A 111,971-nucleotide genomic window follows, 5' to 3' on the forward strand; every position below is an offset into this window, starting at 1 on the left:
CCCGGGAACGGGCACTTCCCGTCCCTCAACCGCAGCCAACGCCGGATCGCTTTGGTGACCCGGTAGCTGGTGCGGCCGATTTCCAGCGGCGCCCCGTCGCGCGGGTCCACCAGCACCCGGTAAAACGAGCCAGCCCCGTCTGCGACCAGCTTCCGCGCCATCGAGGCCGGGATGGGTCCGTGGCCGTCGAGCATCGCCGGTTCATCCGTCAACCCCATGAGCGAGAACACCGGCACCGTAACCAGAACCTCCGCGTGGGGGGCACGGACCTCCGCAACAGTACCGCCGCAATCCTGCACGGTCTGCCCGCCCTGCCTGTCCTGGCCGTTGCTGAGGACGGCGTCGGCGAAGATGTCGGCGCAGAGCTGGGGCAGGGTGCGGGACTCGTCCGGGCCCTGCAGGCCCCGGGCGAGGGCGGTGGTGCGGTTCCACATCGCCGAGGCGGTGTCCGCCGGGAGGTAGGCGTGGAACCAGGCCATCCCGTCCATGTCCGGGCGGTGTTCCACCCGCCGCTCCGCGACACTCCTGACGTGACGTTTTTCGAGGGATTCGGGGTGGTGGCGTTCCCGCCAGATCCTGGCCTTGTGCCGGAACCGGTGCGGCACCAACTCACCCGGCGCCGGCGCGGTAGCCGGACTGGATGCGTCCGGGCCCAGGAAGTGCGCCTCCAACGCGGCGGCCCCGGCCCGATCCAGGGTGGCGGTTTCCTCCACCATGGCCTTCGCGTGCGCCCACGACAGGTTCCCGTCCTGCAACCCCGCCAAGGTCAACGGCAAAACATTGGCCAGCACCTGCGACTCGTTCAGCAGCACACCGGCAGCCCGCGCACCAATAGTCAACACACCCGCGACTTCGGCGACCATCGATGCTTCCTGCGCCATCGCCCCGGACGGCACCATGGCCCGTGACGCCACAGCCTTGGCAGCTTCTGCATACCCTGCCGCAAGATGCACCTTCAACGCCGCGGTCCGTGCTTCAAGCCGGGCGACCCCGGCGAGCCCGTCCAGGCTCCGATCAACCTGCTCCCGCAACGGATCAAAACCCTCACCGGTCCCACGCAGCACAGCACCCAGCTCAGCAAGGGACGCCTCAAGGACCTCCAACGCTTCCAATGCCGCCCTGCTTGCCATAGGAAAACTATGACAGGGGGGTCTGACAAAGCACCGAGGGATTTCAGCATGCCGGGTCCAGCACGCATTCCACCCTTGCTGTCTGCGACCGTCTGGAACCCGGCAATCCAAGAACCCGGCAAACCAAGGAACCGGCAAGCCAAGACCGGGCACGCCAGGAAATGGATTCGGCCGCCATCGGCAGGTGACTTCGTTGTCACATGCTGATGGCGGCCGAAGAATGGTCGGACAGGGAACCCAGGGGGTGCCCCTGCGTGACCCGGCAGCACCGGACCACGCAGCAGGAGGTCAGATTGTGACGGCTCCGCTGGCGGTTTCGAACGTAACTGACAGAATGCCCGGCGTCCCGTGCGGCGCCACCCACTCCACGGCCACGTCTTCCAACGGCTTCTCCACCGGTTCGCCCAGCCACTCGGTGACCCGGGCAGCCGAACCGGCAATGGTGAGGCAGCTCATCTTGACGTTGCTGTCGTAGGCGTTGGACGGGTGCAGGGAGGGGTCGCCCTCCCACTTGAGCATGTACGGAACCTGGGGGTCGGCAATGAGCCCCAGGATGCCGATCTGCTTCCACACCAGTTCACGGCCGTCCGGGAATTTCCGGTTGCCGTTCACTGCGGAGCGTCCGAGGCGTTCTTCGAAGGGGGCGAGGTCGTCCACTTCGACGCACCAGCCCATCCATCCGCCGCCGGCCGCCGAACGGGCACGTACTGCCTGCCCGAAGGGTGCCTTGTCCGATGCGGGGTGGTCCAGGACCTCCACCACCTCGAGGTATTTGTGTCCCGCGAGCGGGATGATCATATTCCGGGTTCCGAACCGGGGGTGTACCCCGCCTTTCACTGCCTCAACGCCGAGGGCAGAGGAAATACGTTCGGTAGTGGCCGCGAGGCCATCGTGTTCACAGGCGTAAGAGACGTGATCCATGCGCATGCCAACATCTTGGCACTTTGTGATCGGGCTCTCAGCTAAGGGTTGCCTTACTGGGATTTTCCGAGGTCAACCCCTTCACGGGCCACCATCAGGCGGCGAAACCTGCAGGACTATGTTCGTCACAATGCTGTCCGGCCGGCCGGCAATGTTCCTACACTGAGCTCAGGTCATGAGCGCCAGCGCCAAGCCCCGGCTCGCTGGCCGGCAACCCTCCATCCGCGGTGGGGTGCCCCGGGTGAGGACCTGGCTGTCCGGCAACGGCCGGATGGCAAGCGCGGCCCGTGGTGCTCCCAGCCTGCCCCGGGCCCATGTCAAAGGAGCCTTGAATGTCCAACGGATGGTCCTTCGAAACCCGCCAGATCCACGCCGGACAGGAGCCGGACAGCGCCACCGGAGCCCGTGCGCTGCCCATTTACCAGACCACGTCCTTTGTGTTCCCCAGCGCGGAGAGCGCGGCGAACCGGTTTGCGCTGGCGGAACTGGCGCCCATCTACACGCGCATCGGCAACCCGACCCAGGACGCGGTGGAGCAACGGATTGCCAGCCTCGAAGGCGGCCTGGCAGCCCTGCTGCTCAGCTCCGGACAGGCAGCCGAGACCTTCGCTGTCCTGAACATTGCCGAGGCCGGCGATCATATTGTCGCGAGCCCCAGCCTTTACGGCGGAACCTACAACCTTTTCGCCCACACCCTGAAGAAGTTCGGCATCAGCGTCACGTTCGTGGCGGATCCGGACAACCTGGACCAGTGGCACGCCGCCGTGCAGCCGAACACCAAGCTCTTCTTTGCCGAGGTGGTGTCCAATCCGCGGCAGGATGTCCTGGACATCGAAGGCGTCTCCCAGGCCGCCCATGAAGCAGGTGTGCCGTTGATCGTGGACAACACGCTGTCCACGCCGTACCTGATCCGTCCGCTCGAGTGGGGCGCGGATATCGTGGTCCATTCGGCCACGAAGTACCTGGGTGGCCACGGTGCGGCCATCGCCGGCGTCATCGTGGACTCGGGCAAGTTCGACTTCAGCAAGGACCCGGAGCGGTTCCCCGGCTTCAACACCCCGGACCCCACCTACAACGGGCTGGTCTACGGCCGTGACCTCGGGGAGGGCGGCGCCCTGGGCGCCAACCTGTCCTACATCCTTAAGGCACGCGTCCAGCTCCTGCGGGACCTGGGCTCTGCTGTTTCGCCGTTCAACGCCTTCCTGATCTCCCAGGGCCTGGAGACGCTGAGTCTTCGCGTGGAACGCCACGTGGCCAACGCCGCGGAGGTTGCCCGCTGGCTGGAAGCGCGTGACGACGTCGAATCCGTCGCCTACGCGGGCCTGCCCTCGAGCCCCTGGTACGAGCGCGGCCGCAAGTACGGACCCAAGGGCACCGGTGCCATTGTGTCCTTCAACCTGGCCGGGGGTGCCGAGGCCGGCAAGCGGTTCGTGGACGCCCTGGAGCTGCACTCGCACGTAGCCAACATCGGGGACGTCAGGTCCCTGGTCATCCACCCGGCGTCCACCACCCACAGCCAGCTCTCCCCGGAGCAGCAGGCCGTGGCCGGCGTGACCCCCGGGCTGGTCCGCCTGTCGGTGGGCATTGAGCACATCGACGACATCCTGGCCGACCTCGAGGCCGGCTTCCGGGCAGCAAAGGCGGCGTCGGGCGCCTGACCAGATCAAGGCGCGACGCCGGCCGGCACGTAGGCAGGCAAGCGGCAGGCAGCTGCAGCCTCCACAGCAAACAGGCAGCCTCCACAGCAAACAGGCAGCCAGGGCCGGCGTGCCCGGGCCGGGGAAGTCACAACCAGTCACACTCTTGGCTTGGGACGGGTGGTGTTTCGTACACTCGAACCAGGTCATGAGTGCCAGTGACAGCCCCGGCTTGCTGGCCGGCAACCCTCCTTCCGCGGTGGGGTGCCCCGGGTGAAGACCTGGCCTGCCGGTCATTCGACGGCAGGCAAGCGCGTAGAAGAGGTCTTGCCATGACGGTTACCGTCACCCGTACCACCGTTCCCGAACACGGGATTGTCCGCTACGCCTCCATTGGAGGCCTGGAACTTGAGGCCGGCGGCTATCTTCCGGAGGTGACGCTCGCCTACGAAACCTGGGGCACCCTCAACGCGGACGGCAGCAACGCCATCCTGATCGAACATGCCCTCACCGGCAGCACCCACGTGACCCGGGGCGACACCGACGAACCGGGCTGGTGGGAACAGCTGGCCGGACCCGGCGCACCCGTGGATACAGACCGTTTCTTCGTTGTCTCCATCAACATCGTGGGCGGCTGCTACGGATCCACCGGCCCGTCCTCGCCTGCCCCCGACGGCAACCCCTGGGGTTCCCGCTTTCCCCTGGTCACCCTGCGGGACAGCACCGTGGCGGAGGCCCGGCTGGCTGACCAGCTCGGCATCCAATGCTGGTTTGCCGTCCTGGGCGGTTCGATGGGCGGCGCCCGCGCACTCGAATGGGCTGTCACCTACCCGGAGCGCGTGCAGCGCTGCGCGGTCTTCGCCGTAGGGGCCGCCAGCACGGCCGAACAGATCGCCTTCGCCCAGGCGCAGACCCTCGCCATCCGGCAGGACCCCAACTTCAACGGCGGCGATTATTACGGCGGCCCTTTCCCCGAGGCCGGACTGGCACTGGCACGGCGCATCGCACACATCACCTACCGCTCAGCCGCCGAGCTGGAAGGCAGGTTCGGCCGTGCCCCGCAGGCTCCCGAATCGCCGTTGCAGGGTGAGTGCCTGGCGGAACGCGGACGCTACCAAGTTGAGAGCTACCTTGACCACCAGGGCAACAAACTGGTGCAGCGGTTTGACGCCAACAGCTATATCGCCATCACCGAGGCGCTGATGAGCCATGACGTGTGCCGGGGGCGCGGCACGCTGGCCGAAACACTGGCCGCCAGCCAAGCCCGCTTCTTTGTTGCCGCCGTGGACTCCGACCGCCTGTACTTTCCGTCCCAGTCACGTGAGCTGGCCCGGGCGCTTCCGGGGGATGTGGACGTCCACCTGATCGAGGCGCCCATTGGCCACGACGGGTTCCTAACCGAAATCGGCCAGCTGGGACCGCAGCTCCAGAGGCATCTTTCCGAGTAGCACTGCTCCCTCCTTTGCCCGGATGTGCGTTTATGCAGATGTGCTCTGCGAGATTCGCCGTTGAGCTGGGCTGACAGGCGGACCATACTCAATGGGACCCGGCGGTTCGTGGCCAAAATCACACGTATCCGCCCCAATACGTCCCAGTGGTGTCGACGACGACGCCGAAGGAGTAACAGATGAGCACGGAAAGCTCCGCCGCACGGCGGACAGAGGAAACCGACGTCAAGGCCTCCGGCCTGAAGAAAGTCGTCACGGCCTCCATGGCCGGCACCGTTGTGGAGTGGTACGAGTTCTTCCTCTATGCCTCCGCCGCCACCCTGGTGTTTGGCAAAATGTTCTTCCCCAATTCAGGGACCGAACTGGATGGCATCATCGCCGCCTTCGTCACCTACGCCGTAGGCTTCGTGGCGCGCCCCATCGGCGGCATCGTCTTTGGCCACTTCGGTGACAAATTCGGCCGCAAGCAGCTGCTGCAGCTGAGCATCATCCTGGTGGGCGTGGCCACCTTCCTCATGGGATGCCTGCCCACGTTCGCCCAGATCGGTTACTGGGCCCCGGCCCTCCTGGTGTTCCTGCGCTTCGTGCAGGGCTTCGCCGTCGGCGGTGAGTGGGGCGGCGCCGTGCTGCTGGTCGCAGAGCACAGCCCCAGCAAGTCCCGCGGTTTCTGGTCCAGCTGGCCGCAGTCAGCAGTACCGATGGGCAACCTGCTGGCCACCGGCGTGCTGTTCACCCTTTCGGCCACGCTGTCCCAGGAAGCATTCCTGGGCTGGGGCTGGCGCGTCGCCTTCTGGCTCTCTGCCGTCATCGTGATCGTCGGCTATTACATCCGCACCAAGGTCCAGGACGCACCGATCTTTCTCGAGGCCCGCAAGGAAGTCACCGTGGAGAAGAAGGGCTACGGCGTTGCCGAAGTCTTCCGCCGCTACCCGCGTGGTGTCTTTACCGCCATGGGTCTGCGTTTCGCCGAGAACATCCTGTACTACCTGGTGGTGACCTTCTCCATCACGTACCTCAAGGTTGTGGTCCAGACCGACACCTCCCGCATCCTCCTGCTTCTGCTCGTGGCGCACTTCATCCACTTCTGCGCCGTGCCGCTCGTCGGCAAAATGTCCGATGCGTTCGGCCGGCGCCCGGTCTACATGGCAGGCGCCATCCTCGGCGGCACCTGGGGCTTCTTCGCCTTCCCCATGATGGACACTGCCAATGACATCGTCATTCTGGCCGCCATCACCATCGGCCTGCTGTTCCACGCGCTGATGTACGCGGGCCAGCCGTCCATCATGGCCGAGATGTTCCCCACCCGCATGCGGTACTCGGGCGTTTCCCTGGGTTACCAGGTGACCTCCATCGTGGCCGGTTCACTGGCCCCGATCATCGCCACATCGCTGCTGAGCAGCTTCAAGTCCTCCACTCCGGTGGCGCTGTACCTGCTGGGAGCCTGCATCGTGACGGCAATCTCCGTGTTCTTCCTCAAGGAAACCCGGGGCATTTCGCTCCGCGATGTGGACGCAGCCGATGCCCAGGGCACGGCCGACCTTCTCGCAGCCGGCAAGAAATAGGCAACGCCACCACAAAGCCAGACAGCATGCCAACTGCCCGGACCCGCGACCACGCAGGCCCGGGCAGTTGCGCGTCAGCACCTCGAGGAAGTCAGGATTCTCCATGAAAGCAGCCGTTCTTTACTCCACGGTCCCGTCCGGAACCAGCTACACCCAAGCGCACCCGCTTCAGGTGGAGGAGCTCGACCGGCCCGAACCCCGCGCCGGCGAGTTGGGGATCGACATCACCTATTCGAGCCTGTGCCACTCTGACCTCTCCGTGGTGGACGGTTCCCGCGTCAGGCCGCTCCCGATGGCGCTGGGGCACGAGGCTGTAGGACGGGTCGCCGCCGTGGGTCCCGGCGTCACCGATGTTTCCCCGGGGGACCACGTAGTCCTCGTCTTCGTCCCGAGCTGTGGTGGCTGCCGTGCGTGCCGGGCAGGCCGCCCGGCGCTCTGCCACCGCGCCGCCGACGTCAACGGGTCGGGGGACCTCCTCCATGGCGAAGCCCTGCTGCGGACACCTGCCGGGAAGCGCATCAACCACCATCTGGGGGTTTCGGCATTCGCCGATTACGCCGTGGTGGCCCGTGAATCAGTGGTGGTCATCGACGACGACGTCCCGGACACCGTTGCCGCAATGTTCGGTTGCGCCGTGCTCACCGGAATGGGGGCCGTCCTCAACACGGCGGCCGTCCAGCCCGGCCAGTCCGTAGCTGTCTTCGGGCTCGGTGCCGTGGGGCTCTCGGCCGTTATGGCCGCGGCGCTCGCCGGTGCCTCCTCCGTGATCGCCATCGATCCCAACGCCGCCAAGCACGGGCTCGCGCTGAAGTGCGGGGCAAGGGCCGTAGGGACCCCGGATGACGCTTCCCGCCTGATTGCCGACGCCTCCGGTGACGGTGTGGACACCGCCGTCGAAGCTGTGGGGTCCGCCCGGGTCATCGCCTCGTGCCTGGAGCACGTAACGCGCGGTGGCTCCGTAGTCTCCGTAGGGCTGCCGCATCCCACGGCGGAACTGACGGTGCCGGCGCTCCAGTTCGCCGGTGCGGGCAAACGGCTGCTGGGCTCGTACATGGGGGACGCCGTCCCGGCCCGGGACATCCCCCTCTACCTTGGCTACTGGCGGGAGGGCAGGCTTCCCGTTGAACTGCTGCACACCGACACCCGGCCGCTTGACGAGATCAACGAAGGCCTTGACGCACTCGCTGCGGGGCAGGTGGTGAGGCGGCTCTTCCAGGCCTGACAACTGCTCCGGGTCGCAGGGACCAGGACCCGAGTGACCAGGGTGCCAGGGCCTAGGCTGCCAGAAGATCCTGGCGGGCCGCCACTTCTTCCTTGAGGGCAGCAATCACGGCCTGCACCCGGCCGGACCGGAGCGATTCCGGCCGGGCCACCGCCCAGACGGGAATCTGGCGCTGGAAGGCGTCGGGGAGCACCGGAATGAACTCCGCGTTCTGCGCCACCATAAAGTTCGGGAGCAGCCCGATGCCGGCGCCGCGGCGCACCGCCTCCACCTGGGCAAAGATGCTCGTCGCCTGGAAGCTGGATTTCGGCATCGGCAACTGCGAGGACCGGTGGCCCAGTTCGGCAACCTGCAGGGCGGACTCAACGTAGGAGACGAAGCCGTGCTGCCCCACGCCGTCGGGCGTTTCCGGCAAGCCCCGCTGCGCCGCGTACGCGGGACTGGCATAGAGCCGCAGGAAGTAGTTGGCCAGGAAGATGGCCTGCGCATTGCTCACATCCGTGCGGCCCACCACCACTTCAAGGTCCACGCCGGAGCGGTTCTGGCTGACCTTGCGCGTGGCGCTGAGCATCTCCACATTCAGCAACGGGTGCCGCTGTTGGAGGCGGACCAGGGCAGGAGTGACGAATTCGGCGCCGAAACCGTCAGAGGTGCTGATGCGCACCATGCCGGACACTGCGTCCCGGTCCTGGCCCACAACGGCGGCCAGTGACCCAAGTGTTTCCTCGATCGTTTCCGCAGCCGCGACGGCCGAAGCGCCAAGCTCCGTCAGCTCCCACCCGTGCGGACTGCGCTCCAGCGTCCTGCCGCCCAATTGCTTGTCCAGGGCGAGGATCCGCCGCGAAATCGTGGTGTGCGTGGTCCCCATCGTTTCGGCGACCGCGTTGAAGCGTCCCAGCCTGGCCACAGTGAGCAGGATCAACAGGTCGTCCGGACTTGGAAGCCGCGCCACCGGGTGTCCCTTCATTCGTGTGCATCAGTGCACATACCGTCTGTGATTTTTCCCCTTGATTGCACTGTAACAGGGTGTGATGGTGGGACACAGACCTTCCGGCCGGTCCCGGCCGGAGGCACAGCAAAGGAGCTTATGCCATGGCAGTAGTCGGTTGGATCGGTTTGGGAAATATGGGCGGATCCATGTCGGGGAACCTTGCCAAGGCGGGTCACGACGTACGGGGATTCGACCTCAACCCCGCCGCCGTCGCCGCTGCCGAGGCTGGCGGTGTGAAGCCGGCAGGAAGCATCGCAGAGGCTGTGGCGGGCGCCGATGTTGTGTTCACCATGCTTCCGAAGGGCGAACATGCCAAGGCCGTCTACCTCGGTGCGGACGGCGTGCTGGCACATGCGGAAACACGGACGCTCCTGGTCGATTCCTCCACCATCGATATCGCGGCTGCCAGTGAACTGCACGACGCCGCCGCTGCCGCCGGCTTCCGCTTCGTCGATGCCCCCGTCTCCGGCGGGATGAGTGGCGCCAAAGCAGGAACACTCACGTTTATGGTGGGCGGTGAAGCCGACGCAGTAGCGGATGCCACCCGCTACATCGGGCCGATGGCCACCAACATCATCCCCACCGGCGGAGCCACTACCGGCCAAGCGGCCAAGATCTGCAACAACCTGATGCTCCTGATCAACCTGGCCTCCACCGCTGAGGGTGCAGTGCTGGCCGACAGGCTTGGACTCGACAAGAAGGTGTTCTGGGACATCGCCTCCGTGTCCTCCGGTGACAGCTGGGCCCTGCGTACCTGGTACCCCGTTCCCGGTGTGGTCCCCACCGCCGCATCCAACAACGACTTCGCGCCCACGTTCACCGCCGAGCTGGCGAACAAGGACATCGGCCTGGCCATCAGCGCTGCCGAGGACACCGGCACGCCGCTCGAAATCGGCAGGCATGTTCAGCAGCTGTACCAGCGCCTCATCGATGCGGGCGAGTCCGGCAAGGACTGCTCCATGATCATCAAGCTCGCCGACGGTTCCCTGGATTCAGCAAAGTAGAAGAGAGACTTTCATGCACACCATTCCGCATTACATCAACGGCAGCCGCGTTGCCGATGCCGAGCGCTTTGGCCCCGTGTTCAACCCGGCCACCGGAGAACAGGAAAAGCAGGTTGCGCTCGCTTCCGCTGCCCGGGTAGAGGAAGCCATCGCCGCTGCCACGGCCGCGCTGCCCGCCTGGCGGGCGACGAGCCTGGCGAAGCGGACCAACATCTTCTTCCGGGTCCGCGAAATCCTCACACAGCGCAAGTCCGAGCTGGCCGCCATCCTGACCAGTGAGCACGGCAAAGTACTCTCCGACGCCGAAGGGGAGATTTCGCGCGGCCTCGAGAACATCGAGTTCGCCACCGGACTGTCCCACATGCTTAAGGGGGAACGCTCGGAGCAGGTTTCCAGCGGCGTGGACGTGCACTCCGTCCGGCAGCCTGTGGGTGTGGTCGCCTGCATCACCCCGTTCAACTTCCCGGCCATGGTGCCGCTCTGGATGATCGGCAGTGCCCTGGCGTGCGGCAACACCGTGCTGCTGAAGCCCAGTGAAAAGGACCCGTCCTCCGCCGTGTTCATCGCGGAAGTCTTCGCCGAAGCGGGACTGCCGGCCGGTGTGCTGAACGTGGTGCAGGGCGACAAGGAAGCCGTGGATGTGCTGCTCGAACACCCGGACGTCAAGGCCGTCAGCTTCGTGGGCTCAACCCCCATTGCGCAGTCGATTTACAAGCGCGCGGCGGACCACGGCAAGCGGGTCCAGGCCCTGGGCGGGGCCAAGAACCACATGGTGGTCCTGCCGGACGCGGACCTGGACATGGCAGCAGACGCCGCCATTTCGGCTGCCTACGGCTCGGCCGGTGAGCGCTGCATGGCGGTCAGCGTGCTCGTCGCCGTCGGTGCCATCGCCGACGACCTGGTGGCGGCCATCCAAAGCCGGATGGCCACCCTGACGATTGGTCCCGGGACGGACCCTGCATCACAGATGGGACCGTTGATCACCGCCGAGCACCGGGACAGGGTGGCCTCTTATGTGGCAGGCGCCGAAAATGAAGGCGCCACAGTGGTTGTTGACGGCCGCTCGCAACAGTTCGATTCCAGCGGGTTTTTCATCGGAGTCAGCCTGGTGGATCACGTCAAGCCGGGCATGAAGGTCTACGACGACGAAATCTTCGGTCCGGTCCTGTCCGTAGTCCGGGTAGATACCTACAGCGATGCGGTCCGCCTGGTCAATGACAACGAGTTCGGAAACGGGGTTGCCATCTTCACCCGCGACGGCGGTGCCGCCCGACAGTTCGAGTTCGACGTCGAGGCCGGCATGGTGGGCGTCAACGTGCCCATCCCGGTTCCGGTGGGCACCTTCTCCTTCGGTGGCTGGAAGAACTCCCTGTTCGGGGACACGCACATGTACGGGCCGGACAGCATCCGGTTCTACACCAGGGGCAAAGTGGTCACCACGCGGTGGCCGGACCCCGCAACGTCGGTCATCGACCTGGGCTTTCCGCAGGTGGACTAACGCGCGAGGGCTTTCCGCTGGTGGACTAACGCACGTGGGCTTCCCGCTGGTGGATGTGACGCAGGTCAGCCGTTCATGATGTCGCTGCGGCGGGTCATGTACTCCTCGACGGACAGTTCGCCGTTGCTGTATTGCTGGTCCAGTTCCGCAAGCTTCCGCGCCCGGTAGCCCTGCGGGGCCGACGGCGGCGGGGGAGTAGCGGGGGCCGCGTGCTGTTCGGGGGAGGGCTGGCCGGGCGCGCCCTGCTGGGAGAACGGGGGCTGCTGGAACGGCGGCTGCGGCGCGGTCCGGTTGTCGGCGCCCGGCATCGGCTGCTGGGGCGGCTGGCCATACTGGTAGGGCAGCGGCTGGGGATCATTGATGGGCTGCGGCCGCTCGATCTGCTGGAATCCGCCGGCAAAATAGTCCTGCTGGGTGTAGCCGTCGCGGGGCTGCTTGCTCGGCGGCCCGGCCGATCCAGGGAATTGGCCGGCGCCCGGGAACTGCTCTGGGTAGCGCCCGGAGAAGCTCTGCCCATGGTCCCTGCGGGCCACGGATTTCCGGTACATCCGCATGGCCACCGGGATCAGGAGTGACAGGATGATGATCCAGAAAAACAGGTTGCTCACGCTGGGGCGCCTCTCATGTGTGTCCTTCCAGCTTAGTCCCCGACTGCACACGAACGGCCGGGAGCCCCGTGAAAGCCGCGTAGCGGTCCACAGCGTCCTGGATAGCGGCGGCCAACGGGGAACCCGGCGTCTCGGCGGCATGAGACAACCGGATATCGAGTTCGCACCGGTCCGGAAGCAGTTTGTGCCGCCAGGATCCGGCCATCCGCCCATCCAGCAGCACCACGTGGATGGGCTCCCCGGCAAAGGGGAAGGAAGGGCCGCTGCCGCCCATGTAATGCCGGGTGGCGGAATAGCCCATCACATATTCGTCGTAGCACTGGATCAGGTCGATCCGCGGTCTGCTATCGGCGCGAGGTCCGCGGTCAGGACCAGCGTCGGCTTCCCCGCCGGCGTCTCCAGCGAAGTAATGCTCGACGCCGTCAATCGCCGTTGCTCCCAGGGCACCGGGATGAGCCTCCATGGCCAGCTGCACACCCTGCCGTATATCGGTCATTGTCAGCTTTGACCAGTCCGCGCAGTCCCGGATCGTGGCGGGTCCCCGGCTGGTGAAGTAGCGGAGGGCGAGTTCAGCCAGTGCTTCGGGCCGGGAAAGCGGTACGGCCGGCCCGGCGGGTACCCGATCGTCAAAGAGCGCGTACGTCTGCCTCAGCGCACCACCCGGGCTCCGGACCGGCGTGCCGCTGGCAAGGACGCCGCTGGCTTCGGCGTGCATGATGATGTACGCAAGGCGCAGTCCGCTGGCCTCGAAGCCGGCCTCCTGCAGCTTTACGGCCAGTTGCCCGCGGGTGAGGTGGTTGCCGCCGGCCACAGCCCCGGCCAGCACCTCGCTGCCCCGGGCGGCAGTTGCTTCATCGATTCCGGTGAGGCGGTACGTCGGCGCATTGGCCTGGTGCAGGCGCGGTGCCGACAGGGCAACAAGCCAGCGAAGGTCGTCACGGTGGACGAAATGCCAGGTGGGCCGGAGGATATGCGTCCGCAGGATCCGGCCGTCGGCCACTGCCTGCTCAACCTCCGCTGCCGCAACGGGGGATGCGCCCGCCGACACCCGCTGGGCAAGGCTCCACCGGGCGTAGGGAAACTCCTGCGCCTGCACGGCCAGCAGCTTTCGCAAGGCGGCCTCCGGCGATGCGGCAGCGGGCTCCCGAAGCATCTGGGCTTGCAGCCTCAGCCGCACCACCATATCCGGTTGCATACCGCCCGCCTGCGCCGCTGCCGGGTTCCGAGTACCGGCGTCAGCGCCGGGACGGCTCCGCGGTACCCAGCGGCCCCTCGCCCGAACCCAGCGGAACGCCCGGGCCAAAGACGGGACCCGGCGTCGGACGTTTTGCGGTGATGCCGTCCCCGGAGGACTGGTGGCGGAGGCGGCGCAGCACCCACGGGACAAAGTATTCGCGCGCCCACACCAGGTCGCCGGACCGCGCCTCGCGCCACGTCCGGTGCGGCAGGGCCTTGGGCTGCAGCGGCTCCAGGGTGTGCTCCACGTTCAGTGCATCCAGCACCATGGCCGCGATGGTGTGGTGGCCCAGCGGGGAGAAATGCAGCCGGTCCTGGTCCCACATTTGGGGGTCGCTGAGCTGCCGGAGGGACCACATGTCCGCAATGACCGCATCGTGCCTGGCCGCGACGGTACGCAGGTTCTCGTTATAGATGGCCACCTTGCTGCGGATCCTGCCCAGCACGGACGAACCGGTATCGGGCCCGTTGAAGAGGACCACAGTGGCGCCGCCCATGGCCAGTATTTGCACCACGGAATCCAGCTTTTCGGCCAGCGCGTCAGGGTCGCCGCCGGGGCGGATGAGGTCGTTGCCCCCGGCGGACAGGGTGACAAGGTCCGGCTTCAGGGCCAGGCAGGGCGCCAGCTGCTGGTCCACGATCTGCCGCAGCAGCCGGCCCCGTACCGCGAGGTTGGCGTACGCGAAATCCGGCTGGGTGCGGCCCAGTTCCTCCGCCACCCGGTCCGCCCAGCCGCGGAAGCCGCCGGGGCTTGAGGGCTCGGGGTCGCCGATGCCCTCGGTGAAGGAATCGCCCATGGCCACATACCGGGTCCAGGGGTGGGATCCGGAGCGTGCATGCGGGGTTTCAATGATGCTTGCGTCAGTCACGGTCCTTATCCTGCCTTCCGGCTCTCTGGCTACGCGAACGTAGGTTGTTGCCCTCAGGTAGCTGTAACAATGGAAACCATGACTGAAGCCGATGTATTTCCTGCCCCTGTTGTCCTGTGGTCCCACCCGGAGGACCAGCGCGACGGAAAGCCGCTGCTGGTGCTCCTGCACGGATATGGCGCCAACGAGCAGGACCTGCTGAGCCTCGCCGACCTGCTGCCGGGGGACTTCGCGGTGGCCTCCGTGCGCGCACCCATTGCCATGGGCCCCGGCTTCACCTGGTTCCCGCTCACCGCCTCCATCGACTACTCGCTGGACCGGGTGAAGGCGGCGTCGTCCTTCGTGCTCGACTGGATCGACACCATCAAGGTGGGGCACCCCTCGGTGTCCCTGCTCGGTTTTTCCATGGGGATGGCCATGGCCACCACGCTGCTGCGGCAGCGGCCCACGGACTTCGCGGCCGTCGTCGGCCTGTCAGGCTTCGTGGTGGACGCCGGCGACGACCCCACCTTCCGGGACGCCGAACTGGACGGAACCATTCCCATGTTCTGGGGGCGGGACCAGCAGGACCCCGTGATCACCCCGGACAAGATCGACTTCACCATGGGCTGGGTCCGCAAGCACGTCAAGCTCACCAAAGTGCTGTACACGGGCATGTGGCACGGCATCAACCAGCAGGAAATCGGGCATGTGGGGGAGTTCCTCACCCACGAGGTCCTGAAGAAGTAGGCGTACGACGGCGGCCGGTCACCTTTCGGGCGCCGCTCCGCCGGCGCAGCAGGTTCAGTCCGCTTCGGGTGCCACCACGCGAACGGTCTGGTTATTGACCGTGACGGTGTCGCCGTTGTGCAGCTGGCGGCCGCGCCGGTCGTCGATTTCTCCGTTGACCTTCACCAGGCCGTTCTTGATCAGATCCGTGGCCTCCACGCCGTCCTCCACCAGGTTGGCAAGCTTCAGCAGCTGGCCCAGGCGGATCATGCTGTCACGGATGGGGACGTCCTCAACGGGGTTGCTCATGTAGCAATAATGCCTGACGTAAGGTGGATTCAATGACCTCCACCTCCCGCCTGCCGCTGCTCGCAGGCCTGCCGCTGGCGGTGGGCGCCGGCCTTGCCATCCCTGTCCAGGGCCGCATCAACGGAGCACTCGGAGCCCGGCTTAATGACGGAATCGCTGCCGCGGTGGTGAGCTTCAGCACAGGCCTGGTGGTCATGATCCTCATCTCGCTGCTCCTGCCCCGCGGCCGCGCCGGGCTGGCCAGGATCCTTCCGGCCGTCCGCAGCAGGGCATTTCCCCGCATCTACGTCCTCGCCGGCTGCATCGGGGCGGTCTTTGTCTTTGCCCAGTCCTTCACGGTGGGCCTCCTTGGGGTGGCGCTGTTCACGGTGGCCACCGTCACCGGGCAGACGGTGAGCGGACTCCTGGTGGACCGGCTGGGCCTCGGGCCCGCGGGCAAGAAACAGGTCACGGGCATCCGGATCATCGGCTGCGTGCTCACCATCGCCGCCGTCGCATGGGCTGTTTCGCCGCGTTTCGCCTCAGGCTCCGCGCCCGGAACCGACGGCGGTCCCGCTTCTTTGGTGCTTCCGCTCCTGCTTCCCGTGGCCGCAGGGTTCCTCATGAGCTTCCAGCAGGCCATGAACGGCACCGCCACCGTCCACTATGGGACCCCCATCGCCGCTACGCTGGTCAACTTCATTGCCGGCTGCCTGGTGCTGTGGACCGCGCTCGCCGTCAAGGTTGCGGTGGCAGGGCCGGGCAACCCACTGCCGGGGGAGTGGTGGTACTACCTCGGCGGTCCGATGGGCTGTGTCTTCATTGGACTGGGAGCGCTGCTGGTTCGAAGCCTGGGCGTCCTGGTGACGGGGTTGGGAATGATCGCGGGCCAGCTGCTCGGATCGCTGGCTCTGGACGTGGTGCTTCCCGCCCCCGGCACCGTGGTGGCGCCCGCCACCGTCCTGGGCACCATCCTGACGCTGGCCGCCATTATCCTGGCCACGCTGCCGTGGCCGCGGGGCGCGCTCCGCGGGCAGCGGCCGGTAGGCTAGGACACGCAGCTTTACCACCCCCTTCATCCGCCCCGTCCGGCCACCGGAAGTGCCCTGCTTTTGGTGATGCCGGGGCCTGAAAACCGCGGACCGCACCCAGCGGCCCTGTAGAAACTGGAGTTACCCCATGGCAGCAAAATCCGTTCTCGACCAGGTCATTTCCCTCTCCAAGCGGAGGGGCTTCGTGTTCCAGGCCGGTGAGATCTACGGAGGTTCGCGTTCTGCCTGGGACTACGGGCCCCTTGGCGCCGAGCTGAAGGAAAACATCAAGCGGCAGTGGTGGCAGTCCATGGTCCGCGGCCGCGAGGACGTGGTGGGCCTGGACTCCTCCGTCATCCTGCCCCGCCAGGTATGGGAAGCCTCCGGCCACGTGGAGGTCTTCTCCGACCCGCTGGTGGAATGCCTGTCATGCCACAAGCGCTACCGCGCCGACCACCTCGAGGAAGAATACGAGGAGAAGAAGGGCCGCCCCGCCGAGAACGGCCTGAAGGACATCGTCTGCGCCAACTGCGGCACCCGCGGTGAATGGACCGAGCCGCAGGAATTCTCCGGCCTGCTCAAGACCTTCCTGGGCCCCGTCGCCAGCGAAGAAGGCATGCACTACCTGCGCCCGGAAACCGCCCAGGGCATCTTCGTGAACTTCAACAACGTCCTCACCACCTCCCGCAAGAAGCCCCCGTTCGGCATCGGCCAGATCGGGAAGTCCTTCCGCAACGAGATCACGCCCGGAAACTTCATCTTCCGCACCCGCGAGTTCGAGCAGATGGAAATGGAGTTCTTCGTCGAGCCCGGCACGGACGAAGAGTGGCACCAGTACTGGATGAAGGAGCGCATGGCCTGGTACACCGGCCTGGGCATCCGTGAAGAGAACCTGCGCTTCTTCGAGCACCCGCAGGAAAAGCTCAGCCACTACTCCAAGGGCACCACGGACATCGAATACCGCTTCGGCTTCCAGGGCTCAGAGTGGGGCGAGCTGGAAGGCATCGCCAACCGGACCGACTTCGACCTCTCGACGCACGCCAAGGCCTCCGGCACGGACCTGAGCTACTTCAATCAGGCCACGAACGAGCGCTACACCCCGTACGTCATTGAACCCGCGGCCGGCCTGACCCGTTCCTTCATGGCCTTCCTGGTGGACGCCTACACCGAGGACGAGGCCCCCAACGCCAAGGGGGGCGTGGACGTCCGCACCGTCCTGAAGCTGGACCCGCGGCTGGCCCCGGTGAAGGCCGCCGTGCTGCCGCTGAGCCGCAACGAGGACCTGTCCCCGAAAGCCAAGGACCTGGGCACCCAGCTGCGCAAGAACTGGAACATCGATTTCGACGATGCCGGCGCCATCGGCCGCCGCTACCGCCGCCAGGACGAGATCGGCACCCCGTTCTGCATCACGGTTGACTTCGACACCCTCGAGGACCAGGCCGTGACCATCCGCGAGCGGGACACCATGAGCCAGGAACGCGTTTCCCTGGACAAGGTGGAGGGCTACCTGGCCGCACGCCTGATCGGCGCCTGAGCATGGCCATCGAATACCGCGAATGGCGCGAGGGCGACGACCTGGCGCTCCTGGAGATCTGGGGCGGCCCGGAAACGTCCCAGGCGCGCCAGTTCCGCGGCGCGCTCGCGCCGTCCTCTGCCGGCACCGGCGGCGCTCTCTGGCGCCGCTGCATCGTGGCCGAGGACGTGATCGACGAGGTCGGGATCCCGGTGGCTGCCGGTGTGGTCTACGAGGCCTCGCTGCACCCTGAACGGCTGTGGACGTACATCGAAGTGGCGAAGGACCACCGTCGTGCCGGCATCGGAGCCAGCCTCCTGGCCATGCTGCGGCGGGAAGCCGAGCACGCGCCGTCGGGCGTTGCCAAGTTCCGCGCCAAGGTGGAGCCCGGTACGCCGGGGGCAGCCTTCGCCGAAGCCGTGGGACTTTCGCCCATCCAGCGGTCCCGGCTGGTCATCGTGGAACCGGGTGCCTTGCGGCTTCCCGTGTTCCCGGCCAGGGACGGCGGGTCCGCCGGCGACCAGGACGCCGGCTCCGACGTTGTGATGGAGCTGGCCACCGGGTCCGTGGAACTGACCGATGTCGTGGGCAGGTACTACACCTCCATCCACGGCTGGGATTCCCCGGGCGTGCTGTCCATGGGCCAGGTTCAGAAGCTGTTCCTGGATGACCTCACCGGAGCGCACGGCGCCATCGTGCTGCGGGCACAGCCGGAATCGGCGTTCGGTGCGGGGGTGGCGCCGAGTAAGAAGGGCCGCATCCGCGCCTTTGCCGTCAGCTACGCGGCGCCCGCCAACCCGGACCCCGCCCAGGGCCCTGAGCCCGAGGGAGCGGAGGCACCCACGGACGTCTTCGTCGGCCACGAACCGGCGCTGGATGCCGATGACGCCGCCGAGGCTGTCCGCGACATGCTGGCACTGATCGCGTACCAGCACCCGGTGATGCTGGAACTGGATGACTCGATGACGGCCCTGCGCGCCGCCGTCGAACCCCTCCTCGACAGCGGGAAAGCCAGGCTCGCCGGAGCCGAAACCCTGGTGGTCTCGGACTAAACGCTTCGTCCGGGCCCCATCCAACCAGGTAGCGCCAAGTGTCGTTGTGGACCTCCACAAGGACACTTGGCGCTACCTACTTTCGGGGAGTACGACGGCGGCCCCTGGCGGCGTCCTGGGCGTCCAGCGCCTGCCGCTCAGCTTCGGACGGCGCGCCGCCGCCCAGGTGACGCGGCATCCACCAGGCACCGGGCTCCGGCTTCAGCGGGAAGTCCGCGATGCAGGCATCGACGCCCGCCTGCAGCGTGCGGCGCAGGAGTTCGGTTTCGCGTTCCGCGTCCACCTCAGGCGGGAACCGGAGCGGTTCGCCGTAATGCACCCGGACCGGTGCACGCCATGCCCTCCGCGGGGAAAACCGCTGCCCCTTTGTCAAGAGCCGGTGCGCGCCCCACACCGACACCGGGAAGACGGGGACGCCTGCTTCGGCTGCCATTCGTACGGCACCTGTTTTGCACTCCCGGACCATGAAGCTCCTGCTCACTCCCGCTTCCGGAAACACGGCCAGGTATTCGCCGCTCCTGAGCTTGGCCACGGCCTCGTCAAAAGCGCCGGTGCGTTCGGTGTACCCCACCACCACGCTGTTTGTAGCACTGATAGCCGGGCCTGCCAGCCAGTGGTCTGCCGCCCCCTGGTGGATCATAAAGCGCATGTGGGCGCGGGAATGCTTCCACAGGACCAGTTCGGACGCCGCGAAATCCAGGTAGCCAAAGTGCGTGATGGCAAAGACGGCGCCGGAGCCGGGCACCACGGTCCGCGCGATGCCATGGCGCAGGCCGGGTGCCGGCACATGTTCCAGCCCGGTGGGAAGGATGGTGATCCGGAAGGCCCACCGGAGGACCTGGCCCAGGCGGACAATCAGCCGGTAGAAACGGTCACTGGGCGGCGGATGCCATGGCATGCAAGTCTCCAGCTGTTCGGGGAATCCGGGTTTCAGGCCCGTCTGGGGCCGATAAAGAGTCGCCAGGAAGGCGTGCCGGGTAAACGGCTCACAGGGTCACCTGGACGGACGATTCCGGCAGGAGTTGCCCGAAGGCGCGGGGCGGCCGGACACCGGCGCCGGTGCTTTCGCTGAACGCCTTGATGACGAACCCGGTGGCCAAAATCTGCCACAAACGGACCTTGCGGAGCATGAAGTGGCCAGCCCCTTTCAACGCCACGTACTGCATGCTGGCCGCTGCCTCTGAACCCCGCCGCGCGAACGCCAGCGACTGGGACGGGCTGGTCCACCGGTCCAGGGTCCCGTGCACGATCAGGACCTTCCTGCCGGCGACCCCTGAGGTTGGCGTTTGCGGGCTGAGCCAGGGAGCCAGCGCCACCACCGCTTCCACCTGGGGATGGCCGGCGGCGCAAACAGCCGTCAGCCCGCCCATGGAATGGCCTACCAGGAATACGGGCACGCCGGGATGCTGCTCTTCGATCTGCCGCAGCGCCCACCGGGCGTCCTGCACCGGGGACATGTCCGGCCCGTTCCACCCGCGGACGCTGTTGCGCAGCGACCAGACCGCCAGCCCATGTTTCCGCCCGGCGCGGTGCAGGTGCCTCGCGAAGGGCACCATACGGGCCGGGCTCAGGTGCAGGGCTTCCACCGGTTCGCGGCTATGGGACTTGCCGCCGTGGAGCACCAGGGCCACGCCCCTGGTGGGACCGGAGGCCTCAAGCACACTCAGCACGGCCTGGTGGCCGGGTGCCGGGGGGACGCCGCCGGAGGGCAGTTTGCTGCTGTCTTCAGCGCTTCGGTTGGTCACGCCTGGTACCTCCCAATGATCCATTTATCAACCCTACGGTGCCGGACGTAGAGTTCAACGTATGAGGTTTCACTGCTGATGGGCGCCGGCCATTCCCACGCTTCTACAGGTCATTCGGAGCCGACGCCGCAGGCGATGGCTGCCCGGAGGAAGGCCAACCGGATCCTGGCAGCGGTGCTCATTCCCATCACCCTGCTGACCCTGGCCGGGATGGCCATGCTCTGGCCCTCCGGAAGCAAGGAAGGCATCTCGCTGGCCAACCCGTACTCGGCTGCCCCTGGAGTGACCTTCGATACGGGCACCATCCAAAGCGTGGTGACGGAAAACTGCATGCAAGGCGCCAGCCAGCAGAACCAAACGCCCCAGGCCCAGGACGGGCAGGCGCCCACCCAAAGCCCGGGCCAGCAGGGATCGGACTGCACCTTCGCCTTCACCGAACCGGACAAGGGCGGCAGCCCCGTCAAAGTGGTCATCAACCCGGACGTCGCCAAGTCCCATGGCGTCAAGCCCGGGGACCAGATCCGCTACCTGAACCTGTCCAATGCCCAGGGCGCCTCGGCCTCGCAGGGTTCGCCCGCCTATATCTTCGTGGACTTCGTGCGGACCCTGCCCATCGTGCTGCTGGCCCTGCTGTACGCAGCCGTGGTCATCGCCGTCGCGCGGTGGCGGGGCTTCCGCGCGCTCGTCGGGCTGGTCGGCGCCTACTTCGTGCTGGCCAGCTTCATGCTTCCGGGCCTCGTGGAAGGGAAGCCGCCCCTGCTGCTGGCGCTGGTGGGGTCCACCGTGATCATGATCGGGGTCCTGTACTTCGCCCACGGATTCTCGGCCCGGACCTCCACCGCGCTGCTGGGCACCATCTTCGGCCTGGGCATTACGGCGCTCTTGGCCGCCTGGGCCACGAATGCAGCCAACCTCGCGGGCGTGGGCAACCACGACGCCACCACCCTGGTCAACACCTCAGCCAACATCTCCATCTCCGGGGTGATCCTGTGCGGGCTCATCATCTCCGGCCTGGGCGTCCTGAACGACGTCACCATCACCCAGTCCTCCGCCGTGTGGGAACTGTACGAACTGGCCCCGGGCAGCAGTGCGCGGAAGCTGTTCACCTCCGCCATGCGGATTGGCCGCGACCACATCGCCTCCACGGTCTACACCATTGCCTTCGCGTACGCCGGTGCGGCGCTGCCCATCCTCATCATCGTGATGCTCTACGACCGGCCGCTGGGGGAGACGCTGACCAGCGCAGAGCTCTCCGAAGAAGTCATCAGGACGCTCGTCGGCTCCATCGGGCTGGTCCTGGCCATCCCGGTGACCACCCTCATCGCGGTGCTGGTGGTCAAGGCGACCGGCATCAACGCCGGTGCAGCCGCCGTCGAAGCCCCTGCCATGGCCGTGGCAGGCGGATCCCAGCCACGCGGTGCCAGTGCACAAGATGCCAGTGCACTGCATGCCGGCACCGGGCACAACCTGGACGATGTCGCGGACACCGGTGCGCTCGCAGCCGCGGCGTTGGAAGGACGGGCCCGGCGCGTTGCCGCACAACCAGGCGCCGCTGCAGGTGCCGGCGCCGGTGAAGGTCCGGGTGCCGCTCAACGTCTGGACTCGGCTGATGGTCAGGAGGGCGCGCCGCTTACCCGCCGCGGCCGCCGGGCCGCCGCCGACCGGGAACGCCCCTGACCGCGAACGCCGCTGACCGCGAATGCCACTGACCGCGAATGCCGCTGACCGCGAATGCCACTGACCGGACGGGCGCTCTCCAGCCCCCTGACCGAGGGCGCCGCTAACCCAGGCCGGTGTAGGTCATCCGGGACGGGCCACCCGATTTGTCCGGCTTTGCAACAATGGAATGGTGACTGTTGCAGCAACTACTCTCGCTCCCAAGCTGGAACTCCCGCCCCTGAAGCTGGGTCCCATCACCGTGGACACGCCGGTGATCCTGGCGCCCATGGCCGGGATCACCAACTCTGCCTTCCGCAGGCTCTGCCGTGAATACGGCGGAGGCATGTACGTGGCGGAGATGGTTACCTCCCGCGCGTTGGTGGAGCGGACCCCCGAATCCCTCCGGATCATTTCCCACGACGACGACGAGAAGGTCCGGTCCGTCCAGCTGTACGGCGTGGACCCTGTCACGGTGGGCCAGGCAGTGCGGATGCTTGTGGAGGAGGACAGGGCGGACCACATCGACCTGAACTTCGGCTGCCCCGTCCCCAAGGTCACCCGGCGCGGCGGCGGATCCGCCCTGCCCTGGAAGATCGACCTCTTCACGTCCATCGTCCAGACTGCCGTGAAGGAAGCCTCCCGGGGCAACATCCCGCTGACCATCAAGATGCGCAAGGGCATTGACGAGGACCACCTGACGTACCTCGATGCCGGCCGCATCGCCCGGGATTCCGGCGTGGCCGCCGTCGCGCTTCACGGCCGCACCGCCGCCCAGTTCTACTCGGGCCAAGCGGACTGGTCCGCCATCGCACGGCTCCGCGAAGCCCTCCCGGATATCCCGGTGCTGGGCAACGGCGACATCTGGTCGGCGGAGGACGCCGTCCGGATGGTCCGCGAAACAGGGGTGGACGGCGTGGTGGTGGGCCGAGGCTGCCAGGGCCGGCCGTGGCTGTTCGGCGATCTGCAGGCGGCGTTCGAAGGCAGCGACACCCGCTTCCGGCCCAACCTGCGCCAGGTGGCCGAGGGCGTCTACCGCCATGCCGAGCTGATGGTGGAGACCTTCGGCGACGAAGGCAAGGCGCTGCGCGAGATCCGCAAGCACATCGCCTGGTACTTCAAGGGCTACGTGGTGGGCGGAGAGCTGCGCACCCGGCTGGCGCTGGTGACCAGCCTCGAGGTGCTGAGGGATACCCTGGCCGAACTGGACCTTGACTCGCCGTATCCGGGCGGTGACGCGGAGGGCCCGCGCGGCCGTGCCGGATCACCCAAGAAGCCCGCCCTGCCCAAGGACTGGCTGGAGTCCCGTGCCCTGAACGACGACCAGTCCAGGGACATCTCGGCAGCAGAGCTGGACGTCTCCGGTGGCTGAGGCCCGCATGGCCGCGCCGGTGCTGCCCGGCTACGATGCCGACGATTCCGCCCGCTGGGTGGAGGAGCCGCCGAAAAGCACGTACCGCTCCGATTTTGAGCGGGACCGCGCCCGCGTCCTGCATTCTTCCGCCCTGCGCCGGCTGGGTGCAAAAACCCAGGTGGTGGCCCCGGACACCGACGACTTCGTCCGGACCCGGCTGACCCACAGCCTGGAGGTGGCGCAGGTGGGCCGAGAACTCGGCCGCGCCCTGGGATGCGACCCTGATGTGGTGGACACCGCCTGCCTGAGCCACGACCTCGGGCACCCGCCCTTCGGCCACAACGGGGAGTCGGCGCTGAACGAGGTGGCGCATGCCATCGGCGGGTTCGAGGGCAACGCCCAGACCCTTCGGCTGCTGACCCGCCTGGAGCCCAAGGTGCTGACGGCGGATGGCCTGCCCGCCGGGCTGAACCTCACCCGGGCGAGCCTGGACGCGGCGGCTAAATACCCCTGGTCCGCACTGGAGGCCCCAGTCATCCACGGCCAGCGGACCAGCAAGTTCGGCGCCTACGAGGATGACCTGCCCATCTTCACCTGGATCCGGCAGGGCGCCCCCGAGCGCCGGTCCTGCCTGGAAGCCCAGGTGATGGACCTCGCGGACGACATTTCGTACTCGGTCCACGACGTGGAGGACGCGATCGTCGCCGGGCACTTCCAGCTCCGCTGGATGGACAACCCTGACCACCGCGCCCGTGTTGTGGGCTACGCCAAGCAGTGGTACCTGCCGCACAACGACCCCGCCGCCATTGACGCCGCCTTGGCCCGTCTGGAAGCCACCGATGTGTGGGTGCGGGAGGCGGACGGCAGCCGCAAATCCATGGCCGCCCTGAAGAACATGACCAGCCAGCTGATCGGCCGGTTCTGCCAGAGCGCGCTCGAAACCACCCGTGCTGTGTACGGCCCCGGCCGGCTCACGCGCTACAACGCCGAACTCATGGTCCCGGATGAAACGGTGATGGAAATCGCCGTCATGAAGGGCCTGGCCACCACGTTCGTGATGACCACGGAGCACCGGCAGCCCATTTACGAACGCCAGCGCGAGGTGCTCCACGCCCTGGTGACCGCCTTGAGCGCCACCGGTGACCGGCACCTGGAGCCCATGTTCGCTGCCGACTGGCGGGACGCCCCCGACGACGGCGCCCGGCTGCGTGTGGTGATCGACCAGGTGGCCTCCCTCACGGACGGTTCCGCCCTGGCCTTGTACGAGCGCCTGGTGGGGAGCCTGCCGTCGCTGTGGTGATGCGCACTGTGGTGAGGAACGCCATAAGGCGGCTTCCGCCGTCGTACCCCCGCATTAGGATTGCTCTGTGGCTGGGCTGATCAAACGCGAAGATATTGACGAAGTACGCCAGCGCACGGACATCAAGGAAGTGGTTGACGGCTATGTCACGCTCAAGGGTGCCGGGCTGGGGACCTTCAAGGGCCTGTGCCCGTTCCACGACGAGCGCTCGCCGTCGTTCACCGTCCGTCCCCAGGTAGGCCGTTACCACTGCTTTGGCTGTGGTGAGGACGGCGATGTCATTGCCTTCGTCCAGAAGCAGGACCACAGCTCCTTCCAGGAGGCCGTGGAGAAACTTGCCGCACGCATCGGTTACGAGCTCCGGTACGAGGACGGCGGCACCGGCCCCAACCGCGAGGAGGTGGGGCGCCGGCAGCGGCTGCTGGACGCCCACAAAATCGCGGACGAATTCTTCCGCGCCCAGCTGCTGACGCCGGGCGCGGCGGAGGCACGGACCTTCCTGCACGGCCGCGGCTTCGACCGGGCGGCAGCGGAACACTTCGGCTGCGGCTACGCTCCCCAGGGCTGGGACGCCCTCCTCAAGCACCTCCGCGGCCGCGGCTTCACCGACGCCGAACTGAAGCTCACGGGCATGTTCTCCGAGGGCAACCGCGGCATCTACGACCGCTTCCGCGGCCGCCTCATCTGGCCCATCAAGGACATCGCCGGGGACACCATCGGCTTTGGCGCCCGCAAGCTCTACGAGGACGACCAGGGGCCCAAATACCTCAACACCCCCGAGACCGCGCTGTACAAAAAATCCCAGGTCCTCTACGGCATTGACCTCGCCAAGCGCAGCATCGCCAAGGACCGCCAGCTGGTGGTGGTGGAAGGCTACACCGACGTGATGGCGTGCCACCTGGCAGGAATCACGACGGCGGTGGCCACCTGCGGCACCGCGTTCGGCACCGAGCACATCAAGATTGCCCGGCGGCTGCTCTCCGACGACGGCACCGGGGGAGAGGTAGTGTTCACTTTCGACGGCGACGCCGCCGGCCAGAAGGCCGCGCTGCGGGCCTTCGAGGAAGACCAGCGCTTCACCGCGCAGACGTACGTGGCGGTGGAATCCACAGGTGCCGATCCCTGCGACCTGCGCCAAAGCAGGGGCGACGAAGCCGTTCATGCCCTGGTGCAGTCCCGCCGGCCCCTGTTCGAATTCGCCATCCGCACCACCCTGAAACAGTTCAACCTGGACACCGTGGAGGGGCGGGTGCAGGGCCTGAAAGCCTCTGTGCCGGTGGTGGCGGGCATCCGTGACGCTTCCACCCGGACGGGCTACTGCCAGGAGCTCACAGGCTGGCTGGGGATGCCGGACCCCAACGAGGTGCTGCGGCTGGTCAACGCCGCCGTAAAACGCGGTGACCAAGGAGGGGCTCCTGCAGCCGCTCCCCGGACGTCCGCTCCGGCCGCCCAAGCCGGCGGGCCCGGCGTTGCCGCGGGTCCGGCGTCGGGCGCTGTTCCTTCCTTCCACCGGCCCGACCCCAGGGACCCTGTCGCCTCCATGGAGCGCCAGGCGCTCGAAGTGGCCCTCCAGGAGCCCGCACTGCTGGGCGGCGGGGTCTGGGAGCGGTTTGCCGCTGCCCGGTTCGCCACGCCGGCGTTCCAGGCCGTCCACGATGCCATGCGCGCCACCGGCGCGGGCCTGGTGAACGATCCGGTGCGGTGGGTGGAGCACGTGATGCACGAGGTTCCCGAGCCCCTGCGGCCGCTGGTGTCCGAGCTCGCGGTGGTGCCGCTGCCGGCAAGCACGGAGGAGGCGGTGCAGAAGTACTGCCGCGACATCCTCTCCCGGCTCTTCGAGTTGCAGATCACCAGGGTCAAGGCGGACAAGATGGGGCAGCTGCAGCGGCTGGACCCTGCGGCGGACCCGGAAACCTACCAGCGGCTCAACCGTGAGCTGATGATGCTGGAGATGGAACGCCGCGCACTGCGGGCGGAGGCGTAGCCCCCGGGTCCGGCCCCTCGGCACGCCCCGATTTCATTTCCCGGGCAGGTGTTTGCTAGGCTAATACCCGCTTCATTCCTCCTTAGCTCAATTGGCAGAGCATTCGACTGTTAATCGAAGGGTTGCTGGTTCAAGTCCAGCAGGAGGAGCGCACAATCCCCGTTCCGGCCTCCGGAACGGGGATTTTTTATCCCCGCGAACGGCAATCCGGCCCGCAAATCCGCCGATTTCACATTCGCCGGAATCCTTTGCTAATGTCATACCTGCTTCATTCCTCCTTAGCTCAATTGGCAGAGCATTCGACTGTTAATCGAAGGGTTGCTGGTTCAAGTCCAGCAGGAGGAGCCAGCCGGAAAATCCCCGTTCCTCAGCCATGAGGAACGGGGATTTTTTCTTGCCGCCCATCCTCCCGGCAGTGACTCTTCTCATGCCCTGTGCCCGGGAGCATTATGGGGGAGGACGGATGCTGGTGCCGTGCCGCGGACAGGAGCGGATGATGACAGGTACAGCGACGCGCCGGGCGATAGTTATCGGCGCGGGCATTGGCGGGCTCACTGCCGGGCTGGCGCTGGCCGGCAAGGGCTGGGACGTCCAGGTCCTGGAGCGGACGGCGGCCCTCCGGCCCGTGGGGTACGCCCTGATCATGGCCCCGAACGCGCAGCGGGCCCTTGACGCCATCCCCGGCGGCATCGTGGAACAGATCCATTCCCTTGCCACCTTGCAGGGCGAGAGCGGCATCCGGACCGCGCGGGGCGGCTGGTTGTCCCGCAACGACGCCTCCCTGGCCGAGGAGCGGTACGGCCATCCGGCAGTGGTGCTGCGCCGCGCCGAGCTCGTGGAGATGCTGGCCGCCAACCTTCCGCCTGGCTCGCTGCGGCTCGGGACACCGGTTGCCGGCCTGGATGCAGACACCGGTGAGGTCACCCTTGAAACAGGGGAAGTGCTGCGCGGCGACGTGCTGGTCGCGGCGGATGGCATCCACTCGGCAGCCAGGGCAGCGCTCTTTCCCGGGTGTCCCGGACCGGTGTTTGCCGGATTAACGGCCTGGCAGGCGCTGGTGCCTTCGGCCGGCATCGACTACCAGGTGGGCACCACGTGGAGCCGCGGCGGAGAGTTCGGCATGCTGCCGATGAAGGACGGGCGGCTGTACGTCTTTGCGGAGGCAGCGGCGGATGAACCGATGCCGCGGCGGACCGGGGCCGAGGAGAAGGCCGAACTGGTGCGCCGGTTTGGCGGCCTGCGTCCCCCTGTTCCGGAAGTCATCAGGCGGATCGATGAAGAGGCGGTCCTGCGCGCCGACATCCACTCAATGCAGGTACCGCTGCCGGCCTTCCACCGTGGCAGGGCAGCAATTCTGGGCGATGCAGCGCACGCCATGGCTCCCAACCTGGGCCAGGGGGCTTGCCAGGCCATTGAGGACGCCGTCACCCTCGCGTAAGTGCTCGACAGGTCCGGCAGCATCCCGCAAGGCCTGGCGGACTACACCGCAGCCCGGATGCCGAGGACCTCACTCATCGTCCGCCGGTCCTCGCAGGTTGCCCGGTTCGCCACGATGCGGAACCCGGCCGGGCAAGTGCTTCGGAACGGAATGCTGCGGGCCATGGGACTGCTCGGCAGCTCCGCTGCGCTCCGCCAGGCAGATTTCGTGATGCGCTGGGACCACCCGGCCGTGGCGGTTCGTCCGCGGCCGCCGCAATGAGGTGCGGGAGGCCGGCGCCGGTTTCCTGACGGGCTGGCTCCGGTTTCCTGAGGGGCTTCAGACGAAGTCCATCTCCACCTGCAGGAACCTCTCGGCTTCCACAATGGCGGTCTGGAAGGCTTCCTTTTCGGTGGGGGACTTCCGGGGCTGGCGCGGGTTCCATTCGTGCGGTGCCGAGTGGATCCGGACGAACCCGGTGTCCGGGGGCGCGTAGAAGATTCCAAAGCGCTGCACCGGCCATTCCGGGGAGGTCTCCGGGGCCACGAGCAGGGCGGCGTTGAAGGCGGGATTGAACCATTGGGCGATGGGCCGTCGGCGGTCCTCGGTGAAGAGCCCGGCGGCGTAGAGCGCGGCAGACTGCTCCCCGGTCTGGGCGCACAGCCGGTCCCACCACAGTGGCAGAATTCCGGCATCGCACCGTTGCCATGTGGCCGGAAGCGGCTGTGGATCCTGCCAGCTGGGCACAGACATTATTTTATCGCGGCAAGGGCTTTGCGCGGCAGATGGAGCGGCGCGGCGCCGCGGCTGGTGCAGGCGTCAGCGGCGCTTCCAGGGGCCGGGGTTGACCCGGTACAGCAGTGCCGCGCCGGCCACCGCTCCCAGCGCGATGCCCATGGCAGGGTTTCCCAATGCCCGCCCCGCGAAGTAGCCGACGACGGCGCCAAGCACCGCGCCGAGGAAGAGTCCCCTTCCGTTCCGGTGCGGCTTGCGCTTCTTCCTGCCATGCAATGAATCGCCGGTCATTGAATTGCCCGCTCCTTAATGGCCCTGTTCCTTGAGAACCCTGCTCCTTGAGAACCCTGCTCTGGATGCCCCTGTTCCTTGATTGCCTGGTTCCGTGATTGCCCTGTTCAATGGATGGACGGCACGGTGCGCGGACGGACCACGAGCCAGAGGGCTGCGATGGCCAGCAGGATACAGGCTGCCTGCACCGCTCCCATGGGCGTGGCGCTGGTGATGCCCAGCCAGCCCACCACCGGCGAGATCAGGCCGGCCATCATGAAGGTGGCCGCACCCAGCAGGGAGGCGGCGGTTCCGGCCTGGGAGGCGTGGCTGGCGAGGGCCAGCACCTGGACGCAGGGGAACATAAAACCGGTGCCCATGATGTAGAACCACAGTGGAACCATCACGCCCCACAGGCCCAGGCCCAGCTGGTCGAACAGCACGATCAGCATTGCCATCAGGAACATCCAGGCCGTGGCGCCGGCCAGGATCCACTGCGGCGGCACCCTCCTGATCAGCCGCGAACTGGTTTGTACGCCCGCCACGATGCCCAGGGAGTTGATCCCGAACAGCAGCCCGTACTCCTGCGCGGAGAATCCGAACACGTCCTGGAAGAGGAAAGGAGAGGCGGACAGATAGGTGAAGAGGCCGCCGAAGTTCAGCCCTGCCACCAAAAGGAGACCCACAAAGATCCGGTCGCTGAAAAGGACCTTGTAGCGCTGCCGGGCCGTCATGCCGCTTTGCCCACGCTTTTCCGGCGGGAGGGTCTCGCGGACCAGGAACAGCGCGGCAATGATGACCAGGGTGCCGTACGAGGCCAGGAAGACAAAGATCCCGGGCCAGGCCATCACCAGCAGCAGCTGGGATCCGATCACGGGCGCCAGGATGGGTGCCAGGCCGTTGACCAGGCTCATGCGCGAGAACATCCGCACCATGGCGTAGCCGGAGAACAGGTCCCGGACCATGGCCATTGCCACCACGCCGCCTCCGGCCGCGCCGATACCCATCAGGACGCGGAAGATGCCCAGGGTGGTGATGTCAGTGGACAGCGCCGCTCCCAGCGACGCCGCGATGTGCAGTGCCGTCGCCAGGATCAGCGGGTTGCGCCTGCCGAATTTGTCGCTGAAGGGGCCCACCACCAGCTGGCCGAACGCGAACCCCAGGGTGGTCCCGGCGAGGGTGAGCTGGACCTGGGCCTCGGTCACGCCAAGGCTCGCCTCCAGCGCCGGGAACGCCGGCAGGTACAGGTCGATCGTGAACGGCCCCAGGGCGGTCAGAGCGCCGAGAAGGAGAATGTACAGAAGTTTCCGGCGTCGGGTCAGCAAGTCGCCTGGATTGGAGGGAGTGGTCACGGATTACCATCCTAGGCCCGGCACCATCTATTTTTTCAGCGTTGTAGGCCGTGCCGTCCGGCAAGCCCCGAAGTTCGGCCTGAACCTGAATGGTAGTTTTGGGGCGGGGACTGTGCCGAGGCACTTTTCCCGCAGCATACGGAAGCCGGATCGACCATAACCAGTAAGGCGGAACCGATGAGCGGACGTCACAGCGGGCGGACCAGCCCGGGATTGCGCATCACCGCGCTGCCCAGGACGCTTAAACTCCTTTTCCGGCTGGCTCCGCGCCAGCTGAACGATGAGATCGCCTTCGCCAAGATTGAGCTCAAGCGCAAAGGCATCCAGCTCGGAGTAGCGGCCGCCTTCTTCGCCGTCGCCCTGGTCTTCCTCGTCTTCCTGGTGGTCGGACTCATCGTCGCGGCCATCATGGGGCTGGCCACCATCATGCCCGCCTGGCTGGCCGCCCTCCTGGTGTCAGCGGCCTTCCTGCTGATCGCCCTCATCGGCGGCCTGATCGGCTTCCGCAAATTCAAGAAGGCCATGCCACTGATGCCGGAGGAAACCATCCGGGGCATCAGGCACGATATCGGTATTGCCAAGGAAGGTTCGGCTTTCAACCCTGCGGTCCTTGACCCGAACACCCCCGAAGCGAAAGCTGCCAAGGCCGCCAGGGAAGAGGCCGCGGCCAAGGCCAAGGCGGAGAAGGCGGCCAAGACAGCCGAGCACGACAAGGAATACCCGCACGCCTCCGAACCCGAGCTCGCACGCCGCCTCAACCAGCGGCGCCACCACCTCACCGACGTCCGCGACGAACTCGGCACCGAACTGGACGTCAAGACCCAGGCGCAGTACCTGCTCGCGGCCGCCCAGGGCAAAGTGCGCCAGGGCCAGGCCATCGCAGGGCGCGGCATGGACGCGGCCAGCGAACGGCTGGCCACCCTGGCCGCATCCACCGAGGGGCTGCAGAAACGCTGGAGGCCGCTGGCAGCTTTGGCTGCCGCAGGCACCGTCCTGGTGGTCCTGCTCCGTAAGCTTCTTCGAACCTACTAGCACGGGTTTGCCAGGGCTGCCGGCCGCCAGCACGCCCGGGCACAACCGCAGGACTGATGCAGCAAGCCAACAACTGCAGGACCGCGCCGACCAGGCAGCAGGAAGGAAAGGGGGACGGGTGAAGTTTATTGGTGCCGGCGCCCGTCCCGGCCGCCCCCAGGTGGACCATGACCGGGTTTTCACCATCCCAAACCTGCTCACCGTGGTCCGGTTCATGGGGGTCCCACTCTTCATCTGGCTCGTCCTGGCGCGGAAGGAGTACGGCGCCGGTGTGGTTGTCCTTGCGGTGATGGCCAGTACCGACTGGATTGACGGGTACGTTGCCCGCCGCTTTGACCAGGCCTCCAAGCTCGGGCGGGTGCTGGACCCCATCGCCGACCGCCTGGCGCTGATCGCCGTCGCCATCACCCTGGTGATTGCCGGCGTCGTGCACTGGCTGTACCTGGCGGCGCTGGTCATCCCGGACGCGGTACTCCTGGTGCTGACACTCTCGCTGTTCGGCGGCCATCCCGACCTTCCTGTCAGCGCTGTTGGCAAGGTGCGGACGGGGCTGCTGCTCCTGGGCACGCCGATGCTGCTCCTCTCCCGGCTGGACACCGGGTTCTCGGACGGATTGTTCGTGGCCGCCTGGATTGTGCTCGGGCTGGGCCTGCTGGGCCATTGGATCGCTGCGTACAACTACTTCTGGGCGATCCTGCGCAAGGGCAGGATGCGCACCGGGCACGACGGCGGGACCACCTGATGGTGTGGGTCGCCGTCGTGCTTGCGCTGCTTGGGGCCTTCTGCCTCGCCCTTGGTGCCCAGCGCCAGGGAAGCGCCGTCAAGGCCGACACCGGCGGCCTGGCCCTGAGCTCCAACGGTTTCCTCCGCCTGCTCCGCAATCCCCGCTGGGTCTTCGGACTCCTGCTGCTTGCTGCCGGGATGGCCATGAACGCGGTGGCCCTCGTGTCCGCCCCGCTCACAGTTGTCCAGCCAATCGGTGCCATTGCGCTGGTCATCACCACCGTCATCAACGCCAAGGACCAGGACCTCACCATCAACCGGGCCACGGTGGTGGCCATCGCCGCCTGCGTGACGGGCTCCGCGCTCTTTGTCCTCCTTGCAGTCAACGTGACGCAGGAGAACCATCATGTGAGCCTGGACGCGGAGCTCACCATCGTGCTGCTGCTGGCGCTTGCCGTCGGGCTCTTCGGCACTTTGGCCGTTATGTTCAAGCACCGGATCAACGCTTTCGTCTATATCCTGGGCGCCGGAGTCCTCTTTGGCTTCGTGGCCGTCCTCACCCGGATCATCGGCAAGCACATGCTGGATCCCAACGGCCTCTTCCTGCTGAACGTGCAGTGGTACTCCGTGGTGGCACTCGTTGCCGCCGGCGGGCTGGGGTCCTGGTTCGTCCAAAGCGCATACTCCTCGGGTCCGCCGGACCTGGTGATCGCCGGACTGACGGTGATCGACCCCATCGTGGGGATCGCCATCGGAATCGTCATCCTGGGGGAACTGCGGCCCGATGTGCACGCCGTCATGGCGATTGCCATGGGAACCGCCGCTTCCCTTGCTATCGTTGGGGTTATCGCCCTTTCCAGGCACCATCCCGAGGTCACCAAGCGCAAGAAGGACGCGCGGAAGGCCGCGGGCAGGCCGTCCCACTAGCACCCATTCCCGCCTACCAGATCGAGCAGTTCCACGAAGCCCCGGCGCTACATGCCAGGCCAGACGTGCAGTCAGTCGACGCTGTCCGCACCGTGACCATCAGGAGTTCTCCACGTGACCACGCCCGCCGACCAGACGCCGCTGACCATCCTGATCGCTGCTGACACCTATCCGCCCGACATCAACGGCGCAGCCCAGTTCGGCTACCGCCTGGCCAAGGGAATGACCGGCCGCGGGCACAACGTACACGTCCTGGCCTGCCGCAACGGCAAGGGCAAGAGCTTTAGCGAATTCCGCGACGAAGCCACCGTGCACCGGCTCCGCTCCCACAGCGTGCCCACGCACGAAACCTTCCGGATCTGTTTTCCCTGGGAGATCAAAAAGGAAATCAGCCTGCTGTTCGACCGCGTCAAGCCGGATGTTGTCCACATCCAAAGCCACTACATGATCGGCGAGCACGTCCTGTATGAAGCCGTGAAGCGCGGCGTCAGGATCGTGGCCACCAACCACTTCATGCCGGAAAACCTCAACCCGTTCCTGCCGTTTCCCCAGTGGTTCAAGGACATCATCGGGCGCATCTCCTGGAAGGACATGGGCAAGGTGATGGGCAAGGCGGACGTGGTCACCACACCAACACCCCTGGCGGCCAAGGCCATGCACGAGCACGCATTCCTCCGGAAGGTCCTGCCGCTCTCCAACGGCATTGATTCTGCCGCCTACGAGCTCCAGCCCGGCGAGCAGATCGAGCCGCACCCGCACCCCACCGTCATGTTCGCGGGCCGGCTCGCGGAAGAAAAGCACGTGGACGTGCTCATCAGGGCAATCGGCAAAACGCCCCCGGAACTGAACGTGCACCTGGAAATCGTGGGCGGCGGCGAGGTGCGTGCCTCCCTGGAGGAGCTGGTGCAGCGGCTCGGCCTGGGCAGCCGGGTGAAGTTCCTTGGCCTCGCGAGCGACGAAGACCTGCGGAAGGCCTACATCCAGGCTGATCTCTTCTGCATGCCCGGCACCGCTGAGCTGCAGTCGCTGGTGACCCTGGAGGCCATGTCTGCCTCCACCCCGGTGGTGCTGGCGGACGCCATGGCGTTGCCACACCTGGTGCGCGACGGCGAGAACGGCTACCTCTTCACACCGAATGACAGCGATGACCTCGCCAAGAAGATCACCCAGATCCTGGAGCTTCCAAAGGACCAGCGCGAGGCCATGGGCCAGGCCAGCCGGCAGATGGTGGAGCCGCACAGCATCCAGGGCACTCTGCAGACCTTCGAGGACCTGTACCGCGGTGCGGGCTTCGAAGACAAGGTGGTCTAAACCCCTTCCGGGGTTTGCTAGAGTGTTTTTGCCCTGCTGGAGCCGATGTCCGAACGGATCGGGACCTGCGGGGCGCACGGGGCTATAGCTCAGCTGGTTAGAGCGCGGGACTCATAATCCTAAGGTCCTCGGTTCAAGTCCGAGTAGCCCTACATTCCTCCCAAACCGCGGCCGACCTCTTCGGCCGCGGTTTTTCTATGCCCACAGCCGTTCCTTTGCTCCCCGGTTCTTTGCTGGAAGGCCGATCTGGGGTATGTTACTGACCAGTAACTTACCGCGCCCCGTCCCTGGGGGCGCCGGTCACCGCCGATCACCTGTGAGGTACCCATGTCCACGTCCATGCCAAGTGTGAATGACCTTCCCTATGCTAACGGCGACTTCTACGCCTTTGAGCAGCTGCTCAGCGCGAAGGAGCAGGACCGGCTCGCTGAAGTCAGGGACTTCCTGGCCCGGGAGGTCCGGCCCATCGCCGTGGACTGCTGGAACCGCGGCGAATTTCCCATGGACCTCATCCCCAAGCTCGCCGACATTGACCTGGTGAGCCCCGTCCGGCGGCAGGGTTACTCAAACCTGTTTGCGGGACTGCTCCATGCCGAAGTAACGCGCGCTGACGCATCCATTGCGACCTTCATGGGCGTCCACGACGGGTTGTTCACGGGCTCCATAGAAGCCCTGGCCTCCCAGGAGCAAAAGGACGCGTGGCTTCCCGAGATCTACGCCCTGAAGAAGACCGGCGCCTTCGGGCTCACCGAGCCGCTGGGCGGAAGCGATGTAGCCGGGGGAACCCGCACCACGGCCCGGCGGGACGGCGGCAACTGGATCCTGAACGGCGCCAAACGCTGGATCGGCAACGCCACCTTCTCGGACTGGGTGGTCATCTACGCGCGCGATGTTGAGGACAACCAGGTCAAGGGCTTCCTGGTGGACACCACCCTTGCAGGATTCAGTGCCACAAAGATCGAGAACAAGATCTCGCTCCGGACCGTCCAGAACGCCGACATCACCCTGACCAACGTCACTGTGCCGGACTTCTTCAAGCTTGCCCACGCCAACAGCTTCCGCGACGTCAACAAGGTCCTCAAGGTCACCCGGCTCGGCGTCGCCTGGCAGGCCGTTGGCCTGCAGATGGCCGCATTCGACGTTGCCCGGCGCTACGCCGTGGAGCGCCACCAGTTCGGCAGGCCCCTGGCCTCCTTCCAGCTCGTGCAGAACCAGCTGGTCCGCATCCTTGGCAACACCGTCAGCTCCATGGGCATGATGGCCAGGCTTTCGCAGCTGGAGGACGCCGGCCTGGCCAAGGACGAACAGTCGGCGCTGGCCAAGGCCTTCACCACGGAGCGGATGCGGGACAGCGTAGCCATCGGCCGAAGCATCCTGGGCGGCAACGGGATCGTGACGGACTTCGAGATGGCCAAGATCTTCGCCGACGCGGAAGCCATCTACTCCTATGAAGGAACCGCCGAGATCAACACCCTGGTGACCGGCCGGGCCATCACCGGCATATCGGCCATCGTCTGACCGCAGCCGTTGCCGCCGTACCCCCATCGGGACTACGGCGGACCGCCGAGCGGCAGCAGGATGGACGGCCGCAGGTCCATCACGAACTGTAGGGGATTGACATAGTCCTCGCCGCGCCGGACGCCCCAATGGATGCAGGCGGATACCCCGCAGTGCCCGGGAAGGGCGGTACCGATGACCTGTCCGGCGGCTACCGGGTTGCCCGCCGCCAGGGTACTCTCCACCGGTTCAAAACTGCTGCGCAGCCCGTTGCCGTGATCAATAGTGATGACCGGCCGATCCACCACCACGCCCACGAAGCTGACCGTTCCGGCCGCAGGGGAGGTGACCGGGGCGCCGTCGTATCCTGCCCCCAGGTCCACGCCCCGGTGCCCGCTCAGCCAGGGCTTCGGCGGGGGATCGAAATTGCGCAGAACCTTCGGGCGGGGTGCCAGCGGCCACTGCCACGAGGGCGCCGGCACGGCCGCGCCCGCGTCCCCTGCCGCCGTCGTGCCGGCCGCGTGAACGGCAGGGGAGAAGCTGTATGGCAGTGGCTGCGTGGTGGAGGCCACCGACGCGGGAAGGAGCAGGAGGGCTGCGAGGAGGAGCGAAGGCTTCATCCGCCCAGCATGCGCCGCCCGAAAACCGGGCCGGCAGGGCGAATCAGGTCTATGTGGAAAAGGCCCCGGGCAGGGCGCCTGCTGTCCGCCGGACACAGGCGCCTGTAGTACACTTGGTGGAGCAGTTTGCTGCGCCCTCAACGCTTACCGTCCCAGTGGTTCACCCCCGCGGTGCATCCCCTTGTCCGGATTGCGTCGGCACATCTCATTCAGGAGTGTGGGGGAGCAGCAGCTGACTACGCGCATCCAGCCCTCCACTTGGTGAAGCCCCGGCAACGCCAGTGAAGGATCGCGCCTCCTGCGGTCCGTGCCATATGGCGCGGATGGGAAGCGTGATGGATGCCAGGAGCACGGCCCGGCCTGGGCCACGCTAATCAACCGTCAACTATTGGCAGGGTAAGAAGCCTTCGGGCTCTCTCATGAATGACCTGCCGGAAGGAGCGTCGGCATGCCCGTCGTAACTATGCGCCAGCTGCTTGACAGCGGCGTCCACTTTGGACACCAGACCCGCCGTTGGAACCCGAAGATGAAGCGCTTCATCTTCACCGAGCGCAACGGCATCTACATCATCGACCTTCAGCAGTCGCTGTCCTACATCGACCGCGCCTACGAGTTCGTCAAGGCAACCGTTGCCCACGGCGGCACCGTGCTCTTCGTCGGCACCAAGAAGCAGGCCCAGGAAGCAATTGCCGAGCAGGCAACCCGCGTTGGCCAGCCCTACGTGAACCAGCGCTGGCTCGGCGGTATGCTGACCAACTTCCAGACTGTCGCCAAGCGCATCCAGCGCATGAAGGAACTCGAAGAGATCGACTTCGACGACGTCGCCGGTTCCGCGTACACCAAGAAGGAGCTGCTGCTCCTCAAGCGCGAACTCACCAAGCTCGAGTCCAACCTCGGTGGTATCCGCAACCTGACCAAGGCACCCTCCGTGCTCTGGATCGTGGACACCAAGAAGGAACACCTCGCCGTTGACGAGGCCAAGAAGCTGAACATCCCGGTTGTTGCCATCCTGGACACCAACTGCGATCCGGACGAAGTCGACTTCCCGATCCCGGGCAACGACGACGCCATCCGCTCCGTGAACCTCCTGACCCGCGTTGTTGCCGACGCCGTTGCTGAGGGCCTCATCGCCCGCAACAACCGTGGCACGGGCGCCACCGAAGCTCCGGAAGAGCCGCTGGCTGAGTGGGAGCGCGAGCTCCTCGAAGGCAGCAAGGCCGAGGAAGCTGCGGCAGCCCCTGCTGCTCCGGCAGAAGAAGCTGAAGCCCCGGCTGCTGCCGAGGCTCCCGCTGACGACGCCAAGTAACACAACTAAATCCGGATTCTCCGCGCTTACCAGCCGGAGCTGCTGACAGGATGGCCGCCCGCTTTCGCGGGCTGCCGTCCTGTCGGTCCGTACACCACAACAAATTTCTAGACAGAGGGGTTCACATGGCGAACTACACTGCCGCGGACATCAAGGCCCTGCGCGAGCGCACCGGCGCCGGCATGATGGACGTCAAGAAGGCTCTTGACGAGGCCAACGGCGATGCCGAGAAGGCCATCGAGATCATCCGCATCAAGGGCCTCAAGGGCGCTACCAAGCGTGAAGGCCGCTCCACCGCTGAAGGCCTCGTGGCCGCCAAGGTCAGCAACGGCGTCGGCGTCATGATCGAGGTCAACTGCGAGACCGACTTCGTTGCCAAGGCTGACAAGTTCATCCAGCTGGCCGACAAGGTCCTGGCCGTTGCCGTTGAGTCCGGCGCCGCCGACCTCGAAACCCTGCTCGCCACCGAAGTTGACGGCAAGCCGCTCTCCGAGGTCGTCGTCGAAGAAGGCGCTGTCCTCGGCGAAAAAGTTGTTGTCCGCCGCATCTCCCGCGTTGAGGGTGCCACGGTTGACGCTTACCTGCACAAGACCTCCAAGGACCTGCCGGCCCAGGTTGGCGTGCTGTTCGCTGTTGACGGTGAAGGCGAAGCTGCTGCCACCGCCGCGCATGACGTCGCAGTCCACATCGCTGCCATGGCTCCGAACTACCTGACCCGCGAGGACGTTCCGTCCGACCTGGTTGAGTCCGAGCGCCGCATCGCCGAAGAGACCGCCAAGGCCGAGGGCAAGCCCGAAGCCGCCCTCACCAAGATTGTGGAAGGCCGCGTGACGGGCTTCTACAAGGGTGAGGTCCTGGTTGACCAGGCATTCGCAAAGGATGCCAAGAAGTCCGTGGCACAGGTCCTCAAAGAGGCCGGTGTCAACGGAACCGCGTTCACGCGTTTCCGCGTCGGCTCCTAGTCGATTCTGTGAGGGGGTGGCCACTTCGGTGGCCGCCCCTTTTGCATGCAACGGGACCGGTACCGACCACCGGGCCCGGCAGGATAACCTTTTTTCAGACTCATCAACGGGAAGGCATCATGGAAGCCGTCAACACTGTAATCCAGCCAGAGAAAAGCAGGCGGCGGGTCCTCCTGAAGCTCTCGGGTGAGGTCTTCGGCGGCGGGAAGCTGGGTGTCGATCCCGAGACCGTCCGTGACGTCGCCAAGCAGATCGCCGCAGCCGTGCCCGAGGTGGAAGTGGCCATCGTTGTGGGCGGCGGCAACTTCTTCCGCGGCGCCGAACTCTCCCAGAGCGGCATGGACCGTTCCCGCGCCGACTACATGGGCATGCTGGGAACGGTCATGAATTGCCTGGCCCTGCAGGACTTCCTGGAGCAGGCCGGCGTGGAAACCCGCGTCCAGAGCGCCATCACCATGGGCCAGGTGGCGGAAGCCTACATCCCGCGCCGCGCCATCCGGCACATGGAAAAGGGCCGCGTGGTCATCTTCGGTGCCGGCGCCGGCCTGCCCTACTTCTCCACGGACACGGTAGCCGCGCAGCGGGCCCTTGAGGTCCACGCCGACGTTGTCCTGATGGCCAAGAGCGGTGTGGACGCCGTCTACACGGCCGACCCCAAAAAGGATCCCACCGCTGAGCGGCTCGAGACCCTCAGCTACGACGACGCCCTCCGCCGCGACATCCGGGTCATGGACCAGACGGCGATGACCATGTGCAAGGACAACAACCTCTCCATGGTGGTCTTTGGCATGGAGGGTGAAGGCAACGTCACCCGCGCCATCCTGGGCGAAAAGCTGGGCACCCTGGTCACCGCCTAGCTCCGGCTAGGATGTTTTCAGGACAGTTCCGTCCCCGCCCGGCCGGCGGGGACGGAAGCAGCAACAGAGAACCATGTGTGTGCAGGGAACCGGTGCCCCGGACTGCACCAGAATCTGAGGAGAGACCGTGATCGAAGAAACCTTGCTCGAAGCCGAAGAAAAGATGGACAAGGCCGTAGAGGTAGCCAAGGAAGACTTCGCTGCCGTCCGCACCGGCCGGGCCAATCCGGGTCTGTACAACAAGGTCCTGGTGGACTACTACGGCTCACCCACCCCGCTCCAGCAGCTGGCCTCGTTCGCCATCCCTGACGCCCGCACCATCCTCATCACCCCGTTCGACAAGACGGCCCTGCGTGACATTGAGCGTGCGCTCAGCGACTCGGAGGTCGGCGCGAACCCGTCCAACGACGGCAACGTCATCCGGATCACCATTCCGGAACTTACCAAGGAACGCCGCAAGGAATACGTCAAGATCGTCAAGACCAAGGGCGAGGACGCCAAGGTTTCCATCCGCAACATCCGCCGCAAGGCCAAGGAAACCCTGGACCGCCTGGTCAAGGACGGCGAAGCCGGCGAAGATGAGGGCAGCCGGGCCGAAAAGGAACTGGACGGCCTCACCAAGGCACACGTCGACGGCATCGATGAGCTGCTGAAGCGCAAGGAAGCAGAGCTGCTCGAAGTCTGATGGGCCAGGCAGATCAGGCCCCCGCCCCACGGGCGCGCACACGGGGGAAGCAGCCCAGGAGCAACCCGACGCCAAAGGCCGGGCGGAACCTGCCCGCCGCCGTCGTGGTGGGCCTGGCCATGCTGTTCGCCGTCCTGGGCGGGCTGCTGTTCCTCCCGCTCGGATTCGTAGCCGTCACCACCGCCTTCGCAGTATTCGGCGTCTGGGAAATCTACCGGGCCCTCGAAGCCAACGGCACCAGGATGCCCATCGTTCCGGTCATGACCGGAACGGTGGCCATGCCGTTCGTGGCATACCTCGGCGGCATCGAGGGCCTGCTGTTTGCCATGCTGCTCAGCTCCGTGGCCGTGCTGCTCTGGCGGTCCGTCGAAAGTGCTGCAGGATCGGCCAACAGCATCTTCGCGGGTGTCTTCACCCTGGGCTGGGTGCCGTTCTTCATCAGTTTCGCCGCCCTGCCGCTGCACGCCACCGGCGGGGCGTCCCCGCTGGGACTCTGGCCCGGCGGGACCATCCCCGAAGGCGCCTGGCAGGTGGCGGTCATGCTCCTGCTGGTGGTCTCCAACGACACGTTCGGATACCTGGTGGGTGCGTCCCTCGGGAAGCACCCCATGGCCCCGAAAATCAGCCCCAAAAAATCCTGGGAGGGATTCGCCGGTTCCGTTGCCGGTGCCGTGCTCATCGGCATCCTCGCCTGCCTCTTCGTGCTGGACAAGCCCTGGTGGGTGGGGGTCGTGCTGGCCGTCGGCACAGTGGCCGCCTCCACCGCCGGCGACCTCGCCGAATCCATGGTGAAGCGCGAACTGGGCGTCAAGGACATGAGCAGCATCCTGCCCGGGCACGGCGGAGTCATGGACAGGCTCGACTCCATCGTGTTCGCATCACCGGTGGTTTTCGTCCTGTACGGACTGCTCGCCGGAGCCTGACACAAACCCTGGCCGGGCCCCGGCACCCATAAACTGGTGTAGCGGCGCTACGGCTGAAAAGCATCGAAGGAATCAAAGTGGCATTGGACATTCATCGGCAGCAGATCCCTGCGTCCTTCGAGCGCGTGCAGCGCAGTGAATACGGCTACAATGCCAAGCAGGTGGACCAGTTCCTGCAGCGGGCACGCGTGTCACTGGAAACCCCCGAATCCGCAGCCCAGCCGATCAACAGCGCAGACGTCCGGGCCGTGTCCTTCGACCCCGTCAAAGGCGGATACTCAGCATCCGTTGTGGACGCCGCCCTTGACCGCCTCGAAGACGCTTTCGCCCGCAGGGAACGGGACGAGCTGATCGCAGCCCATGGCGAGGAAGCCTGGCTGCGGGAGATCGGAAACCTCTCCGGCATCCTCCGTGGCCGGCTCCACCGCCCCGACGGGGAGCGTTTCCGCCGGCCGGCCAGGAAGAAGGTCCGCAGCTACAACACAACGGATGTGGACAGGCTGTGCCATGAGCTCGTGGCGTACCTGGAACAGGACAAGCCGCTGAGCGTGGACAGCGTCCGCCGGGCCGTTTTCCGCCCTGCCACAGGCCGCGACGGCTACGAGGAAGCCCAGGTGGACGCGTTCCTTGACCGTGTTGTCGAGCTCATGGCCGCCATCGACTGACGGCTAGGGTCCGTCCGGCGGGGTGGGGGACAGGGGCGTGTACCTGCTCCAGATCCCGGCATAGGCGCGGTATCCGTAGTAGGCGGAAGCCGCCAGGAAAGCGAAGCCGCAGGCCGCTCCCACGATGACCGCCGCCGTCGTCCCTGCCCCGACAAGAGTCAGCAGCAATCCAGAGAGAATGGCGATCAGCGCGGCATTCGCGCAGTTCATAAAAACCATGCTGCTGCCGGCCACATGGCTGAACGCGCTCCGGTTTCCGAAGAAGAAGTAGGTCCTCTCCGAACCGGACTCATCGTCGTGGTAGGCCGCCATCAGGTACGGCGCCACACCGGGGTCCAGGTCCACGTACGCCGCCCGCAGCCTGTTCATGGCGGTCACATACATGAGGTCTTCCTGGGCCACGTTCAGGACCCGTACCTGCGTGAGCAGCCCCATGGCCACGTCGATGCACAGCACGATTACCGCGAGCAGGACGAAGGCGTCCGAAAATTTCGTGGCCTGGCCCACCAGCGCCGCACTCACCACGCTGGCCGACGTGAAGGTCAGGAACATGCTGATCCGTGTCAGCACCTCGCTTTGGGCGGTGCTGCGTGATGCCAGCAGGCCCCAGTGCTCGGTGGCGAGCAACTGCGCCCGCACGGACGGCGGCACCGCGTCCTGCTGGCCTTCCGGGCTCCCGCCGTCGGTGGACATGGCGTAATTGTCCACCCATTCAGCGTTCCGTAGCCAGCGGCCTTTCCGGCGTATGCAGGCGGGTCATGACCCGTGCCATGGTCTTCGGCACCCGTCCTGCCGTGGCCCGTGAGACCAGCACCATCACGGCAAACGCCGTGGGAACGGTCCATGCCGCAGGCTGGGCGAGCCAGGCGGGAATGCTCGCAGCGCCCGCCATGGCTCCGATGATCATGGCGCCGCCGCACAGCAGACCTCCGGTTACCATGCCCGCGATCGCGCCGGCGTCGGTCAGTCCCCGCCACCAGATGCCCAGCAGCAGCACCGGGCAGACGGTCGAGGCGGTGAAGGCGAACACCAGGCCCACGCTGCCGGCCAGCGCGAAGGAATCGGTCATGAACGCAAAGCCAAGCGGTACGACGGCGGATATTACGGCTGCGAGGCGGAACCCGCCGACGCCGCCGCCCAGGACGTCCTGGCTGATGACGCCGGCCAGGGAGACCACCAGCCCCGACGTGGTGGACAGGAACGCGGCGAAGGCGCCTGCCACCACCAGGGCCGAGAGCAGGTCACCGGCCGTACCGCCCACGAGTTCCCCGGGGAGCAGCAGCACCATGGCGTCGGCTTGGCCGGCTCGCGCCAGGCCCGGCGCAAACATCCTTCCCACCAAGCCGTACGCGGTGGGAAACAGGTAGAAGACGGACAGCAGCCCCAGGACGATCAGCGTGGTCCGCCGTGCCGACTGCCCGTCCGGGTTGGTGTAGAAGCGGACGAGGACGTGGGGCAGCCCGAGCGTTCCGAACAGGAGCGCCACCAGCAGGGACATGTTTTGGTACAGCCCGGCCGGGGGAGCATTGGTGGGGTTGGCGGCAGGCGGGGACAACTCCGGGGTCCCGTTCCCGGCAAGCATGAAGATGATGAACAGGATGGGGACGGCCAGGGCGGTGAGCTTGAGCCAGTACTGGAACGCCTGGACGAACGTGATGGACCGCATCCCGCCGGCAGCTACCGTGAGGCAGACGACGATCACCACCGCCACGGACCCCGCCCAGGACGGGAGGCCGGTGGTGATGCGAATGGTCAGGGCGGCGCCGTGCAACTGCGGCACGATGTAGAGCCATCCCACCAGCACCACCACCAGGCTGGTGACCTTGCGGACGGCGCGCGAATCCAGCCTCGCCTCGGTGAAGTCAGGAATGGTGTACGCGCCGGAACGCCGCAGCGGGGCCGCGACGAACAGCAGCAGCATCAGGTACCCGGCGGTGTATCCCACCGGAAACCACAGCGCGTCGGTTCCGGACAGCAGGATGAGTCCGGCCACACCCAGGAAGCTGGCGGCGGACAAGTACTCGCCGCCGATCGCCGAGGCATTCCACCATGGCCGGACGGTACGGGACGCAACGTAGAAATCGCCTGTGGTGCGCGAAATCCGCAGGCCGTAGAACCCGATGACGGCCGTCGCCACGGAAACCACGGCCACGGCAGCAATCGCGATGCCCGGGTTCACGCCGCCCTCACTGGTCACCGGCCAGGTCGCGGTAGCGGGCCTCATTGCGGGCCGCCGTCCGGATGTACAGCCAGGCGCTCAGCCCGATCACCGGGTAGATGCCGCCCCCGAGCAGCAGCCAGCCAAACGGAATACCGGCGATCCGGGTTTCGGCCAGGCCCGGCACCATGGCGAGCAGCAGCGGAAACGCGCCAAGGATCAGCAGGAACCCGCCGGCCACCACCAGGGCCAGCCGCAGCTGGGACCTGATCAGGGAACGGACAAAGACCTGGCCCACATCCGACTCCTGCGCCGCTTCCCGCGTCTCCTGGGCCGGGCGGGCCGCTGTGGTTGGAGCCGTCACCCGCACCCTGGTCATGACTGCGGCCTGATCCGGGTGGCCTCGAGCTTCTCCCGGACGGTGGGCAGGTGCCGCCTGCTGATGGGCAGGCCGGCGCCTGCCACCGTGACGCTGGGCCCGTCGGCAGCCAGCTTCATGGAGCTGACGTGCTTGAGCGCCACCAGGTAGGACCGGTGCGTGCGGATGAAGCCGGCCTCCGCCCACTGCTGCTCGAGTTCGGCCAGCGGCACCCTGATCAGGTAGCTGGCATCGGCTGTGTGCAGCCGCGCGTAGTCTCCCTGCGCCTGGACGTACGTGACGTCGTCGCGCCTGATCATCCTGGTGGTGCCGCCCTGGTCCACCGTGATCATCTCCGGGGCGCTGCCGCCGTCGCGCAGTTCACTGATGCGGCCCACCGAGCGGGCCAGGCGTTCGGCCCGGACGGGTTTGAGGAGGTAGTCGACGGCGGCGAGTTCGAAGGCGGCCAGGGCGTGTTCCTCGTCAGCCGTGACAAACACCACCGCCGGCGGGTTGCTGCTGGCGGAAATCGCCCGGGCAATGTCCAGGCCGGACACGGCCGGCATATGGATGTCCAGGAACACCGCGTCCACGGACCCGGCGGACAGCGCCCGGAGGGCTTCGCTGCCGGACGTCGCCCGGAGGACCGTGCCGATCCGTGAGTCCCTGCCCAGCAGGAATGCGAGCTCTTCCACCGCGGGCAGCTCATCGTCAACGACGAGGACGTTAATCATGCTCCTAGGTTAGCTTTCCGTCGGCAGTGGCCAGGTCACGCGTCGTGGCCGGGCTGGGACTTGGGCACCCGCATGGTGATCAGTGTCCCTTCGCCGGGAGCGGTTTCGATGACCAGGCCGTGGCCGTTGCCGTAGACCTGGCGCAGCCGGGCGTCCACGTTCCGCAGCCCCACGTGCTCCCCGTCGCTGTGGCCCGCGAGCATCGACTGCAGCTGTTCGGGGTCCATGCCCACGCCGTCGTCCTCGATGGTGACCTGGGCAAACGCGCCGGCGTCGTCCGCGGTGATGCTGATGTGGCCCGGTCCTTCCTTGGCCTCCAGCCCGTGCCGGACGGCGTTTTCCACCAGCGGCTGCAGGCTCAGGAACGGGATGACGGTGCCAAGCACCTCGGGCGCCACGCGCAGGCTGACCTGGACCCGCTCACCGAACCTCGCCCGTTCCAGGAGCAGATAGCGGTCAATGCACCGCAGTTCCTCGGCGAGCGTGGTGAAGTCCCCGTGCCGGCGGAAGGAATAGCGCGTGAAGTCGGCAAATTCCACCACCAGTTCCCGCGCCCGTGCCGGATCCGTGTTGATGAAGGATGCGATGGCGTTCAGCGAGTTATAGATGAAGTGGGGGCTGATCTGGGCGCGCAGCGCACGCACCTCGGCTTCCATCAGCTGCGTGCGGGAGGCGTCCAGCTCCGCGAGCTCCACCTGCACGGCCACCCAGTCCGCCACCTCGCTGGTGGCCCGGACCAGTCCTGCACCCACGGACGGCGCGAAGGCGGCGACGGCGCCCACCACCCGGGTGCCGGCACGGACGGGTGCGATGACAGCGGCGAGCGGGCCGCCGGTCGCGTCCGTGGCCGCGCTGGCCTCTCCGGCGGGGAGGACGGCTGTCCGGCCACCCGCCAGGACTCCGGCAGCAAGGTCCATCAGCCGGGGCTTCAGCTCCTCGCCTGCACCGTCCCACGCCAGCACACCGGAGGTGTCCGTAATGGCCAGGGCGTCACAACCGAGGAGGGTGCGTAGCTGCCGGCCGGCCTTCGCCGCGCCCGCGGGGTTGAGGCCGCGGCGCAGGTGCTGGCCAGCCTGGGACGCGGCGTGGAGCGTGTGGTACGTGGCACGCTCGGCGTCAGTGCCAAGGTCCCGGAAGGACCGGAGCACCTTGAGCCCCACGCCGACGACGACGGCGATGGCCATGGCGATGACGGCCACGGCCGCGGCGGTCAGGAGGGGGGAGTCCGGCATGCTGCCCAGCGTAGCGGCGGGTGCCGTTTGCCGCAGCATTCCGACCGCTGGGCGACCGCACCGGGGCCAGGTCTGGAAAGTAGCAGCCCGCGCGCAGCACAGTGATTGCAGTCACACTTCCGGTGTCCCAGCCCAGGGCCAACCGCCCGGTGTGTCCCGGCAAGTCTCAATGAGGAGGAACGATGGGTAACGATGCCCATACTCCGGACGCAGCGGCGTCCGTGGACTTTGAACAGGTCCAGTCGACCGGGCAGTTCCAGGAACTGCGCAAGCGACACCGCAGCTTTGTTTTCCCCATGGCAATCGCCTTCCTGCTGTGGTACTTCGCCTACGTCCTGCTCGCCGACTATGCCGTGGGCTTCATGTCCACCAAGGTCTGGGGCAACATCAACATCGGCCTGATCTTCGGACTGCTGCAGTTCGTCTCCACGTTCGCCATCACGGGCTGGTACGTCCACTACTCCAACAAGCGGCTGGACCCCATCGCCAAGGAGATCCGGGACGAGATTGAGGGCCACGAATTCGATAAGCAGGGCAACCGGGTAGGTGGAGTCAACAAATGATCAACATAGCTGCCGCGGTGGACGTCGCCGCACTTAAGGACACCACCCTGCTGAACATGGGCATCTTCGGCATCTTCGTGGCCGTCACCATGGTGATTGTGTTCCGGGCCAGCCGGAACAACAAGACGGCCGCTGACTACTACGCTGCCGGACGTTCCTTCACGGGCTCGCAGAATGGAACCGCCATCGCCGGCGACTACCTCTCGGCGGCCTCCTTCCTGGGCATCACGGGCGCCATCGCCATCAACGGGTATGACGGCTTCATGTACTCCATCGGCTTCCTGGTGGCCTGGCTGGTGGCGCTGCTCCTGGTGGCTGAACTGCTGCGCAACACCGGCAAGTTCACCATGGCCGACGTGCTCTCCTTCCGGCTGAAGCAGCGGCCCGTCCGGATCGCCGCGGCCATCTCCACCCTTGCCGTGTGCTTCTTCTACCTCCTGGCCCAGATGGCGGGTGCCGGCAGCCTGATCTCCCTGCTGCTGGGCATCAGCGACTGGGGCGGACAGGCACTGGTGATCATCGTCGTCGGCGCCCTCATGATCATGTACGTCCTGATCGGCGGCATGAAGGGCACCACCTGGGTCCAGATCATCAAGGCCATCCTGCTGATCGCCGGCGCGGCGGTCATGACGCTCTGGGTGCTGGCCATCTACGGCTTCAACCTCTCCAGCCTGCTCGGCGCGGCAGTGGAAACGGCCAACAACCCGGCCGTCCTCAACCCGGGCCTGCAGTACGGCAAGACCGAAACCTCCAAGCTCGACTTCATGTCCCTGGGCCTGGCCCTGGTCCTGGGAACTGCCGCCCTGCCCCACGTCCTGATGCGCTTCTACACGGTCCCCACGGCCAAGGAAGCCCGCAAGTCCGTGGTGTGGTCCATCTGGCTGATCGGCCTCTTCTACCTGTTCACCCTGGTCCTCGGCTACGGCGCCGCAGCCCTGGTGGGTCCCGAAACCATCAGGACCGCCCCGGGCGGCGTCAACTCGGCGGCTCCGCTGCTGGCCTTCTACTTGGGCGGGCCGCTGCTGCTGGGCTTCATCTCGGCCGTGGCCTTCGCCACCATCCTTGCCGTCGTGGCCGGCCTGACCATTACCGCAGCCGCGTCCTTCGCCCATGACATCTACGCCAGCGTCATCTCCAAGGGAAAGGCCGACGCCGACACCGAAGTTAAGGTGGCCCGCCGCACCGTGGTGGTCATCGGTGTCCTGGCCATCCTGGGCGGCATCCTCGCCAACGGGCAGAACGTGGCGTTCCTCGTGGCACTGGCCTTCGCCGTCGCGGCGTCGGCCAACCTGCCCACCATCATCTACTCACTGTTCTGGCGGAAGTTCACCACCCAGGGTGCGGTGTGGAGCATGTACGGTGGGCTGGGTGCGGCAATCGTGCTGATCATCTTCTCCCCGGTGGTGTCCGGCGGAGCAACGTCCATGATCAAGGACGCCAACTTCGCGCTCTTCCCGCTGAGCAACCCCGGCATTGTGTCCATCCCGCTGGCCTTCTTCCTGGGCTGGCTCGGAACCGTCCTCGACAAGAAGCGCGAAGACACCGCGAAGCAGGCCGAGATGGAAGTCCGGTCCCTCACCGGAGTGGGCGCCGAAAAGGCCGTCAACCACTGACGTTTCCAGTCCCTGCGGCCTCCAGGAACCGCCAGTAACAGAAAGAGCCTCCGTGCCGCTTCAAGCGGGAACGGAGGCTCTTTTTGTGGAGGGCCCTTTTGTGGAGGTCTCCTAGCGTTGGTGGTGCCCGCCGGTGGCGGGAGCGCCGCCGTGTTCGCCGTGCGGGACGGCGAACTGTCCGGCCGTTGAAGCGGCAAGTCCCGGCGTCGTAATTCCTGCCACTACAACTGCACCTGCGAAGGCGGCCAGCAGCAGCCGGCCGGGTTTGCCGGTGGGGACATTGCCCGCCGGAGGTACCCGTAGCTGTAGCTGTACGGAGGTCCGGCGCAGCCAGGCGAGCGCTGCAATGATCATCAGGGTCAGCAGCAGGGCGGCCGCCTGGCTCAGGTTAAGCCCGGACGTCCCCGGGGTGCTGAGGAGGATGGCAGCCACATGGACCCCGGCCGCTGCGACGAGGATCCAACCTGCCGCCCTGCCGCCCGGGACACTTCCCCTGGCCAGGTACACAACGGCACCGGCGAGGAGCCCGGCTCCCCAAAGCCCGGCAAGTCCGCCCGCCGCGTATCCAACCGCTCCAGGACCTTCCGCCCCCAACGCGAAGAAGCTCGAGGAGATGGCAAGATTGACCGTCCCGGCCCCGAAACCGGCGAAACCGGCGAAGAGCCGGACTGCCGCTGGCTTGGACCCCTCCCCGTCCGGCGGGGACGCCGGAAGGGACGGGATACTGGTTGCGGTCCGCTGGGACATGGTCCTTATGCCCGTACGGTTGCCGGGGACTTGTCGAGCGACAGGCCGACGCCCAGCAGGAGCACGGCGCTGGCAAGGTGCAGCACGTTGTCCGCACCGTTTAGCGCGATGATGTTCAGCGGGGAGGCCAGCAGGAAGAGGCCCAGCACGCCGACCAGCAGGTACACGGCGCCAACGGCGGTGTTCACGGTACGGGCGCTCGCGGTGCCCTTCACCCCGGCGAAAAGCAGTGCGGCGCCGATGGCGAGGTGGATGATGTTGTGCAGCGGATTGACTTCAAAAATGATGAGGTTGGCGCCCTCGGTGGCGGCGAAGCCAACGCCGGATGTGACGGCGAAGCCCAGGAGGCCGACCAGCAGGTAGACGGCTCCGAAGACGGTGGCGACGAGACGGTTGGGTGATGTGCGCATGGCCCGAATCCTTCCGGTAAGGCGGGTGGCTTGTTCCCCGCCGGAGTGCAGGTCCCTGGCCGGGACCCTCGGAAGCAATTCGGACCATGCAGGGGCGTGGATGGGTAAAAAATCAGCGCCCTTCCTCACGCGGCCGGTTACGCGGCGGGCCTCAGCTTGATGTTGGTCATCTTCAGCTCATCGGTGCCCTCGAACCGGTACGCGAGGTCCACGTTCTTGCCGTCGCAGGTGATGAGGCCGGCAACGTCCGCGGATTTAACGCCGTTTTCCGTGGCCACCTGGAGATCGTTGTAGGCCGGTTCGCAGGTATCGTCCATTCCCAGGCTTTCGACGCCGGCAATAAAGGACTCCTTGGACAGCTGCTCCTGCAGCGCCGGGTCCAGGTAGTCGTCGTAGGCTTTGGAGCTGTCGCCCGCGATCACCAGCTTGGTGAAGCCGTCGGCCAGGCCTTTGGCCTGGTTGGTGGCACTGCCGGCCACATTCACAAGGATGACGACGCCGAGGATCACCAGCAGCAGGACGCCGCCAATGCTTGCCAGGATGATCCACAGCTTCCGGCGGCTTTTCGCCGGGGGCTCCCCGGGGAGGCCGAAAGGGCCGGAACCCGGCTGCTCCGGTTGCGGCTGCCCGTACTGTGTTTGTCCGTACTGCGGCTGCCCGTACGGTGCTTGTCCGTAGGCCGGCTGGTTTCCGGCCGGAGGCTGCTGCGGCTGTTGGGGCAGCGGCTGGGGCCCGGAGCCGGTGCTGCCCGGCTGGTACGGTTCCTGGGGACTGCTCAAGGTGGGGCCTTTCCGAAGTGGTGCATGCACCGCCTGGTTGCGGAGCCGTCGTTCCGGTCCCGGCGGATATCTTGGACCAGCCTATAACCCGGGCCGCCGGCGCCGTACTCCAAACCAGCCGCCCGCCGTCGTAATTCATGCCACCGCTAGCTGCGGTCTGAACCCCGGTCCAGGAGGGGCTGCACCCGGAAGGGGATGAGTTCACCCATGGCCAGCGCGGTGTCTGTCCGGTCCACGCCGTCGCACGCGAGGATTTTCCCGTTGATACGGAACAGGTCTTCGGCGTCCAGTGCCACCACCCGCAGCAGCAGGTCGGCAGATCCGGTGAGGCCGTAGCCTTCCAGGATTTCCGGGATATCGGCCAGTTCCGTGGCCAGCCAGGTGAGCTTCTGCTGCTGGACATGCACGGAGATGAACGCCATCAGCGGATAACCCAGGGAGGCTGGATTGATGCGCCGTTCGAAGGACAGGAAGACGTGCTTTTTCTCCAGCTGGGACATCCGGGCCTGCACCGTGTTCCGGGAAAGGCCAAGCTTCTGGGCGAGTGCCACCACCGTTCTGCGGGGGTCCTGTGCCAGGGCCGAAAGGAGGCGGGTGTCGGTGCCATCCAGAGCTTGCATAATGCGCAACGCTAGCACGGTCCTGCGCTGCCAAACAGAGCATTGTGCTCAGTCGGCGCCGCGGTGGTTGTACCTCCTGAGCATTGTGAGTAGGGTCACAATATCCGGGGCAACGGCGCCCGGGAGGCCTGCGGATCAGGGGACCACAAGTTCCAACGCTGCAGGTCAACGACGTGAGAAGGTTGCGGGCTATCGTGTCTACAGACGGAACGGGCCAGGGCGGTACAAAGGCCCACAACAGCGCCCAGGGTACCCACGGACCTGCCCATGGGCTGGTCCAGCTGATCACTCCTTCCGGGGAACGGGTCAGCCATCCGGAATTCGATTTCTGGGTCAGGGACATCACGGACGAACAGCTGTGCTCGCTGTTCGAGGATATGAGTGTCATCCGACGCATCGACGTCGAGGCCACGGCCCTGCAGCGCCAGGGTGAACTCGCGCTCTGGCCCCCGCTGCTTGGCCAGGAGGCGGCGCAGATCGGTTCGGGCCGGTCCTTGCGCCCCGACGACTTCGTGTTCTCCAGCTACCGGGAAAACGGGGTGGCGTACTGCCGGGGCGTGGATCTGACGGACCTGGTCCGCGTCTGGCGCGGCAACGCATCAGCCGGGTGGGATCCCTACGCGGTTAACATGGCCACTCCGCAGATCATCATCGGCGCCCAGACCCTGCACGCCACCGGCTATGCCATGGGCATCCAGAACGACGGCGCCGACTCCGTAGCCGTCACCTATTTCGGGGATGGCGCAACCAGCGAGGGCGACGTCAACGAGGCCATGGTGTTTGCCGCCAGCTTCCAGGTTCCGGTCGTATTCTTCTGCACGAACAACCATTGGGCCATTTCCGAGCCCGTGCGGCTCCAGTCACACATCCAGCTCGCGGACAGGGCCACCGGCTTCGGAATCCCCAGCATGCGCGTGGACGGCAACGATGTCCTGGCCGTTATGGCTGCGACCCGCGTTGCCCTTGACCGGGCACGCCGCGGGGGCGGTCCCACGTTCATTGAAGCCGTCAGCTACCGGATGGGACCCCACACCACGGCCGACGACCCAACCCGGTACCGGGACCCCAACGAGCTTGAGGACTGGGCGGCAAAGGACCCGATCAGCCGGGTGGCGGCCCTGCTGGACCGGAAGGGGCTGCTGACCGACGAGCTGCAGCAGCAGGTTAAGGACAAGGCCGACACCGTGGCCCGCGAGATGCGCAACGGCTGCACCACCATGCCGGACCCGCAGCCGCTGGACGTCTTCAAGCACGTGTACAGCACACCCAACTCCTGGCTGGACCGGCAGCAGGAGCACTATGCCCGTTACCTGGCCTCCTTCGGTGATCCCGCCGGGGCCACTTCTGAAGAAGGTGCACGCTGATGACCCAGATGACCTTTGCCCGTGCCATCAACGCAGGCTTGCGCAAATCCCTCGAAAACGATCCCAAGGTGGTCCTCCTCGGCGAGGACATCGGTACCCTCGGGGGTGTCTTCCGGGTGACGGACGGGCTGCAGAAAGACTTCGGGAAACACCGCGTGGTGGACACCCCGCTCGCCGAATCCGCCATCGTGGGGACGGCCGTCGGCCTCGCATACCGGGGTTACCGGCCCGTGGTGGAAATCCAGTTTGACGGCTTTATTTACCCGGCGTTCGACCAGATCGTCAGCCAGGTGGCCAAGCTGCACTACCGTACGCGGGGAGCGGTGAAGATGCCCATCACCATCAGGGTCCCGTTCGGCGGGGGCATCGGCTCGCCCGAGCACCATTCCGAATCACCGGAAGCGTACTTCACGCACACCTCCGGGCTGCGCGTGGTGACCGTTTCCAACCCGCAGGACGCCTGCACCGTGATCCAGCAGGCCATCTCCTGCGATGACCCCGTCATTTACTTCGAACCCAAGCGCCGCTACCACGACAAAGCGGACGTGGATGATGCCGTTGACTTCCGCGCCGCAGCACCCATGGATCAGGCGCGGGTCCTCACCGAAGGCACCGACGTCACCCTTGTCGCCTATGGGCCCCTGGTCAAAACTGCCCTTGACGCCGCTGCAGCCGCCGCGGACGAGGGGATCTCCATCCAGGTCATCGACCTGCGCTCGCTGGCCCCCGTCGATTACGACACGGTTGTCGGCTCGGTCCGGCGCACCGGCCGCCTGGTCGTCACCCACGAAGCCGGGCAATCAGGCGGACTCGGGGCAGAGGTGGCGGCAAGCATCACGGAGCGCTGCTTCTACCACCTGGAAGCTGCACCGGTCCGGGTCACCGGCTTCGACATTCCGTACCCCTATTCGAAGCTGGAGATGCACCACCTGCCCGGCCTGGACCGCATCCTCGACGGCGTGGACCGGGCCCTCGGCCGGCCCAACTCCCTCAGCGGGCTGGAAGGATGAGCGTCACCATGATCAAGGAATTCCGGCTCCCGGACCTGGGTGAAGGACTCACCGAGTCCGAGATCCTCAGCTGGAAGGTGGGAGTGGGCGACACTGTCACCCTGAACCAGGTGATCGCCGAGGTCGAAACCGCCAAGGCAGTGGTGGAACTGCCGTCACCGTTCGCCGGAGTCATCAAGGAGCTCCACGAACAGCCCGGAACCATCGTCGAGGTGGGCAAACCGATCGTGTCGTTTGAAGTGACGGACGACGCCGGCACGCCACCTTCCGCGTCAGGTGACACTGCCGCCGGGGTGCGGGAGGCGGAGGAAGGGGAGGCGCCTAAGAGGCAACCGAACCTGGTGGGGTACGGCGCCGTCGTCGAAAGCTCCGGACGCCCCACCCGCCGGCCCCGGAACTTCGCCGCCCCGGTGGTTGAGCCTATCCAAACCAGGCCCGCCGTTGAGCCGGTCGAAACCACGCCTGTCGAAACCCAGCCTGTCGAAACCCAGTCTGCCGAAACGACGCCGGGTGAGCGGCCCCGCTCCACCCCGCCGGTGCGCAAGCTGGCCAAGGATCTCGGCGTGGACCTGGCGGCAGTCACCGGCACTGGCCCGTCCGGTCTTATCACCCGGGAGGACGTGCAGTCCTACCTTGAGGGCACGCCGACAGAAGCGCCGGGCGCCGACCGGCCGGTTCCGGACAGCCGGGAAACCGGAGCGGGGGAGCGGGAAACCCGGACCCCCATCAAGGGTGTCCGGAAATTTACGGCCGCGGCGATGGTGGAAAGTGCCTTCACCGCCCCGCACGTCACGGAGTTCCTCACCGTTGACATCACTCCGAGCATGGAGCTCCTTGCCAGGCTGAAGGGCAGCCGGGAATTCTCGGCCTTGAAGCTGACGCCCCTGACCCTCGCGGCGAAGGCAGTGCTCATCGCCCTGCGGCGCAATCCCGCCCTGAATGCCCGCTGGGATGAAGCGAACCAGGAGATCGTCACCTTCAACTACGTGAACCTGGGCATTGCGGCAGCCACGCCGCGCGGACTGACGGTGCCGAACATCAAGGATGCCGATGCAATGTCCCTTGCGCAGCTGGCTGAAGCGTTGACGGCCCTCACCGAAACTGCCCGTGCGGGAAAGACCACTCCGGCCGACCTCTCCGGGGGAACTGTTTCGATCACGAATATCGGCGTCTTCGGCATCGACGCCGGCACACCCATCCTCAACCCGGGGGAAGCGGCCATCCTTGCCATCGGCGCCGTGCGGACCATGCCGTGGGAATACCGTGGCGAGGTGGCCCTGCGGCAGATCATGACACTCAGCCTGTCCTTCGACCACCGGCTGGTGGACGGCGAACAGGGATCGAGGTTCCTGGCCGACGTCGGGGCCATCCTGGCCGAACCCGGCATGGTCCTGGCCATGGTCTAGGTACGGGGCTCCGGCCGCAGCCAGGCACGGGCGTCCCTTCCCCGCATGAGCGCTGCTGCCCGGCATCGTTCATGCGGGGCCGGGCCGTCGTTGCCCGGGACGCGGGCCAGCGGCTACACGGCCGCCGGGTTGTCTACGGTGAGGGCCGCCAGCGCCATCCCCTCAAGCAGCGGCCGGGCAGCCGCGGCCGCGATCCTGCGGCCGTGGCTGCGCACGGAATGCGGCGTGGAATTGATGAGGCCAAAGGTGGCGTGCGCGCGCATCCGGAGCTCCGAGGTATCGGTGCCGGGGTGCAGCCTGGCGAGCACGTCCACCCACACCTCCACATAGCTGCGCTGGAGGGCCCGCACCGCGGCCTGGTCCTGCTCGGAGAGGTTGCTGAAATCCCGGTCCTGGACCCGGATCACGTCCGGCTTGCCCAAGGCAAAGTCAACCTGGAACTCCACCAGCTGCCGCAGGGCGGTCAGGGGGTCCGGGCTGTCCTCCGCCACTTTGCGGCCGCCGTCCAGCAGCTCCTCGCTGACCGTTACCAGCAGATCCGCCAGGACCGCCTGCTTGCCGGGAAAGTGACGGTACACGGCCGGGCCGCTGACGCCTGCTGCTGCTCCAAGGTCCTCCAGCGACACCCGGTTGAAGCCGTTCACGGCAAACAGGGAGGCGGCGGCGGTCAGCAGCGCCTGGCGGCGGTTCTCCTTCGCCTTGCTGCGCTGGGTTGAACTGCGGTGCTGGGCTGCATTCCCCTGCTGGGTTGCACTGCCCTGCTGGGCTGCATCGCCGTGCTGAGTCGTACTGCTCTGCTGGGCCGGCGTGCGTTCGCTGGTCTGCGTTGCGTCGGTGCTGCGCACATTTCCTCCTCGGACCCGCAGATTCTAGCAAGACGCCTCTGTGTTGGACATCACAGTTAATAGAGACTAACCTGAATTTCAGTTATTCATCACTAACCGAGTTGGCTCCTGCCGGCCTGGTTTGCACAGGAATGGACCCGTCGATGGAGACCCTTGTCAGCCTGCTGGACACCAGCAGCCAGGCGTTCGGCGCCAACCGCGAAGCGCAGCTCCAGCTGGCGGAGGACCTGCGGAAACGGTTGGCAGACGCCGCCCTGGGGGGTCCCCAGAAGTCCCGGGAACGCCACGTGGCGCGGGGAAAACTCCTGCCCCGCGAGCGCATCGACCAGCTGCTGGATGACGGCAGCCCCTTCCTCGAAATTGCACCCCTCGCCGCCACCGGGATGTACAACGACGAAGCTCCCGGCGCGGGGGTCATCGCCGGCATTGGCCTGGTGCACGGACGCCATGTCCTGGTCATCTCCAACGACGCCACGGTCAAAGGCGGCACCTACTATCCGATGACCGTCAAGAAGCACCTGCGGGCCCAGGAAGTCGCACTCGAGAACCGGCTGCCGTGCATCTACCTGGTTGATTCGGGCGGGGCATTCCTGCCCAAGCAGGACGAGGTTTTTCCGGACAAAGAGCACTTCGGCCGCATCTTCTACAACCAGGCGCGCCTCTCAGCGGCAAAAATCCCGCAGATCGCCGCGGTGATGGGCTCCTGCACTGCCGGCGGCGCCTACGTCCCGGCCATGAGCGATGAAACCGTCATCGTCCGCAACCAGGGCACCATCTTCCTGGGCGGCCCGCCGCTGGTGAAGGCCGCCATCGGCGAAATTGTCACGGCCGAGGAGCTCGGCGGCGGGGACGTGCATTCGCGGATCTCGGGGGTGACCGACCATTTGGCGGAAAACGACCACCACGCCCTGCAGATCATCCGCGACATCGTGGCCACGCTGCCCAGACCGGCGGCCCCCGCGTGGGACGTGGAACCCGCCGTCGGGCCTGCCGCACGCACGGAGGAGCTGTACGGGGCAGTCCCCACGGACGTCAACGCCCCCTACGACGTCCATGAGGTCATCGCCAGGCTGGTTGACGGCAGCAGGTTCCACGAGTTCAAGAAGGACTACGGCACCACCCTGGTCACCGGCTTCGCCCGCCTCCACGGCCATCCGGTGGGCATCGTGGCCAACAACGGCGTGCTGTTCAGCGAGTCGTCCCTCAAAGGCGCACACTTCATCGAGCTTTGCGACCAGCGCGGCATCCCCCTGGTGTTCCTGCAGAACATCTCGGGCTTCATGGTGGGCAGGGACGCGGAGCAGGGCGGCATCGCCAAGAACGGGGCAAAAATGGTCACGGCCGTGGCCACCGCCAGGGTCCCCAAGTTGACGGTGGTGATCGGCGGTTCCTTCGGCGCCGGCAACTACTCCATGTGCGGCCGCGCCTATTCGCCGCGGTTCCTCTGGATGTGGCCGGCAGCCCGGATCTCGGTGATGGGCGGCAACCAAGCGGCAAGCGTGCTGGCCACTGTGAAGCGGGACCAGTACGAAGCGGCCGGCGAGGAATGGTCAGCCCGGGATGAGGAAGAGTTCAAGGCCCCCATCCGCCGGCAATACGAGGACCAGGGCAGCCCGTACTACTCCACGGCCCGGCTCTGGGACGACGGCGTCATCGACCCCGCGGATACCCGCACCGTCCTGGGCCTGGCCCTGGACGTCGTCTCCCGCACCCCCTTGCCGGAAACCTCTTTCGGCCTCTTCCGGATGTGAGCCAGCCATGACCCTGCACTCAACGACGAGCATCACCGCACCCGGCACGGCCGCCGCCCGCCAACCGTTGTTCGGCACGGTCCTGGTGGCAAACCGTGGCGAAATCGCGTGCCGCGTCATCAGGACCCTCCGCGCCCTGGGCATCCGCTCGGTGGCCGTGTACAGCGATGCCGACGCCGGCGCCCGGCACGTCCGCGAAGCTGACTCGGCCGTGCGGATCGGCCCGGCGGCCGCCGCCGAGAGCTACCTGAACATCGAGGCGGTCATCGGGGCCTGCCGGCAGACCGGGGCCGAGGCTGTGCACCCGGGCTACGGCTTCCTGAGCGAGAACGTGGAGTTTGCCCGCGCCCTGGAAAAGGCCGGCATCACGTTCATCGGGCCAGACGTGGAAGCCCTGAACATCATGGGGGACAAGATCCGCTCCAAAAACCACGTGGCGGGCTACGGCGTCCCGGTGGTTCCCGGCGTGGCACGCCCGGGCATGACGGACGCTGACCTGGTGGAGGCTGCCGCCGCCGTCGGATTTCCGCTCCTGATCAAGCCCTCCGCGGGAGGCGGCGGCAAGGGCATGCACGCGGTGGAAACCCCGGAGGACCTTCCCGGAGTCCTTGCCACTGCCCGGCGGGTGGCGGCCAGCGCGTTCGGTGACGACACCCTGTTCCTGGAACGGCTGGTGACCACCCCGCGGCATATTGAGGTCCAGGTATTGGCGGACAACCACGGCAACGTCATCCACCTTGGCGAACGCGAATGCTCCCTGCAGCGGCGGCACCAGAAAGTGATCGAAGAAGCCCCGTCGCCCTTGCTGGAAAGCCTGCCCAACGGGCCGGAAGTCCGGGCCCGCATCGGCGAGGCCGCCTGCAACGCCGCTCGCAGCGTGAACTACAGCGGCGCCGGAACAGTGGAGTTCCTGGTATCCGATGACGCCCCGGACGAGTTCTTCTTTATGGAGATGAACACCCGCCTGCAGGTTGAGCACCCCGTTACGGAGATGGTCACGGGCGTGGACCTCGTTGAATGGCAGGTCCGGATTGCCGCGGGTGAGGAACTGACCGTCCGGCAGGCCGACGTCGTCCTGGAAGGCCACGCCGTGGAGGCGCGTGTGTACGCCGAAGTGCCGGAAAAGAACTTCCTGCCGTCCACCGGGCGGGTTTACCTGCTTGACGAGTTGCCGGACGGAGGGGAGGGACGGATCCGGGTGGATTCGTCACTGGTCGAAGGGCTGCAGCTGTCGTCGAGCTACGACCCGATGATGGGCAAGGTCATCGCCTGGGGTGCGGACCGGGCAGCCGCACTGGACACCCTGGACGGGGCGCTCGCCGGCTACACCGCGCTGGGCCTGGACACCAATGTGGAGTACCTCCGGCTCCTGATCAACGATCCCGATGTCCGGAACGGCCACCTGGATACCGGCCTCATTGAGCGGAAGCTGCCTGGCTTTGCTTTTCGCCGCGTCGATGAGGCCGAGCTGGTGGCCGCGGCCCTGTTCGTTGTCCAAGCCGGTGACCGGGCACCACAGGCGGCCGGTCCCTGGCACGCGGGTAATGGCTGGCGTCTGGGAGCTCCCGCTCCCCGGCGGGTGAGCCTGGGAACGCCCGACGGCGGCGTGGCCACCGTTGCGGTCAGCGGCAGCCCCGCCGCGGGAGACATCATCGTGGCGGTCGACGGCGGTGCCCGCCGCACAGCCTCTCTTCGCTTTTCACGGCGAGGCCACGCGGAGCTGGCCCTCGACGGCGACGTCCACGAGTATGCGCTGGCTCCGGTCTACCCGGGGCCACTCCACCCAGGGCCATCCTTCCCCGAAAACGGCACTGCGGAACCCCGCCAGAGGGAGTCGGGGACCCCGCCGTCGGACGCCCCCTTGGAACTGTTCCTCGGCAACGAAGGCTGGTCCTGCCGGCTGGAGGTGCTGAGCCGTGAGGCGCGGCTCGAACGCGTCCTGTCGGCGATCCAGCGGGAGGAAGGATCGGCGGACCCGGCCGTGCGTTCACCGATGCCCGGCACGGTGGTGTCCGTCCCGGTGGCCGACGGGGACGTCGTGGAAGCCGGCCAGGTCCTGGCTTCGGTGGAGGCCATGAAGATGGAACACCAGCTGCTGGCGCCGCTGGCCGGGACGGTGCACCTTACCGCCCGGCCCGGCGACCTGGTGAAGGCGGACCAGATCCTGGCCACCATCCATCCAGCCGGTGCCCCGGAACAGCCACAAGACAGTTTGACGAATGGCAAAGGAGCCTAGACATGGCAGGTTTTGAACTTACCGAGGAATACCAGGACCTCAGCGACACCGTCCGCGACTTCGCGGACACCGTGGTGGCCCCGGTATCGGCCAAGCACGACGAGGAGCACAGCTTCCCCTACGAAGTCGTGAAGCAGATGGCGGAGATGGGCCTGTTCGGCCTGCCCTTCCCGGAGGAGTTCGGCGGAATGGGCGGGGACTACTTCGCCCTCGCCCTGGCACTGGAACAGCTGGGCCGGGTGGACCAGTCCGTCGCCATCACCCTGGAAGCCGGCGTCTCCCTGGGCGCCATGCCCGTGTACCGCTTCGGCACGGACGCCCAGAAGGAGGAATGGCTCCCCATGCTGGCGTCCGGCCAGGCGCTCGCGGGCTTCGGGCTGACGGAACCCGAAGCCGGGTCAGACGCCGGCGGCACCAAAACCCACGCCCGGCGCGAGGGTGGCCAGTGGGTGATCAACGGCAACAAGGAGTTCATCACCAATTCCGGGACGGACATCACCCGGCTGGTCACGGTGACCGCAGTCACCGGACAGAAGGAGCGTCCGGACGGCAGCCTGCAGAAAGAGATCTCCACCATCCTGGTGCCCACCGACACGCCCGGATTCAAGGCGGAAAAGCCCTACAACAAAGTGGGATGGAACGCCTCGGACACCCACCCGCTCACGCTAAAGGACGTCCGCGTCCCGGAAGAAAACCTGCTGGGTGCCGAAGGCCGCGGCTACGCCAACTTCCTCTCCATCCTGGACGAGGGCCGCATCGCCATCGCAGCCCTCGCCACCGGCGCCGCCCAGGGATGCGCGGACCTGTCCGTCAAATATGCCAAGGAGCGCAGGGCCTTCGGCCAGGAGATCGGCAAGTACCAGGCCATCTCCTTCAAGATCGCCCGCATGGAAGCCAGGGCCCACACCGCCCGCCTGGCCTACTACGATGCAGCCGCCCGGATGCTCGCCGGAAAGCCGTTCAAGACGCAGGCGGCCATCGCTAAGATGGTCGCAGGCGAGGCGGCCATGGACAACGCGCGGGATGCCACCCAGGTATTCGGCGGCTATGGCTTCATCAACGAGTTCACCGTGGCACGCCACTACCGCGACTCCAAGATCCTTGAAGTGGGGGAGGGCACCACGGAGGTCCAGCTGATGCTGATCGCCCGCGAACTGGGACTCTAGCGGGTCCGCTGGGCGGTAGAGCCGTCCGGTGGTCCAGCCTGTCCCGGTGGTCGAGCCTGTCGAGACCCTTGAAAGGACCAACGATGATCAACAAGGTTGTTGCCAGCGCCGACGAAGCCGTGGCGGACATCCCGGACGGCGCCTCCCTGGCCGTAGGCGGATTCGGACTCTGCGGGATTCCGGTCACCCTCATCGACGCCCTGCACCGTGCCGGCACCTCCGGACTGGAAACGGTCAGCAACAACTGCGGTGTGGACGACTGGGGGTTGGGCATCCTGCTCCGGGACGGGCGCATCCGCCGCACCATCAGCTCCTATGTGGGCGAGAACAAAGAGTTCGCCCGGCAATACCTGGCCGGGGAGCTGGAAGTGGTCCTCACGCCCCAGGGCACCCTCGCGGAGAAGCTGCGCGCCGGCGGCGCCGGGATCCCTGCCTTCTTCACCAAGGCGGGGGTGGGCACGCAGGTTTCCGACGGCGGCCTGCCGCAAAAGTACGACGCCGACGGCGGGATCGCGGTGGCATCGGAACCGAAGGAGGTGCGCTCCTTCGCCGGGGTTGACTACGTGCTGGAGGAGGCCTTGACGCCGGACTTCGGGCTGGTCCACGCGTGGAAGGGCGACCGGCACGGCAATCTCGTCTTCCACGCCACGGCCATGAACTTCAACCCGCTCTGCGCCATGGCCGGCCGCATCACCATCGCCGAGGTGGAAGAACTTGTGGAGCCGGGAGAACTGGACCCGGAACACATCCACACCCCCGGCATTTTCGTGCAGCGCGTAGTCCTGGCTTCCAACGCCGAGAAACGCATTGAAAAGCGGACCGTGGCGCTGGCGGCCCCGGCCTCCGGAGGAGGTTCCGTCCAGGGACCCGGCAGCAACCAGCAGGCAGGAGCTTAGCCATGGATCCCAACAGCCCCTACGCTCCGCGGCCCGAAGGCGTCCGTCCCGAGTACCGCCGCGCACCCTCCCAGCAGCACGCCGCCACCGGCGATGCGGCAGGCGAAGCCGAAACCAAAGGCTGGACGCGCAACGAACTGGCCGCCCGGGTGGCCATGGAGCTCAGCAACGGCCAGTACGTGAACCTCGGAATCGGGATGCCCACGCTGATCCCCAACTACATTCCCGCCGGTGTGGAAGTGGTGCTGCACTCCGAAAACGGAATCCTCGGCGTCGGCCCTTATCCGGCGGAGGATGCCGTGGACCCCGACCTGATCAATGCCGGCAAGGAAACCGTCACCGTCAACAAGGGCGCAGCATTCTTTGACTCCGCTTCGTCCTTCGGGATGATCCGGGGCGGCCACGTGGACGTTGCCGTCCTGGGAGCCATGGAGGTGGCCGCAAACGGAGACCTGGCCAACTGGATGATCCCGGGCAAGATGGTCAAGGGCATGGGCGGGGCCATGGACCTGGTGTTCGGCGCCAAGAAGGTCATCGTGATGATGGAGCACGTGGACCGCAGCGGCCGGCCCAAAATCGTCCAGGAGTGTTCGCTCCCGCTGACCGGCAAGGGGTGCGTGGACCGGATCATCACAGACCTCGCCGTCATCGACGTCGTCAAGGACACCTCAGGATCGCGCCTGGTGCTGCGCGAACTGGCACCCAACGTCTCCGCGGAGGACGTCGCCGCAGCCACCGGTGCCGAGCTGTTCGAAGAAGACCAGGAACTCACGGTATGACCGGGAACGAGGCTTCAACGAGCCCTACCACGGGCTCTGCCTCCGGCGCCCCGCGCGTCATCGAGCAGCGCGGGCTGTACTTCGATGAACTGGAAGAAGGGGTGGTTTACGCGCACCGTCCCGGCCGCACGGTGACCGAGGCGGACAATGTCCTGTTCACCACCCTCACCATGAACACGCAGGCCCTGCACCTCGACGCGGCCTGGAGCGCCGGCCAGCCTTTTGGCCAGCGGCTGGTCAATTCCATGTTCACGCTTTCCACGGTGGTGGGCCAATCCGTCACCCAGTTGACGCAGGGGACCATCATCGCCCAGCTGGGCCTGACCGACGTGTCCTTCCCGCACCCGCTGTACCACGGGGACACCCTCTATACGGAGACCGTGATCGCCGGGAAGCGGCTCTCGCAATCACGGCCGGGCCAGGGGGTCGTCACCATGCAGCACACCGGCCGGAACCAGGACGGCGCCGTGGTGGCGCTCGCAACCCGAAGCTGCCTGATGTGGACCCGGGACGCACATACCAGGCAGCCCGGCAACGGACAGGAGACAATGCCGGTATGACCTTTGTGATGGGCCCTGCCCTGCTCTTTTGCCCTGCTGACCGGCCGGAACGCTACCAGAAGGCCGCCACCCGCGCCGATGCCGTCATCCTGGACCTCGAAGACGCCGTTGCCCCTGCCGACAAGCAGCGCGCCCGGGGTGCCATCCTTGCCCAGGTGGGGGCCACCGGCGACGTCCCGGAACTGGATCCCAGCCGGACCATCATCAGGGTGAACCCGGCCGGGACGGAGGAATTCGAAAAAGATCTGCACTCCCTGGCACACACGCCCTACCGCACGGTCATGCTGGCAAAGGCGGAAAGTGCCGAGCAGTTGAAAGCGCTTGAGGCCTACCAGGTCATCGCACTCTGTGAGACTGCCCTCGGCATCCTGAATGCGCCGGCCATTGCCGCCGCCCCCAACGTGGTTGCGCTGATGTGGGGAGCCGAGGACCTGCTGGCAACCCTGGGCGGTACGTCCAGCCGCGGGGACGACGGCGGCTACCGGGCCGTGGCGCTGCATGCCCGGTCATCGGTCCTTCTGGCTGCCCGCGCTTTCGGCAAGGAAGCGGTGGACGCCGTGTATGTCAACATCCCGGATCTCACAGGCCTGGCGGCGGAAGCGGCCGATGCCGTTGCGTCGGGCTTCAGTTCCAAAGCCTGCATCCACCCCAGCCAGGCCGCCGTGGTGCGGGGCGCCTACGCTCCTTCCGAGGCGGACGTGGCCGCGGCCTCAGCCCTGCTGCAGGCTGCCCGGACCGCCGGTTCCGGTGTTTTCCAGCACGAGGGAAAGATGATCGACGGGCCCATCCTGAAGCACGCCGAGGCCATCATCCGCCGGGCGGGGGAGCACGCCTAAAGCCTTGCAGGGACCAGGCTGCCCTGGAGTCCGGCGCCGGTTTCCGCGTTGGCCGGGCGCTCACCTTCGCCGGCCTTGCGACCGCCGGAGGGAGATCGGCGGGATGGCCTCGTAGAGCCGGGTGCGCACCCACCGGTTCCCCGTCTCCCGGAACTCCTTGCGGGTGGCGAAACGGTAGTGGTAGCTAAGGACGCGCACCCAGCGGGGCGCCCCGCCGTCGAACGGGTCATGGCGCAGGAGCCGCAGGGTCTTCCGGTCCGCCTCCAGCAGCTTGCCGAGGAAGGCGTAAAACCACTCTTCGTGCACCGTCCGCAGCGGCAGGAACCACATGAGCCAGTCCAGCCGCAGGTGATAGGGGGCATACTGGCGGGGAATCCGGCGCACATCCCCGGGCTTTCCCTTGAAGCCGTACTCACGCCAGTCGGAGGACTCATCGGGGTCGTCGTCCAGGGTGCCCTCCACCACAATCTCGATGCGCTGCTTGGTGACACTCCCGAACGCCCCGTAGGTGTTCACCAGCTGCCAGCGGTTGAAGCTCGCATTCATCAGCTGCCGTCGGGAGAACAGGTTCCGGAGCGGCCAGTAACTGAGCACCACCAGCAACAGGGTGGCAGCGAGCGTGATGACCAGCCACCAGAGCGGAGTCTCCCGCTCCACGCCCGCCCCGTGCCAGTCCACGGGGATGGCCGGCAGGACGGCGTGGGCCGCCGAATCGCTGACGGCGGCGAACGCCAGCACGATGGCGATCCAGTTCAGCCAGGCGAAGTTGCCGGTGGCCACCAGCCACAGCTGTGTCACGATGACGATCGCCGCTGCGACGCTGGCCACCGGCTGGGGAGCGAACAGCAGGAAGGGGACCACCAGTTGGGCGAAATGGTTGCCCAGCACTTCCACCTTGTGGAGGGGCTTGGGCAGCAGATGCGCCTGCCGGCTGAGCGGACCGGGCATTGGCTGCGTCTCATGGTGGTAGTACAGCGCGGTCAGGTCGCGCCACTCCCGGCCGCCGCGGATCTTGATCATCCCGGCGCCGAATTCCAGCCGGAACACCAGCCACACGATCAGGATCAGGATGGTCCGGGGCGGGTCCGTCTGGTCAGACCCGAGGAACGCCACGGTGAAGCCCGCTTCAAGGAGGAGCATCTCCCAGCCGAACCCGTAGAACGTCTGGCCCACGTTCACGATGGACATGTACAGCAGCCAGAGGGACAGGAACGCAATCAGCGGCACCCAGGGAGGTCCCATCTGCGGGAGTCCGGCCACCAGCAGCGCCGATATCACAAGCCCCGCCGCGCAGACGGCCCGCAGCAGGCCGTCGGAGTAGCGCCAGCGGAAGAGGGTGGGCCGGCGCAGCCTGCTGAAGCCGCCCAGGTATTCCGGTGCCGGGAGAAATCCGCGCTCACCCAGCAGCGCGGGGAACTGATTCAGCGAGGACAGGAACGCGACGAAGTAGAGCGCGGCGATGCCCCGCTGCAGCACTTGCCGGGCGAACTCGTATTCCGGCGCATCGAACCAAGACAGCCAGTCCACGGCATCCACGTTACGCCGGGCCGTGCCGAGGTCAAGGCGCAGCCGGTCAAGGAGGTGCGGGATACTTAACCAATGCAGCCACGCAGAGTCGTCCTCCTCGGATCCACCGGTTCCATCGGCACCCAGGCGATTGACGTCGTCGACGGCGCCCCGCACCTTTTCGAGGTCGTGGCACTCAGCGCAGGCGGCGGCAACCTGGAACTCCTCGCCCGGCAGGCGGTGCATACGGGAGCTGCAGCCGTGGGAATCGCCGGCGGTGATCCGGCCCGCCTGGCCACCCTGATCGACCAGGCAGCCGCCGCTGCGGGAAAGTCCGGCTACCGGCCCCGGATCGTGTCCGGCCCCGACGCCTCCACCCGCATTGCGGAAATCGAGGCGGACGTGGTGCTCAACGGCATCACCGGTTCAATAGGCCTTGCCCCCACCCTGGCGGCGCTCAAGTCCGGCGCCACACTGGCCCTGGCCAACAAGGAATCCCTCATTGTGGGCGGGGAGCTGGTCAAGGCAGCGGCCCGGGACGGCCAGATTGTCCCCGTGGACTCAGAGCACTCCGCGATAGCCCAATGCCTGCGGTCCGGCACGGCCGGCGAAGTGGAAAAACTCATCCTCACAGCGTCCGGAGGCCCGTTCCGGGGCAGGAGCCGCGAGGAACTGTACGGTGTCACCCCGGAGGAAGCGCTGGCCCATCCCACCTGGGACATGGGCGTTATGGTCACCACCAACTCAGCCACGCTCGTCAACAAAGGACTCGAAGTGATCGAGGCGCACCTGCTCTTCGATGTTCCGCTGGACCGGATAGACGTTGTGGTCCACCCCCAGTCCGTGGTGCACTCCATGGTCCAGTTCATCGACGGCTCCGTCATCGCCCAGGCCTCGCCCCCGGACATGCGCCTGCCCATTGCGCTGGGGCTGGGCTGGCCGGACAGGGTGCCCAAGGCCGCGGCAGCCTGCGACTGGACCAAGGCGGCCACCTGGACCTTCGAGCCGCTGGACGTGACCGCTTTCCCCGCCGTGGATCTCGCGAAGGATGCCGCAAGGCAGGGCAGCACCTTCCCGGCAGTCTTCAACGCAGCCAACGAGGAAGCCGTGACGGCCTTCCATGCCGGCCGCATCCGGTTCACCGACATCGTGGACACGGTGGACGCCGTGCTCAGCGAACATTCAGGTTCTTCCCGGCTCACGGTGGAATCCGTGCTGGATGCTGAGAGCTGGGCACGCGCCCGCGCCCACGAACGTTTAGCAGTCAGCAGTCTCTAGGAAGCAGCAAGCACCTCCATGACCCCCGTTCTCCTTTTTATCCTCGGCGTCGTCTTTGTGGCCATCGGCATCGCCGCCTCCATCGCGCTCCACGAAGTGGGCCACCTGGTGCCCGCCAAGCTCTTCAAGGTGCGTGTGACCAAGTACATGATCGGTTTCGGCCCCACCCTGTGGTCGAAGCGGAGGGGCGAAACCGAGTACGGCGTGAAGGCCATTCCGCTGGGCGGCTATGTGTCCATGATCGGCATGTACCCGCCCAACAAGGACGACGGATCGGTCCGCCCTTCCAGCACGGGGATGTTCCAGACCCTTGCCACCGAAGCCCGGTCCATGGCGCATGAGGAAGTTGGCCCGGGCGACGAAAACCGCGTCTTCTACCGGCTTCCGGTCTGGAAAAAGATCATCGTGATGCTCGGCGGACCAGCCATGAACATGGTCCTCGGCCTCATCCTGACGGCCGTCCTGCTGATGGGCTTCGGAATGGCAACGGCCACCACCACCATCTCGGACGTTTCCAAATGCCAGGTGGCGGCGGGCGAAACGGTGGACCCCGACTCCGCGGACTGCCGGCTGACGCCTGCCGCCGCCGCGGGACTGCAGCCCAATGACACCGTGACGTCCTTCGACGGCAAGGACGTCACCAGCTGGGACCAGCTGACCGAGTGGATCCGCGCCTCCGCCGGCCGCGAGGTAGCCATCACCGTGGAGCGCGACGGCGCCCCCCTCTCCACAACGGTGACCCCCGTTTTGTCCGCCCGGCCCATCATCGGCGTGGACGGCCGGCAGGAGACGGACGACGCCGGCAACCTCCGGTACCAGGACGTCGGCTTCCTGGGAATCGGTGCGCACACGGAACTGGTGCCCCAGCCGGCGTCGACCGTCCTGCCCATGGCGGGGGAAAACATCCGCCAGGTTGCCGGCGTCATCTTCAACCTGCCCGCACGCGTGGTGGGCGTGGCGAAGGCCGCCTTCAGTGAAGAGCCCCGCGATCCCAACGGTCCCATCAGCGTGGTGGGCGTCGGCCGGGTGGCCGGCGAAGTCGCCGCCATGGAGGAAATCCCGGTCCAGTCCCGGGTGGCCACCCTGATCGGGCTGCTGGCAGGGCTGAACTTCGCCTTGGCCGTCTTCAACCTGATTCCGCTTTTGCCTCTGGACGGCGGCCACGTTGCCGGTGCGCTGTACGAAGGCGCCAGGCGAAGGGTGGCAAAGCTGTTTGGCAAACCGGACCCGGGGGCCTTCGACATCGCCAAACTGCTCCCCGTGACGTACGTGGTGGCGGCCTTGCTGATGGGCATGAGCGCCCTGCTGATCTACGCGGACATCGTCAAGCCGGTGAATCTCTTCGGCTGACTCCTAATACAGCTGCGGTTGATTCCCGGAAATCAGTCAATTTTGATTGAGATCGGATAGTCAGCCGCATATGGTTGATCCATGTTCGTTATGACGATTGACCAGCGGGGCAGCACGGGGGATAGGGATCGGGTTCCGGACCTGATCTCCCAGCTTGCCGAATTGACACCTGCTGCCTTTGAGCGCTCGGTGGGCGATGAGCTCCAGGGCGTGGTGGCTGACCCTGCCGATGTTGTGGACATTGCCCTGCATGCGCTGCGGGCCGGCCGCTGGTATGTGGGAATCGGCATCGGAGCGGTATCGCTCCCTGGCGGTGCCAGCCCGCGTGAGGGGACAGGGGCAGCGTTCGTTGCCGCACGCCACGCCGTGGACCGGGCCAAGGCAGCAGGCTCGCAGGTTCCGTTGTCGGTGGTGCCGGGCACTATGGGCAAAGACGCGGAAGGCCGCGCCGTGGACGCTGGGGGGGTGCGGGCCTGTGCCAACGCTGAAGCGGTGCTGCGCCTGCTGGGCCGCGTTGTGCAGGAGCGTACCGATGCCCAGTGGCGGGTGGTGGACGCCCTCCGCCGCCAGGAATCCACCAGGCACGGGCGCCAAAAGCAAGTGGCTCTGGAGCTTGGAATCAGCGAACAATCGGTGAGCCGAACCGTACTCCGGTCCGGCTGGCAGGAAGAATGGGCAGCCAGGCCGGCGGCAGCAATGCTTCTGGACCATGCACATTCAACGATTGCCCATTCAACGACTGCCCGTTCCCATGGTGAAGGAGCTCAATGAACGCACTGTGGATCACGGTTGCACTACTTACGGCTGGTTTTGCGGGCTGGCCTGTGACGGCGCTCGTTTTCAAACTCGCCAGAACCATTGACGACAGGGCGGACGCCGCCAAGGCGGCAGAGCAGGCCCGGCGGGCTGCGGAGGACCCGTCCGCAGACGTCACTGTTGACCCTGTGCGCGGAAGCCACCCGGACGAAACCGGCCAAAAAGTGGACGGCGAGCTGACGGCTGAACCTGAGCACCCGGCGTCGGGCGCTGCACCTGCCGAGCCGGCCGCATCGGCACAGCGGATCCTGCGCGGCGGAGCCATCATCGGCATCCTGGAGCGGCTGGGAGTGTGCCTGGCCATCCTGACCGGCCAGCCGGTGGCCATCGCCTACATCGTGGCCATCAAAGGCCTGGGCCGGTTCGCGGAGCTGAAGGAGACGCCGGTGGCGGCTGAGCGTTTCATCATCGGAACGTTGACGTCCATGCTCTGGGCCGCCGGTACCGCAGCCGCCGTCAAGGTCCTCTTCCTCAGCTGAAACAGGTCTTCTGCCCGGCCGGAGATAGCACCCGGATGGGTGGCAGGGCGGGCATGGCGATAGGGTAGCGGTATGACAGTTTTTGCCGTTGAGTACGTTTATGCCGCCGATTCCACCGAAGCCCGCGACGAGGCCCGGCCAGCGCACCGCGAATGGCTTGCGGGCCTTGCGCAGGACGGCGTCCTCCTCGCCAGCGGTCCGTACGGTGACGGCGCCGGAGCGCTCCTGATCTTCAAGACAGCAGACGAGGCCGCCCTCAACTCGATCCTCAAGCAGGATCCCTTCGCCGCCGCCGGAGTCATCGCCGGGACCCGCATCACGGAATGGTCACCCATCATCGGCGTCCTCGCCGGACTCACGGCGTAGCCGCTTCTTCTTTACCCTTTCAACTCTAGGAGTCCACGTGACCTCGGTCAGCCTGGGAATGCCGTCAGCACCGCCACCCGTCCTTGCCCCGCGCCGCAAGACCCGCCAGATCAGAGTCGGTTCCGTTGGGGTGGGCTCGGACTTCCCCATCAGCGTGCAGTCGATGACCACCACGCCCACAACTGACATCAACGCCACGCTGCAGCAGATCGCGGAGCTGACGGCATCCGGCTGCGACATCGTGCGTGTTGCCTGCCCCTCCGCGGACGACGCCGAGGCGCTGCCCATCATTGCCCGGAAGTCCCAGATCCCGGTCATCGCGGACATCCACTTCCAGCCCAAGTACGTCTTCGCCGCCATCGAGGCCGGATGCGCCGCCGTGCGCGTCAACCCTGGAAACATCCGCAAGTTCGACGACCAGGTCAAGGAAATCGCCGCTGCCGCGCGGGACCACGGCACCTCCATCCGCATCGGCGTCAACGCCGGATCGCTGGAGCCCGGCATCCTCAAGAAGTACGGCAAGGCAACCCCTGAGGCGCTCGTGGAGTCTGCAGTGTGGGAAGCCTCGCTCTTCGAAGAGCACGGATTCCACGACTTCAAGATCTCGGTCAAGCACAACGATCCCGTCATCATGGTGGCGGCCTACGAAATGCTGGCCGAAAAGGGTGACTGGCCCCTCCACCTCGGCGTGACCGAAGCCGGCCCCGCGTTCCAGGGCACCATCAAGTCCGCCACTGCCTTCGGCGCCCTCCTGTCCAGGGGTATCGGCGACACCATCCGCGTTTCCCTCTCGGCCCCGCCGGTGGAGGAGATCAAGGTGGGAAACCAGATCCTGCAGTCCCTCAACCTGCGTCCCCGCAAGCTGGAAATTGTCTCCTGCCCGTCCTGTGGCCGCGCCCAGGTGGACGTTTACACGCTGGCGGAGCAGGTGACCGCCGGGCTGGAGGGAATGGAGATTCCACTGCGCGTGGCCGTCATGGGCTGCGTGGTGAACGGACCGGGTGAGGCACGTGAAGCCGACCTCGGCGTTGCTTCCGGTAACGGCAAGGGCCAGATTTTTGTGAAGGGCGAAGTCATCAAGACTGTTCCCGAAAGCGAAATTGTTGAGACACTGATCGAAGAGGCCATGCGTATCGCGGAAGAGATGGGGGAGGCCGATGGCGAAGATGCTGTCAAGGGTAGCCCCGTGGTTAGCGTCTCGTAAGGACGTTACCGATCTGGCGGGGATTTCGGTCCGCACGCTGGACGGCCAGGACACCGAGGCGCTGAGGCTCCTTGCCCGGCAGGATCCGGTCACCAATGTGTTCATTCTCGCCCACCTGCGTGCTGCCGGCACCGCCGCGCCTACCAGCGGCGGCGCCGGCATTATCGGAGTGTTCGACGACGGCATCCTGGTGGGTGCCTGCTGGGCTGGCGCGAACCTGGTTCCGGTCCAGTTGGATCCCGCCCTTGCCGGAGTGGTGGCCGAGGCCGCCAACAGGTCCAGCCGGCGTTACGCCTCGGCCTTTGGGCCCGCGCAGGCTGTGCTGGCCCTTCATGCTGAACTCGTGGAGTTGGGCCACCGTGCGCATGAAGTGCGCGCCGAACAGCCCCTGATGATTATCGACGGGCCGTCCTGCGTCGAGCCCAACCCCGGCCTCGAACTGGGAAACCTGGCGGATTTTGACCGCATCCTCCCTGCCTGCGCCGCGATGTTCGAGGAGGAAGTCGGATACTCGCCTTTCCTTGGCGGGCGGGAGTTCTACAGCCGCCGGGTGGAAGGCCTCATCCGGCAGGGCCACTCCCTTGTCCACCTCAACGATGCCCGGGAAGTGGTGTTCAAAGCGGAGCTGGGCGCTGTCACCTCCGAGGTCACCCAAATCCAGGGCGTATGGATGAATCCGCTCTTCCGCGGCCAGGGGCTCAGCCCCGGGTACATGTCCGCCGTCGTGGAGCAGGCGCAAAAGGTCGCGCCGGTCACCAGCCTTTACGTCAACGGCTTCAACGTGAGGGCGCGTTCCACCTATGAACGCGTCGGTTTCCGGCAGGTGGGAACCTTCGCTACAGTTCTCTTCTAGCGGGCGGCTGCCTGCGAAAGTCCCATTCGGCCTGGTGGCCTGGTTATGTGAGGTTCCCGGTCAGGTACCGCTGCACGTTGGGGGAGATGAGCCGGACAACATCCTCCGGTTCTGCCGATGCCAGCGGCTCCAGGCGGACCACGTAGCGGACCATCATCAGGCCCACCATCTGCGTTGCCACGAGTTCGCCGCGCAGGGCCACCTCATCCGGTGTCCCCGGAACGCCCGCCATGATGCGGCTGATAATGGTCCGGTTCACCATTTCCCGGAGCAGGGCAGTTTTCGCCTTTGACCCCAGTGTTCCCCGGAGGAACGCCACCAGGCTTGGCTGTGCGGGGCTTTCCCACAGGCGCAGCACGGCGCGGACAATCAGCTCCGCACGCTGGCCGGGGTCGGAGCCGGCTACCCCGGAAAGCACCTGCTCGGGGTCCGCCGGAAGCTCCACGCTGAGGGCGAAGAGCTCGTCCTTGCCCTTGAAAAAGTGGTGGATCATGGCCGGGTCAACGCCCGCCACCCGGGCCACCTGACGCAGGCTCGTACCCTCAAAGCCATGTTCGGCAAACTGGCGCCTCGCGGTTTCGAGGATATGGTCCCGCGACGCGGCACTGCCGCCCCGGCGTCCCCGCCTGACACCTGCAGCGCCGTGCCCGCCTGAGGTCACGCGCTGCGCCTGCGGAGGGTGAGCGATGCCAGCACCAGCACGCCCAGGACGATGGCTGCCATGATGCCTGCGTCCTGCCAGAGCTGTTCGGTGGCCTCGGAGTTCGCCGCGATTTCCTGCAGCGCATCCACGGAAAACGTCAGCGGAAGGACGTTGGACACGGATTCCAGGACATCGTTCATCCGGTCGCGTGCCACGAACAGGCCGCACAACAGAATCTGCGGAACCACCACCACGGGCATGAACTGGACCGCCTGGAACTCCGTCCTGGCAAAGGCCGAACACAGTAGGCCCAACGCCACGCCCAGGACGGCGTTGATGACCGCAATCATCACCACAAGGCCCGGGGAACCTTCAATGTCCAGGCCAAAAACCCAGTAGGCCACCGCTGTTGCCACCAGTGACTGAAGTGCGGCCATGATGGAAAAGGCCAGGCCGTAGCCAAAGAGCAGGTCCGCCTTATGCACAGGGGTGGTGAGCAGCCGTTCCAGTGTTCCGGACGTACGTTCGCGGAGCATGGTGATGGAAGTGACCAGGAACATGACCACGAACGGGAAGATGGCCAGCATCATCAGCCCCACCCGGTCGAAGGTGCGCGGAGTTCCCGGTGGAAGAACCTCATTTTCGTAGAGGAAGTAGACCGCGGTGAGGAGGAGCGCCGGAACCACCAGGATCAGGGCGATGCTGCGGTGGTCATGGCGCAGCTGGTCAAGGACCCGGCGCGTGGTGGCAAGAAGCATCCGGATGTCCATTACCGTCCGCTCCTGTCCGTGGCGGCACCGGCGGCCGCGTCGCGGCCTCCCAGGCTCCCGCCGTCGTTGTTTTCCGACTCCCGGATGATGGTGAGGAAAGCTTTCTCGAGGTCGTTGCTGTGCCCCCGCCTGCTGAGCTCTTCAGGGGTCAGCTGGGCCAGCAGCCTGCCTTCCCGCAGGAGCAGCAGCGATTGGCAGTGGCTGGCTTCCTCCATCACGTGGCTCGATATGAGCAGGGTTATGCCGTCCTCGGCCATGGACCGGAAACGGCTCCAAAGGTCCGCCCGCAGCACCGGATCCAGGCCAACTGTGGGCTCGTCCAGCACCAGCAGCCTGGGGCGGGCCACCAGGGCGCAGGCCAGCGAAACCCGGCTGAGCTGGCCGCCGGACAGGTCCGCGGTTTTCCGGTGTGCCAGCTGTTCAAGCCCGACGGCGGCAATCGCCTCATCCACATCCGTTTTCCTTTTGCGGTGCATGGCGCCGAAGTACCGTACGTTCGCTTCCACCGTCAGGTCCGGGTAGACGCTGGGCGACTGGGTCACGTAACCCACCTGGTGGCGCAGCGCCGGGCTCCCCGCGGCAAGGCCCAGGACATCCACCGTTCCGGACGACACGAGCTGGACCCCAACGATGGCCCGCATGAGGGTGGTTTTACCGCTTCCGGACGGCCCAAGGAGGCCGGTGATCTGGCCGGCCGGGATGGCGAAGTCCAGGCTGCTCAGGAGGGGAACCTTCCCGCGCACCACATTCAGGCCACGCGCCACCACCGCGCCGCCGGTCCCGGTGGCCTGGATTCCTGCTGTTGCCGAATGGGACATGGCCGCCTCCGCCCTGGACAGGAGGGTTTCCGGCACGTGGTGCGCCGATAATTCATCACCTGATGAATTAAAGGTAGGACGCGCACAGCGGGGGGTCAACGGTCCAAAAACGAAGGCTACTTGCCAAACGTGTGCGCGATCACATAGGTTCGGTCTAGCTGCGCTGGAGTGGCGTGGGCGGTCTCACCAGTCCTCACCAGTACTTGGGCGATAACGGCGTCGAGCCACGCCCGGATGCGATGACCAGCCTCACTGGGGGGCCAGGGGCTTTGTAATTCCGGGCGTGGCTCTACTGTGTCCGGCACTTTTGGCCAGGGACCAGTCCAGCCTGCAGTCCAAGCCTGGCGCCGGGTGCCGGTAGATTAGTACCCAGACGAATTTGTCCGGCCCTGCTGATCCAGCACTTCCCCAGAAACGGATACCACCCGTGGTTCTAAGACTGTCCCAGCTTTTCCTGCGCACCCTGCGCGAAGATCCCGTCGACGCCGAGGTCGCCAGCCACAAGCTCCTGGTCCGCGCCGGATACATCCGCCGCGCAGCCCCCGGCATCTACACGTGGCTTCCGCTGGGGCTGAGCGTGCTCCGCAAAGTCGAGGAGGTCATCCGCGAGGAAATGGCCGCCATCGGCGCCCAGGAAGTACACTTCCCGGCACTGCTGCCGCGCGAACCGTACGAGGCCACAAACCGCTGGACCGAGTACGGGGAGGGCCTGTTCCGGCTCCAGGACCGCAAGGGCGCCGATTACCTCCTGGCCCCGACGCACGAGGAAATGTTCACGTTGCTGGTGAAGGATCTGTACTCGTCGTACAAGGACCTGCCCCTGAGCCTCTACCAGATCCAGAACAAGTACCGCGATGAAGCCCGTCCCCGGGCAGGCCTGCTCCGCGGCCGCGAATTCATCATGAAGGACTCCTACTCCTTCGACGTGGACGACGCCGGCCTGGACGCCAGCTACGCAGCGCACCGTTCCGCCTACCTCAAGATCTTTGCCCGGCTGGGCCTGGAGGTCGTCCCGGTTGCCGCCACCGCCGGCGCCATGGGCGGGTCCAAGAGCGAGGAATTCCTGTTCCCCACGGAGATCGGCGAGGACACCTTTGTCCGGTCGGCCGCAGGCTATGCCGCCAACGTGGAAGCCGTCACCACCGTGGTCCCCGCGGAGATCGACTTCAGCAACGCGCCTGCCGCCCAGGTACTGGACACCCCGAACACCCCCACCATCGAAACGCTGGTGGCGGCATCCAACGAACTGGCCCCCCGCAGCGAGGCCGACGGCGGCGCCTGGACTGCAGCGGACACCCTCAAGAACGTTGTCCTCGCCGTCACCCTGCCCACCGGTGAACGCCAGCTTGTGGTCATCGGCCTGCCGGGCGACCGCGGCGTTGACCTCAAGCGCGTGGAAGCCAACATCGGTTCCTTCCTGCCCATTGCAGGGGAAATCGGACTGGAAGCAGCCAACGACGACGACCTCAAGAAGCAGCCCCTCATCGTTAAGGGCTACCTCGGCCCCGGCCTGACCCTGGACGAACCCCTGCTGGGCAGCGAAAGCTCCACCAAGCTCCTCTACCTCGTGGATCCCCGCGTGGTCCGCGGCACCGCCTGGATCACCGGCGCCAACGAGGCCGGCAAGCACGTCTATGGCCTGGTGGCCGGACGGGACTTCACCTGGGACGGCGTCATCGAGTGCACCGACGTCCGCGAAGGCGACCCGTCCCCGGACGGCTCCGGTCCGTTGGAAATTGCCCGCGGCATCGAGATGGGCCACATCTTCCAGCTCGGCAGGAAGTACGCCGAAGCCCTGGACCTGAAGGTGCTGGACCAGAACGGCAAGCAGGTAGTGGTCACCATGGGCTCCTACGGTGTGGGCGTCACCCGCGCCGTCGCTGCCCTTGCCGAGGCCAACCACGATGACCGCGGCCTCGTCTGGCCACGCGCCGTGGCGCCGGCTGACGTCCACGTGGTTGCCGTGGGCAAGGGCGAGGACATTTTCGCCGCCGCGGAGCAGCTGTCCCTGGACCTGGAGGCAGCCGGCCTGCAGGTCATCTACGACGACCGCCCCAAGGTGTCGCCCGGCGTGAAGTTCGGCGACGCAGAACTGGTGGGCGTCCCCACCATCCTGGCCGTCGGACGCGGCCTGGTGGACGGCGTCGTGGAAATCAAGGACCGCCGCACGGGGGAAGCTGAGAACGTAGCTGTTGATAAGGCGGTTGACTACGTGGTCAACGCCGTCCGCAACAGCTGACCCCCAGCGGTGGATTTAGGACTTGAGTCCCTCCAGCTGACAACAATCCTCCTGCTGGTGCTGGCAGGCTTCGCTGCCGGCTGGGTGGACGCGGTGGTGGGCGGGGGCGGGCTGATCCAGCTCCCCGCCCTGCTGTTGGTCCCCGGCATCACTCCGGTGCAGGCCCTGGCCACCAACAAGCTGGGCTCCATCTTCGGAACGGCCACCAGCGCCACCACCTATTACCGGCGGGTGGGACCGGACCTGAAAACGGCGCTGCCCATGGCCGTGATCGCGTTGGCGGGCAGTTTTGGCGGTGCCGTGCTGGCGGCCACCCTGCCGGCCAACGTCTTCAAACCCATCATCGTCGCGGCGCTGGTCGCCGTCGCGCTTTTCACGGCGCTCAAGCCCGACGTCGGGGACATCACGGCGCTGCGGCACGACGGTCACAAGCACTACGTGGTGGCGTGCCTCATTGGCGCCGTTATCGGTTTCTACGACGGACTGATCGGCCCGGGCACGGGCTCGTTCCTGGTCATTGCCCTGGTCTCGGCCATGGGGTACGCCTTCCTGGAGGCCAGCGCCAAGGCAAAGATCGTGAACATGGCCACCAACGCGGGCGCACTGATGTTCTTCCTGCCGCACGGCTCTATCCTGTGGGGACTGGGCCTGCTGCTGGGCGCCGCCAACATGGCCGGCGGCTACCTCGGAGCAAGGACGGCAGTGAAGCAGGGAAGCAGCTTCGTCCGCGTGGTATTCCTGGTGGTGGTCGCGGCCCTCATCATCAAACTCGGCTATGACATCTGGCAGGAAAACTTCGCCTGACGCCGGAACCCTTCCTGCCTCGTGGCCGTCCATGGCGAGGCGTAGCATGCAGGTATGTCACAGGGCGATGATGACTATTCCCCGGCTCTGTCAGCTGCACTGCGCCATGCGACGGACTGGCTGCACAGCCTTCCTGACCGACCAGTGGGGCCCAGGTTCGCTGCCCATGACCTGACTGATGCCTTCGGCGGACCACTTCCTGCGCAGGGCATCCCGGCCGAGGACGTGGTCGATTTCCTCGCCCGGACCGCTGATCCCGGTCTGATGGCGATGCCCTCCGGCCGTTTTGCGGCTGGGTCATCGGCGGAACCCTTCCGGCAGCACTTGCCTCCGACTGGCTGGTGAGCGCCTGGGACCAGAATGCCGGTCTGCGCTATGCCACCCCCGCAATGGCAGCCATCGAGGAAGCTGCCGGAACCTGGCTCCTGGAACTGCTCGCGCTTCCGGCCGGTTCCGACGTGGGATTCGTCACCGGAGCCACCATGGCCAATTTCACCGGGATGGCCGCCGGGCGGTGGCGGCTCCTCACGGACGCAGGGTGGGACCTGGACCGCGACGGGCTGTCCGGTGCACCGCGGATCCAGTGTTTTGTCGGCCGGGAGCGGCACGACACCATCGATCTCGGCCTGCGGTATCTCGGGCTCGGAAGGCCCCGGGTGGTGGAAGCGGATGGCGAGGGACGCTTGATTCCGGCGGCACTGGATGCCGCGCTGCAGGAAGGTTCTGGGCCGGCCCTGGTGTGCCTGCAAGCCAGCAACCTGCACTCCGGCGCCTTCGATCCGTTCTCCGAAGCCATTGCCGTCGCCAGGAACCATGGTGCGTGGGTCCACATCGACGGCGCCTTCGGCCTGTGGGCCGCCGCGGCGCCGGAGCTGCGCCACCTGACAAGGGGCTGCGGGGACGCGGACTCATGGGCCACCGACGCGCACAAAACGCTGAACGTGCCCTACGACTGCGGCATCGCCATTGTCCGTGACGCCTCTGCGCTCCGCTCGGCGATGGGCTTGCACACGACCTATTTAGTGCACGATGCAGAAGGGCCGGGGGACCCGTTCGAAAAAGTACCGGAACTGTCAAGGCGCGCACGCGGCGTGCCGGTGTGGGCCGCGCTCAAGAACCTTGGCCGTGATGGGGTGGCAGCGCAAGTCAGGGGACTCGCCGCGGCTGCCTCGGACATCGCGGCGGGACTCGCCGGGCTGGACGGCGTGGAGGTGCTGAACGACGTCGACTACACCCAGGTGTGCGTGGCTTTCGGTGACGATGCCACCACCCGTGCTGTAACAGCCCGCATCATCGAGGACGGCAGGGTCTGGATGTCCGGATCGCGCTGGCGGGACCGGGACATCCTGCGCGTGTCGGTGAGCAACTGGCATACGGCCGAAAAGGATGTGGGCACGGCCGTGGACGCCGTCCGGTCCGCCCTGGCTGCCGTGCGCGGCAGCTGAACTGAACCGTTGCCGGTGCCGGTACGCTAGCCCGGTGCCTGGCCCGGCTCGGGCAGGGCGTGGGCAGGCGGCAGCCCTTCAAGCGTCCGTCCGGCCAAGGTGCTGGCCACCCAGAGTGAGCGTGCCATATCGCCCTGGTGGTCCGGCTTTCCGGCGTACCACAGCGCATTGGCAACTTCCCGGGCGACACCCCACTGCCGGGCGGCTTCAGGATCAAGGCCGGCCGCTGCACTGAACTCGGCGCACCGCTCCCGCAGGCCTTCCCCAGGCTGGTTGGCCGGCAGGTCCCGGATCCGGTTCCACAGCAGCGGCGCCACCGCGAACTCCGGTTCGCCGATCATCGGCTGGGGGTCGATCGCGGCGTATCCTGCCGCCATCGGCCGTCCATCCGGCACGGCCGCGCCGGGCCGGGCCAGGACATTGAGGAAATGCAGGTCTGTGTGGACCAGCACATCGCGGCCGGAGCGCCGGCCCACCGCCCCGCGGGTTTGGCAAACCTCGAGTGCCGCTTCGAGCAACCAGCGGGGGAAGGGCCGCCCCAGCTGTTCCCAATCGGCGGGAAGGTCATCGCTCCACTGTTCGGCGCGCGCCGCAATGTGCTCGAACTCCTGCCACTGGGGCCGCTGATCCGGGCTTAGGCTCAGCTGCCGGACCAGCCCGCCCCACACGTCCACCGCGTCCCGCAACGGCACCCCGTTGAGCGACTGTGTTGCCTCCAGCCGCTCCAGGAGCATGGCGCAGGTGCCCGCGTCCGATTCGAGCAGGGCTACCGCACCGCGGCCGCGCCACAGTGCCAGGGCATGCCGTTCAACCCTTGCTTCATCGTGCGGAAAGGCGACCTTGAGGACTGCAGGGGAGCCGTCAGCCTGCAGCACCGGAATCACCACAGCGCCATGGCCGTTCCACGGCATGCTGCCATCGGCCAGGTCTGGCTTCAGGCGCCAGTGCTCAAGACGCCCCTGGATCAGGCCGGGAAGCGACGCGAGCCACGCCCGTCCTGCACTGCTTCGGCCGTACCGTGCAGTGAGGTCGGGAGGAATGGGGACTGCTGCTTGCTGGCTCATCAGCACCAGCCTAGGCGCAGGTGCGGACAGGGGTGGCAGGGTCTGCGGAATCCCGAAGGGTTCGACGCCCGTGCGTTCACCCCGGGAGGAGGGGGAGTTGGGCCTCGTCCAGCGCCAGTCCCGGAACCGGACCCGGATCGCCGCCCCAGTGCAGGGTGCGGGCGGCGGCCGATTGGAGCGCCTGCAGCGCCCAAGTGCGGGCAGGCCCCTCTGCCAGCGCCACCACGTCCCCGTATGCCGGCAGGGTTGCGGCCTCCAGCTGCGCCAGGCCGGCTGCCGGCGCAGCCAGGAAGCCGGCGTCCAGGACGTAGCCTGGCTGCTGGGGAGGGACAGTGCCGCAGTGGAGGCGGCCCCAGGCTTCAGCGTCCGCCGCGAGGTCCTGGTGCCGTGCAAGGAATTCCGACGCCGGTCCGGCCTCCGCAGGAGACAGCCGCGTCAGTGCGGCCTGGTATCCGTAGACCGCCTCCTGTTCGGCGGTGGAAGCGGCGGCCAGGGCAGTACCGGCGTCCGGCCCGGCAGGCGGGGCGGTGGGGCAGGAGGACGGCGCAGTCTCCGGATCAGGCGCGGTGGCGGAGGGTGAAGATGCCGGGCCGGCTGCAGCAGCGGGTGCCACAGGGTCCGGAACGCCGGCGGCGGCTGCAAGATCCCGGGCTGCCAGAAGCTGCGCCGTCCCGGCACCGGCCAGCAGGCGTGCCATGCCGCCGTCGGCACTCTTCGCGTCCTCAAGCCGTGCGGAACCGCTGGCGGCCAACGCCGCAGCAAGTTCCGGCGCCGTCATCTCCGGGGCAGCGGATGGCGGGGCAGCTGTGGCCGGCGGTGACACCGGCGCGGCCTCCGGCAGGAGCAGTGCGCGGGCTTGGATGGTCAGCAAAGTCACAATGCGGCCGGTGGCGGCGGCAGCACCGCCGTCGGCGGCTCCGGCTGCGAGTTCCAGCCCCGCGGCGCGGAGCCCGAGGGCGTCCTCAAAGGCTGCCGCGCGCGCCTGCTCGGAGAATGGCGGAGCGGGCGGGACCGGCGGTTCGGCGGGCGTGAGGGCGAATCCCAGGCTAAGGACAAGGAGGGCTGCGAGCGATACAGCCGCGTACCGGAAGTAGCGCATCCGGGGCGGGTTTTCCTGCTGGTCGTCGTTCACAACAGACCATGGTGTCACGCCGGAAGGGGATCGCCGTGCACCACTGAGCCGGTAAAATAGCTACGCTAGTACACACCACATCATCTATAGGGAGGCGGCCGGCATCGTGAGCAATGCAGAAGCCACGGCTTCATCAGACCACACCGGAACGGGTCGGCCTGACTCCGCAGCGGCACACAATCCGGAAGCAGCCCGGCTCCGGGCCCTCCTTGAACCCTCGGTCCTGGCCAACCGCCTGTACCTTGAGGACGTCGCCATCAACGTAGCGGGTTCGCACCGGGTAGTCCACGTTGTGGTGGACCTTCCCCAGGAGGAAACCGGCGGCGTCAACCTGGACGTCATCGCGGACATCTCCAAGGTCCTGTCCGACGTTCTGGACAACGATCCGGGCGACGACGGCCGCCCGTACGATCTCGAAGTCTCCTCACCCGGCGTGGGACGTCCCCTGACGGAACCCCGCCACTGGCACCGGGCCAAGGGCCGGATGGTCAAAGTGAACGTTGTCCAGGGCGACAACATCACGGGCCGCATCCAGTCCGTGGATGACGGGGGAGTGACCCTCGTCCCGGAGATCGCGGTCAAGAAGGGCATGAAGCCCAAGCAGGGCGAGCCCGTAAAACTTCCTTTCGACAGGATCCGCAGCGGAAAAGTCGAGATCGAATTCAGCCACCTCAATGAGGGCGGTCTGGAACCTGAACACAATGGACCTTCTGAGGAGGCCTGATGGATATTGACATGAGCGCACTGAGACTTCTGGAGCGTGAGCGTGAAATCCCGCTGGACCTCCTGATCCCCACCATCGAGCAGGCGCTCCTGGTGGCCTACCACAAGTCCCCCGGCGCCTTTGAAAAGGCCCGGGCCGAGCTGGACCGCAAGAGCGGCCACGTGACCATCTGGGCTGTGGAGATTGACGACGACGGCGCCCCCATCGGCGAGTTCGAGCACACCCCGGAAGGGTTTGGCCGCATCGCCGCCAGCACCGCGCGCCAGATCATCCTGCAGCGGCTCCGCGATGTTGAAGACGACAACGTCCTGGGCGAGTTCAAGGGCCGCGAAGGCGAGCTGGTGTCCGGCACCATCCAGCAGGGCAACAACCCCCACATGATCCAAGTCAACCTGGGCTCCGTGGAGGCACTGCTTCCGCCGCCCGAGCAGGTACCCGGCGAGAAGTACATCCACGGCAACCGGCTCCGTGCCCTGGTCATCGACGTCCACCGCGGCTCCAAGGGCCCGTCCGTCACCCTGTCACGGTCCCACCCGGGGCTCGTCCGGAAGCTTTTCGAACTGGAAGTGCCTGAGATTGCCGACCGGTCCGTGGAAATCGTTGCCCTCGCCCGTGAAGCAGGCCACCGCACCAAGATCGCCGTCAAGGCCAACACCCCCGGCATCAACGCCAAGGGTGCCTGCATCGGTGAGATGGGGTCCCGCGTCCGCGCCGTGATGACGGAACTCAATGACGAGAAGATCGACATCGTCGACTTCAGCGAGAACCCGGCAACCTTTATCGCCAGCGCCCTCTCGCCGTCGCGCGTGAATTCGGTCACCATTACCGATGAGGCCACCCGGTCGGCGCGTGTTGTGGTTCCCGACTACCAGCTGTCACTGGCCATCGGCAAGGAGGGCCAGAACGCCCGCCTGGCCGCAAAGCTCACCGGCTGGCGGATCGACATCGTTTCCGACGCCGCCACGGCCAAGGAAAACTGACAGCCTTTCCGCCGGACCCTGCCACGCCGGAACCGCAACTGGTTTCGGGCAGAACGGCCCAAAGGGGCTAGAATAGATAAGACCGCGCCTAACGGCCGGCAGTCGTGCGCCATGGGTGTGCCCTTTCCGTGCCAACGGGAGGGTTGCCTGCGGCCAGCAGAGATGAACGTCAGGACGATGACCGTGGCAGAAGTACTTACCAGCGGGAGTCAACCCGAACGGACCTGCATCGGATGCCGGAAGAAGGGGCCGCGGTCTGAGTTACTCCGGCTCGTCGCCGAAGGCAGCGGATCATCCGCTGTCCTGGTTGATGAACGACGCCGGATGGCTGGCCGGGGTGCATGGCTGCACCCCAGCGAATCGTGCCTGGCTCTGGCGATAAAACGGCGAGCGTTCGGACGTGCCCTTCGGGGCGCAACCGGAACAGCCGCCGTCGAACACCGGATCAAGTCAGGCCCGAGCGTCGCAGGCGCCCCGGTGGCTGCGACACCAACCGTCCAACCTGAAAGCGGGTCAGAAATCTGATGGAAACCCGATGAGTTCCCAGCGATGAGTGCGTAACGATGACAACTTTGTTGCGCTCTGCAATGGGCCCTTCTGCATGTGCGGCTGGGGCCCGCAGTAAGAAGTAGACGGTTCGTGCCTGGCTCGGTGCGGACCGAGACAGGAGAAATGTGGCCAAGGTCCGCGTACACGAGCTTGCGAAAGAGCTCGGTATTACTTCCAAAGATGCAGTGACAAAACTGCAGGAACTGGGCGAATTCGTTCGCTCCGCCTCTTCCACCATTGAGGCCCCCGTTGTGCGCAAGCTGCGCAACGCCTTCCCCGACGCTGCTGCCAAGGCAACAGCACCGGCAGCCGCGCCCAAGGCGCCCGCTCCCGCGGCGGAATCACGCCCTTCAACCCCGGCTCCCGGCCCGGCTGCACCCAAGGCTCCGGCCCCCAAGGTGCAGGCACCCGCCCCCGCCGCTCCGGCAGCCCCGGCACCGGCCGCTGCTCCGGCAGCACCTGCTGCCAGCACGCCTGCCGCCAGCGCACCTGCCGCTCCGGCTGCACCCGCTGCGCCGTCCACCGGCGCCAAGCCCGGCGCTCGTCCGGCTCCCAAGGCTGACACCCCGGCTGCACCCGCTGCCCGCCAGGGTGGTTCCGCATCCGGTGCATCCGCACCCCGTCCCGGCGGCCCCCGTCCGGGCAACAACCCCTTCGCCACTTCACAGGGCATGCCCCGTGGCCGTGGCGGCGACGGAGACCGTCCGCCGCGTCCGGGCAACAACCCGTTTGCCACCTCTCAGGGCATGCCCCGTCCGGGCGGCAGCCGTACCGATGGCGACCGTCCCGGTGGTCCGCGTCCCGCAGCAGGTGCCGGCGGCCCCCGTCCGGGCGGTCCCCGTCCCGCTGCCGGTGCAGGCGGTCCCCGTCCCGCAGCCGGTGCCGGTGGACCCCGCCCGGGTGCACCGCGTCCCGGTGGTGCAGGCGGAAACCGTCCTACGCCCGGCATGATGCCCAACCGCACTGAGCGTCCCGCCCCCGCTGGTGCAGGCCGTCCCGGTGGCGGCGGCCGTGGCCCCGGACGCCCCGGTGGCGCCCCGGGCACCGGTGGTCCCGGTGCCGGCGGCGGTGCTCCCGCAGGCGGTGGCTTCGGCAAGGGTGGCCGCGGTCGCGGTGGCACCCAGGGTGCGTTCGGCAAGGGCGGCGCCGGTCGTGGCAAGCAGCGCAAGTCGAAGCGCGCAAAGCGCCAGGAACTTGAGCAGATGAGCGCACCGTCGCTGGGTGGCGTGAGCGTACCCCGCGGCGACGGCAACACCGTCATCCGCCTGCGCCGTGGATCATCCATCACGGACTTCGCCGACAAGATCGAGGCGAACCCCGCCGCACTGGTGACCGTGCTGTTCCACCTCGGTGAAATGGCAACCGCCACCCAGTCGCTGGACGAGGAAACCTTCGCGCTGCTCGGCGAGGAGCTTGGCTACAAGCTCCAGGTCGTCTCGCCGGAGGACGAGGAGCGCGAGCTGCTCTCCACCTTCGACATCGACTTCGACGCAGAGCTCGAAGCCGAAGGCGACGAAGACCTTGAGGCACGTCCTCCGGTAGTCACCGTCATGGGCCACGTGGACCACGGTAAGACCCGCCTGCTCGATGCCATCCGCAAGTCCGACGTTATGGCGGGCGAGCACGGCGGCATCACGCAGCACATCGGTGCCTACCAGGTCACGCACAACCACGAAGGCGACGACCGGAAGATCACCTTCATCGATACCCCGGGCCACGAGGCGTTCACCGCCATGCGTGCCCGTGGTGCGAAGGTCACCGACATCGCCATCCTGGTGGTCGCAGCGGACGACGGCGTTATGCCCCAGACCGTTGAAGCCCTCAACCACGCACAGGCGGCCAACGTGCCCATCGTCGTGGCTGTGAACAAGATCGACAAGGAAGGCGCCAACCCGGACAAGGTCCGCGGCCAGCTGACCGAGTACGGCCTGGTTCCGGAAGAATACGGTGGCGACACCATGTTCGTGGAGGTCTCTGCCCGCCAGAACCTCAACATCGACGAGCTGCTCGAGGCCGTCCTGCTGACCGCAGACGCCGCCCTGGACATGCGCGCCAACCCGAACAAGGACGCCCGCGGTATCGCGATCGAAGCCAACCTGGACAAGGGCCGCGGTTCCGTGGCCACCGTCCTGGTGCAGTCCGGTACGCTGCGCGTCGGCGACACCATCGTTGCAGGCACGGCCCACGGCCGCGTCCGTGCGATGTTCGACGACGACGGCAGCGCCCTGACCGAGGCCGGCCCGTCCCGCCCCGTGCAGGTGCTGGGTCTGTCCAACGTCCCGCGTGCAGGCGACACCTTCTTCGTGACCGCTGACGAGCGCACCGCCCGCCAGATCGCCGAGAAGCGTGAAGCAGCGGACCGCAACGCCGCCCTGGCCAAGCGCCGCAAGCGCATCAGCCTCGAAGACTTCGACCAGGCAGTGGCCGAAGGCAAGATCGACACCCTCAACCTCATCCTCAAGGGTGACGTGTCCGGTGCCGTGGAAGCCCTCGAAGACGCCCTGCTCAAGATCGACGTCGGCGAAGGCGTGCAGCTGCGCGTCATCCACCGCGGTGTTGGTGCCATCACGCAGAACGACGTCAACCTGGCAACAGTGGACAGCGCCGTCATCATCGGCTTCAACGTCAAGCCCGCCGAGCGGGTTGCCGAACTGGCAGACCGCGAAGGCGTGGACATGCGCTTCTACTCCGTCATCTACTCCGCAATCGATGACATCGAGATGGCGCTCAAGGGCATGCTCAAGCCGGAATACGAAGAATTCCAGCTGGGCACCGCCGAGGTCCGCGAAGTCTTCCGCTCCTCCAAGTTCGGAAACATCGCAGGCTCGATCGTCCGCTCCGGCATCATCCGCCGTAACACCAAGGCCCGCATCAGCCGCGACGGCAAGATCATCGGTGACAACCTCACCGTTGAAACGCTCAAGCGCTTCAAGGATGACGCAACCGAGGTCCGCACGGACTTCGAGTGTGGTATCGGTCTTGGCTCGTACAACGACATCTCCGAAGGCGACATCATCGAGACCTTCGAGATGCGCGAGAAGCCGCGCGTCTAAGTTGTGCTGCTCTTTTGGTGCGGGGCCGTTGGATTTTTCCGGCGGCCCCGCCCCTTCGCTGGGTGGCCAACGTCTTACGACGTCGGCCACCCAGCTTCGGCAGGCCCGATGCCACTCCCAGGCCGCCGGAAAAATCCAACGCGGGTCCGTCGTTGGCTCGCCTTTAGTGCGTGGCACATTACTGAAACGTTCGAGGCAGCTCCTGTGCCGCCGTCGTACGTCCCAAATTTTTCTTCTTATAGGAGTTGTTCATGGCTGATCCGGCACGTGCTGCCAAGTTGGCGCAGCGGATTAAGGTTGTTGTTGCTGAGGCCCTGAGCCGGAAGGTTAAGGATCCCCGGCTTGAGGGGATTACTGTTACCGATGCGCGGGTGACCAATGATCTTCAGCATGCCACCGTTTACTACACCGTCTTCGGGGACCAGGCTGTCCAGGCTGATGCTGCCAAGGGACTTGAGAAGGCCAAGGGGGTGCTTCGGCAGGAGGTTGGCCGGAACGTCACCGTCCGCCTGACTCCCACCCTTGAGTTCGTTGCGGACCAGATTCCCGTCAACGCCTCGAACCTGGAGGAACTGCTTCGGGAAGCCAAGAAGCGCGACGCCGAGGTGGCCGCCCTGGCTGCCAAGGCCAAGCACGCCGGCGAAGCCGATCCCTACAAGAGTGACGCGTCAGCCGACGTGGACATCGACGAGGACGACTTCGACGAAGAGGACCTTGACCTCGCCGACGGGGAAGAATTCGACGAAGACGGCAACAAGTAACCCAAAACGTCAGTAGAAGGCCCGGACCGCAGTTGCGGGTCCGGGCCTTCTGCTTCCCAGAAAACGTGGTGCGCTGCTACCGGATGTCGGCCTTGATCACCCGGCCTTCGGCAGGGGGAGGAGGTGGGGAGGTCGGGTTGAAGGCGTCCACCGTTGCATACAAAGTTCGGCCGTGGACCTCCACATCGGCCGGCGCGGGGACTGGCAGGAACACTGAACGGTGGCCCTTCCATGCGCTGAACTTCAGGATCTCGTTGCCGAACAGCGAGGCCACGTAAACGTCACCTGTGTTTGCCACTGCCAGGCCTGTGGGGCTGAGGATGCCATCCACCCAGAGCCTCGTGTGCCCGGTCCACGGGTTGATCTTGAAGACCGCGCCGCGTGCGCCCAGGCCAGGGACTTCAGGTCCACCTGGAAGCGATGTCACGTACAGCCAGCCGTCCGGGCCGATTTCCACGTCAGTCGGAACGGGTTCGAAAGCATACTTGAAATTTGCGCAGTCCGGTGCCTTTAAGGCCGCGGCGGCCTCTGCAGTGAGGACTGACGGGCGGGGAGGCAGAACTGCCACTGTGCTGACGGCGCCGGAGTGGATGTTGACCTTCAGGACAGCGTTTGCTCCGGCGTCGGCGACATAAGCCGTGTTGCCTTGGACAGCCGTGGCGTAGGCATTCGAGTCCAGGGCGCCGTTGTACCGTGCCGGTGGTGCATCCGCAATCGCTGCCGCCTGATCCAGGCACTTGGTGCTGGCGTCCCGTCCGAACCCATACTCCTGGCCTGCATCGGGATTGTTCTTCCGCTCATGTTCGGCCAGGTCAGCTATCTGGCGGACATCTCCGCGCGGGTTGATCGCTTTCAGAAAGCCCTTCAGCTCGGCAGGATTCGGTGAGCCGGCACCGGCAGTTTCGAGGAAGAACGTGGTGGCGCCGCGGGTTTCCACCCCCGCCACGCCAAAGCCAGCAGCAGCCTGGTAGATATTGGTAACGGTCTTGTCCCTGTTGACGCGGCTGAGCTTCCCCGCGAAATCCTGGGTCACCAGCACGGATTTATTGGTTCCTACGGCGAGGTGCAGCGGTGAAACGAGCCCGCCGGCGAGCTCCGTGGCCTCCGGCTCGTGGCGGTGGTCCCGGTCGGACGCCACGGAGGCGCTTGCCGGGGCTATGACAGCCGCGGTTGCCAAACACGCGATCAGGGTGAGCTTTCTCTTCATTGGGTACTCCGGGTTGACGCCCTGGCGGGCCGGATAAGGAGCCTCGCGAGAGGCAAAAATTCGGAAACCCCCGGGCGCCAGAATATGCCTGCCGGTCAAGAATGTCGTGGGGACTTTCCCCCTAATGCGCCCCCTAATTTCACCCCCTAACAGCCGGCCCATGGCTAGGATCTAGCTATGACCATGGCAAGAGACTTCGACGACGCCGCCCGCTACTTGAAGCAGGCCGTGGAACTAGCCACCGGAAACGTGGGGGATGGCGGCGGACCTTTCGGCGCAGTGGTGGTCACCCCGGACGGCCGCGTGTATGAGGGCGTCAACAGGGTGACCCGCGACAACGATCCCACGGCCCACGCCGAGGTGGTGGCCATCCGCACCGCCGCTGCGGCACGCGCCACGTTCGATCTCCGTGGCGCCGTTCTTTACACGAGCTGTGAGCCCTGCCCGCTGTGCCTTGCCTCCGCCCTATGGGCGCGCATCGACCGGGTCTACTTCGCCGCGGACCGCCACGGCGCCGCTGCAGCCGGTTTCGACGATGCCCTCTTCTACGAGTACTTCAGCGGATCCCGCCCGGAACTGATGCCGGTCACGCGGGGTGATGTTCCGGCGTCGGACGCTCCCTTCCAGGCGTGGGGTGAGCACAAGCACCGGAAGGAGTACTAGGAATGGAACCAACGCTCATCGCCTGCCCGGCCTGCGGAAAGACCAACAGGATTCCCGCGCAGGCGGCCGGCCAGCCTCGCTGCGGCAACTGCAAGGCAGGGCTGCCGTGGATCGTGAACGCCGGGGACGCGGACTTCGGGGCGGAGGCGGAACGGTCGCCGGTGCCGGTGCTTGTGGACTTTTGGGCTGACTGGTGCGGTCCGTGCCGCATGGTGAGCCCCGTCCTGGACAAGCTGGCGCGCGAACGGCCGGGCCGGATCAAGCTGGTCAAGGTGGACGTGGACAAGGCACCTGGCCTGTCCCGCCGCTTCGACGTGCAGGCCATCCCCACGCTGATGGTGCTGGTGGACGGCAGGGTGGCTGCGAGGCAGGCCGGAGCCGCGCCCGCCGACGTCCTGCGGTCCTGGCTGGACGGGGCGCTCTCCGGCGCCGCCCGCTGACCCGGTTTTAGTTGGGCTTCCGCGCCGGCAACCGGGAGAGGCCCTCCAGCAGGTCCTCTTTCCGCCCGCACAACGCAATGCGCACCCAACCTTCACCGATGGATCCGAATGCGGTACCGGGCGCCAGCGCAACACCCGAGTCCGCAAGGAAGCGGCGCACCCAGCTCCGCACATCGCCGCCGCTGGCGTGGGAGACGTCAGCCCACAGGTAGAACGCACCCTGGGCCTGCAGGTACGGAATCCCCAGGGAGTCGAGGACGGCAGAGGCAGCGTCCCGGTTCTCCCTGTAGTGCCCGGAGGCGTGCTGCACGTAGTCCTGGGGGCCGGTGAGGGCCGCGAGCGCGGCATACTGCGACGGCGCCGCCACGCAGGAAACGATCGACTCCATCACGTTGTCCATCTTCTGCTTCAGCCCGGGCGGGCAGACCAGCGCGCCGATCCGCAGGCCGGTGAGGCCGTAGGTCTTGGACAGCGTCAGGGAGGTGAAGACGCGCGCTTCACCCGGCGTCCCGCCGTCGAACTTTGCCGGGCTGATGTGCGGCACGTCGTAGGTAAAGGCCTCGTAGCATTCATCGGAAATCACCCACAGATCGTGCCGGCGGGCCAGGTCCATCAGCTCCCGGGTCAGGTCCCCGCCCAGGACCGCGCCCAGCGGGTTGGACGGCGAGTTCAGGACCAGGGCCCTGGTCCGGTCCGTGATGAGGGCCTCAAGGTCTTCCGGCCTGGGCTGGAAGCCGTTGTCCGGGTACAGCGGGTAGCCCACGGGGACGGCGTTCAGGAGCCTGCCGGTCATGGCGAACGTGGGATAGCCCGGGTTGGGGATCAGGATCTCGTCGCCGGGGGAGAGCAGCAGGCTCATGGCCAGGTGCAGGCCCTGCTGCGCGCCGGCCACCACGTACACCCGGTCCGCGCCGACGTCGCATCCCTGCTCCTCGCGGAACCTGGCGGCAAAGGCTTCGCGCAGGGCAGGGATGCCGGCGTTGGGGGTGTAGTTGGTCTCGTCCCTGTCCAGGCAGGCCATGCCGGCCTCCAGGACATGGCGGGGGAGCGGGAACCCCGGTTCCCCGATGCTGAGGACCAGTGCACCGGGGGTCCGCCACCCAGCCTCGGTGATCTCGCGGATCTGGTTGACGGGCACGTCGCGGACATGGGCGGCAAGCTCAGGCATGCCTGCCATCCTAACCGGCGGCTGTGCGGGCGGCCCCACCAGCGCCGATATACTGGGAGGCGTGCTTTCTGGACTGGTGATAGTGGACAAGCCGCAGGGATGGACCAGCCATGATGTGGTTGGCCGGATGCGGCGCCTCGCAGGTACCCGGAAAGTGGGGCACGCGGGGACCCTGGATCCGATGGCCACCGGAGTGCTGGTGGTCGGCATCAACAAAGCCACCCGCCTGCTCACCTACATCGTGGGCACCTCCAAGACCTACACCGCCACCATCCGCCTGGGCCAGTCCACGGTGACGGACGACGCCGAGGGTGAAGTGATTGCCACGGCCCCCACCGCCGCCGTGGGAGAGCAGGCCATCCACGACGGCGTCGCCGCCCTTACAGGCGAAATCCAGCAGGTGCCCAGCAGCGTCAGCGCCATCAAGGTCAACGGCGAGCGCGCCTATGCGCGGGTCCGGTCCGGAGAGGATGTGAAGCTCGCCGCCCGCCCCGTCACCATCCACCGGTTTGAGGTGCACGGCATCCGCCGGGAGGAAGCAGCCGGGTTCGTCGACGTTGATGTCACGGTGGAATGCTCCTCCGGAACCTACATCCGTGCCCTGGCCCGGGACCTGGGCAACGCCCTGGGCGTGGGCGGCCACCTCACCGCGCTCCGCCGCACCCATGTCGGCCCGTACTCGCTGGAGCAGGCCCGCACCCTCGAACAGCTTGCCGAGGAACTCAACGTCCTGGACATGTCCCAGGCGGCCCGGGCGCTGATGCCCAACCGCGAGCTCACCCCCGAGGAAACAATGGAGATTTCCTTTGGCCGGCGCATTGCCGCCGGCGCAGCCCCGGGAAGTCCCGCGGCAGCCACCGCCGACCATCCGGCCGCCGCCTTTGCGCCCGACGGAAGCCTGGTGGCCCTCCTGGCGGACGCCGGAAGCTACGCCAAACCCGTCCTGGTCTTCGCACCCGGCAACGGCAGCCCAGCCGTCACCAACGCCGGGGACGCATAAATGGACGCCTATTTCTACATCATCCTGGTGGTGGGTCTGGTGTCCACCGGGATCTGCCTGGCGGCGGGCATCCTCAAGAAGGCGCCCAACGACATCACCATCCTGTCGGTGGCGGCCGTCGAAGTCGCCCTGGTGGTCTACCTTGTCGGTTCCATCATCCGCGTCATCGCCGGTGAACCCATCGCCGGTGAAGCCTGGGAATTCTGGGGCTACCTCGCCACCGCCATGCTCCTGCCCCCGGCCGCCGTCTACTGGTCCATCCTGGAACGGACACGGTGGAGCAATTTCGTCCTGGCCGCCGTCGGCGTTACCGCCCTGGTGATGGCCGCCCGCATGAACCAGATCTGGTACTGAAGTGGAAGAAGCACACAACGTGAAAGAGCAGCACCCGCGCGCCGCCATCGGTGACGCCCCCGCCCGGAACACCCGCAACACCGGTCCCGGGCGCCTGCTGATCGCGGTGTACGCCGTCTTCGCCATCTCGGCCTCGGCACGCGCCGGCTACCAGATCCTCACCAAGTTCTCCGAGGCTCCGCTGGCATACCTGCTCTCCGCCTTCGCCGCCCTGGTCTACGTCGTGGCCACGGTGTCCCTTGCCAAGGCAGGCAGCACCTGGTTCAAGGTGTCCCTCGCCGCAGTGCTGGTGGAACTCGTGGGCGTACTGGTGGTGGGTGCCCTGAGCGTGTTCGACTCCGTGGCGTTCCCGCACGAAACCGTGTGGTCCCTCTTTGGCCGCGGCTACGGCTTCATCCCCCTGCTGCTCCCTATTCTCGGATTGGTGTGGCTGTACCGGCGCAGGCCATCGCACGGGAAAACCGCGCTGTGAATGCAGGTAACCTTGAAGAGTTCCGCGGCCGGCATGGCTGCGGATTGTTGATGCTTGCAGGCAGTTAAAGGCGAGGGTGATGGTCTACATCTGGAACGATCCGTCCGAAGTCCCGGCGGACTTCGGCCCATCTGTTGTCACCTTTGGGAACTTCGACGGCGTTCACCGCGGGCACCAGCAGGTGCTGTCCCAGCTGATCCGCTCAGCCCGGCTCACCCATGCCAGGGCGGTTGCCGTCACCTTCGACCCGCATCCCGCGCTGGTCCACCGCCCCGAAGCCGCGCCACAGCTGATCATGGGCCTGGACGACAAACTCGAGGCCCTGGGCGAACTCGGCCTGGACGCCGTCCTGGTGGTGAAGTATTCGCTGGACCTGGCCAGCCTGACGGCCGAGGAATTCGTGGAGCAGTACCTGGTGGACTGCCTGCACGCCAGCCATGTGGTGATCGGCCACGACGCCCGCTTCGGCCGCGGCAATTCCGGCGACCTGGACACCATGAAGATGCTCGGCCAGAAGTTCGGGTTCGAGGTGCAGGTCATCAGCGAGTTTGGCTCCGAGGGCTACCCCCTGCATGACGACGACGGCAAGGACCGCCGCTGTTCGTCCACCTGGGTCAGGGAAGCCCTGCAGGAAGGCGACGTCACCACGGCCGCGGCCGTGCTGGGCCGCCCCCACCGGATGCGCGGCGAGGTTGTCCACGGCGCCGCACGGGGACGCGCCCTCGGGTTTCCCACGGCCAACCTCGCGTCCAACTCGAGCGGGCTGATCCCTGCCGACGGTATTTACGCCGGCTGGCTTGTCGACCAGGCCGGCAAACGCTGGCCCGCCGCCATCTCCGTGGGCTCCAACCCCACGTTCGACGGCGTCAGCCGGCAGGTGGAGGCGCACGTCATCGACCGGCCCAGGGAAGCCGTTGAGGACTTCGATCTGTACGGCCAGACAGTAATTGTCGAATTTGTGGAGCGGCTCCGTGGAATGGTGGCCTACCGTGGGCCTGAGGCCCTGGTTGACCAGATGAAGCTGGACGTTGTCCAGGCGCATGATCTGCTGACCAGGCGCTGAAGAGCCGCTGACCTGCCACCTGGACGGCGCCGGTTCAGACCCACGCCACCTTGGCAGGCCTGCCGGGGTGTCAGCAAGGAAAGGCAGTACGTGTCCGTTGAGAAGAACACCCGCAAGCTGGACAAGGGCATCGTCCGTGACTTCAGCTCGAGGATGAGTTACGCCTCCTACCTTCAGCTGCCCACCCTGTTAAGCGCGCAGCAGCCCGTCAGCAAGCCCGAACACCATGACGAGCTCCTGTTCATCATCCAGCACCAGACCACGGAACTGTGGCTGAAGCTCGTGCTGCATGAGCTGCGGAGCGCTGCCGCCTGGCTTCGCGCGGACGATCTCGGCTCGGCGCTGAAGGGCATCGCGCGGGTCAAGCACATCCAGAAGACACTGACGGAGCAGTGGTCCGTGCTGGCCACCCTGACGCCCACGGAGTATTCACAGTTCCGCGGCTTCCTGGGCAACTCGTCCGGTTTCCAGTCCAGCCAATACCGCGCGGTGGAATTCGTGCTGGGCAACAAGAACCGCAAAATGCTTCCGGTGTTCGAATCAGATCCCGAGGCGCACGCCATGCTGGAGGAGTTGCTCGCCGCGCCCAGCATCTACGACGAATTCCTCGCCTACCTTGCCCGCCAGGGATTCGATGTCCCCGCCGCCGTTTTGGAACGCGACGTCACCAAGGCACACGAGTTCACCCCGGAACTGGTGCCGCTCTTCAAACACATCTACGAGCATGCCGCGGACAACTGGGGCGCCTACGAAGCCTGTGAGGAGCTCGTTGACCTTGAGGACAACTTCCAGCTGTGGCGCTTCCGCCACCTGCGGACGGTCCAGCGGACCATTGGCATGAAATCCGGAACCGGCGGCTCCAGCGGCGCAGCCTTCCTGCAAAAGGCCCTGGAACTTACGTTTTTCCCGGAATTATTCGCTGTCAGGACGGAAATCGGACAATGAGCATTGAGCAGGCACATCCCTCCCCGGCAACAGGCACTGCACTGCCGCAGCGTGCCGCAAAGCTCGACCGGCAGGATCCGCTGGCCCGGTTCCGTGCCCACTTCATCGGCACGGCCACGCCGCTGTCCTACCTGGACGGCAACTCCCTGGGACGTCCGCTGAAACGGACTCCCGAGGACATCGGGGCGTTTATCCGCGACGGCTGGGGCGGGCGCCTGATCCGCGGCTGGGACGAGGAGTGGCTGGAGCTGCCGCAGGCCATCGGCGACCAGCTGGGCCGGGCGGTCCTGGGGGCCGCCCCGGGGCAGACCATCATTGCCGACTCCACCACCGTGGTCCTGTACAAGATGATCCGCGCGGCACTGTCGGCGGTGGCTGACCCGGACCGCAACGAACTGGTCCTGGACACCGAGAACTTTCCCACGGACCGCTACCTTGTCGAAGGCATAGCCCTGGAGGAGGGCCTGACGCTCCGCTGGATCGAAACAGATCCCGCCGCAGGGGTGACCGTTGACCAGGTGCGCGACGCAACGGGGCCGCGCACCGCCGTCGTACTCCTGAGCCAGATCGCCTACCGCTCCGGCCACCTGGCGGACCTTCCGGGTATCACTGCCGCCGTGCATGACGCCGGCGCGCTGGTGGTGTGGGACCTTTGCCATTCCGCGGGGTCCGTGGAGATCGACCTGGACGGCGCGGGCGCGGACTTTGCTGCCGGCTGCACGTACAAGTACCTCAACGGCGGTCCGGGCTCGCCCGCGTTCGCCTACGTCAACCGGCGGCACCTGACCTCGCTCAACCAGCCCATCTGGGGCTGGATGGGCCGGAAGGATGCCTTCGAGATGGCGGCCGGGTATGAGCCTGCGGCGGGCATCAGGGGATTCCTGAGCGGCACTCCCGCAATCTTCGGGATGCTGGCCATGCGCGGCACCCTGGACCTCATCGAGGAAGCGTCCATGGCGGCCATCCGGAAGAAGTCGGTTCAACTGACGGGGTTCGCCGTCGAGGTGTTCGATGAATGGCTGGCACCCCTGGGGGCTGAACTGGCGACGCCCCGTGATCCGGGGGAGCGGGGCAGCCACATCACCGTGGACCACCCCGGATTCACGAAGGCAACGGTTGCAGCGCTGTGGGACGACGACGTCATCCCCGATTTCCGGTCTCCGCGCGGCATCCGAATTGGCCTGTCGCCCCTCAGCACCAGTTTCCAGGAAGTGCTGCACGGGATGGCTGCCATCCGGGACCGGCTCCAGGGCTGACCGGGGCACCGTCTTCCTGCAGCGGCTCTCCGGCGTCCCCTGTTTCGACAACATTAGGCCGCGGCCGGTAAACTGGACGACGGATCCGGCTGCAGTCCGTGGCGGCTGGTTCCTGTTGCGTACGGCATCCCGGTTCTTCCGGGGTTATGCCGCGGCGGCAGACCCGGCAGTGATTTTCTGACCTGGGCCCTCACGGCACATTTACTAGGAGTTATTGTGGCACTTGACGCCGCTGTAAAGCAGTCCATCATCAAGGAATACGCAACCGGCGAAGGCGACACGGGTTCACCCGAGGTCCAGGTTGCTGTCCTGACCCAGCGGATCAAGGATCTGACTGAGCACATGAAGGAGCACAAGCACGACTACCACACCCAGCGCGGTCTGCTGGCCATGGTTGGTCGCCGCAAGCGCATGCTGAGCTACCTCAAGAAGACCGACATCGCCCGCTACCGTTCGCTCATCGAGCGCCTCGGCCTGCGCCGCTAGTCGCACTTCGGGGGCGGCCCTTTCCGGCACGGAACGGGCCGCCTTCTTCAAATAAAAACTAAACAGGAGGATCAACCGCATCACGCATTCGCGGTCCTCGGTAGTGATCCCCGGGAAGGCTTCGTTGACTGAAGCCCCGGCCCGTGGGTCTCGATCGATGACCGGGTGCAGGGCCAGTAGACAGATGCTGGCTGGGTTGATGCGGCTGGACTCCGTAAGAAAGAAACGGAGGTGACTCTCTTGGAGGGTCCCGAAATCCAGTTCTCAGAAGCAGTCATTGACAATGGCCGCTTTGGCAAGCGTGTAATCCGCTTCGAAACCGGCCGCCTCGCCAAGCAGGCAGCCGGCGCAGCGATGGTGTACATCGACGAAGACACCGCACTGCTGTCCGCCACCACCGCCGGCAAGCACCCGCGTGAAGGCTTCGACTTCTTCCCGCTGACGGTCGACGTCGAAGAGCGCATGTACGCTGCCGGCCGCATCCCGGGCTCGTTCTTCCGCCGTGAAGGACGTCCGTCCACCGAAGCCATCCTGGCCTGCCGCCTCATGGACCGCCCGCTGCGCCCCGCCTTCATCAAGGGCCTGCGCAACGAGGTCCAGATCGTGGTCACCGTCCTGGCGATCAACCCGGACGAGCTGTACGACGTTGTGGCCATCAACGCCTCCTCGATGTCCACCCAGCTGTCCGGCCTGCCGTTCTCCGGCCCCATCGGCGGCGTCCGCGTTGCCCTGGTCGCTGACGAAAACGGCTCCCAGTGGGTCGCTTTCCCCAAGCACTCCCAGCTGGAAAACTCCGTCTTCAACATGGTTGTGGCCGGCCGCATCGCCGGTGACGATGTCGCCATCATGATGGTCGAAGCTGAAGCGACGGACAACTCCTGGAACCTCATCAAGGAACAGGGCGCCACCGCCCCCACCGAAGAGGTTGTCTCCGAGGGCCTCGAGGCTGCCAAGCCGTTCATCAAGGCTCTGTGCGAGGCGCAGGCTGACCTGGCCGCCCGTGCAGCCAAGCCCACCGTTGAGTTCCCCGTCTTCCTCGACTACGAGGACGACGTCTACGCCGCTGTTGAGTCAGCTGCCGCTGAAAAGCTGGCTGCTGTCTTCCAGATCGCGGACAAGCAGGAGCGCAATGACGCTTCAGACGCGCTGAAGGACGAGGTTTCCGCCGCCCTGGCCGAGCAGTTCGAAGGCCGTGACAAGGAAGTGTCCGCAGCATTCCGCTCGGTCACCAAGCACGTAGTGCGCCAGCGCATCCTCAAGGACCAGGTCCGCATCGACGGCCGCGGCCTGACGGACATCCGCCAGCTCACCGCCGAGGTTGAGGTCCTGCCCCGCGTCCACGGCTCCGCCATCTTCGAGCGCGGCGAAACCCAGATCATGGGTGTCACCACGCTGAACATGCTGAAGATGGAACAGCAGATTGACTCGCTGTCGCCGGTCAAGACCAAGCGCTATATGCACAACTACAACTTCCCGCCGTACTCCACCGGTGAGACCGGCCGCGTGGGCTCGCCCAAGCGCCGTGAAATCGGCCACGGTGCCCTGGCAGAGCGGGCCCTCGTGCCGGTCCTGCCGTCCCGCGAGGAGTTCCCGTACGCCATCCGCCAGGTATCCGAGGCGCTCAGCTCCAACGGTTCGACGTCGATGGGTTCTGTCTGCGCCTCCACCCTGTCCATGCTGAACGCCGGTGTGCCCCTGAAGGCCGCCGTCGCCGGTATTGCCATGGGCCTGGTCTCCGACCAGGTGGACGGCCAGACCCGCTACGCGGCACTGACTGACATCCTTGGCGCCGAAGACGCCTTCGGCGACATGGACTTCAAGGTTGCCGGTACCTCCGAGTTCGTCACGGCCATCCAGCTGGACACCAAGCTCGACGGCATCCCCGCTTCGGTGCTGGCAGCAGCCCTGAAGCAGGCCCGCGAAGCACGCCTGCACATCCTCGAGGTCATGGACTCGGCCATCGACACCCCGGACGAGCTCTCCGAGTTCGCACCGCGCGTCATCGCCGTGAAGATCCCCGTGGACAAGATCGGCGAGGTCATTGGCCCCAAGGGCAAGATGATCAACCAGATCCAGGAAGACACCGGCGCCGACATCTCCATCGAGGACGACGGCACGGTCTACATTGGCGCCACCGACGGCCCGTCTGCAGACGCAGCACGCTCCGCCATCAACGCCATCGCGAACCCGCAGGTCCCGGAAATCGGCGAGCGTTACCTGGGTACGGTCGTCAAGACCACCACCTTCGGTGCCTTCGTGTCGCTGACCCCGGGCAAGGACGGCCTCCTGCACATCTCCGAACTGCGCAAGCTGGCCAACGGCAAGCGCGTGGACAACGTGGATGACGTGGTCTCCGTCGGCCAGAAGGTCCAGGTGGAAATCACCAAGATCGACGACCGCGGAAAGCTCTCGCTCGCCCCGGTGGTAGCCGAGGAAGAAGGTGCGGCTGAGACCGAGCGCGCCCACACCACGGAACCTGCTGAAGGCGCTGACGTCTAACAGCGCGGTTTTCCGGCACAAGCATGAATCGGCGGGGCCGGTGGATGATCCACCGGCCCCGCCGCTGTTACGATGGCAGCCAGATCCCGGCTGCCCCTTTTGAAAGGCCTCAATGACTGTTGTACCCCTGCCTCTCGAGCAGAACCATCGCGGCGACACCCTGGTCCACGGTTCCGACGGCGGCTCCGAAGTCCGGCGTTCGGTGCTGCCCGGCGGAGTGCGGGTGCTGACAGAGGCGATGCCCGGGCAGAGGTCGGCCACCATCGGTTTCTGGGTGGGCGTCGGTTCCCGCGACGAGGCCCCGGGCCAGCACGGCTCCACCCACTTCCTTGAACACCTGCTGTTCAAGGGCACCAAGCGCCGCACCGCCCTGGAAATCGCGTCAGCCTTCGACGAGGTGGGCGGCGAGTCCAACGCCGCCACTGCGAAGGAAAGCACCTGCTACTTCGCCCGGATCCTCGACACGGACCTGCCGATGGCCATCGATGTCATAGCGGACATGATTACCGGCGCGGTCCTGGACCCTGCCGAGATGGAGCAGGAACGGGACGTCATCCTCGAGGAAATCGCCATGGACAGCGACGACCCCACGGACGTCGCACATGAGCACTTCGTCTCGGCCGTCCTTGGCAGCCACCCCCTGGGCCGGCCCATCGGCGGAACCCCCGCCGCGATCAAGGCAGTTGCCCGCGACTCCGTCTGGGAGCACTACCGCCGCTACTACCGGCCGGATGAACTCGTGATCACCGCGGCCGGCGGGCTGGACCACGACGTCGTCTGCGACCTTGTGGTTGACGCCCTTGAATCGGCCGGCTGGTCCCTGGAAACGAACGCCTCACCCGTGAAGCGCCGCTCAACCGAACGCGCCCTCATCACCGGTACCGCCGGTCTCCACGTGGTCAAGCGTGCTGTGGAGCAGGCCAACATCATCATGGGCTGCCCCACCATCGTCGCGACCGACGACCGCCGCTACGTGATGAGCGTCCTGAACGCTGTCCTGGGCGGGGGAATGTCCTCCAGGCTGTTCCAGGAGATCCGCGAAAAGCGCGGCCTGGTCTACTCCACCTATTCGTTTGCGTCTTCCTACGCTGATGCCGGCTACTTCGGCATGTACGCCGGGTGCACGCCGTCCAAGGTGCGGCAGGTGCTGGACCTGCTCGGCGTTGAGCTGGACAAGCTCGCGGAGCACGGCATCTCCGACGACGAGCTCCGCAAGGCGGTCGGCCAGCTGTGCGGCGGCATCGTGCTCGCCTTGGAGGACACCGGTTCACGGATGTCCCGCCTGGGCCGCGCAGAACTCGTTTCCGGTGAGTACCAGGACATCGACGAAACGCTCCGTCTCATCAAGGCGGTGACTGCGGAGCAGGTCCAGGACCTGGCAGCCGAGCTCGCGGCGGCCCCGCGGACAGTTACTGTGGTTGGCCCGTTCGAGGAAACGGAAACCTTCGGTCTCTGACCCCTGCCACGGCGCTCCGGCCTGGGCATAGGATGGGCGCATCCGGCGTCGGCAGAGAGCTGGCGCCTTGCGGTGAGGGGTGAAGGGCGTGGATGGACCCCTGCCGGGTACGGACAGCATCGGCCCGGACGACCCCGGCAGCATCGACCCTGCCGGCACTAATGCCGCCGGCACCCATTCCGACGCCAGGGGTGCCAATGTCAGTCATGCCGATGTCAGGGCGGCCGCCGGCGCCCCTGCCGTTGGTGTCCATCCTGCCCTGCGCGATCTCCTCGGCCACTGGCGCGGGAGCACGCGCCTGGCTGCCGGCCCGTGGGGACCGGAACGTACCGTGGAAGCCGACGTTACCTACCTTCGGGTGGCCAGCGGGTTCGGCGTTGTGCAAACATATAGCCACCGTGAGCCGGACGGGACGCACTTCGAAGGCCACGGCATGTTCACGGTGGACCCTGACCATCCTGATGTTCTCTGGTACCACGCGGACACCACGGATCCGGTGCCGGCGGTTCCGGACCGCTGCACCTGGCGAGGGGGTGTCCTTCGTGTGGAGCGCCACGGCAGTGCCGGCTGGACCCGCCACTCAGTGCGCCTTGACGGTGACGTCCTGATACATGTGACGGAGCTCCGGTCGCGCGAGCCTTCCAGGACGCAACCCGGCGGCGGGAGCGCTGAAAATGCCGGCGCTGATGGCACAGGCTCGACTTACACGCTGTTCATGACCTCAACGTTCACGCGGGCCTGACGGCCGAAGTTCCCGAGGACACTTTCTGATGAGCGAGGCGCCGGGTTCACGCCAGTACGGATTCACGTCAGGACCGGAATACAGTTCCCCACGTCCCAGTTTTCCAGGGCCATGTCCTTTTGCGGGTCCGGTGGGAGGACGATGGGCATGGCGTAGAAGTCGTCCCACGCGGGGTCGTAGGGTGCGATGTCGTCGGCGTCGATGAGGTTGTTGTCTTCTGGTTCTTCACAGGGTGGTTCCAGCAGGTGCGGCACGTTATTCATTTCCTGAACCAGTATCTTGTCCGGCCAGATGGTTTGTTCCCGGTCGGGTTGTTCGCTGGTGTAGTGGCGGCCGGTGGGTGAGGTCCAGCCTGGTGGTTTGGTTCTTGTTGCTTCTGTGGGTGTCCAGCCGCTGTTGTGTTTGAGGCGGTGGTGCTTTGGGCAGAGTTGTGCCAGGTTGCTGATGCCGGTTGTTCCGCCGTCTTGCCACGCGGTGATGTGGTCGGTGTCGTTGTCCAGGGCGTTGTTGTTGCAGCCGGGGAAGGTGCATTTGCCGTCCCGGAGGGCCAGGGCTTGTCGCATTGCTTTGGTGATCCGGTAGCTGGTGCGGCCTATTTCGAGGGGTGCTCCGTCGCGTGGATCGACGAGGACACGGGTGAAGGAATCTGCGCCTTCCGTGAGGAGTTTGCGGGCCATGGACGCGGGGATGGGGCCGTAACCGTCGAGGCCGGCGGGTTCGTTGGTTTGGCCGAGCAGGGCGAACACGGGGACGGTGACGATGACGTCCGCCCGCGGGGTCGGAATCTTCCCGACTTCAGGGTCGCCGGGAAACGCGCTGGTTGCGGGATCGCTAAGGCTCGTGATTCCGTGGTCGCCGGCGCTGCCCGCCTTCATGGACGCCGCTGCCAGGGCGTCGCGGATGCCGAGGTGTGCTGCTGGTTCGTCGGACCCATCGAGCGTGGCAAGCCCGATGAACCCTTCGGGGAGTTGTTGGACAGCTGCACCGTTGTCATGGGAAGCCCGCCCGGGGGTGCGGATGCCGGTGTGGCAGGCGCCCGCGCTGTTGCTGTCCGGGATCCTGTCGTCCGCCCCGCTGGCCCCCGCCCCGCTGGCCCCCGCCCCGCTGACCCCCGCCCCGCTGGTCCCCGCGGTGCGGCCAGCCGCCGTGGCGGCGGTGCCGGTGCTGAGGAGGCGGCGGGTGAACTCGTCAGCTTTGATCTGAGTAAGGGTTCGGGTTTCGTTGGGGCCTTGCAGGCCGCGGGCGATGGCCGTGGTTCTGTTCCAGGCCGCCAACGCGGAGTCGGCCGGGAGGTAGGCCGAGATCCAGGCCATGCCGTCCCGGTCAGGGGTGAATTCGACCCGCCGGTCCGCAACACCCTTGGCATGCCGTTTCTCGATTGACTCCGGATGATGCCGTTCCCGCCAAGCCCGTACCTTTGACCTCAACCGTGAAGGCACCAGCTGCCCAGCCGGACAGCCCCGCGCAGGATTCGGCGCATCCGGGTCCAGGAAATGATCCGTCAAGGCCACAGCGCCGGCGTGGTCCAGGTTCTCGGTTTCGTCGGCGATGACCCGGGCGTGCTGCCATGAGAGGGACCCGGTGGACAGCGCCTCAAAGGCGGTAGGCAGCGAGCACACCCGACGGGACTGGGCCAGGAACGCGGCCGCTGCCCCGGAGCTGACGGTCAGGATCCCGGCGATTTCTTCCACTGCCGATATTTCCGCGTAGGTGCGGTCGTGGGTGGAGGCGCCGGGCGGCGTCATGGCCTGCTGCAGGCCGAGGCACTGGACGGCATCGCGGGCCTTGAGCGCGGCGACCTGCGCCTCGAGTCGCTTTTCCAGGCCCAGCCGCTCCAACCGGTTCCGGTAGAACCGGTCCAGCAGGTCAATGCCGTCGCCGCCATCAGCCCCCAGCGAAGCAGCCGCAAGGGCTTCCTCCTCAAGGAACAGCGCGTTGATGGCAGCCGTGGTGGCAAAAATACCCTCCATTGGTGCTGCCATGACCGCGCCGTTTCCCATAGAAGAATCATCGCGGGAGGCACTGACAATTTGTGGTGGAGCAGCTGCGACGGCAGGAAACAGCGCTGTCCCGTCAGCTCCGGAGCCCCTGCCGTTTCCCATACAGGAATCATCGCGGGAGGCACTGACATTCTGGCCGCCAGCACTCGTCGGGCGGATCCGCGGCATGACCAAGGGGCGGATATGCCACGAGCCGCTGGGAAATCGAGCCGCTACGGAAACCGCCCACTATAGAAATACGGCGCGGTGAGGGCTTTATCCGCCAGCGAACGGAGGCAGCACGTCAACCACATCATCGGGTCCCACAACGGTTGACTGGTCGCGCACCGCAACCTCGTTGAGCAGGAAGCTGCTGCGCGACAGGATGCGGGCCAGCGGGGGAGTGCCGGCAGGCGGTTCGGGGCGCTCCACGGACAGGACCGCTTCGAGCAGCTCCGCCACGGTAGCGCCTTCCGGCAGGTCGAACTTTTCTTCCTCAACACCCGCAGCAGCGCGCGCGGCAGCGAAGTAACGTACATTCATCACAATTCAGCCCCCGATGGCGCTCATGCTGCGGTCCGGCTGGACGAAGTCCGGAGCGTCAAGTCCCACGTGGTCCATGCCGTGGGCCTTTGGTTTGATCCACATGGCATCCTGCCACCGCCGTGCCAGGTCATCGTCGCCGGCACCTGACCGCAGAAGGCCCAGGAGGTCGAACTCCTCGCGTGAGAACAGACAGCTCATGATCTTGCCCTCGGCGGTAATCCGGGTGCGGCGGCAGTCGGAGCAGAACGGCTCCGTCACTGAGGCGATAATTCCTACGGTGCCCAGCACGGGACCGGTGGCATCAGCGGTGCCGGCCACCCGGCGTCGTACTTCAAAGCGTTCGGCAGGGGCGCCGTCACGGGCCCGGGGATCCGGGGTGAGGACGAAGTCGGCGGACAGCAGGCCGCGGATCTCCGCCGCCGTGATCATATTCCGCCGCGTCCAGCCGTGGTCGGCGTCCAGCGGCATCTGTTCGATGAAGCGCAGCTCGTACCCGCGCCCCAGCGCCCAGGCGAGCAGCGACGGCGCTTCGGCATCATTGATGCCCCGCATCAGCACGGCATTGAGCTTGACCGGGCCCAGCCCGGCGGCCCACGCGGCATCCACGCCGGCCAAGACCTGGTCCAGGAACGGCCGGCGGGTCAGTTTGGTGAAAGTTTCCTCGTGCAGGGAGTCCAGCGACACGTTGATGCGAGTCAACCCGGCAGCCTTCAGGGAGGCCGCCTTCTTGGCCAGGCCCACAGCGTTGGTTGTCATGGAGATGGGCAGGGCGGGATGGTTGCGACGCAGTTCCGTGATGATGCCCGCCAGGTCGTGCCGGACCAGCGGTTCGCCGCCGGTGAGCCGCAGTTCGCGGACGCCGAGGTGGTCCACACCGATCCGGACAATCCGGACGATCTCGTCGGCTGTCATGACGGCCTGCTTCGCGAGCCATTCCAGCCCCTCGGCGGGCATGCAGTACGTGCAGCGGAGGTTGCATTTGTCCGTGAGGGACAGCCGCATGTCGGTGGCCCGGCGCCCGTAGCGGTCCACAAGCCCGGCCCCGGCATCCGCCGGGCGGGCAGCCGGGACCGACCGGTCATCCTCCCGGGGCTGCGGCATTCCTAGCTGGACAGTCATGAATTCAGGCTACGCCACGATAGGCCGTAGATCACACCGATGACCACGGAGTGGGCTGCAGGCAGAATCCCCTGCGGGCCGGCGCTCCCCGCCAGCCGCGAACCTATGCTGGAGGTGTGAACAGCTCCCAGCCACAGCAGGAAACGCACGACGCCGGCACGGGCCTTGGGGAGCGCACCGGCAGTCTCCGGCACCAAGAGTTGACGCAACACTCCCGGCGCCGCTTTGCGGCTGCCGCCGGTGCTGTCGCGGTGGGTGCCGCTGTGGTGGCAGGGGAGCTCCTGGCGGGAGTGTTCAGCCCCTCATTCTCACCGATGACGGCGGTGGGCGGCGCCGTCATCGACGCTGTTCCGCCCGGCGTCAAGGATTGGGCCGTGGCGCTGTTCGGGACGGCGGACAAGGTTGCCCTCCTGGTGGGCATGGGGCTGGTCATCGCAGCCCTGGCCGCACTGGCCGGAGCTGCGGAAGACCGGCGTCGCTACGCCGGCGTGGTGATTGTTGGCGTGTTCGGGCTGGTGGGAGTGGCGGCGGTCCTGACGCGTGCCCACTTGACGCCCGTAGCCCTGGCCCTGCCGCTCGTTACCGCGATCGTTGGTGCACTTCTGCTGGGATACCTGATCCGCGGGCTGCAGGAATGGGCCGGCCAGGCGCGTGACAGCGCCGTTGCGCCCGGAACCGCACGTCGGCGCTTGCTGCAAAACCTGGCCGGAGGTGCGGCAGCCACGGTGATCGGCGGGATCCTGGCAGGTATGTGGCGCGGCGCCACTGCCGGTGTCAGCGAAGCGAGGGAACGTGTGAAGCTTCCGAGGGCCGCATCGCCGGCGCCGCCCATCCCTGCCGGAGCTGAAGCCGGGCTGGACGGGATGCAGCCACTGGTCACTCCCAACCGTGACTTCTACCGGATCGATACCGCCTTGTCCGTGCCGGCGGTCAATCCCGACACCTGGGTCCTGAAAGTTACCGGCATGGTGGACCGCGAGATCGAATTGGACCTTGCCGGGCTCCTGGCCAAACCTTTGATCGAACGGCATGTGACCATCGCCTGTGTGTCCAACACGGTGGGAGGGGACCTGATCGGCAACGCCCGCTGGCTGGGCTGGCCCGTGCGCGAACTGCTGGCCCTGGCAGGCCCGCAGCCGGGCGCCGACATGGTGCTTTCGCGCAGCACCGACGGCTGGACTGCCGGGACCCCGCTGGACGTGCTCACCGACAGCAGGGACGCCCTGCTGGCCGTGGGCATGAACGGCGAGCCCCTGCCGCTCGAACACGGATTCCCCGTCCGCCTGGTGGTGCCGGGGCTGTACGGGTACGTCTCCGCGACAAAGTGGGTCACCGAACTCAAAGTCACCAGGTTCGCCGACGATGCCGCCTACTGGACACCCCGGGGCTGGTCCGCGCGGGGGCCCATCAAGATGTCGTCCAGGATCGATGTGCCCCCGGGCAGGCGGCGGTCGGTGGCGCCAGGGACAGTCATGTTCGGTGGCGTTGCCTGGGCGCAACATACGGGCATCAAAAAAGTGGAGCTTCGCATCAACCGCGGGCCGTGGCGGGAGGCCGAGCTTGCCCCCGGTATTTCCGTGGATACCTGGTACCAATGGAAGCTCGGGGTGGACCTTACCCCCGGGCAGTACGAAGTCCAGGTCCGCGCCACCGACCTTCGCGGCACAGCCCAGGACGAGCAGGCAAGGCCGGTCGCGCCGGACGGAGCCACGGGGTTCCACACCGTTAGAGTGGACGTGAAATCCTGACGGCCGCAACCGAAGGCGTACCTATGACCAGCCCGCACCCGCACGGCCACCTCCATGAAGCAGTGCACCGGGACGCCGCCCACCGGGCCCGGTCCGTCGCCGACCACCTGGCAGCCGTCACAGAACTCCTCCGGCCCCTGGGAGCACAGGCACGCACGGAGGTCCTGCCCCTGTCCCAAGCCCTGGGCAGGGGCCTCGTGCACGGAGTCCTGGCGCCGGTGAGCCTCCCGCCCTTCGCCAATTCCCAGATGGACGGCTACGCCATCCGGTGCAGCGACGTGCCCGACGGCGGCGCAGAGTTGCGTGTCGCAGCCCCCGTTCCGGCCGGGGCCGGGGCAGTCGCGCTGGCACCGGGAATGGCAGCCCCCATCATGACAGGTGCCATGATCCCGGCGGGGGCTGACGCCGTCGTACCCATTGAGCGGGCCGTTCCGGACCGCTTCCTTGCCCCAGGGGAGGAAGCGGCGGTGCGGCTGCCGGCCACGGAACCGGGAACATTTGTCCGTGCGGCCGGAAGCGACATCGCTGCGGGGGAGCGGGCTCTGGCTGCCGGCACGTTCCTGGGCCCGGCCCAGCTGGGGCTGCTCGCCGCCCTCGGCATCCCGGAGGTGGCGGTGTACCAACGCGTCACGGTGCTGCTGGTGACGACCGGGGACGAGGTGGTGGAACCGGGCCTGGAGCTGTCCGCCGGCAAGATCTATGACGCGAACGGGACGCTCCTGGAAACGGCCATGAAGCAGGCTGGTCTGCGGGTCCTGCGCGCCGGGATTTCCACCGACAACCCCGAGGAACTGCAGAACCTGCTGCGGAGCCAGGGCGTGGACGCAGACCTGATTGTCACCACCGGCGGGGTGAGCAAGGGCGCCTACGAAGTGGTGCGGCAGGCGATGGCGGACCAGCCGGTCGACTTCCTCCACGTGGCCATGCAGCCCGGCGGCCCGCAGGGGATCGGGACCTTCGACGGCATCCCGTTCCTTGGCTTCCCGGGAAACCCCGTTAGCTGCCTGGTCTCCTTCGAAATGTTCCTCCGCCCGGCACTCTCAGCGCTGCTCGGCGCACCGGCACCACGGCTGCCTCTCCGCGCCGGGCTTCGGCACGCGCTCACGTCGCCGGAACACAAGCACCAGGTGCGGCGCGGCAGCCTCCAGGCGGACGGCACAGTGCAGCTCGAAGGCGGCGAAAGCTCGCACCTCATGCACGCCCTGGCCGGATCCAACGCACTCGTCCATGTACCCGAAGGAGTATCCGCGCTCGCCGCCGGTGATGAGGTGGAAGTATGGATGCTGTGAATTCAGAACAGACCCCCGCCGCGCTGACGCACCTGCGCCAGGACGGCAGTGCCCAGATGGTGGACGTCTCCGCCAAGGCAGAAACAACCCGCGAGGCCACGGCCACCGCCACGGTCCGGACCACGCCGGAGGTAATGGCCCTCCTCGGTTCCGGTGGCCTTCCCAAGGGAGACGCCTTGGCCGTCGCACGGGTGGCCGGCATCATGGCGGCCAAAAAGACCCCGGAACTGATCCCGCTGTGCCATCCGTTGCCACTGTCCAAAGTGACGGTGGACTTCGAGTTGGCAGCGGACTTCGTCGCCATCCTGGCAACCGTGAAAACCCGTGGCGTCACCGGCGTGGAAATGGAAGCACTCACCGCGGCGTCCGTGGCCGCCCTGAGTGTGTACGACATGATCAAGGCCGTGGACAAGCACGCGGTCCTTACCGAAATCAAGGTGCTGGCCAAGAGCGGCGGCAAGAGCGGAGACTGGGCACTGTGACCACCCCGAGCATCCCCACGACGTATGGTGCCCCCGAGCCGCACCGGCACGGTGACGTGCAGGGCCGGAAAGCCGGCGTGGTCATCGCGTCCACCCGGGCGGCCGCAGGGATTTACGACGACGAAACCGGCCCCGTGATCACCGACTGGCTGACCGAACACGGCTTTGACGTGTTCCCGGCCATGGTGGTCCCCGACGGCGAGCCCGTGGGGGCCGCCATCCGGGCGCTGCTGACCCAGCGTCCCGCCGTCGTGATCACCAGCGGCGGCACGGGCCTGAGCCCGGATGACCGCACCCCCGATGTCACCCTGCCCCTGCTTGACCGGGAGATTCCCGGGATCATGGAGGCCATCAGGCGCGCCGGTGCGGCCAAAACGCCGCTTGCCGCCTTGAGCCGCGGTTACGCGGGCGCCGCGGGAAGCACGTTCATCATCAATCTCCCCGGATCACCGAAAGGGGTCATGGACGGACTAAGCGTCCTGGACCCGGTGATCGGGCACCTCTGCGACCAGCTGGAAGGCGGACATGGGCACTGAATCAGCATTCGAGGTAGTTTCTGCAGTCCTGAGTGCGGAACCCATCTCCGTGGACCAGGCCATCGCCGCCGTGGAAAGCGACACCGCCGGCGCGGTGGTCAGCTTCAGCGGCGTGGTGCGCAACCACGACGGCGGGAAACCGGTTGACCGCCTCAGCTACAGCGCGCACCCCACGGCACACCAGGTGATGGCCGACGTCGTCGCGCGGCTCGTGGCGGAGCAGCAGGCATCCGGAACCGAAACTGACACCCCGCCGGTCCGCATCTGGGCCGCGCACCGCATTGGCATGCTGGAGATCGGCGATCCCGCCCTGGTGTGTGCCGTTTCCGCTGCCCACCGCGGCCAGGCCTTTGCCGTGTGCTCGGAACTGGTGGACCGGATCAAGGAACAGGTGCCCATCTGGAAAGAACAGTTCTTTTCAGACGGAACCGTGGAATGGGTGGGCGCGGGAAGCTGACGCTTCCTGCGAGGTAACGCACGCCTCCCGGTTCCTTGGCGTGCGCGGCACGCCGGTAGGCTTAACGCCATGACCGAACAACTTCCCGATCCCAAACTGGTGGCCGTCCTGGGCGCCAACGGACGTATGGGCGCCGAAGCCGTAAAAGCCGTTGAAGCCGCCCCCGACATGAAGCTGGTCGCAGCCTTGGGGAGGGGCGATTCGCTGGAGCAGGTGGCCGCTTCCGGTGCCCAATTCCTGGTTGACCTGACCGTTCCGGAAAGCACCGAGGCGAACGTCCGCTTCGCCGTCGAACATGGCATCCACGCCGTCGTGGGCACCACGGGCTGGGACGCCGGCCGCCTGTCCGCGCTGGAAGCACTGCTGGCGGAACACCCGGAAACCGGCGTGCTGATCGCGCCCAACTTTGCCCTGGGCTCGGTGCTGGCATCCGCGTTCGCCGCGAAAGCCTCAAAGTACTTCGAATCCGTGGAAATCATTGAGCTGCACCACCCGGACAAAGTGGACGCGCCGTCCGGCACGGCTGTCCGGACCGCGCAATTGATCGCTGCCGAGCGCAGCGCAGCCCAGGTCCCGCCCAGCCCGGACGCCACCACCAGCGAAGCACCCGGCGCCAGGGGCTGCGAGGTGGACGGCGTTCGGGTCCACAGCGTGCGGCTCCGCGGGCTCGTGGCACACCAGGAAGTACTCCTGGGCGGTCCCGGCGAGCAGCTGACCCTCCGCCACGATTCCTTCGACCGTGCTTCCTTTATGCCCGGCGTCCTCCTCGGCGTACGCAACGTGGCAAGCCACCCGGGCCTCACGGTGGGCCTGGACGGCTACCTGGACCTGGGGCTTTAGGCCGTGGGCAGGTTCCTCGCAGCCTTCCGGAAGAACCGCACCAAAATCTGGGTGGGGGCAGTGACGCTGCTGCTGGTCTTCTACCTGGTGGTGTCCTTCCAGCGCTCGGTCCTTCTCCTGACGGACAGTAACCTGGCCGCACAGGCCATCGGGGCTGCCTACCTGGTGCTGCCCGTCATTGGCGCCTGGGCCCTGATCCGCGAGCTGATGTTCGGTGCCCGCACCGAACAGATGGCAAAGGTCCTGGAGGCTGAAGGCGGGCTGCCCGTGGACGAACTGCCCCGCACCCCCGCCGGACGGATTGTCCGTGCAGCTGCCGATGCCGAGTTTGAAAAGTACCGCGCGGAGGCGGAGGCTGCCCCCGATGACTGGCGTTCCTGGTTCCGGCTGAGCTGCGCCTACGACGCTGCCGGCGACCGCAAACGGGCCAGGGCGTCCATGCGCGACGCCGTCCGGCTGTTCCAGGGCAAGGTTCCCGCGTAGTCAGGGCGGGGGTCCTGCCCTACCGGAGGGCTTTGGCCTGTCCCTTGCCCACCTGGCTGGCTGCATGCCCCAGCCATTCCAGCGGGCCGCGCCACTTCAGCAGGACGAACACCATGCCCACGATGATGGCGGTGGCCGCATGGGCGAAGTACATCCCGTCCTCGGTCCACCCTGCAGGCAGCGGCTTCAGGTAGAGACCTGAAACCACCCAGACGTGCGCGGTGTACAGGGTGAGCGTCATGGCCCCGGCTCCGCGCAGCGGCAGCAGCAGGTCCAGGTCCACCCACTCGGCCAGCCGGCCCAGAAGCAGGCACGCACCGATCACTGCCGCCGCCACCGCCGAGGTGTGCAGCAGGTCCAGCGTGGTTCCCGAATGCGGGGCCGCAGATGCCAGCCACCACCATGATCCTTCCTGCGGGATCCCGGTCAGGTTGACCTGCAGGACGCTGTCCAGGGGGTAACCCGGCGAATTCAGGATCGCTTCCAAGGCAGCCCTGCCGCCCCAGTTCTCCATGGCCATCACGCCCAGGGCCTTTGCCGCGACGGCCACTGCCGTTCCCGCCACCAGCAGCACCACCGGAACCAGCGCCTTGGTGAGCATGAGCCGGCCGATGACAAGCCCCACCAGCAGGTACGACAGCCACTGGAACACCGGGTAGTAACCGGTAAAGAACAGGTCGGCGAGCAGGCGGGAGGGAGTGGCCAGATCCTCCCAGGACGGGTTGTGCCCCAGCTTCAGGGGAGGCTCCGCGGCGAGCAGCCATGGCCGCAGGAGGTAGGCCAGCACCGGGGACGCCAGGATCCAGCCGGCGGCCCAGGCGCAGAGGCGTTTGATCTCCAGGCCCAGGAAGGGCAGGACGCAGAGGAACAGTACGGCGTAGTGGACCAGGATGATGGCCAGGTTCACTTCCACGCCGCCCAGGGTGAGCCCGACGGCGGCAATCACCAGGGCGCGCAAGGCCACGCCGCGCCGGGCTGCTGACAGTTCCGGACCGGCCAGGGGCTTGTGCTTTCCGGTGGACAGGGCCAACCCCACCCCCGCCAGCACCGCGAACAGGGCGGCCGCCCGACCGGAGAATGTCAGGCCGATCCATGTAGGCGTGAGATCGGCGTTCGACTCGAAGGTGGGCAGCAGGTGCGTGGCCATCATGCCCAACAGGGCAAGCCCGCGGGCAGCGTCAATACCTTGGAGCCGTGCCTGCACGGACGGTCCTGCCGTCTTCCGGGATGCTCTGGCGGGAGTGCGGGACGTCATGACCAGATAGTCTCACACCTGCCTATGAACCCTTCTGTCAAGAGCTGAAGAGCCTCGGCTGGAAGCCTCCTACGGCCGACGCGGAACTCTTGTGTTCGAATATATGTTCGAATAGGATGGGCGGCATGCACACCCCATCACACGGAACCCCCGGAGCCGGACGGGACAGTTCCGAGCCCGGCAGCACCGGACTCCTGAAGGCCATGAGCCCGGGCGTCGTGGACTTCCTCTTCCGGCAGCTGGTCGCCGGACGGCCTGCGGAAGACATCCAGTGGGAACAGGAAGGCATCAGCCTGTCCTCCCAGCCTGAGGGCGCCGAGCTTGCCCGCCGCCTCGCCGAAACGGACATCGACGCACTCACTCCGCTGGAGTTGTTCCACTACGTCAGGGCGGCCCAGCGGCTGGCCGACTGGGCTGAGGGCCTGAGGCAGGCCGCGGTGGGCCGGTACTGCCATGCGCCGGGGGAAGTGCCGAGGGAGAGAGGCGGCCCTGCCGCCTGATGAACTTCTAGGATGAAGTGGTGACCGAGACACTTCCTGTTGCCGTCGTC

General features: G+C 66.6%; 109 protein-coding genes, 3 tRNA genes, 1 pseudogene and 2 riboswitches (2 of these 115 running past the window's edge). Of the genes and pseudogenes, 78 read left to right on the top strand and 35 right to left on the bottom strand.

What is annotated here, in order from left to right; all coding sequences use genetic code 11:
- Together AC5RWA_RS13020 and AC5RWA_RS13025 are read right to left on the bottom strand one after the other, a co-directional pair.
- Window positions 1-1,130: the 5' portion of an HNH endonuclease signature motif containing protein gene (locus AC5RWA_RS13020; RefSeq protein ID WP_494057939.1), read on the bottom strand. It extends 379 nt beyond the left edge of the window; the window shows 1,130 of its 1,509 coding nt (coding positions 1-1,130); its start codon is at window positions 1,128-1,130; the stop codon falls past the left edge of the window.
- Between the two features lie 288 nt (window positions 1,131-1,418).
- Window positions 1,419-2,057 carry a VOC family protein gene (locus tag AC5RWA_RS13025; protein WP_079595580.1) on the bottom strand — a complete coding sequence of 213 codons (639 nt, stop codon included), beginning with the start codon at window positions 2,055-2,057 and terminating at the stop codon, window positions 1,419-1,421.
- 165 nt (window positions 2,058-2,222) lie between these two features.
- A riboswitch (SAM riboswitch) is annotated at window positions 2,223-2,338 on the top strand.
- Between the two features lie 45 nt (window positions 2,339-2,383).
- Here AC5RWA_RS13025 and AC5RWA_RS13030 point away from each other — a divergent pair.
- The 4 genes from AC5RWA_RS13030 (at window position 2,384) to AC5RWA_RS13045 (ending at window position 7,920) form a co-directional block, all read left to right on the top strand.
- On the top strand, window positions 2,384-3,709 hold the full coding sequence (locus AC5RWA_RS13030; protein ID WP_494057940.1) for a bifunctional o-acetylhomoserine/o-acetylserine sulfhydrylase: 1,326 nt from the start codon (window positions 2,384-2,386) through the stop codon (window positions 3,707-3,709).
- Between the two features lie 183 nt (window positions 3,710-3,892).
- Window positions 3,893-4,008, top strand: a riboswitch (SAM riboswitch).
- A 12-nt stretch (window positions 4,009-4,020) separates the two neighbouring features.
- Complete coding sequence (gene metX, locus AC5RWA_RS13035) at window positions 4,021-5,136, top strand: homoserine O-acetyltransferase MetX (RefSeq protein ID WP_494057941.1); 1,116 nt, start codon at window positions 4,021-4,023, stop codon at window positions 5,134-5,136.
- Between the two features lie 179 nt (window positions 5,137-5,315).
- Window positions 5,316-6,698, top strand: a complete 1,383-nt coding sequence (locus AC5RWA_RS13040; RefSeq protein WP_494057942.1) for an MFS transporter — start codon at window positions 5,316-5,318, stop codon at window positions 6,696-6,698.
- A 103-nt stretch (window positions 6,699-6,801) separates the two neighbouring features.
- Complete coding sequence (locus tag AC5RWA_RS13045) at window positions 6,802-7,920, top strand: alcohol dehydrogenase catalytic domain-containing protein (protein WP_494057943.1); 1,119 nt, start codon at window positions 6,802-6,804, stop codon at window positions 7,918-7,920.
- 52 nt (window positions 7,921-7,972) lie between these two features.
- On the opposite strand, the gene AC5RWA_RS13050 is transcribed toward AC5RWA_RS13045, so the two are convergent.
- On the bottom strand, window positions 7,973-8,872 hold the full coding sequence (locus tag AC5RWA_RS13050) for a LysR family transcriptional regulator (RefSeq protein WP_494057944.1): 900 nt from the start codon (window positions 8,870-8,872) through the stop codon (window positions 7,973-7,975).
- 140 nt (window positions 8,873-9,012) lie between these two features.
- Here AC5RWA_RS13050 and mmsB point away from each other — a divergent pair, with 140 nt between their 5' ends.
- Together mmsB and AC5RWA_RS13060 are read left to right on the top strand one after the other, a co-directional pair.
- Window positions 9,013-9,915: a 3-hydroxyisobutyrate dehydrogenase gene (mmsB, locus tag AC5RWA_RS13055; protein WP_079595574.1), complete on the top strand. Its 903-nt coding sequence runs from the start codon at window positions 9,013-9,015 to the stop codon at window positions 9,913-9,915.
- Between the two features lie 13 nt (window positions 9,916-9,928).
- Window positions 9,929-11,413, top strand: coding sequence for a CoA-acylating methylmalonate-semialdehyde dehydrogenase (locus AC5RWA_RS13060; RefSeq protein WP_494057945.1), 1,485 nt, complete (start codon window positions 9,929-9,931; stop codon window positions 11,411-11,413).
- A 65-nt stretch (window positions 11,414-11,478) separates the two neighbouring features.
- Here AC5RWA_RS13060 and AC5RWA_RS13065 read toward each other — a convergent pair whose 3' ends face one another.
- From AC5RWA_RS13065 to AC5RWA_RS13075, 3 genes are read right to left on the bottom strand one after another with little or no spacing between them, the layout of a single operon-like run.
- A complete protein-coding gene (locus AC5RWA_RS13065) occupies window positions 11,479-12,021 on the bottom strand; it encodes a hypothetical protein (protein WP_494057946.1) in 543 nt (180 codons plus the stop codon).
- A 13-nt stretch (window positions 12,022-12,034) separates the two neighbouring features.
- On the bottom strand, window positions 12,035-13,216 hold the full coding sequence (locus AC5RWA_RS13070; RefSeq protein WP_494057947.1) for a winged helix DNA-binding domain-containing protein: 1,182 nt from the start codon (window positions 13,214-13,216) through the stop codon (window positions 12,035-12,037).
- 40 nt (window positions 13,217-13,256) lie between these two features.
- Complete coding sequence (locus AC5RWA_RS13075; protein ID WP_115525533.1) at window positions 13,257-14,126, bottom strand: SGNH/GDSL hydrolase family protein; 870 nt, start codon at window positions 14,124-14,126, stop codon at window positions 13,257-13,259.
- 78 nt (window positions 14,127-14,204) lie between these two features.
- Here AC5RWA_RS13075 and AC5RWA_RS13080 point away from each other — a divergent pair, with 78 nt between their 5' ends.
- Window positions 14,205-14,855 (top strand): alpha/beta hydrolase, encoded by a 651-nt coding sequence (locus tag AC5RWA_RS13080; RefSeq protein ID WP_115525539.1) that lies wholly within the window; start codon window positions 14,205-14,207, stop codon window positions 14,853-14,855.
- A gap of 54 nt (window positions 14,856-14,909) precedes the next feature.
- Here the strand turns inward: AC5RWA_RS13080 and AC5RWA_RS13085 are convergent, their stop codons facing one another.
- Entirely contained in the window at window positions 14,910-15,143 is a 234-nt protein-coding gene (locus AC5RWA_RS13085) for an RNA-binding S4 domain-containing protein (RefSeq protein ID WP_079595569.1), read from the bottom strand.
- A 32-nt stretch (window positions 15,144-15,175) separates the two neighbouring features.
- Between AC5RWA_RS13085 and AC5RWA_RS13090 the strand changes: the two genes are divergently transcribed.
- The 3 genes from AC5RWA_RS13090 (at window position 15,176) to AC5RWA_RS13100 (ending at window position 18,718) form a co-directional block, all read left to right on the top strand.
- Window positions 15,176-16,174 (top strand): DMT family transporter, encoded by a 999-nt coding sequence (locus tag AC5RWA_RS13090; protein ID WP_494057948.1) that lies wholly within the window; start codon window positions 15,176-15,178, stop codon window positions 16,172-16,174.
- A gap of 127 nt (window positions 16,175-16,301) precedes the next feature.
- Window positions 16,302-17,687 carry a glycine--tRNA ligase gene (locus tag AC5RWA_RS13095; protein WP_494057949.1) on the top strand — a complete coding sequence of 462 codons (1,386 nt, stop codon included), beginning with the start codon at window positions 16,302-16,304 and terminating at the stop codon, window positions 17,685-17,687.
- Between the two features lie 2 nt (window positions 17,688-17,689).
- On the top strand, window positions 17,690-18,718 hold the full coding sequence (locus AC5RWA_RS13100) for a GNAT family N-acetyltransferase (protein ID WP_494057950.1): 1,029 nt from the start codon (window positions 17,690-17,692) through the stop codon (window positions 18,716-18,718).
- A 76-nt stretch (window positions 18,719-18,794) separates the two neighbouring features.
- Here the strand turns inward: AC5RWA_RS13100 and AC5RWA_RS13105 are convergent, their stop codons facing one another.
- The gene (locus tag AC5RWA_RS13105; RefSeq protein WP_494057951.1) at window positions 18,795-19,616 is read right to left on the bottom strand and encodes a lysophospholipid acyltransferase family protein; all 822 of its coding nucleotides are present in this window, start codon (window positions 19,614-19,616) and stop codon (window positions 18,795-18,797) included.
- Between the two features lie 88 nt (window positions 19,617-19,704).
- Window positions 19,705-20,430, bottom strand: coding sequence for an alpha/beta hydrolase (locus AC5RWA_RS13110; RefSeq protein ID WP_494058025.1), 726 nt, complete (start codon window positions 20,428-20,430; stop codon window positions 19,705-19,707).
- Between the two features lie 168 nt (window positions 20,431-20,598).
- Here AC5RWA_RS13110 and AC5RWA_RS13115 point away from each other — a divergent pair, with 168 nt between their 5' ends.
- The 8 genes from AC5RWA_RS13115 (at window position 20,599) to AC5RWA_RS13150 (ending at window position 28,456) form a co-directional block, all read left to right on the top strand.
- Window positions 20,599-22,140: a YibE/F family protein gene (locus tag AC5RWA_RS13115; protein ID WP_494057952.1), complete on the top strand. Its 1,542-nt coding sequence runs from the start codon at window positions 20,599-20,601 to the stop codon at window positions 22,138-22,140.
- Window positions 22,141-22,312: 172 nt separating this feature from the next.
- Window positions 22,313-23,491, top strand: a complete 1,179-nt coding sequence (gene dusB / locus AC5RWA_RS13120; RefSeq protein WP_494057953.1) for a tRNA dihydrouridine synthase DusB — start codon at window positions 22,313-22,315, stop codon at window positions 23,489-23,491.
- Between the two features lie 7 nt (window positions 23,492-23,498).
- Entirely contained in the window at window positions 23,499-24,773 is a 1,275-nt protein-coding gene (locus AC5RWA_RS13125; RefSeq protein ID WP_494058026.1) for a deoxyguanosinetriphosphate triphosphohydrolase, read from the top strand.
- Between the two features lie 67 nt (window positions 24,774-24,840).
- Window positions 24,841-26,757 carry a DNA primase gene (gene dnaG / locus AC5RWA_RS13130; protein WP_494057954.1) on the top strand — a complete coding sequence of 639 codons (1,917 nt, stop codon included), beginning with the start codon at window positions 24,841-24,843 and terminating at the stop codon, window positions 26,755-26,757.
- A 76-nt stretch (window positions 26,758-26,833) separates the two neighbouring features.
- Window positions 26,834-26,906, top strand: a tRNA-Asn gene (locus AC5RWA_RS13135).
- A 123-nt stretch (window positions 26,907-27,029) separates the two neighbouring features.
- Window positions 27,030-27,105: transfer RNA gene (locus AC5RWA_RS13140), tRNA-Asn, on the top strand.
- A 148-nt stretch (window positions 27,106-27,253) separates the two neighbouring features.
- The gene (locus AC5RWA_RS13145) at window positions 27,254-28,195 is read left to right on the top strand and encodes an FAD-dependent monooxygenase (protein WP_494057955.1); all 942 of its coding nucleotides are present in this window, start codon (window positions 27,254-27,256) and stop codon (window positions 28,193-28,195) included.
- Window positions 28,196-28,456, top strand: a complete 261-nt coding sequence (locus AC5RWA_RS13150) for a hypothetical protein (RefSeq protein ID WP_494057956.1) — start codon at window positions 28,196-28,198, stop codon at window positions 28,454-28,456.
- A gap of 57 nt (window positions 28,457-28,513) precedes the next feature.
- Here AC5RWA_RS13150 and AC5RWA_RS13155 read toward each other — a convergent pair whose 3' ends face one another.
- The 3 genes from AC5RWA_RS13155 to AC5RWA_RS13165 form a co-directional block, all read right to left on the bottom strand.
- The gene (locus tag AC5RWA_RS13155) at window positions 28,514-28,921 is read right to left on the bottom strand and encodes a hypothetical protein (protein WP_494057957.1); all 408 of its coding nucleotides are present in this window, start codon (window positions 28,919-28,921) and stop codon (window positions 28,514-28,516) included.
- A gap of 72 nt (window positions 28,922-28,993) precedes the next feature.
- Window positions 28,994-29,200 (bottom strand): YMGG-like glycine zipper-containing protein, encoded by a 207-nt coding sequence (locus tag AC5RWA_RS13160; protein WP_275730798.1) that lies wholly within the window; start codon window positions 29,198-29,200, stop codon window positions 28,994-28,996.
- 107 nt (window positions 29,201-29,307) lie between these two features.
- Window positions 29,308-30,531, bottom strand: coding sequence for a multidrug effflux MFS transporter (locus AC5RWA_RS13165; RefSeq protein ID WP_115524128.1), 1,224 nt, complete (start codon window positions 30,529-30,531; stop codon window positions 29,308-29,310).
- A 177-nt stretch (window positions 30,532-30,708) separates the two neighbouring features.
- Between AC5RWA_RS13165 and AC5RWA_RS13170 the strand changes: the two genes are divergently transcribed.
- The 6 genes from AC5RWA_RS13170 to AC5RWA_RS13195 all read left to right on the top strand — a co-directional run bounded on the left by AC5RWA_RS13170 (window position 30,709) and on the right by AC5RWA_RS13195 (window position 36,042).
- Entirely contained in the window at window positions 30,709-31,563 is an 855-nt protein-coding gene (locus tag AC5RWA_RS13170; protein ID WP_494057958.1) for a phage holin family protein, read from the top strand.
- Between the two features lie 118 nt (window positions 31,564-31,681).
- Window positions 31,682-32,305: a CDP-alcohol phosphatidyltransferase family protein gene (locus AC5RWA_RS13175; RefSeq protein WP_079595556.1), complete on the top strand. Its 624-nt coding sequence runs from the start codon at window positions 31,682-31,684 to the stop codon at window positions 32,303-32,305.
- Complete coding sequence (locus AC5RWA_RS13180; RefSeq protein ID WP_494057959.1) at window positions 32,305-33,213, top strand: DMT family transporter; 909 nt, start codon at window positions 32,305-32,307, stop codon at window positions 33,211-33,213. Before AC5RWA_RS13175 ends, AC5RWA_RS13180 begins: the two co-directional genes overlap by 1 nt.
- 114 nt (window positions 33,214-33,327) lie before the next feature.
- On the top strand, window positions 33,328-34,524 hold the full coding sequence (locus AC5RWA_RS13185; protein ID WP_079595554.1) for a glycosyltransferase: 1,197 nt from the start codon (window positions 33,328-33,330) through the stop codon (window positions 34,522-34,524).
- Between the two features lie 78 nt (window positions 34,525-34,602).
- Window positions 34,603-34,676: transfer RNA gene (locus AC5RWA_RS13190), tRNA-Ile, on the top strand.
- A 175-nt stretch (window positions 34,677-34,851) separates the two neighbouring features.
- The gene (locus tag AC5RWA_RS13195; RefSeq protein ID WP_494057960.1) at window positions 34,852-36,042 is read left to right on the top strand and encodes an acyl-CoA dehydrogenase family protein; all 1,191 of its coding nucleotides are present in this window, start codon (window positions 34,852-34,854) and stop codon (window positions 36,040-36,042) included.
- Window positions 36,043-36,074: 32 nt separating this feature from the next.
- On the opposite strand, the gene AC5RWA_RS13200 is transcribed toward AC5RWA_RS13195, so the two are convergent.
- Entirely contained in the window at window positions 36,075-36,641 is a 567-nt protein-coding gene (locus AC5RWA_RS13200) for a M23 family metallopeptidase (protein WP_494057961.1), read from the bottom strand.
- 448 nt (window positions 36,642-37,089) lie between these two features.
- On the opposite strand from AC5RWA_RS13200, the gene rpsB reads away from it, so the two are divergent.
- The 6 genes from rpsB to AC5RWA_RS13230 all read left to right on the top strand — a co-directional run bounded on the left by rpsB (window position 37,090) and on the right by AC5RWA_RS13230 (window position 42,039).
- Window positions 37,090-37,947, top strand: coding sequence for a 30S ribosomal protein S2 (gene rpsB, locus AC5RWA_RS13205; protein ID WP_079595551.1), 858 nt, complete (start codon window positions 37,090-37,092; stop codon window positions 37,945-37,947).
- Window positions 37,948-38,072: 125 nt separating this feature from the next.
- Window positions 38,073-38,909 (top strand): translation elongation factor Ts, encoded by an 837-nt coding sequence (gene tsf / locus AC5RWA_RS13210; protein ID WP_079595550.1) that lies wholly within the window; start codon window positions 38,073-38,075, stop codon window positions 38,907-38,909.
- A gap of 119 nt (window positions 38,910-39,028) precedes the next feature.
- Complete coding sequence (pyrH, locus tag AC5RWA_RS13215; RefSeq protein WP_079595549.1) at window positions 39,029-39,766, top strand: UMP kinase; 738 nt, start codon at window positions 39,029-39,031, stop codon at window positions 39,764-39,766.
- A gap of 127 nt (window positions 39,767-39,893) precedes the next feature.
- Window positions 39,894-40,451 (top strand): ribosome recycling factor, encoded by a 558-nt coding sequence (gene frr / locus AC5RWA_RS13220; protein WP_079595548.1) that lies wholly within the window; start codon window positions 39,894-39,896, stop codon window positions 40,449-40,451.
- Complete coding sequence (locus AC5RWA_RS13225) at window positions 40,451-41,374, top strand: phosphatidate cytidylyltransferase (RefSeq protein ID WP_115524135.1); 924 nt, start codon at window positions 40,451-40,453, stop codon at window positions 41,372-41,374. Before frr ends, AC5RWA_RS13225 begins: the two co-directional genes overlap by 1 nt.
- A gap of 77 nt (window positions 41,375-41,451) precedes the next feature.
- Window positions 41,452-42,039, top strand: a complete 588-nt coding sequence (locus AC5RWA_RS13230; protein WP_494057962.1) for a DivIVA domain-containing protein — start codon at window positions 41,452-41,454, stop codon at window positions 42,037-42,039.
- 3 nt (window positions 42,040-42,042) lie between these two features.
- Here the strand turns inward: AC5RWA_RS13230 and AC5RWA_RS13235 are convergent, their stop codons facing one another.
- Genes AC5RWA_RS13235 through AC5RWA_RS13255 form a run of 5 tightly spaced genes read right to left on the bottom strand, consistent with a single transcriptional unit; the run spans window position 42,043 to window position 46,521 of the window.
- Entirely contained in the window at window positions 42,043-42,732 is a 690-nt protein-coding gene (locus AC5RWA_RS13235; protein ID WP_494057963.1) for a hypothetical protein, read from the bottom strand.
- A gap of 19 nt (window positions 42,733-42,751) precedes the next feature.
- Window positions 42,752-44,218 carry a sodium/solute symporter gene (locus AC5RWA_RS13240; RefSeq protein ID WP_494058027.1) on the bottom strand — a complete coding sequence of 489 codons (1,467 nt, stop codon included), beginning with the start codon at window positions 44,216-44,218 and terminating at the stop codon, window positions 42,752-42,754.
- Between the two features lie 7 nt (window positions 44,219-44,225).
- Window positions 44,226-44,576 (bottom strand): DUF485 domain-containing protein, encoded by a 351-nt coding sequence (locus AC5RWA_RS13245; RefSeq protein ID WP_115524136.1) that lies wholly within the window; start codon window positions 44,574-44,576, stop codon window positions 44,226-44,228.
- Window positions 44,573-45,289, bottom strand: a complete 717-nt coding sequence (locus AC5RWA_RS13250) for a LytR/AlgR family response regulator transcription factor (protein WP_494057964.1) — start codon at window positions 45,287-45,289, stop codon at window positions 44,573-44,575. Before AC5RWA_RS13250 ends, AC5RWA_RS13245 begins: the two co-directional genes overlap by 4 nt.
- Before the next feature lie 35 nt (window positions 45,290-45,324).
- Window positions 45,325-46,521 carry a sensor histidine kinase gene (locus AC5RWA_RS13255; RefSeq protein ID WP_275724823.1) on the bottom strand — a complete coding sequence of 399 codons (1,197 nt, stop codon included), beginning with the start codon at window positions 46,519-46,521 and terminating at the stop codon, window positions 45,325-45,327.
- A 182-nt stretch (window positions 46,522-46,703) separates the two neighbouring features.
- On the opposite strand from AC5RWA_RS13255, the gene AC5RWA_RS13260 reads away from it, so the two are divergent.
- Window positions 46,704-47,084: a DUF485 domain-containing protein gene (locus AC5RWA_RS13260; RefSeq protein WP_079595543.1), complete on the top strand. Its 381-nt coding sequence runs from the start codon at window positions 46,704-46,706 to the stop codon at window positions 47,082-47,084.
- Complete coding sequence (locus tag AC5RWA_RS13265) at window positions 47,081-48,697, top strand: monocarboxylic acid transporter (protein ID WP_079595542.1); 1,617 nt, start codon at window positions 47,081-47,083, stop codon at window positions 48,695-48,697. The genes AC5RWA_RS13260 and AC5RWA_RS13265 overlap by 4 nt, the downstream gene beginning before the upstream one ends.
- 111 nt (window positions 48,698-48,808) lie before the next feature.
- Here the strand turns inward: AC5RWA_RS13265 and AC5RWA_RS13270 are convergent, their stop codons facing one another.
- From AC5RWA_RS13270 to AC5RWA_RS13285, 4 genes are all read right to left on the bottom strand, one after another.
- Complete coding sequence (locus AC5RWA_RS13270; protein ID WP_494057965.1) at window positions 48,809-49,444, bottom strand: hypothetical protein; 636 nt, start codon at window positions 49,442-49,444, stop codon at window positions 48,809-48,811.
- Window positions 49,445-49,449: 5 nt separating this feature from the next.
- Window positions 49,450-49,854 (bottom strand): DUF4383 domain-containing protein, encoded by a 405-nt coding sequence (locus AC5RWA_RS13275; protein ID WP_115524139.1) that lies wholly within the window; start codon window positions 49,852-49,854, stop codon window positions 49,450-49,452.
- Between the two features lie 137 nt (window positions 49,855-49,991).
- Window positions 49,992-50,633 (bottom strand): hypothetical protein, encoded by a 642-nt coding sequence (locus tag AC5RWA_RS13280; RefSeq protein WP_494057966.1) that lies wholly within the window; start codon window positions 50,631-50,633, stop codon window positions 49,992-49,994.
- A gap of 146 nt (window positions 50,634-50,779) precedes the next feature.
- Window positions 50,780-51,253, bottom strand: a complete 474-nt coding sequence (locus AC5RWA_RS13285; RefSeq protein WP_494057967.1) for an Lrp/AsnC family transcriptional regulator — start codon at window positions 51,251-51,253, stop codon at window positions 50,780-50,782.
- Between the two features lie 194 nt (window positions 51,254-51,447).
- On the opposite strand from AC5RWA_RS13285, the gene pdhA reads away from it, so the two are divergent.
- The 3 genes from pdhA to AC5RWA_RS13300 are packed head-to-tail and all read left to right on the top strand — an operon-like array spanning window position 51,448 to window position 55,033.
- Window positions 51,448-52,617, top strand: coding sequence for a pyruvate dehydrogenase (acetyl-transferring) E1 component subunit alpha (gene pdhA / locus AC5RWA_RS13290; RefSeq protein WP_494057968.1), 1,170 nt, complete (start codon window positions 51,448-51,450; stop codon window positions 52,615-52,617).
- Complete coding sequence (locus AC5RWA_RS13295) at window positions 52,617-53,627, top strand: alpha-ketoacid dehydrogenase subunit beta (RefSeq protein ID WP_494057969.1); 1,011 nt, start codon at window positions 52,617-52,619, stop codon at window positions 53,625-53,627. The genes pdhA and AC5RWA_RS13295 overlap by 1 nt, the downstream gene beginning before the upstream one ends.
- Before the next feature lie 8 nt (window positions 53,628-53,635).
- Window positions 53,636-55,033, top strand: a complete 1,398-nt coding sequence (locus AC5RWA_RS13300; protein ID WP_494057970.1) for a dihydrolipoamide acetyltransferase family protein — start codon at window positions 53,636-53,638, stop codon at window positions 55,031-55,033.
- Window positions 55,034-55,146: 113 nt separating this feature from the next.
- Here the strand turns inward: AC5RWA_RS13300 and AC5RWA_RS13305 are convergent, their stop codons facing one another.
- Window positions 55,147-55,878: an SACE_7040 family transcriptional regulator gene (locus AC5RWA_RS13305; RefSeq protein ID WP_494057971.1), complete on the bottom strand. Its 732-nt coding sequence runs from the start codon at window positions 55,876-55,878 to the stop codon at window positions 55,147-55,149.
- Between the two features lie 143 nt (window positions 55,879-56,021).
- Here AC5RWA_RS13305 and AC5RWA_RS13310 point away from each other — a divergent pair, with 143 nt between their 5' ends.
- The 7 genes from AC5RWA_RS13310 (at window position 56,022) to AC5RWA_RS13340 (ending at window position 64,102) form a co-directional block, all read left to right on the top strand.
- Window positions 56,022-57,629 (top strand): carboxyl transferase domain-containing protein, encoded by a 1,608-nt coding sequence (locus tag AC5RWA_RS13310; RefSeq protein ID WP_494057972.1) that lies wholly within the window; start codon window positions 56,022-56,024, stop codon window positions 57,627-57,629.
- 7 nt (window positions 57,630-57,636) lie between these two features.
- Complete coding sequence (locus AC5RWA_RS13315; RefSeq protein ID WP_494057973.1) at window positions 57,637-59,865, top strand: acetyl/propionyl/methylcrotonyl-CoA carboxylase subunit alpha; 2,229 nt, start codon at window positions 57,637-57,639, stop codon at window positions 59,863-59,865.
- A gap of 2 nt (window positions 59,866-59,867) precedes the next feature.
- Window positions 59,868-61,031 (top strand): acyl-CoA dehydrogenase family protein, encoded by a 1,164-nt coding sequence (locus AC5RWA_RS13320; protein WP_494057974.1) that lies wholly within the window; start codon window positions 59,868-59,870, stop codon window positions 61,029-61,031.
- A gap of 83 nt (window positions 61,032-61,114) precedes the next feature.
- A complete protein-coding gene (locus AC5RWA_RS13325) occupies window positions 61,115-61,927 on the top strand; it encodes a CoA transferase subunit A (protein ID WP_476246900.1) in 813 nt (270 codons plus the stop codon).
- Window positions 61,928-61,929: 2 nt separating this feature from the next.
- Complete coding sequence (locus AC5RWA_RS13330) at window positions 61,930-62,706, top strand: CoA transferase subunit B (RefSeq protein WP_079595528.1); 777 nt, start codon at window positions 61,930-61,932, stop codon at window positions 62,704-62,706.
- Window positions 62,703-63,266 carry a MaoC family dehydratase gene (locus AC5RWA_RS13335; RefSeq protein ID WP_494057975.1) on the top strand — a complete coding sequence of 188 codons (564 nt, stop codon included), beginning with the start codon at window positions 62,703-62,705 and terminating at the stop codon, window positions 63,264-63,266. Before AC5RWA_RS13330 ends, AC5RWA_RS13335 begins: the two co-directional genes overlap by 4 nt.
- Window positions 63,263-64,102 carry an HpcH/HpaI aldolase/citrate lyase family protein gene (locus AC5RWA_RS13340; RefSeq protein WP_115524148.1) on the top strand — a complete coding sequence of 280 codons (840 nt, stop codon included), beginning with the start codon at window positions 63,263-63,265 and terminating at the stop codon, window positions 64,100-64,102. Before AC5RWA_RS13335 ends, AC5RWA_RS13340 begins: the two co-directional genes overlap by 4 nt.
- Before the next feature lie 60 nt (window positions 64,103-64,162).
- On the opposite strand, the gene AC5RWA_RS13345 is transcribed toward AC5RWA_RS13340, so the two are convergent.
- On the bottom strand, window positions 64,163-65,629 hold the full coding sequence (locus AC5RWA_RS13345) for a lipase maturation factor family protein (RefSeq protein ID WP_494057976.1): 1,467 nt from the start codon (window positions 65,627-65,629) through the stop codon (window positions 64,163-64,165).
- 72 nt (window positions 65,630-65,701) lie between these two features.
- On the opposite strand from AC5RWA_RS13345, the gene dxr reads away from it, so the two are divergent.
- From dxr to AC5RWA_RS13380, 7 genes are all read left to right on the top strand, one after another.
- Entirely contained in the window at window positions 65,702-66,886 is a 1,185-nt protein-coding gene (gene dxr, locus AC5RWA_RS13350) for a 1-deoxy-D-xylulose-5-phosphate reductoisomerase (RefSeq protein ID WP_494057977.1), read from the top strand.
- 18 nt (window positions 66,887-66,904) lie between these two features.
- Window positions 66,905-68,236, top strand: coding sequence for a M50 family metallopeptidase (locus AC5RWA_RS13355; RefSeq protein ID WP_115524150.1), 1,332 nt, complete (start codon window positions 66,905-66,907; stop codon window positions 68,234-68,236).
- Between the two features lie 81 nt (window positions 68,237-68,317).
- The gene (locus AC5RWA_RS13360) at window positions 68,318-69,007 is read left to right on the top strand and encodes a MarR family transcriptional regulator (RefSeq protein ID WP_494057978.1); all 690 of its coding nucleotides are present in this window, start codon (window positions 68,318-68,320) and stop codon (window positions 69,005-69,007) included.
- Window positions 69,004-69,531, top strand: a complete 528-nt coding sequence (locus AC5RWA_RS13365; protein ID WP_115524152.1) for a hypothetical protein — start codon at window positions 69,004-69,006, stop codon at window positions 69,529-69,531. Before AC5RWA_RS13360 ends, AC5RWA_RS13365 begins: the two co-directional genes overlap by 4 nt.
- Window positions 69,532-69,603: 72 nt before the next feature.
- Window positions 69,604-69,897 (top strand): YciI family protein, encoded by a 294-nt coding sequence (locus AC5RWA_RS13370; RefSeq protein WP_079595519.1) that lies wholly within the window; start codon window positions 69,604-69,606, stop codon window positions 69,895-69,897.
- Between the two features lie 37 nt (window positions 69,898-69,934).
- Window positions 69,935-71,101 (top strand): flavodoxin-dependent (E)-4-hydroxy-3-methylbut-2-enyl-diphosphate synthase, encoded by a 1,167-nt coding sequence (gene ispG / locus AC5RWA_RS13375; RefSeq protein WP_494057979.1) that lies wholly within the window; start codon window positions 69,935-69,937, stop codon window positions 71,099-71,101.
- Window positions 71,064-71,954 (top strand): GNAT family N-acetyltransferase, encoded by an 891-nt coding sequence (locus AC5RWA_RS13380; protein ID WP_494058028.1) that lies wholly within the window; start codon window positions 71,064-71,066, stop codon window positions 71,952-71,954. The genes ispG and AC5RWA_RS13380 overlap by 38 nt, the downstream gene beginning before the upstream one ends.
- A gap of 43 nt (window positions 71,955-71,997) precedes the next feature.
- Here AC5RWA_RS13380 and AC5RWA_RS13385 read toward each other — a convergent pair whose 3' ends face one another.
- From AC5RWA_RS13385 to AC5RWA_RS13395, 3 genes are read right to left on the bottom strand one after another with little or no spacing between them, the layout of a single operon-like run.
- On the bottom strand, window positions 71,998-72,615 hold the full coding sequence (locus tag AC5RWA_RS13385; RefSeq protein WP_494057980.1) for a TetR/AcrR family transcriptional regulator: 618 nt from the start codon (window positions 72,613-72,615) through the stop codon (window positions 71,998-72,000).
- Window positions 72,612-73,355, bottom strand: coding sequence for an ABC transporter permease (locus AC5RWA_RS13390; RefSeq protein WP_115524175.1), 744 nt, complete (start codon window positions 73,353-73,355; stop codon window positions 72,612-72,614). The genes AC5RWA_RS13385 and AC5RWA_RS13390 overlap by 4 nt, the downstream gene beginning before the upstream one ends.
- 11 nt (window positions 73,356-73,366) lie before the next feature.
- Complete coding sequence (locus AC5RWA_RS13395; RefSeq protein WP_494058029.1) at window positions 73,367-74,185, bottom strand: ABC transporter ATP-binding protein; 819 nt, start codon at window positions 74,183-74,185, stop codon at window positions 73,367-73,369.
- Between the two features lie 427 nt (window positions 74,186-74,612).
- Between AC5RWA_RS13395 and AC5RWA_RS13400 the strand changes: the two genes are divergently transcribed.
- The 3 genes and pseudogenes from AC5RWA_RS13400 to AC5RWA_RS13410 all read left to right on the top strand — a co-directional run bounded on the left by AC5RWA_RS13400 (window position 74,613) and on the right by AC5RWA_RS13410 (window position 78,673).
- Entirely contained in the window at window positions 74,613-76,424 is a 1,812-nt protein-coding gene (locus tag AC5RWA_RS13400; protein ID WP_079595514.1) for a proline--tRNA ligase, read from the top strand.
- A 9-nt stretch (window positions 76,425-76,433) separates the two neighbouring features.
- A complete protein-coding gene (locus AC5RWA_RS13405) occupies window positions 76,434-77,228 on the top strand; it encodes a sulfite exporter TauE/SafE family protein (protein WP_275726500.1) in 795 nt (264 codons plus the stop codon).
- Between the two features lie 54 nt (window positions 77,229-77,282).
- Window positions 77,283-78,673 (top strand): annotated as a pseudogene (locus tag AC5RWA_RS13410) (pyridoxal phosphate-dependent decarboxylase family protein).
- A 26-nt stretch (window positions 78,674-78,699) separates the two neighbouring features.
- Here the strand turns inward: AC5RWA_RS13410 and AC5RWA_RS13415 are convergent.
- Both AC5RWA_RS13415 and AC5RWA_RS13420 read right to left on the bottom strand, forming a co-directional pair.
- The gene (locus AC5RWA_RS13415) at window positions 78,700-79,737 is read right to left on the bottom strand and encodes an aminoglycoside phosphotransferase family protein (protein ID WP_494057981.1); all 1,038 of its coding nucleotides are present in this window, start codon (window positions 79,735-79,737) and stop codon (window positions 78,700-78,702) included.
- Between the two features lie 76 nt (window positions 79,738-79,813).
- Window positions 79,814-80,887: a DUF4439 domain-containing protein gene (locus tag AC5RWA_RS13420; protein WP_494057982.1), complete on the bottom strand. Its 1,074-nt coding sequence runs from the start codon at window positions 80,885-80,887 to the stop codon at window positions 79,814-79,816.
- An 88-nt stretch (window positions 80,888-80,975) separates the two neighbouring features.
- Here AC5RWA_RS13420 and rimP point away from each other — a divergent pair, with 88 nt between their 5' ends.
- From rimP to rbfA, 5 genes are all read left to right on the top strand, one after another.
- A complete protein-coding gene (gene rimP / locus AC5RWA_RS13425) occupies window positions 80,976-81,593 on the top strand; it encodes a ribosome maturation factor RimP (protein WP_079595509.1) in 618 nt (205 codons plus the stop codon).
- Window positions 81,593-82,573, top strand: coding sequence for a transcription termination factor NusA (nusA, locus tag AC5RWA_RS13430; protein WP_079595508.1), 981 nt, complete (start codon window positions 81,593-81,595; stop codon window positions 82,571-82,573). The genes rimP and nusA overlap by 1 nt, the downstream gene beginning before the upstream one ends.
- Window positions 82,574-82,735: 162 nt before the next feature.
- Entirely contained in the window at window positions 82,736-83,098 is a 363-nt protein-coding gene (locus tag AC5RWA_RS13435) for a YlxR family protein (protein ID WP_079595507.1), read from the top strand.
- Between the two features lie 149 nt (window positions 83,099-83,247).
- Window positions 83,248-86,175: a translation initiation factor IF-2 gene (infB, locus tag AC5RWA_RS13440; protein ID WP_494057983.1), complete on the top strand. Its 2,928-nt coding sequence runs from the start codon at window positions 83,248-83,250 to the stop codon at window positions 86,173-86,175.
- 251 nt (window positions 86,176-86,426) lie between these two features.
- The gene (gene rbfA, locus AC5RWA_RS13445) at window positions 86,427-86,936 is read left to right on the top strand and encodes a 30S ribosome-binding factor RbfA (protein WP_079595505.1); all 510 of its coding nucleotides are present in this window, start codon (window positions 86,427-86,429) and stop codon (window positions 86,934-86,936) included.
- A 76-nt stretch (window positions 86,937-87,012) separates the two neighbouring features.
- Here the strand turns inward: rbfA and AC5RWA_RS13450 are convergent, their stop codons facing one another.
- Window positions 87,013-88,143, bottom strand: coding sequence for a ScyD/ScyE family protein (locus AC5RWA_RS13450; RefSeq protein ID WP_494057984.1), 1,131 nt, complete (start codon window positions 88,141-88,143; stop codon window positions 87,013-87,015).
- A gap of 177 nt (window positions 88,144-88,320) precedes the next feature.
- On the opposite strand from AC5RWA_RS13450, the gene AC5RWA_RS13455 reads away from it, so the two are divergent.
- Window positions 88,321-88,806 (top strand): nucleoside deaminase, encoded by a 486-nt coding sequence (locus tag AC5RWA_RS13455; RefSeq protein ID WP_275728922.1) that lies wholly within the window; start codon window positions 88,321-88,323, stop codon window positions 88,804-88,806.
- 2 nt (window positions 88,807-88,808) lie between these two features.
- Window positions 88,809-89,246, top strand: coding sequence for a thioredoxin (gene trxA / locus AC5RWA_RS13460; RefSeq protein ID WP_494057985.1), 438 nt, complete (start codon window positions 88,809-88,811; stop codon window positions 89,244-89,246).
- Window positions 89,247-89,253: 7 nt separating this feature from the next.
- Here the strand turns inward: trxA and AC5RWA_RS13465 are convergent, their stop codons facing one another.
- Complete coding sequence (locus AC5RWA_RS13465) at window positions 89,254-90,414, bottom strand: pyridoxal phosphate-dependent aminotransferase (RefSeq protein ID WP_494057986.1); 1,161 nt, start codon at window positions 90,412-90,414, stop codon at window positions 89,254-89,256.
- Between the two features lie 61 nt (window positions 90,415-90,475).
- On the opposite strand from AC5RWA_RS13465, the gene truB reads away from it, so the two are divergent.
- From truB to AC5RWA_RS13515, 10 genes are all read left to right on the top strand, one after another.
- Window positions 90,476-91,414, top strand: a complete 939-nt coding sequence (gene truB / locus AC5RWA_RS13470) for a tRNA pseudouridine(55) synthase TruB (RefSeq protein ID WP_494057987.1) — start codon at window positions 90,476-90,478, stop codon at window positions 91,412-91,414.
- A complete protein-coding gene (locus tag AC5RWA_RS13475; protein WP_079595500.1) occupies window positions 91,415-91,768 on the top strand; it encodes a hypothetical protein in 354 nt (117 codons plus the stop codon).
- A gap of 19 nt (window positions 91,769-91,787) precedes the next feature.
- Window positions 91,788-92,240, top strand: a complete 453-nt coding sequence (locus AC5RWA_RS13480; protein WP_494057988.1) for a hypothetical protein — start codon at window positions 91,788-91,790, stop codon at window positions 92,238-92,240.
- A 79-nt stretch (window positions 92,241-92,319) separates the two neighbouring features.
- Complete coding sequence (locus AC5RWA_RS13485; RefSeq protein WP_275728909.1) at window positions 92,320-93,303, top strand: bifunctional riboflavin kinase/FAD synthetase; 984 nt, start codon at window positions 92,320-92,322, stop codon at window positions 93,301-93,303.
- 90 nt (window positions 93,304-93,393) lie between these two features.
- A complete protein-coding gene (gene kynA, locus AC5RWA_RS13490; RefSeq protein ID WP_494057989.1) occupies window positions 93,394-94,248 on the top strand; it encodes a tryptophan 2,3-dioxygenase in 855 nt (284 codons plus the stop codon).
- Window positions 94,245-95,504: a kynureninase gene (locus tag AC5RWA_RS13495; protein ID WP_494057990.1), complete on the top strand. Its 1,260-nt coding sequence runs from the start codon at window positions 94,245-94,247 to the stop codon at window positions 95,502-95,504. Before kynA ends, AC5RWA_RS13495 begins: the two co-directional genes overlap by 4 nt.
- A 216-nt stretch (window positions 95,505-95,720) precedes the next feature.
- Complete coding sequence (gene rpsO, locus AC5RWA_RS13500) at window positions 95,721-95,990, top strand: 30S ribosomal protein S15 (RefSeq protein WP_013600532.1); 270 nt, start codon at window positions 95,721-95,723, stop codon at window positions 95,988-95,990.
- Window positions 95,991-96,230: 240 nt separating this feature from the next.
- Window positions 96,231-98,489, top strand: a complete 2,259-nt coding sequence (locus tag AC5RWA_RS13505) for a polyribonucleotide nucleotidyltransferase (RefSeq protein WP_079595496.1) — start codon at window positions 96,231-96,233, stop codon at window positions 98,487-98,489.
- Window positions 98,490-98,601: 112 nt separating this feature from the next.
- Window positions 98,602-99,945: a M16 family metallopeptidase gene (locus AC5RWA_RS13510; protein ID WP_494057991.1), complete on the top strand. Its 1,344-nt coding sequence runs from the start codon at window positions 98,602-98,604 to the stop codon at window positions 99,943-99,945.
- 88 nt (window positions 99,946-100,033) lie between these two features.
- The gene (locus AC5RWA_RS13515; RefSeq protein WP_494057992.1) at window positions 100,034-100,687 is read left to right on the top strand and encodes a DUF1579 domain-containing protein; all 654 of its coding nucleotides are present in this window, start codon (window positions 100,034-100,036) and stop codon (window positions 100,685-100,687) included.
- A gap of 62 nt (window positions 100,688-100,749) precedes the next feature.
- Here AC5RWA_RS13515 and AC5RWA_RS13520 read toward each other — a convergent pair whose 3' ends face one another.
- The 3 genes from AC5RWA_RS13520 to moaA form a co-directional block, all read right to left on the bottom strand.
- The gene (locus AC5RWA_RS13520) at window positions 100,750-102,669 is read right to left on the bottom strand and encodes an HNH endonuclease signature motif containing protein (protein ID WP_494057993.1); all 1,920 of its coding nucleotides are present in this window, start codon (window positions 102,667-102,669) and stop codon (window positions 100,750-100,752) included.
- A 273-nt stretch (window positions 102,670-102,942) separates the two neighbouring features.
- Window positions 102,943-103,209, bottom strand: a complete 267-nt coding sequence (locus tag AC5RWA_RS13525; protein ID WP_115525037.1) for a MoaD/ThiS family protein — start codon at window positions 103,207-103,209, stop codon at window positions 102,943-102,945.
- 6 nt (window positions 103,210-103,215) lie between these two features.
- Entirely contained in the window at window positions 103,216-104,331 is a 1,116-nt protein-coding gene (moaA, locus tag AC5RWA_RS13530; RefSeq protein ID WP_494057994.1) for a GTP 3',8-cyclase MoaA, read from the bottom strand.
- Window positions 104,332-104,645: 314 nt separating this feature from the next.
- Between moaA and AC5RWA_RS13535 the strand changes: the two genes are divergently transcribed.
- The 7 genes from AC5RWA_RS13535 (at window position 104,646) to AC5RWA_RS13565 (ending at window position 110,166) form a co-directional block, all read left to right on the top strand.
- Window positions 104,646-106,079 carry a molybdopterin-dependent oxidoreductase gene (locus tag AC5RWA_RS13535; RefSeq protein ID WP_494058030.1) on the top strand — a complete coding sequence of 478 codons (1,434 nt, stop codon included), beginning with the start codon at window positions 104,646-104,648 and terminating at the stop codon, window positions 106,077-106,079.
- A 23-nt stretch (window positions 106,080-106,102) separates the two neighbouring features.
- A complete protein-coding gene (locus tag AC5RWA_RS13540; RefSeq protein WP_494057995.1) occupies window positions 106,103-107,368 on the top strand; it encodes a molybdopterin molybdotransferase MoeA in 1,266 nt (421 codons plus the stop codon).
- The gene (gene moaC, locus AC5RWA_RS13545) at window positions 107,356-107,850 is read left to right on the top strand and encodes a cyclic pyranopterin monophosphate synthase MoaC (protein WP_079595491.1); all 495 of its coding nucleotides are present in this window, start codon (window positions 107,356-107,358) and stop codon (window positions 107,848-107,850) included. Before AC5RWA_RS13540 ends, moaC begins: the two co-directional genes overlap by 13 nt.
- The gene (locus AC5RWA_RS13550; protein ID WP_395928984.1) at window positions 107,847-108,386 is read left to right on the top strand and encodes a MogA/MoaB family molybdenum cofactor biosynthesis protein; all 540 of its coding nucleotides are present in this window, start codon (window positions 107,847-107,849) and stop codon (window positions 108,384-108,386) included. The genes moaC and AC5RWA_RS13550 overlap by 4 nt, the downstream gene beginning before the upstream one ends.
- Complete coding sequence (locus AC5RWA_RS13555) at window positions 108,376-108,843, top strand: molybdenum cofactor biosynthesis protein MoaE (RefSeq protein ID WP_079595490.1); 468 nt, start codon at window positions 108,376-108,378, stop codon at window positions 108,841-108,843. Before AC5RWA_RS13550 ends, AC5RWA_RS13555 begins: the two co-directional genes overlap by 11 nt.
- A 69-nt stretch (window positions 108,844-108,912) precedes the next feature.
- Window positions 108,913-109,683 (top strand): 4-hydroxy-tetrahydrodipicolinate reductase, encoded by a 771-nt coding sequence (dapB, locus tag AC5RWA_RS13560; protein WP_494057996.1) that lies wholly within the window; start codon window positions 108,913-108,915, stop codon window positions 109,681-109,683.
- Between the two features lie 3 nt (window positions 109,684-109,686).
- Window positions 109,687-110,166: a hypothetical protein gene (locus AC5RWA_RS13565; RefSeq protein WP_275729461.1), complete on the top strand. Its 480-nt coding sequence runs from the start codon at window positions 109,687-109,689 to the stop codon at window positions 110,164-110,166.
- A 19-nt stretch (window positions 110,167-110,185) separates the two neighbouring features.
- Here AC5RWA_RS13565 and AC5RWA_RS13570 read toward each other — a convergent pair whose 3' ends face one another.
- Window positions 110,186-111,421: a heparan-alpha-glucosaminide N-acetyltransferase domain-containing protein gene (locus tag AC5RWA_RS13570; RefSeq protein ID WP_494057997.1), complete on the bottom strand. Its 1,236-nt coding sequence runs from the start codon at window positions 111,419-111,421 to the stop codon at window positions 110,186-110,188.
- Between the two features lie 125 nt (window positions 111,422-111,546).
- Here AC5RWA_RS13570 and AC5RWA_RS13575 point away from each other — a divergent pair, with 125 nt between their 5' ends.
- Both AC5RWA_RS13575 and AC5RWA_RS13580 read left to right on the top strand, forming a co-directional pair.
- Window positions 111,547-111,921, top strand: a complete 375-nt coding sequence (locus AC5RWA_RS13575; RefSeq protein WP_494057998.1) for a hypothetical protein — start codon at window positions 111,547-111,549, stop codon at window positions 111,919-111,921.
- Window positions 111,922-111,941: 20 nt separating this feature from the next.
- Window positions 111,942-111,971, top strand: the beginning of a protein-coding gene (locus tag AC5RWA_RS13580; protein ID WP_494057999.1) for a carbon-nitrogen hydrolase family protein. Its footprint extends 813 nt past the window's final position; only the first 30 of its 843 coding nucleotides appear in the window; its start codon is at window positions 111,942-111,944; its stop codon lies beyond the right edge, outside the window.

Source organism: Arthrobacter sp. 210 2, assembly GCF_059093025.1.

Excerpts from the sequence above, each read along its gene's own strand:
- AC5RWA_RS13525 (WP_115525037.1), bottom strand. The coding sequence starts at position 103,209 with ATGAATGTACGTTACTTCGCTGCCGCGCGCGCTGCTGCGGGTGTTGAG.
- rbfA (WP_079595505.1), top strand. The coding sequence starts at position 86,427 with ATGGCTGATCCGGCACGTGCTGCCAAGTTGGCGCAGCGGATTAAGGTT.
- moaC (WP_079595491.1), top strand. The coding sequence starts at position 107,356 with ATGGATGCTGTGAATTCAGAACAGACCCCCGCCGCGCTGACGCACCTG.
- AC5RWA_RS13295 (WP_494057969.1), top strand. The coding sequence starts at position 52,617 with ATGACCCAGATGACCTTTGCCCGTGCCATCAACGCAGGCTTGCGCAAA.
- AC5RWA_RS13320 (WP_494057974.1), top strand. The coding sequence starts at position 59,868 with ATGGCAGGTTTTGAACTTACCGAGGAATACCAGGACCTCAGCGACACC.
- AC5RWA_RS13030 (WP_494057940.1), top strand. The coding sequence starts at position 2,384 with ATGTCCAACGGATGGTCCTTCGAAACCCGCCAGATCCACGCCGGACAG.
- AC5RWA_RS13090 (WP_494057948.1), top strand. The coding sequence starts at position 15,176 with ATGACCTCCACCTCCCGCCTGCCGCTGCTCGCAGGCCTGCCGCTGGCG.
- pyrH (WP_079595549.1), top strand. The coding sequence starts at position 39,029 with ATGGAAGCCGTCAACACTGTAATCCAGCCAGAGAAAAGCAGGCGGCGG.
- AC5RWA_RS13100 (WP_494057950.1), top strand. The coding sequence starts at position 17,690 with ATGGCCATCGAATACCGCGAATGGCGCGAGGGCGACGACCTGGCGCTC.
- AC5RWA_RS13380 (WP_494058028.1), top strand. The coding sequence starts at position 71,064 with ATGCTGTCAAGGGTAGCCCCGTGGTTAGCGTCTCGTAAGGACGTTACC.
- AC5RWA_RS13235 (WP_494057963.1), bottom strand. The coding sequence starts at position 42,732 with ATGTCCACCGACGGCGGGAGCCCGGAAGGCCAGCAGGACGCGGTGCCG.
- metX (WP_494057941.1), top strand. The coding sequence starts at position 4,021 with ATGACGGTTACCGTCACCCGTACCACCGTTCCCGAACACGGGATTGTC.
- tsf (WP_079595550.1), top strand. The coding sequence starts at position 38,073 with ATGGCGAACTACACTGCCGCGGACATCAAGGCCCTGCGCGAGCGCACC.
- moaA (WP_494057994.1), bottom strand. The coding sequence starts at position 104,331 with ATGACTGTCCAGCTAGGAATGCCGCAGCCCCGGGAGGATGACCGGTCG.
- AC5RWA_RS13540 (WP_494057995.1), top strand. The coding sequence starts at position 106,103 with ATGACCAGCCCGCACCCGCACGGCCACCTCCATGAAGCAGTGCACCGG.
- mmsB (WP_079595574.1), top strand. The coding sequence starts at position 9,013 with ATGGCAGTAGTCGGTTGGATCGGTTTGGGAAATATGGGCGGATCCATG.
- AC5RWA_RS13360 (WP_494057978.1), top strand. The coding sequence starts at position 68,318 with ATGTTCGTTATGACGATTGACCAGCGGGGCAGCACGGGGGATAGGGAT.
- AC5RWA_RS13025 (WP_079595580.1), bottom strand. The coding sequence starts at position 2,057 with ATGCGCATGGATCACGTCTCTTACGCCTGTGAACACGATGGCCTCGCG.
- AC5RWA_RS13170 (WP_494057958.1), top strand. The coding sequence starts at position 30,709 with ATGAGCGGACGTCACAGCGGGCGGACCAGCCCGGGATTGCGCATCACC.
- AC5RWA_RS13160 (WP_275730798.1), bottom strand. The coding sequence starts at position 29,200 with ATGACCGGCGATTCATTGCATGGCAGGAAGAAGCGCAAGCCGCACCGG.
- AC5RWA_RS13085 (WP_079595569.1), bottom strand. The coding sequence starts at position 15,143 with ATGAGCAACCCCGTTGAGGACGTCCCCATCCGTGACAGCATGATCCGC.
- AC5RWA_RS13415 (WP_494057981.1), bottom strand. The coding sequence starts at position 79,737 with ATGAGCCAGCAAGCAGCAGTCCCCATTCCTCCCGACCTCACTGCACGG.
- AC5RWA_RS13145 (WP_494057955.1), top strand. The coding sequence starts at position 27,254 with ATGACAGGTACAGCGACGCGCCGGGCGATAGTTATCGGCGCGGGCATT.
- AC5RWA_RS13335 (WP_494057975.1), top strand. The coding sequence starts at position 62,703 with ATGACCGGGAACGAGGCTTCAACGAGCCCTACCACGGGCTCTGCCTCC.
- AC5RWA_RS13195 (WP_494057960.1), top strand. The coding sequence starts at position 34,852 with ATGTCCACGTCCATGCCAAGTGTGAATGACCTTCCCTATGCTAACGGC.
- AC5RWA_RS13485 (WP_275728909.1), top strand. The coding sequence starts at position 92,320 with ATGGTCTACATCTGGAACGATCCGTCCGAAGTCCCGGCGGACTTCGGC.
- AC5RWA_RS13115 (WP_494057952.1), top strand. The coding sequence starts at position 20,599 with ATGGCTGCCCGGAGGAAGGCCAACCGGATCCTGGCAGCGGTGCTCATT.
- AC5RWA_RS13575 (WP_494057998.1), top strand. The coding sequence starts at position 111,547 with ATGCACACCCCATCACACGGAACCCCCGGAGCCGGACGGGACAGTTCC.
- AC5RWA_RS13285 (WP_494057967.1), bottom strand. The coding sequence starts at position 51,253 with ATGCAAGCTCTGGATGGCACCGACACCCGCCTCCTTTCGGCCCTGGCA.
- AC5RWA_RS13370 (WP_079595519.1), top strand. The coding sequence starts at position 69,604 with ATGACAGTTTTTGCCGTTGAGTACGTTTATGCCGCCGATTCCACCGAA.
- AC5RWA_RS13340 (WP_115524148.1), top strand. The coding sequence starts at position 63,263 with ATGACCTTTGTGATGGGCCCTGCCCTGCTCTTTTGCCCTGCTGACCGG.
- AC5RWA_RS13265 (WP_079595542.1), top strand. The coding sequence starts at position 47,081 with ATGATCAACATAGCTGCCGCGGTGGACGTCGCCGCACTTAAGGACACC.
- AC5RWA_RS13330 (WP_079595528.1), top strand. The coding sequence starts at position 61,930 with ATGGATCCCAACAGCCCCTACGCTCCGCGGCCCGAAGGCGTCCGTCCC.
- AC5RWA_RS13225 (WP_115524135.1), top strand. The coding sequence starts at position 40,451 with ATGGGCCAGGCAGATCAGGCCCCCGCCCCACGGGCGCGCACACGGGGG.
- AC5RWA_RS13510 (WP_494057991.1), top strand. The coding sequence starts at position 98,602 with ATGACTGTTGTACCCCTGCCTCTCGAGCAGAACCATCGCGGCGACACC.
- rpsB (WP_079595551.1), top strand. The coding sequence starts at position 37,090 with ATGCCCGTCGTAACTATGCGCCAGCTGCTTGACAGCGGCGTCCACTTT.
- AC5RWA_RS13275 (WP_115524139.1), bottom strand. The coding sequence starts at position 49,854 with ATGCGCACATCACCCAACCGTCTCGTCGCCACCGTCTTCGGAGCCGTC.
- AC5RWA_RS13325 (WP_476246900.1), top strand. The coding sequence starts at position 61,115 with ATGATCAACAAGGTTGTTGCCAGCGCCGACGAAGCCGTGGCGGACATC.
- AC5RWA_RS13300 (WP_494057970.1), top strand. The coding sequence starts at position 53,636 with ATGATCAAGGAATTCCGGCTCCCGGACCTGGGTGAAGGACTCACCGAG.
- AC5RWA_RS13250 (WP_494057964.1), bottom strand. The coding sequence starts at position 45,289 with ATGATTAACGTCCTCGTCGTTGACGATGAGCTGCCCGCGGTGGAAGAG.
- AC5RWA_RS13450 (WP_494057984.1), bottom strand. The coding sequence starts at position 88,143 with ATGAAGAGAAAGCTCACCCTGATCGCGTGTTTGGCAACCGCGGCTGTC.
- AC5RWA_RS13260 (WP_079595543.1), top strand. The coding sequence starts at position 46,704 with ATGGGTAACGATGCCCATACTCCGGACGCAGCGGCGTCCGTGGACTTT.
- AC5RWA_RS13395 (WP_494058029.1), bottom strand. The coding sequence starts at position 74,185 with ATGTCCCATTCGGCAACAGCAGGAATCCAGGCCACCGGGACCGGCGGC.
- AC5RWA_RS13200 (WP_494057961.1), bottom strand. The coding sequence starts at position 36,641 with ATGAAGCCTTCGCTCCTCCTCGCAGCCCTCCTGCTCCTTCCCGCGTCG.
- AC5RWA_RS13105 (WP_494057951.1), bottom strand. The coding sequence starts at position 19,616 with ATGCCATGGCATCCGCCGCCCAGTGACCGTTTCTACCGGCTGATTGTC.
- AC5RWA_RS13255 (WP_275724823.1), bottom strand. The coding sequence starts at position 46,521 with ATGCCGGACTCCCCCCTCCTGACCGCCGCGGCCGTGGCCGTCATCGCC.
- AC5RWA_RS13455 (WP_275728922.1), top strand. The coding sequence starts at position 88,321 with ATGACCATGGCAAGAGACTTCGACGACGCCGCCCGCTACTTGAAGCAG.
- nusA (WP_079595508.1), top strand. The coding sequence starts at position 81,593 with ATGGATATTGACATGAGCGCACTGAGACTTCTGGAGCGTGAGCGTGAA.
- AC5RWA_RS13465 (WP_494057986.1), bottom strand. The coding sequence starts at position 90,414 with ATGCCTGAGCTTGCCGCCCATGTCCGCGACGTGCCCGTCAACCAGATC.
- AC5RWA_RS13270 (WP_494057965.1), bottom strand. The coding sequence starts at position 49,444 with ATGTCCCAGCGGACCGCAACCAGTATCCCGTCCCTTCCGGCGTCCCCG.
- AC5RWA_RS13555 (WP_079595490.1), top strand. The coding sequence starts at position 108,376 with ATGGGCACTGAATCAGCATTCGAGGTAGTTTCTGCAGTCCTGAGTGCG.
- AC5RWA_RS13390 (WP_115524175.1), bottom strand. The coding sequence starts at position 73,355 with ATGCTTCTTGCCACCACGCGCCGGGTCCTTGACCAGCTGCGCCATGAC.
- AC5RWA_RS13060 (WP_494057945.1), top strand. The coding sequence starts at position 9,929 with ATGCACACCATTCCGCATTACATCAACGGCAGCCGCGTTGCCGATGCC.
- AC5RWA_RS13245 (WP_115524136.1), bottom strand. The coding sequence starts at position 44,576 with ATGACCAGGGTGCGGGTGACGGCTCCAACCACAGCGGCCCGCCCGGCC.
- trxA (WP_494057985.1), top strand. The coding sequence starts at position 88,809 with ATGGAACCAACGCTCATCGCCTGCCCGGCCTGCGGAAAGACCAACAGG.
- AC5RWA_RS13570 (WP_494057997.1), bottom strand. The coding sequence starts at position 111,421 with ATGACGTCCCGCACTCCCGCCAGAGCATCCCGGAAGACGGCAGGACCG.
- AC5RWA_RS13475 (WP_079595500.1), top strand. The coding sequence starts at position 91,415 with ATGGACGCCTATTTCTACATCATCCTGGTGGTGGGTCTGGTGTCCACC.
- AC5RWA_RS13070 (WP_494057947.1), bottom strand. The coding sequence starts at position 13,216 with ATGCAACCGGATATGGTGGTGCGGCTGAGGCTGCAAGCCCAGATGCTT.
- AC5RWA_RS13495 (WP_494057990.1), top strand. The coding sequence starts at position 94,245 with ATGAGCATTGAGCAGGCACATCCCTCCCCGGCAACAGGCACTGCACTG.
- AC5RWA_RS13095 (WP_494057949.1), top strand. The coding sequence starts at position 16,302 with ATGGCAGCAAAATCCGTTCTCGACCAGGTCATTTCCCTCTCCAAGCGG.
- AC5RWA_RS13365 (WP_115524152.1), top strand. The coding sequence starts at position 69,004 with ATGAACGCACTGTGGATCACGGTTGCACTACTTACGGCTGGTTTTGCG.
- AC5RWA_RS13535 (WP_494058030.1), top strand. The coding sequence starts at position 104,646 with ATGACGGCGGTGGGCGGCGCCGTCATCGACGCTGTTCCGCCCGGCGTC.
- AC5RWA_RS13040 (WP_494057942.1), top strand. The coding sequence starts at position 5,316 with ATGAGCACGGAAAGCTCCGCCGCACGGCGGACAGAGGAAACCGACGTC.
- AC5RWA_RS13180 (WP_494057959.1), top strand. The coding sequence starts at position 32,305 with ATGGTGTGGGTCGCCGTCGTGCTTGCGCTGCTTGGGGCCTTCTGCCTC.
- AC5RWA_RS13045 (WP_494057943.1), top strand. The coding sequence starts at position 6,802 with ATGAAAGCAGCCGTTCTTTACTCCACGGTCCCGTCCGGAACCAGCTAC.
- AC5RWA_RS13315 (WP_494057973.1), top strand. The coding sequence starts at position 57,637 with ATGACCCTGCACTCAACGACGAGCATCACCGCACCCGGCACGGCCGCC.
- AC5RWA_RS13125 (WP_494058026.1), top strand. The coding sequence starts at position 23,499 with ATGGCCGCGCCGGTGCTGCCCGGCTACGATGCCGACGATTCCGCCCGC.
- dapB (WP_494057996.1), top strand. The coding sequence starts at position 108,913 with ATGACCGAACAACTTCCCGATCCCAAACTGGTGGCCGTCCTGGGCGCC.
- dxr (WP_494057977.1), top strand. The coding sequence starts at position 65,702 with ATGCAGCCACGCAGAGTCGTCCTCCTCGGATCCACCGGTTCCATCGGC.
- AC5RWA_RS13310 (WP_494057972.1), top strand. The coding sequence starts at position 56,022 with ATGGAGACCCTTGTCAGCCTGCTGGACACCAGCAGCCAGGCGTTCGGC.
- AC5RWA_RS13355 (WP_115524150.1), top strand. The coding sequence starts at position 66,905 with ATGACCCCCGTTCTCCTTTTTATCCTCGGCGTCGTCTTTGTGGCCATC.
- AC5RWA_RS13435 (WP_079595507.1), top strand. The coding sequence starts at position 82,736 with ATGAACGTCAGGACGATGACCGTGGCAGAAGTACTTACCAGCGGGAGT.
- AC5RWA_RS13520 (WP_494057993.1), bottom strand. The coding sequence starts at position 102,669 with ATGGCAGCACCAATGGAGGGTATTTTTGCCACCACGGCTGCCATCAAC.
- AC5RWA_RS13080 (WP_115525539.1), top strand. The coding sequence starts at position 14,205 with ATGACTGAAGCCGATGTATTTCCTGCCCCTGTTGTCCTGTGGTCCCAC.